A 112796-nucleotide genomic window follows, 5' to 3' on the forward strand; every position below is an offset into this window, starting at 1 on the left:
GCTGCAGGCCGAGCGGAGGGCGGGGCAGGCCGAGGCGCGGCAGGCGGAGCGGGGACGGATCGCCCGCGAGTTGCACGACTCGATCTCCCAGGACCTGTTCTCGCTGAGCCTCCTGGCGGCGGGGATGCGGCGCGCGGCGCCGGATCGGCTCCAGGGCGAGGCCGAGTCGATGGAGCGGACCGCGACCAGGGCCATGCGGGAGATGCAGGCCCTCCTGCTGGAGTTGCGGCCGGTCGCGCTGGAGGACGCCGGTCTCGTGCCCGCGATCGAGGAGCTCTGCCGGGCCTACGAGACACGGCTCGGCCTGGGAGTGGAGACGCGGCTCGACGAGGTCCCGCTCGCGCCCGCGGCGGAGCACGCGGTTCTGCGCCTGGTCCAGGAGGCGTTCAGCAACGCGATCAAACACGCCGATCCGGGTCTGGTGCGGGTACGGCTGGCCCGGGAGGGGGGAACCGTGCGGGTGGAGATCAGTGACGACGGCGCGGGTTTCGACCCGTCCGCGGTGGCCGTGAACCACGGGATGGGCCTGCGGCTCATGCGCGAACGCGTCGAGGAGTTGCACGGCACGTTCGACCTGTGCACGGCACCCGGCCAGGGCACGACGGTCGCCGCCTCGCTGCCTTCCGCCTCGGCGGAGCCGCCGTACCGGACAGGCGCACCCGTCCTCATGAGCACCGGGGAGCAGACGTGATCCGGGTGCTGATCGTCGACGACCACGAGGTCGTACGGCAGGGCCTCCGGTTCGTGCTGGGGCAGGAGGACGGCATCGAAGTGGTCGGCGAGTGTGCCGACGGCGCCCACGCGCTGGCGGCGATCCCTGCGCTCCGGCCGGACGTGGTGCTGCTGGACATGGTCATGCCGGGCATGGACGGGCTCGCGGTTCTCCGGGAACTGGCGGGCGGTCCGGCGGTGATCGTCTTGGCCTCCTTCCTCGATGACGAACGGGTGATCGAGGCCGTCCGGCTGGGCGCGCTGTCCTATCTGTCGAAGACCACGGCGGTGGACCGGGTGGTGGAGGCCGTGCGGGCGGCCGCGGTGGGCGGCAGCGTCCTGGAGGCGGGCACCGCGGCCCTGCTCATCGAGCGGGTACGGCAGGACCGCCGCAGGAACCCGATGGACCTCCTCACCCCGCGCGAGCGCGAGGTGCTCGCCGAGCTCGCGCGGGGCCGCTCCAACGCGGAGATCGCCCGTTCCCTCAGGCTCGGCAGGGAGACGGTGAAGACCCACGTTTCCAGCATCCTGGCCAAGCTCGGCCTCGCCGATCGGACCCAGGCGGCCATCTTCGGGTTGCAGCAGGGCCTCATCCGGCTGGACGAGGCCCTGGACAGCTGACGGAGACCTGATTCCCGTCCGATCTCAGCCCGTCCGCAGCGTCTCGGCCGGCGCGAGGCGGGCGGCGCGGAATGCGGGGTAGAGTCCCGCGATCCCACCGACGAGGACGGCGACCAGCGGGCCTCCCCACAGCGCCTCCACCGGGATCTGCGTGATCCAGCCCCGGTTGCGCGCCAGCGCCGCCGTGACCGCGCAGCCGATCAGCACGCCCGCCGCGCCCCCGAACGCGCCGAGCACCAGCGACTCGGCGAGGAACTGGCCCGCGACGTGCGCCTTGGTCGCCCCGAGCGCGCGCCGCAGCCCGATCTCGGCGCGCCGCTCCAGGACCGAGATCACCATGATGTTGGCGATCCCGATGCCCGCCACGAGCAGCGCGATGGCGCCGAGCCCGAGGAACAACACGGCGGACGACTGGGCCACGGCCACACGGGCGGTGAGCGCGTCCGAAGGACGGGTCACCTCCACCTGATCGGGGTTCGTCGGGTTCGCCGTCACCCCGAGCAACGCCGAGACCTCGGTCACCCGCTCATGTCCCGCGCGGACGTAGAGGCGGCTCGGGTGACCTTCGTACCCGAACATCGACCGCGCGACGGGGAACCCGATCAGCGCCGACCTGTCCACTTCGGGGGCGAACGGGAACGCCTCGAGGATTCCGGCGACGGTGAACCAGTGGCCGCCGAGCCACACCCGCGTGCCGGGGTCGACTCTGGTGATCCCGAGCGTCGTGGCCGCCTCGTGCCCGAGCACGGTGACCGGGTAGGCGGCCGTGGCCGCGTCGAGGAACCTGCCCTGGCTCAGGCGCCCGTCGAGGGTGGCCGGCAGCGACGCGTCGGCGGCCCGTACGGCGAGGCCGCCGGTCTGACCTTCGGGGACCAGTTGGTTGCGGTAGACGTTCTCGGTGGGCAGTTGCGCGGTCGGCGCGACGGCGAGCACGCCGTCGACCCGGCGCAACATCCGCGTGGCCTCCGCGGGGAGTTCGCGCTCTCTGTCGGCGAAGCCCGTTCCGCTGGAGACGGTGAGCAGGTTGGTGCCGAGCCTGTCGATCTGGGCGAGCAGGGCGGCCTGGCTGGATCGGGTCACTCCGGCCACCGCCACGATGGCGGCGATGCCGATCGCGATGCCCAGCCCGGACAGCACGGCCCGCAGTCGCCGGGTCCGCAGACCCAGGGTCCCGGTGGCGAGCAGGTCGGCGGAGCGCACCCGCGATCGCGGCGGGGTCGTCACGGCGTCGTCGGGCGTCATCGGACGGCCTCCCGGGCGGCCGGGTCGACCACTTGCCCGTCGCGGAGTTCGATCCGGCGCGCACAGGCCGCGGCCACGCCCTGGTCGTGGGTGACGATCACGAGCGTGGTCCCTTGGGCGTTGAGCTCGCGAAGGAGCGTGACGATCTCCGCGCCGTTGGCGGAGTCCAGATTGCCGGTCGGCTCGTCGGCGAAGACGATCGCCGGGTTCCCGACGAGAGCGCGGGCGATCGCGACCCGTTGACGCTCTCCGCCGGAGAGCTTCGCCGTGCGATGCCCGAGACGGTGGCCGAGACCCACGCGCCGCAGCGCCTCTCGCGCCCGCTCGCGCCGGGCCCCGGCTCCCACGCCCCGGTAGAGCAGCCCCGTGGCGACGTTCTCCACCGCAGTGAGGTTGTCCAGCAGGAAGAACTGCTGGAAGACGACTCCCACGTGATGGGCCCGCAGGCCCGCGAGCCCGCGCTCCCCCAGATTCTGTACGGCGTGCCCGGCCAGGCGCACCGAACCGGAGGTAGGGAGGTCGATCGCGGCCATGAGATGGAGCAGGGTGGACTTGCCCGACCCCGAGGGCCCGAGGACCGCGACCATCTCTCCCGCTTCGACGGTCAGGCCGATCCCTCTGACCGACTCCACCGGGGGCTCCCCCGGATGGACCTTCCAGACGTCGCGTAGCTCCAGGACTGCGCTCGTTTTCATCGGGCGGGCACCTCCACGCTCATGCCTTCGGCGACGCCGGTGACCTCGACCAGGCCCGCGGACTCGTCGAACAGCCCGACCTGCACGGGGACCGGGCGGCCCGCCGCGACGACGGCGAACGTCCCGCCCGGCCTGGCCAGCAGAGCGACGATGGGCACGGCGAGCACGTCCTTGCGCTCCTCCATGATGAGGGAGACCTGGACCAGCGCCTGGTCGAGCGTGTTCCCCGGACGGCCCGACAGCCGGATCGTGACCGGCACCGTCGACTGCGCCTGCCCGTCCGGCCCGTCCGGCCCACCTGACGTGGACGCCACCGGGCTGACGACCGTCACACGGCCGTCACGTGTGCCGCCGTCGGGCAGCGTGACCTGCACCTGGGCGCCCCGCCTCACACTCGGCACCTGGGCGGGATCGAGCCGGACCGAGACGATCGGGACCCTGCTCGTGCCGTGCAGCACCGGACCACCCGCGGGCGCGCCGAGTTTCGCGTCGTGTCCCGTCACCCGGAGCGCGACAGGAAGGAACACGACCTGGCCGAGGGGGACGGTTCCGGTCACCGGAAGGTGTGCGTCGTGCTGCCACCTGCGGACGGCGTGATAGGTCGCCAGGGAGTAGTGCCGGTCCACCGTCAACCCGGTGTATCCGAGCGCACGCAGGTTCACCTCCAACTGCCGCACGTCGGCGCCGTCGGCCACCCCGAGCGTGAGCGTCCGCCATGCCGGGCGGGAGCCGTACAGGAGGGGGACCCGGCGGCCGGCGGCCTCGTAGAGCGTCTGGCCTCTGGTGATCGTGCTGCCGACGGCGGGCAGCCGGGTGACCACCGCGCCGGACCCGAGCACCTGGTATTCGCCCTCATACGCCAGCGTGCCGTTGACCATCTGCCGTTGCGCGATGTCGGTGCGGACGACCGGGGCGGTGCCGGTGGCGACGGGTGCGGCGGAGGCCGGCGGGGGATCGTTGCGGAGCACGGCCCAGGCGCCGCCCGTGCCCGCCAGCACGACGACCCCTGCCAGCACCGCGATCGGCCGGTTCATCAGGACCCCGCCTCGACGATGGCGATGCCTCTGCCGACGAAGTACTGCCTGCACAGGGGGAGCTGGTCGCGCCATCCGCGTTTGCCCAGATCCAGCAGCCGCTTCGGCAGGGGGAACTCGCCTCTGGCGTTGGGGTCGGGCCAGTCGGCGATGCCGTGGTCGCGGAAGCATTGGGCGAGCTGTCTGAGCTTGGCCATTTCGGCGGCGGTGTACGTCCGCTCCCTGCCCTCCGCCGGCAGCCGGGCGGCGATGGACGCGCACGCGTTCTTCGCGCTCGCGGGGATCTGCATGGAGGAGACCTCCTGGACGTTCCCCTGGGCGTCCACGACCGGGTCGGGGAAGTTCGGCACGCCGTGCTGCCGCAGACAGGTGGCGAGCTCCCTGTACACCGCGAGGACGGCGGAGGCGCCGGGGCTCGGCGAGGCGGTCGCGCCCGGCGTGGAGGTGGCCGCGCAAGCGGCCAAAACGGGTGCGAGCAGCAACGGGGCCGCTCTGCGGATCTTCATGGAGTCTGCCCTCCGGGGACGTGGGGATGACTCCTCCACGGTCCCGGCCGGGCACTGCTCGCGCATCGCGCCGGAGCGGGGCGGCCGATCCCCCATTCGGGGGAGCCGGCCGTTCCCGGATCACGACGCCGTTCGGCTTCCAGGGATCACCGGGCGCGGTCTGCGATGTCCGGGCACTCAGCCGGACGGCTCACCGGCATCGCGCCGGCCGGCACGCGATGACCTCACGCGATGAGCTCCGCGTAGATCTCCTCGAAGCGGGCGAGGGAGCGCCGGTGGTCGTGGGTGGCGGCCAGAGCGAGGCTGGCCTTGGCCATCGAAGCACGGAGGTCGGCGGAGGTCAGGATGGCGGTCAGATGCCCGGCCAGCTCCCTGACGTCGCCCGGCCGGTAGAGACGGCCGTTGTCCGCCACGAGATGCGGCAACGCCATGGCGCGGGCCGCGACCACGGGAAGACCGCTGGCCATCGCCTCCAACGTCGCGATGCTCTGCAACTCGGCGACGCCGGGCATGGCGAACACGTCGGCGGCGGAGTACACCTGCGGCAGAGCGGCGTCGGGGACGAAGCCGAGGAAGCGCACGCGCCCGCCGACTCCGATCCGCGCCGCCAGCCGCTCCAGAGCCGGCCGCCTTCCCCCGGTCCCGACGAACACGATCTGCGCGTCTACGCGGTTCAGCACCTGCGGAAGGGCCCAGACCAGCTCGTCCAGGCGTTTCTCCTCATCGAGGCGGCCCACGAACAAAATGGTCGGCCGGTCCTCCAGTTCGAACCGCTGCCGCGCCCACTGCTGGGGCTGCGGCTGGAACCGGTGCAGGTCGACCCCGCAGGAGACCGCCTCCACCTCACGGGTGAACCCCTTGGCGGACAGCAACTCCGCCGCGATACGGGTGGGAGTGGTGACACGGTCAGCTCGGGCGAAAACTCGCCTGAAGTCATGCCAGACCAGGTCACCCACGCGCCCGCGAAGCCGAGCCGGAATACCGGCGAACTGGAACATATTGTCCGGCATGAAATGGTTGGTGGCCGCTACGGGCAGGCCCGCCCGGCGAGCCGCCTCGATCGCCGCCCTGCCGACGACGAAGTGTCCCTGGACGTGCACGACCTGCGGCCGCACCCGGCCGATCAGGCGCAGGAGGGTACGGCCCAGCCCCGCGGGAACGGTGACCCGCATCGTGGGGTGGACGAGCAGGGGCGCCGAGCGCAGGCGGTGGACCACGACCCCATCCATGATGTCGGTCCGCGGCGAGCCCTCATCGGAGGCGCACACCACATGCACCTGTGTGCCGCGCGCGACCAGGCCGCTCGCCAGGCGGTGGCTGAAATAGGCGGCGCCGTTGACGTCGGGCGGGTAGGTGTCGGTGGCGATCAGGACGGTACGGCACCTGGCCGCGGCCCGGCTCCCGGCCGGCATGACCGTGTCCAGTCCGTCAGTCGTTGGCGAAGGGACGGCGTCGAGGGGAAAGGCGTTCATCAGTTTCGATCCTTGTCAGGGCGCTTGTCTGTTCAGCGGGGTGGTTCGGGCGAGCGCGACGGTTCCGGCTGCGGCCAGCAGCGCGGCCACGAGAGCAGCGGTGGCGTGGGACGGCAGAGGCTCGCCGAGGAGTAAGGCGCCCCAGGTCACGGCAGTGAGCGGATCGGTCACTTGGAGCGTGGCGAACGCCACGGCGAAATGGCCGCCCCCGAGTTCCTCTCGCGAATCCCGAGTTCTCGACGCGTTCGGCCGGGCCGGGGCGGCGTAGGCGCGCTGGAGCAACATCAGCGCCGACACCGCCGGAAGGGGAACGACGGCGAGAAGCCACAGGTCGCCGCCCGGTCCTTCGACCAGGACGTGGGTGAGCGTCGCGGTGGCGCCGTACATGACTCCGGCCGCGACCGCGAACAGGGCGGTGCGGGCCGCGCCCGCCGAGCGCTGGGCGATTCCGAAGCAGGCCGCGGCGGCGAGAGCGGTTCCCGCGAGCATCATGACCGCGCCCGATTCCGTCAGCTGCGGGGTCTGGGCGGTCCGGGGGACGAGGAGCACGAGCCCCATCAGCCCGATGCACACCGGCAACGCGGCGACGAGTTCCTCACGTCTGGGGCTGCGGCCGTGCAATGCGGCGGCGATCGGCAGGGCGAACAGCAGGCCGGCCATCCCCATCGGCTGCACCAGAGTCAACGGGCCGATGCTCAGCGCGAATATGTGCAGGGTGGCCCCCACGACGCCGGCCGCGCCGCCGGCCAGCCACAGCGGCCGGCGAAGGAGCACACGGAGACGAGGCTCGGCGGAGCGGGCAGCCTCATGTTGCTGCAACGCGGCTCCAAGTGCGAAGAACAGCGAGCCCAGCAGCGCGACGCCGACGGCGAGCGCGATCATCCGCATTTCTTCCAGCCCGCAGGAGATACGGGTGACCTCACCGTGGCCGACTCTCCGCCGGCATCTCGGAGCGGAGGGCCGAGGCGCGTGGCGCTTCGGAGATCGACGCCGGTTCGGCGACTGTCTGCCTGGCCCTCCGGTTCCGGACTTCTACCAGTCCGTCCAGCAGGTGGTCCCATTCCCGGCCGATGACGGAGAGGTCATACGCGGCAGCCGTGCGGATGGCCGCGGCTCCGAGTTCGCGTCGAGCCTGATCATCCTCGATGAGGTCGCAGATCGTACGGGCGAGCCCTTCGACATCCTCCGCCGGGACCAGCCGGCCGTCCACCCGGTCGTCGATCATCTCAGCGGGCCCTGTCGGGCAGTCGAACGCGACGACCGGCAGTCCCTTGCTCATCGCTTCGAGCAGGACCATCGGCCTGCCTTCGGAACGAGAGCTGAGGACGAACATCCCCGCCCTGCACAACTCCTCGCCGACCCGATCGGTCCGTCCCATCAGGAACACCTTGTCCTCCAGACCCGCCTCCTCGATCTGCGCGGCCAGCCCGCCCAGCCAGGGGCCCGACCCGAAGATCCGCAGGTTCCATTCCGGGTGCCGGTCGGCGACCATCCGCCAGGCCGCGATCAGCAGGTCGAATCCCTTGACTCGGTCGAGGCGCCCGATTGCGACAGCCGATCGGCCCTCCAACGAGGCGCGTCCCCCGCCGAGTGCGGGCAGTGCGTTGGGAATGCAGGCGAGCGGCAGGTGCGGGAGCAGCGCCGCGTACCGATCCCGATCGGGTTCCGTCAATGTGACCAGCGCGTCGAGCCTGCCGTACCGGCGCGTGATGACCTTGCGCAGTGCGAGCTTGTGCGCGGCCAGGTGACGGTGCTCCTGACCGATGGTGATCACCTCCGGCGGGGCGAAGGCCGCGGCGAACAGGTTCAGGGCGGGCCGTGTCGTGATCAGCGTGCCGCCCCGCAGACCACGTAGGCAGCGCACCAGCAACACGTCGGTCCACAGGGAGCAACTCCGGTAGACCGGCTCGGTGGTGGGCACCAGCACGCTGGGCAGCCGTGCCAGCAGTCCGGCGACTCCGGTCTTCTCTCGCGTGCGATCGTCCAGGGTGGACACCTCGACCCCCGGCGGGACGTCGAAGAACGGCCGGTCCCGAGTGCGGACCACACTGATGATCTCGACATGCCGCCCCTGCGCGAGGTGGCCGGACAGATTGAGCACCGTGCGAATGGTTCCGCCCATCCCGAACGCGTGGAACAGCAGAATGCGGACGACGTCCGCGCTCGCGGCCGGGGTGCGGCGCGCCCGCCACACGTTGGCCAGGCCGAGCAACCGCAGCGCGGCCCAGCGCAGCCAGTGCGCCCCGGAGCCCAGCAACCAGCGGCGTACACGTTCCGGCACCGCTCATCTCCCCTGATGCCGGCCGTCGGCTGCGCCGCGTGTGCTTGCGAGTCGTGCGGCCGGACCGTGCGCCGCGGCGAGGACGTGCGGTCCGTCCTGATCGCGCCTGCTGGTGGTCAGGTACAGCACGAAGCCCACGATGGCGATCAGGAACAGCAGGCTGGTGACGACGGTCCCCAGAGCCAGACCGCCCTCGTCGCCCGGCTGTGACAGGTAGTCGCCGATCGACGCTCCCAGCGGCCGGGTGAGGATGTAGGCGATCCAGAAGGTCAGGACGGTGTTGACCTTCGCCACCCCGTACGCGAGGGCGACGATCCCGATCAGGGCGCCGAACATCACGGCCGACAGGAGGTAACCCATGTTCATGCGCTCGGCGACGAGGTCGCCCGCCGCGGTCCCCAACGCGAAGGTGAACAGGATGGCCAGCCAGTAGAAGCTCTCGCGCCTGGCGGTGTGGATGGTGTGGATGGACAGAGTCCGCTCACTGGCGTACCAGGCGGCGAAGGTCGCGATCAACGCGACGCCGAAGATGACGGTGGTGGTCTCGAGTGACACCCCGAAGCCGTCCGTCAGGTTGTCGGTGATCAGCGTGCCCACGACGCTGATCAGGACCACGGTGACCCAGTAGATCGACGGCACATAGCTCCGGCCGCGGAACTGGAAGTAGAGGAAGACGGCCAGCAGCGCTGCCATGACGTAAGTGGTGTTGGTCAGCCCGAGATTCAGCGTGGAGCTGAGGAAGTCGGCCGCGGTCTCCCCGACGGTCGTGCAGAGGATCTTGATGATCCAGAAATAGATCGTGATGGATGGGACCTTGTTGAGGGCCTGCCTCGCCGGCGAGGAGACCGCTCGTCGTTCAGGAGTCATCATCGCGCCAGGCTGACATGCCCCACCTGAACTCAACCTGACTACGTCACACACGTCGCCACGTGCGACGATGTCCCTCCTGAAGGCCCCGGCCCATCGCGTAATCTGGCGAGCCGGACCAACAGCCGCATGAGGGGAGGCGCTCTCTTGGCTCCCAGCGTCGCCATCGTCGAGGACGATCCCGGCCTGCGTCAGGTGCTCAGTCGCGGCCTGCGGGAGGAGGGGTTCGAGGTTCCCGTCTGCGTTTCCACCGGGGCCGACCTGCTGCGCCGCATCGACGATTCGACGCCGGAGGTCTTCATCGTGGACATCGGTCTTCCCGACGTGGACGGCCGTGATCTCTGTCTGGCGATGCGGTCACGTGGCGTCCAGGCGCCGGTGCTCTTCCTCACCGCTCGAGGAGGAATCACCGACCGGCTCGCGGGATTCCACTCCGGCGCCGACGACTACCTGCCCAAGCCGTTTCATTTCGATGAGCTGGTCCTCCGCCTGCGGGCCCTGCTCCGGCGCGGCGGCGCACCGCGACCCGCCCCTGTGGGACTGCATCTCGACCCGGCCGCCCACACGCTGCGTCACGAGGATCGGGCGATCGCGCTCACGCCGACGGAGTTCCGCATCCTGGCGACTCTGCTGGCCCGCCGAGGCGAGGTCGTGCGACGTCATTCGCTCATCAACGCGGCCTGGCCGCCGGGTGCCATGGTGCACGACAACACCCTGGACGCCTACATCGTGCGGCTTCGCCGCAAGCTCACCGACATCGGTCAGGCCGGGCTGCTCACCACGGTCCGCGGCGTCGGATATTCGATCACGTGATCCGCAACCGGCTCGTCATCACCGCGACGGCCACGCTGGCGGTCGCTCTCGCGGCGCTGACGGCCGGGTTCTACTCCGTGCTGTCCTGGCGGCTGGAGAAGGACGCCAACGGCGTCCTGCGCACGCGTGCCGAAGCCGCGGCGGCGAACGTGACGACCCGGCAAGGGAGGCTCACGCTGGCCGACACTCCCTTCGACGAGGCGCTCGACAACGGCGTGTGGGTGTTCGACGTCAACGGCGCCCTGGTCAGCGGGCCATCCAGATCGAGCCCGCTGTACCGCGCCGCGCGCACTCTCAGCACATCGCCGCAGACCACGATCCGCGATGTCCCCGCCGATACGCGGATCCTGGCCCTGCACCTGCGTGACCCCCGGACGCCGAAGGCGACGGTGGTGGCCGCCCTGTCCCTGGCTCCCTACGAGGACGCCGAACGCACCGCGCTGATCGGCGCTCTGGTCTTCGACGCGCTGGTCCTCGGCATCGGCGCGTTCTTCATCCGCCGCACCGTGCTGCACGCACTCCGGCCGGTCGCGCAGATGACCACCCAGGCCGCCATGTGGTCGGAACGGGACCTCGATCGGAGATTCGGGCTCGGGCCGCCTCGTGACGAGCTGACCGGCCTGGCCTCGACGCTGGACAGCCTGCTCGCCCGGCTGTCCGCTGCGCTTCGCCACGAAAAGCGGGTCACCGCGGAGATCGCCCACGAATTGCGCACCCCACTCACCCAGCTGAGGCTGGAGACCGAGATCGCACTCCGCCAAGACCGTCCGCCCGAGCACCTGCGCACCGCGCTCCGGCAGGTCCTCGAAGGAACCGACCGGATGGCCGATGTCCTCGAGACCCTGATCGGGCTGGCGCAGCAGAGCATCGACCCCTCCACCGGCACGTGTACGGCCGCCGAGGTGGCGGCCGAGGCCCTGCACTCCTGCGGCGCCGTCGGCCTCGACGTCCGGCTCGACCTGGACGGCTCGGCGAACCCGGTCGTCGCGTGCGATCGGGACGTGGTGCTGCGCATACTCCAGCCCCTGCTCGACAACGCCGTGCGATACGGTCGCACGGCCATCGTGCTGGGGGTGTCCCGTCAGGAGAACGACGTGGTGTTCTCCGTCGCCGACGACGGACCGGGGTTCGATCCCGCGGAAGTCGACTCCGTGCTCAGGCCGGGAACCCAGGGAAGCGCCGCGAGCCCCGGAGAGGGCGCGGGCCTGGGACTGGCGCTGGCGCGCCGCCTGGCCGACGCGGCGGGCGGCGGCCTGACCGCGAAGCCTTCACAAGGCGGCTTGATCGAGCTGCGCCTTCCGGCGGCCTGAACACCGGCCTAGTGCACCCTCCGCAGCCGGACGAGCGTGCTGGCGTGGTCGCCCCGCGGCAGGCAGAGGGGCAGGCCCGACTGGAGCAACACGGCGCCCGGGTACGTCGCCCCGGTGTCCAGGTCCCGGTACACCGCCTCCGGCCGTACGGCGGCCAGGCGCAGCGGCGCCGGCGCGTGGCCGAACGCACGGGTGGGGCACCAGGCGAGCACCACGTGGTCGTCGTCGCGGACGTACTCCACGCCGGTCAGCGTCCCGTCACCGCGCAGCCGGTGCTGCGCGCCGTGCTGGACGACCGGCCGGATGCGCTTGTACGCGGCGACCAACTCGGCGCTCTCCTTCAGCTCCTCCTCGGTCCACGTGGTGAGGTCGCCGCCGATGCCGGGGACACCGGCCATGGCGACGTGGAAACGGAAGCGCAGGGGGGTCAGCCGGGCGGTGGCCGGGTTGGGGCTGTCGGTGACCCAGGCGCTCATGACCTGGGCCGGGTAGAGCTGGCTGAACCCGTGCTGGATGCCGATCCGGTCGACGGGGTCGGTGTTGTCCGACACCCACACCTGGTCGGTGCGGGCCAGGATGCCCAGATCGGCCCGGCCGCCTCCGCCGGAGCACGCCTCGATGCGCAGGCCCGGGTGGTCGGCCCGGAGCCGGTCCATGATCCGGTAGACCGCCCGCGTCTGGTCGATCCACAGCCGTTCGGGATCGCCGCTGCCCGGCCAGCCGGCCTCGGTGAACGGGCGGTTGGCGTCCCACTTGAGGAAGTCGATGTCGTGGTCGGCGACCAGCCGGTCCAGCCAGGCGTGGGTCCACTCGGCGGTGTCCTGCCGGGCGAGGTTGAGCACCAGTTGGTGGCGCATCTCGGTCCGGTCGCGGTTGGCCATGTGCAGGACCCAGTCCGGATGGGCCCGGTAGAGGTCGCTGTCGGGATTGACCATCTCGGGCTCCACCCAGATCCCGAAGCGCATGCCGAGCCGGCGCACCTCGGCCGCGAGCGGGCCGAGCCCGGACGGGAATCGGGCCGGGTTCGGCTCCCAGTCCCCGAGGCCGGCCCGTTCGCTGCTGCGGGCGCCGAACCAGCCGTCGTCCATGACGAACAGTTCGACGCCGAGACTAGCGGCGCGCGCCGCCAGGGCCATCTGGCCGGCCTCGTCGACGTCGAACCCGGTCGCCTCCCAGGAGTTGTAGAGCACGGGCCGCGTCTCGTCCGGGTGGGACAGCACCTGCCCGCGGACGTGTCCGTGCCAGGCGCGGCTGGCCGCCCCGAACCCGTCCGGCGTGTAGAGGCCGGCGAAGACGGGAGTCTCCAGCGCCTCGCCGGGCGCCAGCGACCAGGTGAGACCCTCGTGGCCGAATCCGCCCGTCCACGTGGTCCGGCCGACGGGGTCCCGGTGCAGGGTGATCCGCCAGCTTCCGCTCCAGGCGAGCGCGGTGCTCCAGACCTCGCCGTGGTCCTCGCCCGCGGTGCCGTCGTCGACGGCCAGCCAGGGGTTGGCGTGGTGGCTCGTCATGCCGCGCCGACTGGTCAGGACCGTCTCGGCCACGGGGACGTCGGTCCGCCGGACCTGGAACTCGCTGTTCCAGCCGCCGACGAGGTGGCTCATCCGGTAGTGCGTCCGGTGCGGCGCCGCCCAGGCGGCGGAGTCGCAGCGCAGCACCGTGACCGGGGCCTGGTCGTCGCGGTTCTCGATGTTCGTCCACCGCTCGATCACGTCGCTGTCGCCGTGCACCCGGTAGTTCAGGGTCACGTGCAGCGGATAGTGCCGATCGCGCAGGTGGATGCGCAGGTGGCCGCCGTCGACATCGTGGCCCTCGTAGCGCCACTGAACTCCGCGGGTGCCGTCGGCGAACCGCACGACGAGGCTGGGCGGCCCGAAGCGGGCGCCGCCCTCCACCGCCAGTTCGTCCACGCCGGCCACCGCCTCGAAACTGCTCGCCGCCGGTGACACGCGCTCGGCCAGCGTGACCGCCTGGTCGAGCGTCAGCACGGCACCCCAGTGGACGTTCCGTACGCTGTCGTCCTCGGCGAGCCGGATGGCATACGCCGAGGTAGGGCCGCGCAACAGCCACAGGCGGTGGTCGGGGTGGAACAGCACGGAGTGCATCTGATCCTCTAGATCGGGCGGACAGGCCGGTGAGTGCCGCTGAGCGTAGGACTTGCCCGGCGCGCGAATCAATACTTGACGAAGGAAATTATTACGCCTACGTTTCGGACCATGGTTACCGAGATCGGCGCAGGCGCTCTCACGGAGACCCCGGCGGCGACAGCCGTTTTCACGGCGGTGCTGACCGAAGGCCCCCTGAGCCGGGTCAGCCTCGCACACCGGCTCGGGCTGTCCTCCGCCGCCGTCACCAAGGCCGCGCGGCCGCTCATCGAGATGGGCTACCTGCAGGAGTTGGCCGCGACCGAGCGGACGGGACCGGGCGCGGGACGGCCGGCGAGTCCGCTCGCGATCCAGGCTGACCGCGAGTTCTTCGTCGGCGTGAAGATCACCGGCGACGAGCTGATCGGCGTGGTCTGCGATCTCTGCGCGGATGTGCGGGTGTCGGCCCACCGGCCGCTGGCCGACCTGGGCGTCGAGGCCGTCCTCACCGAACTCGGCCTCCTCGTCGACGAACTGCTCGACGGCCCCGGCGGCCACCGGGCCCGCGCCCGCCGACTGGGACTCGCCGTCTCCGGCGACGTGGACCGCACCACCGGCCTGGTCCGCTACTCCCCGTTCCTCCAATGGCACAACGTGCCGCTGCGTGAGCGCGCGGCGGAGGTCACCGGGCTCACCGTCACGGTGGAGAACGACGTGAAGGCGCTGACCACGGCCGAACACTGGTTCGGCGAGGGCGTGGGCGCCGAGTCGTTCGCCCTCGTCACCGTCGGGACGGGCATCGGGTGCGGCCTGGTCGTCAACGGCCGGCTGGTCTCCGGCTCGCACGGCGTGGCCGGGGAGATCGGCCACATCGGGGTCGACGCCACCGGCCCCACCTGCCACTGCGGCGGCCGCGGCTGCGTGGAGGCGATCGCCGGCACACCCGCCATCGTGCGGCAGGCCAGGGAGTCCACCGGCCGCCCTGAACTCACCATCGACGACGCGGTGAGCCTCGCCCGCGGCGGCGACGAGAAGATCGGCGCCATCTTCGCCCGCGGGGGCGACGCGATCGGGCTCGGCATCGCGGCGGTCGCCAACCTGGTCGGCCCGGCCAGGATCGTCGTCTCCGGCGAGGGACTCGCCGCCTACGACCTGTTCGAAAAACACATCCGCGCGGGCTTCGAGCGGCAGGCGTTCGGCGCCGCCGTCGAGTGCCCGCTGTCCATCCGCCCGCTGCCCTTCGAAGAGTGGGCACGCGGGGCGGCCGCGGTGAGCATCCAGTCGCTCGTGGCTCCCTGAGCCCGGCCGGTCGGCCCCATCGCAACGGGCACCACCCCTCGCGCACCGCAGCCCCCTGACGTACCCGGCGCGGTCCGGCGATCCCGCCGGGCCGCGTCTGCCGGACCCCCAGTTGGAGCATCGAAGTGGATATCCGGAACACCGAGTCGCCCCTGCTCACGGTGGACGAGGCCGCCAAGCACCAGCTCTGGTGGCGGGCGCCCGGCTCCGCCACCTCCATGATCGAGCAGGGACTGCCCATCGGGAACGGGCGCCTCGGGGCGCTCGTGAGCAACGATCCCGCCCGCGAACTCCTGATGATCACTGATGCCACCCTGTGGACCGGGGGTCTCAACGACACGCCGCAGAGCGACGGCCAGCTCCCCTACGGCCGGGACGACTTCGGCTCCCTGACCATGCTGGCCACGCTCGCCGTCGACATCCCCGGTCACGACCTCGGCGGCGTCGGCGACTACCGCCGCACCCTCGACCTGGCCCAGGGTCTGGTCACCGCCGTGTACGACCTCGACGGTGTCACCTACCGGCGGCAGATCTTCGCCAGCCGCCCCGACGACGCCCTCGTTCTGCACTTCTCCCAGCAGGGCCACGGCGCGTACACCGGCACGGTCTCCCTGACGGGCGCCCACGGCGAGTCCACCACCGTCGACGGCGCGGGCCGTTCCTCGTCGTTCGGCGCCTCCCTCGCCAACGGCCTGCGGTACGGCGCCGCGGTCACCGCGTACAGCGGCACCGGCGAGATCGCGGTCGACGGCACGTCGATCTCCTTCACCGACTGCCGGGATCTCACCGTCGTCGTCACCGGTGGCACCGATTACGCCCCAGACTCGACCACCGGGTTCCGCGACCCGTCCGTGGATCCCGAGCGCCTGGCCCGGACAAGGGCCGGGGCGCTGACCCAGAAGTCCGCCCACGATCTGTTGCGCAGCCACGTCGCCGACTTCCGGCCGGTGTTCGAGCAGTTCGGCATCGACCTCGGAACTTCGTCCGTCACGCAACGCGAACTGGACACCTGGGAACGGACGCAGGCGCGCCACCGGGACGACGTCCCCGACCCGGAACTCGAGGCCGCATACCTGCAGTTCGGTCGTTATCTGATGATCTCCGGATCGCGGGGCGGCCTGCCGATGGGCCTGCAGGGTCCGTGGCTGGACGACAACGACCCGGACTGGATGGGCGACTACCACACCGACATCAACATCCAGATGAACTACTGGCCGGCCGACCGTGGCGGGCTGTCCGACTGCTTCGACGCCTTCGCGGACTACTGCGTCGCGCAGCTGCCGTGCTGGACGGATGTCACCCGGCGGCTGTTCAACGACCCGGCCAGCAGGTTCCGCAACTCCAGCGGCAGGATCGCCGGTTGGGCCGTCGGCTTCTCCACCAACCCCTTCGGCGGAAGCGGCTGGTGGTGGCATCCGGCCGGCAACGCGTGGCTCTGCCAGAACCTGTTCGAGCACTACGAGTACACCCTGGACCACGCCTATCTGGCGAAGGTCTACCCGGTCATCAAGGGCGCCGTGGAGTTCTGGGAGACCCGCCTCGTCAGCGCGACCGTCACCGACGCGTCCGGTGCCGAGCGCGAGGTCCTGATCGCCGACGGTGACTGGTCGCCCGAACACGGCCCGCAGGACGCCATGGGCAACACCTACGCCCAGGAACTGGTGTGGGCCCTGTTCACGAACTACCGCACCGCCACCCAGGTGCTCGGACGGGACGCCGGCTACGCCGACGCCATCGACGATCTCCGCGGCCGACTGTATCTGCCGGTGGTCAGCCCCACGACCGGCCGGCTGGAGGAGTGGATGTCGCCCGACGACCTCGGTGAGGCCGGCCACCGGCACCTCTCCCCGCTGATCGGTCTGTTCCCCGGCGACCGGATCCGCCCGGACGGCTCCACTTCGAAGGACGTCGTCGCCGGAGCGACCGTGCTGCTCACCGCGCGAGGAATGGACAGCTACGGCTGGGCCAACGCGTGGCGAAGCCTGTGCTGGGCCCGGCTGAAGAACGCGGAGAAGGCGTACCGGCTTCTCGTCACCAACCTGAAGCCGTCGACGAACGGCGGCAACGGCACCGCGATGAACCTCTTCGACATCTACGAGACCGACCCGGGCCGCGGCATCTTCCAGATCGACGCGAACCTCGGCACCTTCGCCGCGGTCGTCGAGATGCTGGTCTACTCCCGGCCCGGCCACGTCGAACTGCTGCCCGCGCTGCCCGCCGCCTGGGCGGCCTCCGGTTCGGTGTCCGGCGTGGGCGTCCGCGGGGGCTTCGTCGCCGACCTCACGTGGAAGGACGGCGAGGTCACCCAGGCGACGCTGAAGAGCGTCGGCGGCCGCAGCACCACCGTCCTCGCCGGCGGCGCCTCGCGGCGGATCGACCTCGAGCCCGGTGAGTCCGTCACGCTGAGGAGCCTCTGATGGGGGCGGGCCCGGTGCACCTCACTCGACAGCGGGCGCGGTCGGCGACCACGGTGGAACGGACCAGGCATTCCGTGGTGACCTGGGGCGCCAGTGCCGAGCGGCAGGACGCCGGGCCGGCCGACCGCGGCTACCGGATGATCGTGCGCACCAGCGTCGGCGGCACGGACATGCGCATCCGGGTGTCCAACGCCTTCGGCGAGCACCCGGTGACCTTCGCGAGCGCGTACGCGGGGCTGCGGAAGCAGGGCGCGGAGCTGGTTCGCGACACCAATCGCCGGCTGGCTTTCGGCGGGGCCGCGTCCGTCACCGTCCCGGCGGGTGAGACCGTGCTCAGCGATCCGCTGCCCGGGGAGCTGGCCGCCCAGAGCGATCTGGTCATCAGCCTGTATGTGACGGGCGCCCAGGGACCGACGACCGGTCACGGCATGGCCATGCAGACCTCCTACGCGGCCGCGGGCGACCACACCGCCGAGGAGGGCGCGGCCAACTGGACCGACCCGATCGGCTCCTGGCACTGGCTGGACGCCATCAGTGTGGAGACGTCCACGGCGATCAGCTCGGTGGTGACCCTCGGCGACTCCATCACCGACGGATGGGCGTCGACCGCGGACCGGAACCGCCGCTGGCCCGACCATCTCTCCCGGCGGCTCCAGGCCGCGTCCGGCATCACGGTGAAAGGAGTAGCGAACGAGGGCATCTCGGGCAACAAGGTGCTCGCGGACGGCGCCGGCCAGGCCGCGCTGAACAGACTGCAGCGTGACGTGCTCTCCCAGCCCGGCGTCAGCACGGTGTTCCTGCTCGAAGGCATCAACGACATCAAGGCCCACACCGGCGTCACGGTGGACGACATGATCGCCGGCTATCGGCAGATCATCGATCGGGCCCATGCGGCGGGCAAGTGGGTCGTCGGCGCGACCGTGCTGCCGTACCAGGGCTGGTACGAGTACGACGCCGCCGGCGAGGCCGTGCGCCAGAGCGTCAACGAATGGATCCGGACCGGCGGCGAGTTCGACGCCGTGAGCGATCTCGACAAGGTCATGCGCGATCCATGCGACCAGCACCGGATGCTGCCGTCGTTCGACAGCGGCGATCATCTCCACCCGAACGACACGGGCATGCGGGCGATGGCCGACGCCGTCGACCTGTCCGCTCTGCGGTGCGGCCCGCTGAACGTCCGGTAGACGACCCGTCAGAGGCCCGGGACCGCACCGCCGTTCCGAGCTCCCGCATCATCGACTCCATCGGATTCACGGGGCATCAAATGAAAAAGGAACAGATGGCCGGCGACGATCTCGTGCTCGCCTGGCCGCGGCCGGCGTCGAGCTGGTTCGAGGCGGCGCCCGTCGGCAATGGACGGCTCGGCGCGATGGTGTTCGGCGGCGTCCGCGGAAGCCGGCTCCAGATCAACGACTCCACGGTCTGGTCGGGACGGCCGAAGGGCCCGGCCGACGCCCTCGCCCGGGTCCTCGCCTCCGGCGCCGGCCCGGAACGGCTCGCCGAGGTACGGCAGGCCGTCCGCGACGAGGACCATCGGCGCGCCGAGAAGCTGCTCATGTCCTTCGAGGGCGACTACAGCCAGGAGTACCTGCCCTTCGTCGACCTCTGGATGACCCTGGAGACCGGCGACCCGGCCGGTGACTCACCGGGCGACTCGACGGGCGACTCACCCGGCGCTGAGGCCGCCTACCTGGGGCGCACGCTGAACCTCGACGACGGCGTGGTCAGCGAGACGCTCGAGGTCGGTGGACGCTCCGTACGCCGGCGGACCTGGGCGAGCCGGCCGGCGCGGGCCGTCTGCGTCGAGGTGACCGTCGAGGGCGGGACCGCGGACATGCGGCTTGAGATGTCCTCCCCGCTGCGTGGGGTCCACGAGGCGGCCGGCGTATCAGGGCTCACGCTCGGCGTCGAGGTCCCCGTCGACGGGGCACCGCTGCACGAGCCGGACGTCGCCGAGCCCCTCCGATACGCGGCCGCGCCGGACGACGGTTACGACCCCTTCGCCGCGGCGGCCGTCCGGATCGGCACCGACGGCGAGGCCTCCGCCACCGACGGGGTCTGGTCGGTCCGCGGCATGTCGCGGGCGCTGATCGTCCTGACCAGCTCGACCAGTGCCGCCGACTACTGGGCGAATCGCGCGGACGTGGTCCGTTCGGCGTCCAGGGAGGAGCATCTGGCCCGTGCCGTACGCGACGCCGAGGCCGCGGTCGCGGCGGGTGCCGCGGAGCTGCTGCGGGCGCACCGGCAGGACCTGCGTGCCCTGCTGAGTGCGGCCGGGCTCACGATCGGAACCAGGCGGACGGGCACGTTCGACGTCGAGAAGGAGATCCTCGGCGGCACGGACGAGGGCCTGGTCGCCACGGTGATGTTCCAGCTGGGCAGATATCTGCTCGCGTCGGCGTCCCGCCCCGCGGCCGGGCCGCCGGCCAACCTGCAGGGCCTGTGGAACGCCGAACTGCGTCCCGCCTGGTCGTCGAACTACACCATCAACATCAACACCCAGATGAACTACTGGGGGGCGGAGAGCGCGGGTCTGCCCGAGTGCCACGAGCCGCTGTTCGACCTGATCGAACGGCTCTCGCAGACCGGAGGCCGGGTCAGCGGGGAGCTGTACGGCGCGCGCGGCTGGGTCGCCCATCACAACACCGACATGTGGGGCTGGGCCCTGCCCGTGGGCATGGGACACGGGAACCCCTCGTGGGCGATCTGGATGATGGGCGGCGTCTGGCTGGCCCACCACCTCTGGGAACACTTCGAGTTCGGCCAGGACCTGGAGTTCCTCCGCGAGCGGGGCTGGCCGCTGCTTCGCGGCTGCGCCGAGTTCTGCCTGGACTGGCTGGTCGACGGCCCGGACGGGTGGCTGGACACCATCCCCTCCACCTCGCCGGAGAACCTGTTCGTCTCCCGACAGTCGACCCCGGAATCGCTCTCGTACTCCGCCGCCATGGACATGGCGCTGATCCGTGCCCTGTTCTCCGACTGCCTCGCGGCGGCCGAGGCCCTGGGCCTCGACGACCCGATCTCCGGCCGGATCCGTACGGCGATGCCGCGCCTGCGCCCTCCGCGGATCGCCCCCGACGGGCGGCTGCGCGAATGGGCCGAGGACCTTCCGGAACAGGACCCGCATCACCGGCACCTGTCGTTCCTCGCCGGGGTCTACCCCCTGGGCCAGATCGACCCCGTCGAGACGCCGGACCTCGCGGCGGCGGCCGTACGGTCGCTGGACGCCCGCGGTCCCGGCGCCATGGGATGGTCCTGGGCCTGGAAGATCGCGCTGCGCGCGCGGCTGGGTGACGCCCGGACGGCACGGGACCTGTTCCTGGAGGCGACCCGCCCGTACAGCGACGACCCGTCGGTGAACGTCCCCGCCGACGGCTCGCTCTGGGGCGGGCTGCTGCCCAACCTGTTCAGCACCCATCCCCCGTTCCAGATCGACGGCAACTACGGGATCACGGCGGCGCTGCTGGAGATGGTGGTGCAGAGCCACGGCGGGGTCATCCGGATCCTGCCCGCCGTCCCGGCCGCCTGGGCGGACGGGGCCGCGTGGGGCGTCCGGTGCCGGGGCGGGTGGACCGTCGACCTCGAATGGCGGCGGGGCGAGCTCACCTCGCTGACGGTTCGCAACTCCCTCCCCGGAACCCGTACGGCACGCGTCGGCCATGACGGCACGACGGCGGAGTTGACCCTCGCCGGGGGCGAACAGGTCCGGCTCGGGACGTCGCTGGACATTCGTGAGAGGACACCGCGCCGATGACCACGGACCCGGACCAGGCCGGCCTCTGGGCGTACCGCAGCGCCTACGAGACGCCCGCGGACTTCGACGCGTTCTGGCGCGACACCCTCGACTCCGCGGCGGCCCATCCCCTCGATCTGCGGCTGACCCCCGTCGGCACGCGACTGCGGACCGTCGACGTGTTCGACGTGACCTTCAACGGATTCGGCGGTCACCCGGTCAGGGGATGGTTGCGCGTCCCCCGGCATCGCAGCGGTCCGCTGCCGGCCGTCGTACAGTTCCACGGCTACGCGAGCGGTCGCGGCCACCCCCTGGACGACCTGCTGTGGCCCAGCGCCGGCTACGCGCACCTGCTGATGGACACCCGGGGCCAGGGCGGCGCGTGGGCGGGCGGGGACACCCCTGATCCGGTCGGCGCGGGCCCGTCGTACCCGGGCTTCATGACACGCGGCGTCACCGCCAAGGAGACGTACTTCTACCGGCGCGTGTTCACCGACGCCGTCCGGGCGGTCGAGGCCGTACGCGCCGTCGACATAGTCGATCCGGCGAGGGTCGGGGTCGTCGGCGCGAGCCAGGGCGGCGGCATCGCGCTGGCCGTGGCGGGGCTGGTGCCGGATCTGCGCGCGGTTCATCTCCAGGCGCCGCTGCTGTGCGACATCCGGCGGGCGATCCGGTCGACCACCGATGGCCCATACCTCGAAATTTCGGGATATCTGGCTACACACCGCGGCTTGGTGGAGAAGGTCTTCGAGACCCTGGCGTACTTCGACGGGATCGCGTTCGCGCAGCGGGCCACGGCGCCCGCCTGGTTCTCCACCGGCCTGATGGACCAGGTGTGCCCGCCGTCGACCGCCTTCGCGGCCTACCACGCCTACGCCGGGAGGAAGGAGATACGGACGTGGGAGTACAACGGGCACGAGGCGGGCGGGTCGCTGGATCTGGAGATCGCCCTGGACGCCTTCCACGCGTCACTGTCCGCAGCGCCGTGACAAGAGGCACGAGGAGACGGTGCGCCCGCTAGGGAGTGTCGGACACGACCTAACCCAGTTCGATGCTGGTGACGGCGAACATCCCGAACAGGTCCACATCCGGCACCCGGCCGGTGTACATGCGGGCGGCTTCGAAGGCCGACCGCAGTCCGAGTTCCTCCATCAAGTGCACGGACGGCTTGTTGATGTCGGGGACGTCGATGGCGACCGGCGATCCCGGCACGGTGGCCGACAGCGCGTTCATCAGCGCGAGGGCGACGTCCGGGGAACTGGCGTAGAGCGGACCGATCCGCGAGGCGCCGCTGGCGGCCCGCATGACGGCGAAACCGTGCAGCCGGCCGTCGCGTACGGCCGCGAGAGCCGTACGGTCGGGCAGGTTGACCCACGAGGCGAGGAACGCGTCCCGGGGCGCGGGGAAGAACCGGCGGTCATAGGCGGCGAGTTGGCCGAACGGGACCGTCCGGATGTCGATCAGCCTGATGTCGCCTGGCGCCTCGGCGCCCGACGGCACGCCTTCGTAGCGGAGGTTGTTCCAGGCACGCCGGAAGCCTGACTTCTGGTAGTTGTCCTGTTGCTCGACCACCCCGTCGAGCCCGATGTTGCGGCCGGCGAGATGCTCCATCCCCGCCCGCCAGACCTGGATTCCGTAACCCTTCCCGCGGACCCAGGGGCGGGTGATGTAGAAGCCGATGAAGCCGAAATCGGCTCCGTACCGGATGGCGGAGATCGACGCCACGGCCTCACCGTCGAGCCTCCCGAAGAAGAAGCCCCGCGGATCGGCGGAGAAGAAGGTCTGCCCGTCCGATCTCCCCGGGTTCCATCCCTCGTCGTCGGCCCATTCGCCGAGGCGCTCGATGTCCTTCACACTCGCGGTGGAGATGCTGTAATTCGACATCGCCCATCCTTCCGAATAAGGATATTTCCGCCCTGCTCGCGTTCAGATCGTCAGGCAGGCAAGGGCCCGCCGCGCCGCCGGCACTGACCACGGACATCCGCGGCGCCCTTTCTGACACGCTATGCCGGAATCAGGCCTGCTACCTGGTCGCGTCACTCCCACGTTCCGCCGTCGGGGCGCCCCGGTAGGGTCCGTGCGTGTGAGTGGAAAGGCCAAGGGTGCCGGGGCGGCCGTCACGGCGGCGATCACACTGGGACTGGGATCGTGGGTCGCGGGCGATCGGCAGCCCAACGCCCTCGACGGAGGACTCCAGCGATGGATCGACGGGGTGTTCGCCCACGAGGGAGCGCTGCTGCGCCTGTTCGTCCTGCCGACGGAGCCCTACATCCTGCTCACCCTGATCGCGCTGATGACGCTCGTCTGCGCGGCGCAGCGGCGGTGGGAGGGCGTGATCCTCTGCCTGGCCGGAACCGCGCTCCCGGTGGCGCTCAACACCTGGGTGCTCAAGCCGCTGTTCGACCGTCCGCTCAAGGACTATCTCGCCTATCCGAGCGGCCACACCGTCAGCCTCGTCGCCACGCTCACCGTGCTCGTCGTGCTGGCCAGGCCGGGGGCCGCGCGAGCCGTGGCCGCCGCCGTCGCCGTCGTCGTCACGGTCATGGCGGGGATCGGGCTCGTCGGCAGCGGCTTCCACTATCCGGTCGACGTGATCGGGGGCGCGTGCTTCGCGATCGCCGCGGTGCTCACGGCGTCGATCGTCCTGGGCCGGCGTCGCGGGGGCCGCTGATCGTCGCCGGGTGATCGCCGTTACCGTCCGCGACCGCCGCGTCGCGTTCGTCGGTGACCACGATGGATCCGAGCAGGGCGAGAGCCTGGGCTGAGTCCGTCCCGGGTTCGGCATGGTAGATGACAAGCTGCTGTCCGTCGGTTCCGGCGACGTCGAGCTTCTCTCTGCGCAGGTGCAGCTCGCCGACCTTCGGGTGCAGCATGTGACTCGTGCCGTCCCTGCGATGGCCGACGTCGGCGCGGGCCCACAGGGTTCGGAAACGGTCGCTGCGGATCGACAGCTCACCGACCAGTGCCGCCAGACGTGGATCTTCGGGGTCGGTGCCGGTCACCGCGCGCAGACCGCCGACCACGCCGGCGGTCGCCCGTTCCCAGTCCAGGTGCAGTTCGCGGTCACCCGGGTCCAGGAAGACCTGCCGCAGCAGGTTGCGGCCGGGTGCGAAGTTCGGCGACAGCGCACGGGCGAGCGGGTTGGCCGCCAGCACGTCGAAGTATCTGCCGGTCACGTAGGCGGGCATCGGGAGCTGGCCGATGAGCTGCGCGATCCCGGCAGGGACCCGTTCGGCACGCGGGCGCGGCGAGCGGCGGACCCGGGGCCTGGCCAGCTCGTGGAGGTGGGCGGTGGCGGGCGCGTCGAGCTGCAGCGCCTTGGCCAGCGCGTCGAGTATCTGGGCGGACGGATGCTGATCACGCCCCTGCTCCAGGCGCAGGTAGTAGTCGGAGCTGATGCCGGCCAGCATCGCCAGCTCCTCACGGCGGAGGCCGGGCACCCGCCTCCGCTCGCCCGCGATCAACCCGACATCCTCGGGGCGAACCAGATCGCGCCGTGCGCGCAGGTAGGCGCCGAGGGCATTGGTCGTGTCCACGGCTCGAGGCTAGCCGCCTTCGTCCTGGCGTGACTGTCCCTGTCACTCCCAGGATGACCGGGACGTACCCGTCCCGCCCGGCGCCGGTCGAGAGTCGAGATCGAAACCCACGATCGAAGCAGAAGAGATTCCTCATGACCATCACGCTCATCACCGGCGGCAACAAGGGCCTCGGCCGTGAATCCGCCCGCCGCCTCATCGCGCTCGGCCACACCGTCTACCTCGGCGCCCGGGATGCGCGGCGCGGCCAGGCGGCGGCCGACGACCTCGGTGCGCGTTTCCTGCTCATCGATGTCACCGACGACGCCTCCGTCGCCACGGCCGCGGCGACGCTCACCGGCAGGGAGGGCCGGCTCGACGTCCTGGTCAACAACGCCGGGATCTTCGAAGGCATGGTGAAGCCCGAAGACGTCTCGATCGACACGCTGCGCTCCATCCACGACGTGAACGTCTTCGGCGTCGTGCGCGTGACGCAGGCGTTCCTGCCCCTGCTGCGCGCGTCCGAGTCGCCCGTGATCGTCAACGTCGGTTCCACCCTCGGTTCGTTCGGGGCGGTCACCGATCCCGAGCGTCCGGAGAGTGCGTACGCCGTTCCCGTCTACGCCACGTCCAAGGCGGCGGTGAACATGCTCACCGTCCAGTACGCCAAGGGCCTGCCGGATCTGCGTGTCAACTCCGTCGAGCCCGGCCTCACCGCGACCGACCTCCACGGCCTGAGCGGGCACGGGATCCAGACGGTCGAGCAGGGCGCCGAGGCGATCGTCCAGGCCGCGACCATCGGCCCGGACGGGCCCACCGGCACCTTCTTCGATCGCGCGGGCAGCCTGCCCTGGTGAAGCCGGGGCCCGCGGGTCGCCACCCCCTTGACAGCAGGCGTTCCCGGCCGCATGGTTGCCCTATTGTCCTATTGTCATAAGACAATAGAGAGGAAGGCTCCGGTGTGATCGAGTTTCTGCTTGACGGCCACTCTCAGGTGGCGCCGTACATGCAGCTCGTCCAGCAGGTCAAACAGGGCTTGCGGACCGGGCTGATCGAGCCGGGCGACCAACTGCCCAAAGTGCGCAGCGTGGCCGAGTCGCTGGCGATCAACCCCAACACCGTGCTGAAGGCCTACCGCCATCTGGAGGCGGAGGGTCTGGTGGAGGGGCGGCCGGGGGTCGGCACGTTCGTCCGGCGCACCCTGGCGGGCCCCTCACTCGCCGGTCAGGCCGAGTTGCGCCGCGAACTGGTCGGCTGGCTGCGCAGGGCCCGTACGGCGGGGCTGGAACAGGAGGACGTGGTCGCACTGATCCAGACCACGATGCGCGCCACCTTTCAGGACGACGAGAAAAGGGAGGAAATAGCGTGAACCTGGCCCTGGAGGCACACAGCCTCGGCAAGCGGTACAAGCGCAACTGGGCGCTGCGGGACTGCTCGTTGCAGGTGCCCGCCGGACGGGTCGCCGCGCTCGTCGGCCCGAACGGCGCGGGCAAGTCCACCCTGCTGAACCTCGCCGTCGGCCTGCTGCGCCCGACCGAGGGCACGCTGCACGTGCTGGGGCGGCGCCCGGACGGCGACCGCGACCTGCTGGACCGCGTCGGCTTCGTGGCCCAGGACACCCCGCTCTACCCGGACTTCACCGTGAGCGAGCTGATCACCATGGGCGCGCGGCTCAACCGGCGCTGGGACACCCCGCTGGCCCGGGACCGGATGGAGCAGATCGGCATCCCCCTGGACCGCCGGGTCGAGGGGCTGTCCGGGGGTCAGCGCGCCCAGGTCGCGCTGACCCTGGCACTGGCCAAACGACCCGAACTGCTCCTGCTCGACGAGCCGGTCGCCAGCCTGGATCCGCTGGCCCGCCGCGAGTTCATGCAGGTGCTGATGGGCAGCGTCGCCGACGGCGACACCACCGTGCTGCTGTCCTCCCACCTGCTCGGCGACCTGGAGCGGGTCTGCGACTACCTGATCGTGCTCCAGACCGCCCACGTGCAGTTGCTCGGCGGCGTGGACGAACTCGTGAACGAGCACAAGGCGCTGACCGGTCCCCGCCGGCAGCGGGCGGACGTCGCCGGTGTGGCGGCCGTGATCCGGGAGAGCCACACCGACAAGCAGACCACCCTGCTGGTCCGGACGAACGGGCCGATCCTCGACCCCGCCTGGACCGTGCACGACGTCACCCTGGAAGACCTCGTCCTGGCCTATCTCGCCTACCCGGCTCCCGGCCGGGCCGTGTTAGGAGTCGCGAAATGATGTGGCTGGCCTGGCGGCAGCACCGCAAGCAGGCGCTGTTCGCCGCAGTGGGGCTCGCGGTGCTCGCGGCCCTGGTGATCCCGACCGGGATCTCCATGCGCAACGCGTTCACCGACAGCGGGCTCGCCGCCTGCCTGCGCGGCCTGGGCACGACGGAGTTCCTCCGCGGCGACGGCTGTGACTCGCTGTCCGACATGTTCAGCGGCCGGTACGAGACTCTGGCCACGCTCAGCATGCTGTTCGTCTTCCTTCCGCTGCTCGTGGGGCTGTTCTGGGGCGCCCCACTGGTCGCCCGGGAACTGGAGCACGGCACCCACCGGCTGGTCTGGACCCAGGGCGTGAGCCGGATGCACTGGGCGGGGGTCAAACTCGGTCTCGTCCTCGCCGTGACGGTGGTCGCCGCCGCCGGCTACGCGCTGATGGTGTCGTGGTGGCTCGGGCCGCTGAACCAGGCGGGGCAGAGCCGGATGGCCGAGCTCAGCTTCGACGTCCAGGGCATCGCGCCTGTGGCGTACACGCTGTTCGCGGTGGCGCTCGGCGTCTTCGCCGGGACTGTCTGGCGGCGGGTAATGCCGGCCATGGCCGCGGCGCTCGTCGGTTTCCTGGCTCTCCGACTGGTCGTGCTCGTGCAACTGCGGGGGAACTTCCTGCCCGCTCACGAGCGCACCTTCCCGGTGATCGGCCAGGAACGGCCCAATCCCACGCTCGGCGACTGGACCTTCTCCACCGGGATCAAGAACGCCGCCGGCGAGGTGATGTCGACCGGCGAGCAGATCCAGTGCGGACCCGCCGTGGCCGGCCGCCCGGACACGATCTGCGCGCCGTACGGCCCCGGCGCCTACAACTTCGAGCTCTATCAGCCGGCCGGCAACTACTGGCCACTGCAGTTCATCGAGGCCGGCCTGTTCACCGCCGTGGCCGCGGTCCTGCTCTTCCTGGCGGTCCGGCAGATCCGCAGCCGCATCGCCTAGGGACTGTCCGCCGAATGCCGCTCGTCGCGGGCCGAGGGAAGCTCCCGGGTCATCAGGGAATTCCGCCCGATGCCTCCCGGGAAGGGCCGCGCGCAACATCGGAGCCAACCGAACCAGGAAGGCGAACGATGCGAAATCTCACCAACCGGCTGGCCGGCGTCCCTCTGCAGGCCGTCGGTGCGGCGCTCCTGCTGGGTGCCGCACTGATGGCGGCGCAGTACGCGATCGTCGACCACGTCCACTCGGCCGGCCTGCCGGAGCCGGAGCAGTGGATAGGCCGGGTCACCGTCCAGTGGTACTGGGTGCTCTTCCCCTTCGCCTTCATCGCGTTGTGGGCGCGCAGGAGGGACCGCGAGCGCCGTCTCGGCCGCGTCGGAGCGGTGATGCAGACGTCCGCGCCGCTCGCGCACATCGTGGTGACCGTGGCCGCGATCGTCTGGGGCGGCGTGCTGGGCAAGGGCGACCTGCCGGACGCCTTCATGATGATCGAAATGCTAACGTACGTCTTCTATCTGGGCGTATTGGTCAGCGGCGTGGCCTTCCTGCTCGACAAGGGCGCACGCTGGTGGGGTGCCGCCGTGATCGGAGGGCTCGTGCTGGGCTTCGTCGTGCAGTACACCGACGCCGTGATCCTGGGCGTGTTCGGCGTCGCCCTGATCGTGCAGGGCCTGCGGCGTACGGCCCCGCTGGACGTGCCCGAGACCAGCGGCGCCCGCTGATCCCGTGAAAAGGGCGGCCCAGGTCGTGGCGGCGGTGGTCCTCGTGCTCACCGCCGTCGGCACCGTTCTCGTGCTCCGGGCGACCGGGACGGGCTGGGCGATCGCCCAGAACACCTCGCAGGCCGTCGTGCACACGGTGGCGGGAGTCGCGCTGATCCGATCCCGGGGGGGCGACCGGATCGGCCTGGTCCTGCTGTCCATGGGCACGGCCGTGGGCCTGCAGGTGCTTCTGTGGGGATACGCCGCCGGCCACTGGCCCGGGTGGGAGGCCGCTGAGTGGGTGACCGGATGGATCTGGGCGTTCTCCGTGGTGCCGCTGTTCACCGTGCTGCCCGCGCTGTTCCCCGACGGCCGTCCGGTCACCCCCCGGTGGTGGCCGGTGGTCTGGGCGGCCGTGGCGGCCACGGTGCTGGTCGCCGTCTTCGACACGACAGACCTCGTCAGCCTGGTGGTCGTCGTCGTCGCGCTGCTCAGCGTCGCGTCCCTGGTCGTCCGGTGGGTCAGATCGGGCCCGGCACCCCGGCGGCAGATCATGTTCCTGCTGTACGCCGCCGGCTACGCGGTCCTTGTCGAGGCCACCGTCGATCTGCTGCCCCACCATGTCCTCCAGACGGCGTTCCTGCTCATCCCGATCGCGCCGACGGTCGCGATCGCGATCGCGATCCTCAGATACCGGCTCTACGGCATCGACCTCGTCATCCGGCGCACGTTCGTCTACCTGGCCGTCACCGGCCTGGCCTTCTCCGGCTACCTCGTCGCGGTGGCGGTGCTCGGAACGGCTCTTAGCCAGGTCGTCCCTCCACAGGTGGCGCTGCTCGCCGCTGCAGTCGTCGCGGCCGTGATCGAGTCGGGGCGCCGCCTGTTCCAGCGCAGGATGAGCGCCCTGCTGTACGGCTACCGCGATCGCCCACTCGACGCGTTGGCGGAGCTGCGGAGGGAGTTGGCCGGGGCGGCGACGGTGGGCGAGATCGCGGGACGGTCCGCGTCTTTGGTGGCAGCCGCTCTGCGCAGCCCCGGCGTCACGATCACACTGCTCACCGACGGCCTGCCGGAGGAGATCGCCCGAGCCGGCGAGCCGGGACCCGACCCGATCAGCATGCCGCTGGTCGCACAGGACGAGCGCCTCGGCGCCCTGATGATCGGTCCCCGGGCCAGGCGGGAGCCGTACGACGAGAGGGACCGGCGGCTCATCGCCGAGCTCGGCCACCACATCGCGGCCGCCCTCGCGGCCGCGCGCCTGTCCGCCGAGCTCGACCGAGCACGGGAGCTGACGATCCATTCGACGGCCGAGGAGCGGCGTCGGCTTCGGCAGGACCTGCACGACGGGCTCGGCCCTCTGCTGTCGGGGGCCGGACTGGGTCTCGACGGGGTCCGCCGGGGGTTCGAGCAGGGAAGCAGGGAGGGGCGCGACTTGCAGATCATCAGCGACCAGGTACGGCTGGCCGCGCGCGAGGTGCGCCGAATCATCGATGCCATGCGGCCCGGCCCGGTCGCCGACCTCGGTCTGGTGACGGCCGTGCGTGAGCACGTCCAGCGTTGCGCGGCGCTCGACATCGGCTGCTCACTGACCGTCTCGGGGATCGTCGACCCGCCGCCCGCCGTGGCCGAGGCCGCCTATCTCGTCATCCTCGAGGCGGTCACCAACACGCTCCGCCATGCCGACGCGCGAACCTGCACCGTACGGCTCGAGCAGTCCGGCGGGTCGCTGACGGTCGAGGTGCACGATGACGGCCTCGGCATCGGCCCCGGCTACATCGCAGGCGTCGGGATCTCGTCCATGCGCAGGCGAGTGGCCTCGATCGGAGGCCGTTTCGCGATCACGACGGACCAGGGGACCACTGTCACCGCCGTCTTCCCGCTGGAGTCGCGATGAGGGTCGTGGTGGCCGACGACCACCCGGTGTTCCGCATGGGCCTGTGCCGGCTGCTCGAAAGCGTGCCGGAGGCGGAGGTCGTCGGAGAGGCCTGGGACACCACGTCCGCCGTCGAGACGGTCGCCGAGACCCGGCCCGACGTCGTCGTGATGGACCTCCACATGCCGGGCGGCGGTGGAGTGGAGGCCACGGAGCAGATCCGGCGGCGCACCCCGGACGTCCGCGTGCTCGTCCTGACCATGCACTCCGACGCCACACTGGTCAGGAAGGCGTTGCGGGCCGGCGCCCGGGGCTACGTCCTCAAGGACGCGTCGTCCGAGGAGATCCTGCGCGCTCTCGCGGCGGTCCACGCCGACCAGGCGATCCTCGACGCCTCAGTCGCCGATCGCGTGTTCGCCGAGACGGCGGCCCCAGGGCCGTTCCCCCAGCTCACCGACAGGGAGTTGAGTATCCTCGAGCGGATGGCGACCGGCCTCGACAACGAAGCGATCGCACTGCGGCTGGGCATCAGCGTCAAGACCGTGCAGAACCACGTGTCCAACGTGCTCCTCAAGCTGGGTGCCCGGCACCGAGGCGAGGCGATCGCCCGCGCCCGCGACGCCGGGATCGGCGGCTGATCGCACGAACCTCACGTCATTGCCTCACGTCATCGCCTCTCGCCGTCAGCCGGCGGTACGCGGGCGTCGTCCGGCCACTCACGCTCCGCGGTCTCACGTTCCGCGGCCGCCGGACGTCTTCAAGGTGAGAGGGCCGCGACCGAGTGGCTCCCGGCTCGAGGAAGGGCGAGGCACCATGGCCAGGACTCATACCGTCATCGCGTCACCCGTGGGCGACCTGCTCGCGGTCGCCGAGGACGGCGTGCTCTGCGGGCTGTACTTCGAGAAGCATCTCCGCGGCCCCGAGCCGGAGGAGTGGGGCACCCGCGGCGACGCCGACTTCACCGAGGTCCGCCGCCAACTGGGCGAATACTTCGCCGGAGAGCGGACCGGCTTCGACCTTCCCCTGGCGCCCCGGGGGAACGAGTTCCAGCAGCGGGTGTGGCACCTGCTGACACAGATCCCCTTCGGCGAGACCCGCTCGTACGGTGACCTGGCGCGCCAGTTGGGCGACGTGTCGCTGGCACAGGCGGTCGGCTCCGCGAACGCCCGCAACCCCATATCCGTGATCGTTCCGTGCCACCGGGTGGTGGGCGCGGACGGCGGCCTCACCGGGTACGCCGGAGGGCTGGAGCGCAAGCGGTTCCTGCTCGACCTGGAGGAGCCGGCCGCGCGGAAGGCGGCGAGGCTGTTCTGAGCCGCGGTCTCACGTTCCGGAGGGCCCGGACGTCTACAAGAGGTGACCATGCGACGACCTTTCGAGCAGATCGTGGCCGAATACGGGCCCATGGTGCTGCGCGTGTGCCGGGCCGTCCTCGGACCTCAGGACGCGGAGGACGCCTGGTCCGAGACGTTCGTCTCGGCCCTGAAGGCCTATCCGGATCTGCCGCCTGACGCGAACGTCGAAGCGTGGCTGGTGACGATCGCCCATCGGAAATCCGTCGACGTCACCCGCGCCGCCGCCCGCAGGCCCACTCCGGTGGAGACGCTGCCGGAGCGTCCCGGCGTCACCGGCCGGCCGGAGGACTGGGACGGCGACCTGTGGCGGGCACTCAAGGCCCTGCCCGCGCGGCAGCGCCAGGCGGTGGCCTACCACTACCTGGCCGGCCTGCCGTACAAGGAGATCGCCGCCCTGTGCGGCGGGAGCACGGATGCCGCGCGCAGGGCGGCGGCCGACGGAATCAAGACCCTGCGCGGCACCTATCCCAGACTCACCGACCAGAGCGGAGTGACTCGATGACGACCGCATCCGACCCGCAGGCCGGGCGCCTGTTCGCGGCGCTCCCCACCCAGGACCCACCCGCGATGGCCCGGCTGCACGAACGCCTCGTGGATCAGGCACAGCGCGAGGGCGTGCTCGACGTCGCCTACCGCACGCTGGACACGCCCGTCGGAAGGCTCCTGCTGGCCTCGACCGTCCAGGGCCTGGTGAAGGTCGCCTTCGCCGTCCAGGACCACGACGCCGTGCTGCGGCGCCTCGCCGACGACGTCAGCCCCCGCATCCTGGAGGCCCCGGCCCGTCTGGACGAGGCGAGCCGGCAGTTGGAGGAGTACTTCGCCGGGCGGCGGACCCGGTTCGACCTTCCGCTGGACTGGCGGCTGTCGAAGGGATTCCGGCGCGAGGTGCTGACGCACCTCCGCGAGATCGGCTACGGCCATACCGAGAGCTACGCCGAGGTCGCCGCCGCCGCGGGCAGCCCCCGGGCGGTCCGCGCGGTGGGCACCGCCTGTGCCACCAACCCGCTTCCCCTCGTCGTGCCCTGCCACCGGGTGGTGCGCTCCGACGGCAGCGCCGGAGGCTACGCCGGCGGCCCCGACGCCAAGCTCAGGCTGCTGGCCATGGAGAGGGCGGCCTGACGACCACTCGATCGACATAAAGGCTGTATTTCCTGCTATAAAAGTAGACATTCGCAGCAAGCCTCCTGCCGACGGTCGGCGTTCTCGTTACCCGCAGGCGGATCCACCGCGATCACCTCGGCCACGCCATCCGTCCCCAGGAGAGGGCATGAACCTGCATCTCGCCGCGGCCTTGGACGGCGCCGGCGGGCACCCGGCCGCGTGGCGCGCCCAGGGCGCCCGCCCCGATCTGCCGCTCACCGCCGGATACTGGGCCGGCCTGGTGAAGGAGGCCGAGCAGGGTCTGCTCGACTTCGTCACCTTCGAGGGCGGACTCGAGCCGGGAGGGCCCGGCCGGTCAGACGGGCCCGGCCGGGTGCACGGCCGGCTGGACGCCTCGCTCATCGCGGCCCGGGTCGCACCGCTGACCTCGAGGATCGGACTGATCCCCGTCACCGATGCGATCTCCGCCGAGCACGTCGCCCTCGAGATCGCCACGCTGGACCGCATCAGCCGCGGGCGTGCGGGATGGCACCCCAAGGTTTCCCTGCTGCCCGGCGAGGCGGCCGCCGTCGTGGACCACGTGCGCCGGCTGTGGGACGGGCCCCCGAACGGGCATCCGCCGGTGACCGCGCCGGCCTACGACGTCGAACCGTACGAGTTCGCCGCGCGTGCCTGCGACGTCGTCTACGTGACCCCGCGGGACTGGCTGGACACCACCGTGATCGTGGACCAGGTGCGGGCCGCGGAGAAGGCCGCCGGCCGTACGGGACCCCGGTTGAAGGTCTTCGCCGACCTCGTGGTCTTCCTCGACCGCCATCCCGGCGTCGCCGCGGGCAGGAAGGCGCGACTGGACGACCTCGACGGCGCGGAGTTCACCTCGGAAGCCCTCGTGTACACCGGCACTCCCACGGGCCTCGTCGGCCTGATCCTGGACTGGCGCTCGGCGGGCCTGGACGGCTTTCGCCTGCGCCCCGGCGTGCTCCCCCACGACCTGTCCGCGATCACGCGGGGCCTCGTCCCCGAACTGCGCGCCAGGGGCGTCTTCCGTCACAGGTACGCCGCCGCGAGCCTACGCGGCCGCCTCGGCCTGCCCTGTCCGGACGGTCACGACGGCGATCCCCCGCGACCGTCGCGTCCGTACCGCCGACGCTGGACGATGCCCTAGCCGGCGGCGTGGAACTCGGCCCGCCAGCGTCGCGTCGGGGGGTCCTCGTCGTCGTAGAAGTCGGCGATCCCGGCCGGGTCGAGCCCGTGGCCCGCGAAGGACTCGATCTCGTCCCGGGTGAGCGGCCACGGCATCGCCCCGGTGGGCTCGCCGTCGAGCCTGGCCCTGGCGATCACCAGGAGTGTGCCGCCCGGCGCCACGAGCGAGGAGACCCGCGCGATGGCGCGCTCGCGGGCTTCTCCCGTCAGCACCTGCAGGGTGTAGATCTCGACGACGAGGTCGAACCCGGCCCGCCACTCGTCCGGCGTCGCCAGCAGGTCGGCCGCGACGTAGTGGACCGGCGAGCCGGGGAAGCGGCCGCGCGCACCCTCGATCGCGCTCGGCGCGACGTCGAAGGCGGTCACCTCGAAGCCCATCCCGGCGAGGTACTCGGCGTCGTCGCCGAGGCCGCATCCGACGACCAGGGCCGTACGGCCGGCACCGGAGAGGGCGCGGGACTCGGCCCAGGTCACGAGGTGGGGGTTGGGCTCGCGGTCCGCCCAGGGCACCACGGTCTCACCCCGGTCGGCCGCGGCGTACAACGGTTCGAACCAGCCGGTGGGGTCGCCTCGCTCCACGTACTGCGCGGCCAGCCGCCGGGCGTACGCACGCGTGTCGTTGGTGGGAGAGGTCATCTCGATCGTCGCCTTCCATGTCCGCTTATGCACCCCATGATCCCATATAGCCCACATATCAAGACGATATGTATCGAATTACGGACATACGGGTTATCGGTGCGAGGGATGGACGCCCGGTGGGGCCGACGCGGCCGGATGCGGCAGGACGGAGACCGCCCCCTTGGCCTCGAAGATCGCGAGATGGATGCCGTCCGGGCCGAGGTGCCCGTGCTGGCGCAGCACAGCCTCGAGGTCGGCCTCGGTGAGCCCGCACCGGCGCAGGTTGCGCCGGTCGACCCGGCCGTCCCTGATCAGGATTCGCAGCGGCGGATCGACCAGGCGGCCGACGAGCGGCACGAACCGCAGCCTGGTGATGGCCGTGTGGACGGCGAGCAGGGCCACCAGCGCCGCGGCGCCGGTGAGCCACGAGGCGTCGGTCGCGGTGGCGGTGCGCCCCACGAGGGCGCCGACCGCGACCGCGGCGACCCAGTCGAACGGGGCGAACTCCGCCATGGTCCTGCGCTCGGTGAGCCGGAACGCCACCGCGGCGGTGAGGAACAACGCCACCGCCTTGACGGCGGCGTAGACGGCACGGTGCCAGTCACCGATCAGGGCGTCGCCGAAGCTGTTCAAGCCTGGCTCCCCTCAGCCGGCGTCGACGATTGCGCGGCGAGCCGACGGCGCCCACCGCGTACGGGACCGGGACCGCGAGTACGCCCGACACCCATCCGGACGATACGCCCCGGCCGGCGAAACGCGGCCGTCCGACATGGCGCCTTCTCCCGAAGCATTCGCGGAACCTTCTCCCGGCAGCGAAAAGTCTCATGGCCGGAACATGCCGGGAGGTGGGCGCGGCGACCTAGCCTCGCTTTCCGAGGGACAGAGCTTCCGGCCGATGGAGCCTCTGACTTACGGAAGGGGAAGCGTGATGTCAGCGAATCTGCAGAACAAGACCGTGCTCGTCGTCGGCCGCGGAAGCGGCATCGCCCGTGCGGTCACCCTCGCGGCGCGGGCGGCCGGCGCGCGGGTCGTGGTGGCGGGACGGGACCGGGCGGCCCTTGCACGGGCCTACGACGACGACGGCATCACCGCCGAGGAAGTGGATCTCACCGACGAGAAGTCGATCGCGGCGCTGGCCGAACGGGTCGGCGACGTCGACCACGTGGTGTCGACCGCCTCCGCACGCGCGCGCGGCCGCGTCGCCGACCTCGATCCGGACGCGCTGCTGGTCTCCTTCAGCACCAAGGTGATCGGGCCGATCATGCTGGCCAAGCACTTCTCACCACGGATGCGTGCGGGAGGATCCTTCGTCGTCTTCTCCGGGGCCGCGGCTCGCAAGCCGACCGTCGGAGTCCTGGGCGTCGCCGCCACCAACGGCGCGGTGGACGTCGTGACCAGGGCCTTGTCCGTGGAACTCGCCCCCATCCGGGTCAACGCCATCTCTCCCGGGACCGTCGACACCGGCGCCTGGGACGGACTCGGGGCGGACAAGAAGGCGGAACTGTTCGAAGAGCGCGCCGCGCACAACCCCGCGCGCCGCATCGGAACGGCCGAGGACGTCGCGGACGCGGTGGTGTTCGCGATGACCAACACCTTCATGACCGGCGTGACGTTGCCGGTCGACGGCGGCGAACCCCTGGTCTGAGCGCGGTTGTTCAGGCGCGGACGACGACCATCTTGCCGACGGCCTCGCCGGCCTCCATCACCCGATGCGCCTCGCGTATCTCCTCGAAGCCGAACACGCGTGACGGCTTCGCCTTCAGCCGGCCCGCCGCCACCTGTTCGGCGATCGCCTGGAGCGGCACGTCGGACAGCGGGAAGCCCGGCGTCCCGAACACGAAGCTGGCGAAGAAGGTCAGGTAGACGCCGCTCGCCATCTGCAGCAGCGGGTTGAAGTCGGCGATCGGGTCGAGACCGCCCAGCCAGCCTGCCAGGCAGGCGCGGCCGCCCCTGCGCAACATCGCCAGGGAATCGAGGATCGTGCTGTTGCCCACGAGGTCGAGCACAGCGTCGATCCGCTTGGCCTCCGCGATCCGCTGGGAGAGTTCCGGCCCTTCGAGCTCGCCGCGGTCGGCGCCGAGATCCTCCAGCAGGGCGAACCGCCCTCGATCCCGTGTCGTGGCGATGACCCGCGCTCCGGCGTTCACCGCGAGGTTGACCGCGGCCTGGCCGAAGGCGGAGGTCGCACCCCGGATGACCAGCGTCTGCCCTTGAGCCACCTCCAGGTTACGGAACAGGCAGGTCCAGGCGGTCGCGTAGGTTTCCGGGATCGCGGCGAGCTCGGCCCAGGGCAGATCGGATTCGATGAGCGCCACGTTCGACGCCGGCGCTCGGGTGTATTCCGCGTAGCTGCCGTCGATGGTGCGCCCGAGGCCGCCCATCAGCGCCGCCACCTTGGCCCCGACGGGGAACTCCTCTCCGGGGCAGGCCTTCACCAGCCCGACGCACTCGATGCCGCTCACCTTCGCGGCCTCGGCCCACTCCCCTCTGCGCATGTGCATTTCCGCGTGGTTGAGACCGAACGCCTTGACCTCGATGACGACCTGGCCGGACATGGGCTCAGGCTCGGGCAGTTCCGTGTAGACGAGACAGTCCGGCCCGCCGAATCTCTCGATGACGATGGCACGCATCACGGTTCTCCTCCACGGTTCACAGATCGAGGACGAGATCGGTCGCCGGCCGGGAACAGCAGACGAGGACCTCGCCGTTGGCGGGAGGTTCGAGCGGAGCCGGTGAGTAGTCCACGTTCCCGCTGACGATCGGCGTCGTGCAGGTGTGGCAGACACCCGTACGGCATGACCATCGCGTGGGCACGTCGCAGGCGTCGGCGAGATCCAGCAGGGAGCGGAACCGAGGTGACCAGCGGACCGACAGGCCGCTGCGGGCGAAGGTGACCAGCGCGCCCGTGCCCGGCTGCCCGGGCGGCTGATGGGGCGGTGTGCGGGGCCGATCGGCGATTCCGGGATTGACGGCGCCGCGCGCACCGAAGAGTTCGCTGTGGATGTGATCCGCCGCCAGGCCGATGTCCAGCAGTGCGTCGTGGAGGGCGCTCATGAAGCCTTCCGGCCCGCAGAGGTAGGCCGTCGCCTCCGCCGGGACGCCGAGGTCTCTCAGGCTGTCCGCGGTGGGCCGGCCGCAGGTGACACCCGCCCCAGGGTCGGGCTTCTCCTCCGGCGAGGTGTAGAAGGTGTGTTCGTGCGCTTCGTGCAGTGAGACCAGCAGCGTGTGCGCCTCGTCGGCGAAGGCGTGCTGACTTCTGCTCCGTGTGGTGTGGATCCACCAGACCGGCCGCCGGGTCCGTTCGGCGGCGAGCCGGTGCAGCATCGACAGGACCGGGGTCACCCCGATGCCCCCCGATATGAGGAGCACGGGCGCCGTGCCGGGCGTGAGGACGAAGTCACCCCGGGGAGCCGCGGCCTCCAGGACGGCACCCGTACGGAGACCCGCGTGCAGGTACCGGCTCACGACGCCATGGGGGTCCCGTTTCACGCTGAGGCGGTAAACGGGTGACCCGGGGGCCGACGAGAGGGAGTAACTCCGTACGGGAGGAGGGTCCCCCGCACCGCTGACGCGAAGTGTCAGATACTGCCCGGCCTCGGCGGCGGGGAGACGGCCGCCGTCCTCCGCCTCGAGCTGGATGGACAGGACCGACGGGGTCTCCTCGGTGATCCGGGTGACGCGCACCGGCCTGAAGCCCGGCCAGCCCGGTTCCCCGGCCGCGGAAGCGGTCGCCTGGTCCTCGGCCATCTCGAGGAAGGACTGGCGCCATCCGGGGCTCAGGGCCGGAATGGCCAGTGCCCTGCGCACCGTGTCCGGGTCGCGGCCCGGCAGATAGAGAAGTGCGTCGATTTCGGCGACGCTGAGGGCTCCGGGCCCGGTCCTGGTCCGGACGATGTCGTCGCCGGCCCGCACCTCGCCTTCGGTGATGACACGGAGGTAGAAGCCGGGACGGCGGTGGGAGACGAGAAGGGCGGGCAGTTCCGGCTCGCCGAGACGCAGACCCACTCGGTAGCAGGTGACCCGCGGCTGCGTCACCTCGAACTCGGCTCCGCCGATGCGATACCGGTCGCCGATGCACACCTCGTCGTCGGGCAGGCCGTCGACCGTGAAGTTCTCCCCGAACTGGCCGAACTCGAAGTCCGTACGGCCGAGATGCTCCTGCCAGTGCGCATACGACTGGATCTGGTAGACGAGCACGGCGCGCTGCTCCCCACCATGCCCCTGCAGGTCGCCCTGACCGTCACCGTCGACGTTGAGCCGCCGGACCGTCCGCGGACCTGTCACCGGGTGCTTCCACACGCTGGTGCGGACGGTTCTGCCCTGCCACGGCACGTCCTTCGGCATTCCGACATTCACTGACAGGAGTCTCGCCATCGTGGTCTCCCCTTGTTCCCTGCGTCACCGCTGGTCAGGGCCCCCTCAGACCGACTTTAACCACCGGTCGGGCGCCTCCTGCCCGTCGGAGGATGAAACTTCCGACGGACGGGGTTAGCTTTTGCGAATGGCCACTCTTCGAGCACTCGAGTGCCTCGTGGCCTTGGTCGACACCGGATCGGTGACCAAGGCCGCAGCGGAGCTGCACATGTCCCAGCCCGCGCTCTCACATCAGATCGCCGCCCTGGAGCGGGAACTGGGCACGCCCGTCGTGGAGCGCCTGTCGCGCGGCGTCCGGGTCACGGCCGCGGGACGCGCCGCCGCAGGCGAGGCCCGCGTCGCGCTCCAGGCCGCGGCTCAGGCCGTCCATCTGGGTCGCGAGGTCGGCGCGGGACGCACCGGCCGGCTCCGGATCGCCTGCGCCGAGACGATGACCGCCTGGCTCCTGGTGCCGGTGTTACGCCGGTGGCGCGCCCGCCGTCCCGATGTTCACCTGGACCTGATGGAGTTCACCAGCACGGATCGCATGGTCGAGCGGCTCGAGGCGGGCGGCGCCGACCTGGTGATCGGCCCGCGGCCGACCGGAACCTCCGCGCACGTCGAGGTGCTCGGCCAGGAGGAGATGGTCGTCGTGGCGCCTGACGGCCACGGTTTCGCAGCCGAAACCTCGATCGCCCCCGCGCGGCTCTCCGCCGAGCCGTTCGTGCACTACGACCCGGAGAACGGGCTGGCGGTGTGGGTGGACCAGTTCGCCGCCGGGCATCAGGTCGCGCTCACACCGGTGTTGCGGACGCGGAGTCCGCGGACCGCGGCGCAGCTCGCGGGGGCCGGGATGGGCGTGACCATCGTGCCCGCCTCCGCCCTCATGAGCCGCCCGTCCGGCGTGGTACGCCCACTGAGCCCGCCCGTCCATCGTGACGTGGTCGCGATCATGGCGGCTCCCACCGACAAGCTGGCCCGGCGGTTCGTCGCCGATCTCCAGCGGCGCGGGATTCCCACGGCCGGTCCCGAAGTGCGGACCGCGGCAGACGGCGGCGGCCTGGCCGTTCCGGATCAGTCGACCGGCGCCTGACGCGCCCTCTGGTAGTGCCGCCGGGCCTTCATCCTGTTCCCGCAGGCGGCCATCGAGCACCAACGGGCCTGATTGGTCTTGCTGCGGTCGAGCAGGAAGAGGTGACACTCGCCGTTGGCGCACGGCCTGAGCCGCCCCGGCTTCGCGCTTTCCAGGGCGCTCCAGGACAGGACGGCTCTGACCGCCGACGCGCGCTCCGCCGGTGCGTCGAGAGACCATTCCACCCCGTGCTCCGACACGGCAGGACGGTAGACGACCCCTTCGAGGAACGGCGCCAGGACGGTCGGCGGCCGCTCACCGCGTACGACCGACTGCAGCGCGTCCCGCGCCTGCCGCGCCGCCTCCCAATCGTCGTGCGACCCGGATCCTCCTCGTTCCCGTAGCCAGACGCGGGCCTCGGCGGCGTCGCTCAAATGGTCCTGAAGTACGCCGTCGACGAGCGGCGTGCTGTTGAGCAGGTCCAAGAGTGCGTCTTCATCCGCCCGCGTCGTGGGAACGTACATCTCTAACCTCTCTTCTTTATTTGACAGGTTACACCTTGCCCTGATTTGCTTCTAACCATCCAAACAACTCATGGGGGTTAGTCATGGTGAACGTCCACCACCGTTACGCGACCGTGCAGGGCCGGCGGCTCTTCTACCGGGAGGCCGGACCGGCCGACGCGCCGGTGCTCGTGTTGCTGCACGGCTTTCCGACCAGTTCGTTCATGTTCCGCGACCTCATTCCGGCCCTGGCGGACCGTTACCACGTCATCGCCCCCGACCACCTGGGCTTCGGGCTGTCCGACGCGCCGTCCGTCGACGAGTTCGACTACACCTTCGACGCGCTCACCGAACTGACCGAGGGTCTGCTGAGCCAGTTGGGGGTCTCCCGCTACGCCATCTATGTCCAGGACTACGGCGCCCCGATCGGGTGGCGGCTCGCCCTGAACCGGCCTGACGCGATCACGGCGATCATCACCCAGAGCGGCAACGCCTACGAGGCCGGATTCGTCGAGAGCTTCTGGGAGACCGTCTGGGCCTACCAGCGCGAGCAGACCCCGGAGACCGAGACGGCCATCCGGCAGGCCCTCACCCTCGATGCGATCAAGTGGCAGTACGTCACCGGGGTGCCGGACGAGACCGTCGTCAGCCCGGACACGTGGCATCACGACTTCGACCTGGTCTCACGCCCGGGCAACGACCGCGTCCAACTGGCCCTGTTCCTGGATTACGCGACCAATCCCCCGCTCTACCCGCGCCTGCAGGAATACCTCCGCTCACGGCAGACGCCTCTGCTCGCCGTCTGGGGACAGGGCGATGAGATCTTCGGCCCTCCGGGCGCTCTGGCCTTCGCCGACGACCTGCCCGACGCCCGGATCCGCCTCCTCGAGGGTGGTCACTTCCTCCTCGAGAGCGCACTGGACGAGGTCACCGACCTGATCCGAACATTCCTCGCCCAGGTGTGATCATGCACAGGTTCGTGGATTGCCCGCCCGAGCAGCAAAGACTCCCGCCGTGATCATGCACGGATTCGTGAGCTGCGGGCACGACCAGCGCAAACTCCGTTCGTGATCATGCGCACATTCGAAGGAACGGTCCCTGAACTGCGCCGACGTCATCCGTGATCATGCAAAGTCGCGGATGTGCGAACAATGCCGTCCCAGATGTACAGCGGGCCGAGTCCGACATTGCATGATCACGAACCGTGATTCCCCAGCTCGCCGGCCCCCCACCCGAACCCGCGCATGATCACGGAGAGGGTCTTCGCTGGTCAACCATATAGTTCACGAACTTGTGCATGATCACGGTTAAAGTCCGGGCAGGTCGGAGGGGCCTTATGCGAATGTGTGCATGATCACGAAGAGAGTCTTCGCTGGTCAACCACATAGATCACGAATCTATGCATGATCACGATCAACGTCTTCGCCGTGGGTGGGGGGGAGGTCGTTGAGTTCGAGCAGCCTGGTCACTGCTTGCTGCGCGGTCACGATGTCCTCCAAGGCTCCCGGCACTCCCGTGAGGGGTGGTACGCCGGAGGTCACCATCGCGTGGAAGGCCACGAGTTCATGTTCGAAGGACGGGGTGACGTCGCTGAACGCCGTCCGCCCTTCCGCGCTCACGTCGGTGAGCCGGGTGGACGCGCCCAGCAGGTACGGCGTGGGGAAGACCATCTCGAACGTGCCGGTGGCATGGTGCACAGCCACCGTTTCCCGGTAGGCAGGGTAGTCCTCCAGGTAGTGCCAGTGGATGGCATAACGTCCACCGGCACGCAGCGGGCCCGCCATCTCGACCGAGCGCCCGCCCGCTCCCGGCCAGGTCGTCACGTGGTCGACGCCCGACGGCCCGCCCGCGAGGAGACGCAGCAGCGACAGGTCGTGGCAGATGCTGTTGAGGATGGTCATGTAGAGCCCGCGCGCCTCGGGCGGGGCGTCCCCGATGGCGGCGCGGATCAGCTCGTCCTCCTGAGCCCGCAACCTGTCGAGAACCTCAGCGGGCACGTCGGCGGGCGGTTCGGAGAGCCGGGCGAACGCGAGCTGAGACCGGTCGCTCGGATGCAGCACGGTCACCTGGACGGCACGCACGTCGGCGGCCCGTCCGGCCACCCGCTGCACCGCGGGGTCGTACTGCTTCATGTACCCGACCATCAGCCGGGGCCGCCCGGGATCCTCCAGCTCCGCGATCTCGGCCGCCTCCGCGCGGGTGTAGGCGAGAGGCTTCTCGCACAGTACGGCGTAGCCCCGGCGGAGCGCGTCGACGACCACGCGCCCGTGCGAGCCCGACGTCAGCACCAGCACGGCGTCGAAGCCGCCCGCGTCGAGCATCTCCGTGACGTCGGTGTACCGTCCTGCCACGCCGTACCGGTCGGCCATCCGCGCGGTCAGGGAGGGCGACAGGTCGCAGAGGGCGACCACCTCGAACAGGTCGCCGCGCCGCTCCAGCAGGGGCAGGTGCACCGTCTGCGCGATGACACCGAGCCCGGCCACCGCCACCTTGAGTCTCACAGGCCCACGCTCCTCAGAAGGTCCCGGTTGGCCCGCTGGTCGGCGAGGATCGCGCCGAGATCCTGGCCGGTGGCGGGCGCGTCCTGCTCGATCACGATCCAGCCCTGGTAGCCGACCTCGCGGAGCACGTCGGCGAAGCCGGCGATGTCCACCTCGCCCCGTCCCAGCGCGGGGAAGCAGCCGTTCGCCACCGCCGTGGTCAGGTCGCCGCCCCGGGCGAGGACCGCACGGTCGGCGTCCTTGACGTGGACCTGCGTCACGCGACCCGACCAGGCCCTGAGCGCGGCGACGGGGTCGCCTCCCGCGAGCCAGAGGTGGCCGGTGTCGAGGCAGATCCCGACGTCGGTGAGCTCGAGGAGCCTCTCGACGTCCTCCGCCGTCTCCACGTCGGTGCCGAGATGGTAGTGGAAGGCCGGTTCCAGCCCGGCCTCACGGCACACGTCGGCCGCGGCCTGCACACGGGCGGCGAACTCCGGCCAGTCCTCAGCGGCGATCCCGGGGGCCGCGCCTCCGGGACGTGCGAACCTGGCGACGTTGCTCGGGCAGGCCAGCGTCGGCCTGGGGGCGAAACGCGGGTCGTCCACGGGGACGCTCGCGAACACCTCGAGCGCCGCCCGCAGTCCGGCGAGGTCGGCGTCGAACCCGGCGGCGTCACCGTATCTCAGGTCGACCCAGCCGCCGGCCAGGCCGAGCCCTGCCCGCGCGAGATCGTCCGCCCGCAGGTAGCCGATCGGGCCGGAGTCGACGCCGTCGTATCCGGCCTCGGCCATTCCGGCGAGCAACTCGCCCGGGCCGATCAGGTCGGTGTCGTGCCGGTAGATCCCGAAGTTCACGGGGGCGCTCGCCACCCGTGTCGTCGTGACTTCCAAGAGACTCCTCCGCTTCACCTGAAGGACAGGACCCAGGACCAGGTGTAGGTGCCGGGACCGACGAGGTAGGGGGCCAGGGTGTCGGGCCCGCAGGAGGCGGTGCCCAGGCCGCGGTGGGCGGCGTCGACGTGGACGACGCACCGCGTCAGGGGGACGAGTTCGTCGTGGTGGAGGGCCGCCGCGAGATCGGCGTCCCGGTGACGCGTGACGCTCACCTGGCGCGGCTCGTCGAGATGTACGGCGAGCCGTGCCGCGTCACCGGTCAGCGCGAACCGGCGCACCGCGTGCCTGCCGCCACTCTCCTGCGGCCGGGCGTACGGCGTGAAGAGCCCGTCCACTCTCGCACGGTACGCGCCGATCGGACCACCCGCGCACCGGTCGGGATAGGTCTCCCAGGGGCCCTGCCCGAACCATTCGAAATCGTCGAATCCGGCTGCCGTCTCCCACACCGAGCCGACACGGGGCACGTCGGCCAGCGCGTCGGGCAGCACGGCGGTCTCCTCGATCAGGAGGCCTCCGGCCAGTGGCGTGAGGATCTGCTCGTGCGCGATCGAGACACCTCCGGCCGCCATATAGCGGGCACGGACGACGACCCGGTCGGCCTGCCGTACGACATCGAGGGGTTCGCGGGTCAGCGCGTGCAGACCCTGCTCCTCCCAGCGGGCGGCGAGCCCGACGATGCGGTCGTTGTCGGTCGGGGCCCGCCAGAGGCTGAGCACGGGCGGGCTCGCCAGCAGAGGATGGACGAGCAGCCCTTCCTCGTCGACCTCGACCGGCCACGAGCCGGCGCCCGCGTCCACTCCCCCGTCGGAGGCGGGAGCGCCCGCGCGGGTGGGCAGGTCGCGGCTCTCGTCACGCAGCCGGACCTGAGGCAGGCACACCGTGGTTCCCGCGGGCGCCCACGGCAGGTCGTCCCGGGTGTCCACGCGCAGGGTCAGCCACACCTCGCCGAGCGCGGGCAGGTCGGCGAGCAGTTCGGACGGCACCTCGACCACCGCGGAACCGCCCGGCGGGATCGGCGGCAACACGGCAGGGACCGTCCGGAGCCGGTCGGCAGCCCCCGCTGTGCGACCGGCGACCGTCAGTTCCCATTCGGCGGTCAGCCAGGAGAGGTCCCGGAAATCCTGCCTGTTGTGGACCAGCACCAGCGCCTGGCCGGCCGACTCGGGCGCGAGCTCGATCCGCACGGGCGCGGCCAGTTCGCGATGCTCGAACATCACCGGCTTCGGCGTGCGGTCGGGGAAGACCACGCCGTCGAGGCAGAAGTTGCCGTCGTTGGGGCGGTCGCCAAAGTCGCCGCCGTAGGCCCACCGATAGCCGGGCTGCGTGACTCCCGCCTCGTAGCCGCCGTCGGCCGCCGGACGGCCGTCGGCGACCCGCTGCAGCAGGCCGTGGTCCCAGAACTCCCAGATGAAGCCGCCCTGCAGACCGGGGGTGGACTCGATGGCCGCCCAGTAGTCGGACAGGGAGCCGTTGCTGTTGCCCATCGCGTGCGAGTACTCGCACAGGATGAGCGGCCGGGTCTGCCTCCCCGAGCGGGCGTACCCCACGATGTCGTCGATGGAGGCATACATCGGGCACGCGATGTCGCTCGCGGCCTTGCCGTCCTCGTAGTCGTACCTGACGCCGCCTTCGTACTGCAGCGGGCGCGTCGGGTCGTAGCCGCGCAGCCAGCCGGCCGCTGCTTCGTGGTTGACGCCGTAGTCGCTCTCGTTGCCGAGCGACCAGATGACGACGGACGGGTGGTTCTTGTCCCTGCGGACCATCCGCGACACCCGGTCGAGGAAGGCGGGCAGGTAGGCCGGGTCGTCTGCGAGCTCGGTGGCGTAGGCGTGGCTCTCGATGTTCGCCTCGTCGACGACGTAGAGGCCCAGCTCGTCGGCGAGGTCGAGGAGCACGGGGTCGTTCGGGTAGTGGGAGGTGCGCACGGCGTTGAAGCCGAACCGCTTGATCGTCACGAGGTCGGCGCGCATGTCCTCAGCCGAGACCACACGGCCCGTCCGCGGGTGGAAGTCGTGCCGGTTGACCCCTCTGATGTAGACGCGGACGCCGTTGACCAGCAGGTCCCTGCCCACGATCTCAACCGTCCTGAACCCGACCCGGTGCCGCGACTCGTCGGCGACGGTGCCGTCCGGGCGGAACAGGCGCACGGTCAGGCCGTACAGCTCCGGCGTCTCCGCGCTCCACGCCCGTACGGCGGGCACGGTGGCGCGCAGCCGGACCCGGCCCAGCCAGCCGGAGATCTGCTCCCGCTCGGCGGCCAGCGCGTGGAACTCCTCGTCGATCCCCAGATCGACCGGCTCGGCGGAGGGCCCGGCCGCGTCCAGCCGGGCGGACACGCGCCATCCGTCGGGCAGCAGGCCCGCCGCCGACCTCACCCGTACCTCCACGGCCAGGTCTCCGGCTCCGCCGTCAGCGAGGCCGGCCCTGATGTGGACGTCGTCGAGATGCAGCGGGTCGGTGGCGTAGAGGCGCACGGGGCGGGTCACGCCGCCGTGCCACCACTGGTCCTGGTCTTCGACGAAGGTGGCGTCGGACCACTTGACCACCGTGAGCCCGACGGTGTTGGGCTCGCCGGGCCGTACGGCGTCGGTCACGTCGAACTCCCCCGCGAGGTGGGAGTCCTTACCCATGCCGACGTCGATCCCGTTCACCCTGGCCAGCAGGACGCTCTCCGCGGCTCCGACGTGCAGGACCACACGACGCCCCGCCCATTCCGCGGGCACGTCGACCTCCCGCTCGTAGACGCCCGCCGGGTTGGCCGACGGGGGGTGCGGAGGGAGATCAGGCCAGGGCATCTGGAAGTTGGTGTATTGCGGCAGGTCGTCCACGCCGTGGATGTCATCGAAGTCCTGCATCGTCCAGCAGCCGGGGACGTCGATCTCCGTCCACCGGCCGGACAGGGTCGCGTCCGGACGCGGCAGGAGCTGGAAGCGCCACCGGCCGTCCAGCGAGATCCCCTGACGCGGTACGGCGTGCGCGGGCAGGCGACGCCATCCGCTGATCTCCGGGGCCGACCAGACGGGCGTGTCAGCCACGCAGCGCTCCCTTCATGGCGTCGGCGATGAAGTTCCGGGCGAACACGGCGAACACCACGACCAGCGGAGCGATGGCGAGGAGCGCGCCTGCCATGACCATGCTGAAGTCCGTGTTGTGCGACGTGTTGAGCTGCGAGAGCGCCACCTGGAGGGTCACGTTGGACGGGTCGGTCATGACGATCAGCGGCCACGCGTAGTCGTTCCAGGCGCCGATGAAGGTGAAGATGCCCAGGAACGCCAGTCCGGGGCGGATGACCGGCAGCGCGACGTTCCAGTACTGCCGGAAGAACCCGGCGCCGTCGAGGCGCGCGGCGGCGATCAGCTCGTCCGGCACCGCGCCCTGGATGTACTGGCGCATCCAGAAGATGCCGAAGGCGTTCGCCGAGGCGGGGATGATGAGCGCCTTGATGGTGCCCACCCAGCCGATGTTCACCATGATGACGAACTGCGGGATCAGCGACAGCTGCGCCGGAAGCATGAACGTGAGCAGCAGGATGCCGAACAACGCCCGGTGCCCGGGGAACCGATACTTCGCGAAGGTGAAGGCCGCGAGCGAGTCGAAGAACAGGACCAGCACGGTCGTGCAGCACGCCACGATGACCGTGTTGAGCAGCGACCCCATGAAGTCGATGTTCTCGAAGACCCGGGCGATGTTGGAGAACAGCTCGGGCCCGAAGACGAGCTTCGGCGGCGTCCGGTACATGTCCCGCGTCGTGTTGGTCGCCATGACGGCGGTCCAGTAGAACGGGAACAGGGAGATGAGGACGCCCGCGAGCAGCGCCAGATGCAGGGCGAGCTTCTTCACCCGTGTCGAGGTCACTACGCCGCCCCCTTGTCGCGGCGCTGGACGAGGCGCCAGTTGATGGCCGTGAACAGCAGGATCACCACGAAGACGGCCCAGGCGATGGCGGCGCCGTACCCGTAGTCGTTGTTGCTGAAGGCCTCGCGGTAGAAGTAGAGGATCGCGGTGAGGCCCGCCTGCCCCGGCCCGCCGGAGTTGGGGTTGATGGAGGCGTTGCCGCCGAACAGGACCTGCGGCTCGGTGAAGGTCTGCATCCCGTTGATCGTCGAGACGACGACGGTGAACAGGATGATCGGCCGGAGCTGCGGGATCGTGATCTTGAAGAACGTCTGGACCGGCCCCGCTCCGTCGATCTTGGCCGCCTCGTACATCTCCGTCGGGATCGCCTGCAGGCCGGCCAGGTAGAGGATGGCGTTGTAGCCCGTCCACTGCCAGGTGATGAGGCAGGCGATGACGAGTTTGATCGTCCACTCGTTGCTCAGCCACGGCACCGCGCCGATGTGCAGCCAGCCGAGGATCGCGTTGATCAGGCCCTGGTTGGTGCTGAAGACCGCGCCGAAGACGATGGCGATGGCCACCAGCGACGTGACGTTCGGGATGAAATACGCGATCCGGTAGAACGAGGTGAAGCGGACCTTGGAGTTGAGCAGGACCGCGAGCACCAGCGCCAGGAACAACATCGGGACCGTGGACATGATCCAGATCACGAAGGTGTTGTACAGCGACAACCAGAACGTGGAGTCCTTCACGAGGAACTCGAAGTTGCGAAGTCCCACGAACTGCATGTCGCCGATGCCGTCCCAGTGCTGGAACGCGAGGTACAGCGAGAAGAGCACGGGCACCAGGCCGAACACCAGGAACAGCACGTAGAACGGCGAGATGGCCAGGTAGTGCGGCCAGTAGGTTCTCAGCGCCCCCCGCCGGCGCCCCGCCGCGGGGCGTGCCCCGGGGGGAGCCTCGCGGGGAGGCGTCGTGCGGGTGTCCGTCATGTCAGTTCACACCCTGACGCTCGGCGATCTCCTTGGCCTTGCTCACCGCGTCGGCCCACGCGGTGTCGGGGTTCTTGCCCTTCGCCCAGACACTGAGCACTTCGTCGAAGTACGGTGCGGACACCGCGGCGTCGGCCGGCGCCTCATAGCTGGCCGGGATCTTCTGCGCGGCCTCGCCGAAGACCTCGACGGTCTTCTGCCCGCCGAAGTACGGATCCGGAGCGGTCAGCGCGGGCAGCGTGTAGGCGGCCGGGCTGGAGGGGAAGAGCGCCGCGTCGGTGAAGCCGCGACCCTGGTTCTCCGGGCTGAGGAGCCACGTGACGATCTGGAAGGCCAACTGGGGGTTGCGGCACTCCTTGGGCAGGGCCAGGAACGAGCCGCCGTAGTTGGAGGGGCCGCTGGGCATGGAGGCCACCCGCCAGTTGCCCGTGTCGTCGGGGAGGGCGTTCTTGAGGTCCTGCCCGCGCCACGCGGCGCCGAACAAGGACGGCGACTTGCCCCTGCTGGCAGCCGTGAACTGGTCGCTCTCGCCGGCCTGCGGGGCGGCGATGCCGAGCTGGATGGGCTTGATCGCCAGATCCCAGGCGTTGCGGATGTGGTCCTGGTCGCCGATGAACTTGCCGCTTTCGTCGATGAAGCGCTTGGTCCCCTGGCCGATGACCATCTGGAAGATCGTCGGGATGTCCATGACCATGCTGGCGCCGGTGTTCGCCTGCTTCATCTTCACGCCGGCCGCGTAGTAGTCGTCCCAGGTGGACATGGCCGCGGCCACGTCCTCGGGCTTCGAGGGCAGACCCGCCTTCTCGAAGTCGGCCGGGCGGTAGTACATCGCGGTGGGGCCGATGTCGATCGGGAAGCCGATGAGCTTGCCGTCCTTGGTCGAGCCCTGCTTCCACTTCCAGTCCACGAACTGGGAGGCGAGCTTGTCGGCGCCCAGCGTGTTGAGGTCGATGAACCGGTCGGCCTGGACCAGCAGCGACGCGATGTCCTCGCCCTTGACGCCGGTGATGTCCGGGACGAACTTACGGCCGGTCAGCGTGGTCACCAGCTTCTGCTTGAAGTCGCCGCCGATCACCGAGGGCTTCAGCTTCGTCTGGGTGAAATGCTTCACCGCGTCCGCGACGACCTTGTCGCTGAGGCCCCCACCCCAGTACCAGAGCGTCAACTCCTTGGCGTCCGCCCCCGAACCGGAGCCGGAGCCGCACGCGGCCAGCGCCGCCGAGCCGGCGGAAAGAAGTGCGACCTGAAGAAGCCTTCTCCGGGAGAGTTCCATATCAGGGCCTTTCAATCAGGGATGACATCGGAGAGGAATGCGTGTGCCCGGCGGAGATCCGGATCGGTGACGTCGTGCCACCAGCGGGCGATTCCGGCCCAGCCGGGCGCCGCCAGCGATCCGCCGATGCCCTGCACGGACAGCGCGGCGGACAGGTTGGCGAAGCGCAGCCGGTCGGCGAGCGGCCAGCCGGCGAGCGTGCCGGCGACGAGGCTCGCTCCGAACACGTCGCCGGCGCCGGTCGGGTCGATCGCGTCCACGGAGAGCCCCGGGACCCGGGCGGACTCACCCGTGGTGGCGTCAACGGCCAGCACGCCGTCGACTCCGCAGGTGACGACCGCCAGCGGCACCAACTCGGCCAGCTTCGCCAGCGCGGCCTCGGGCGTGTCGGTCCGGGTGTAGCTCATCGCCTCGTACGCGTTGGGCATGAAGGCGTGGCATCCGGCGAGCTGGTCGAGCATCTCCGGCGACCATTCCTGCGAGGGGTCCCAGCCCAGGTCGGCGAAGATCAGGCCGCTGCCGCGGGCGGGACCCGTACCGAGATGGACGATCGACGCCCGCGCCTGCGGCGGCTCGCCGAGCAGCCCCTCGGGGCCTCCCGGCGGTTCGGCGCCGTGGGTCACCAGCGCCCGGTCTCCCTGGTAGGCCAGCGAGACGGTCACCGGCGTGCTCCAGCCGGTCAGACGCCGTGACGGCGACAGGTCGACGCCCTCGGACTCGAGGGTGTCCCAGCAGTAACGGCCATAGGAGTCGTCCCCGAACGCGGCCGCCAGTGATGTGCGCAGACCGAGCCGACCGAGCGTGACGGCGAAGTTGGCGATTCCGCCGGGTCCCGACGCCATGCCCGTGGTCCACGTCTCAGTGCCCAGCTTGGGCGCGCCCTCCAGCCCGGTGAAGACCAGGTCGTAGAAGAGCAGCCCAGACAGGAACACATCCACGTCTGCGGTCATGCGGCATTACCCACCTTGTGAGAATAATGAACTGATTTGGGCCGGAACGCACCGACCGAGTACGCAGGATCGTGCACCCATGAGCACTCCTTTAGCAAGAGTCTGACTGAAATTGCTCATATCGACCTATGGATGTGAGCGAGTTTGCACGCTAAGGTCACTGACATGCTCAGGGACCGACGGCACGAGTTGATATTGCGCATCCTCCGAGCCGATGGCCCGGCCACCGTCGAGCTGCTCGCGGAACGGCTGGACGCAAGTCATGCGACCATCCGGCGCGACCTCGTGCAGCTCGGCGAGGAAGGGCTGCTCAGGCGGGTGCACGGCGGCGCGATGCCGATCGACGACAGGGACGATCCGTTCGTGGACGTCGCGGAGGTCAGGTCGGCGGAGAAGGACGCGATCGCACGGCGCTGCGCGGAGCTGGTCAAGGACGGCGAGACCGTCCTGCTGGACATAGGGACGACCGCGCATCGGGTGGCCCGGCAGCTGAAGGGCCGCTCGCTCACCGTGATCACGAGCAGCCTCGCCGTCCTGGACGAGCTCCAGGACGAGGAGGACATCCAGATCATGCTTCTGGGTGGGATGTTGCGGCGTGACTACCGGTCGCTGGTCGGCTTCCTGACCGAGGACAACCTGCGGCAGGTCCACGCGGACCGGCTGATCCTCGGCACCAGCGGGATCCGTCCCGGAGGGCACGTCATGGACACCACCGTGGTGGAGGTCCCGGTCAAACGGGCCATGATCGCCGTGAGTGACCAGGTGGTCCTGGTCGCCGACGTCGGCAAGTTCCCCGGGACGGGCATGGCCAAGGTCTGTGAGCCAGGTGATCTGAACATCGTGGTGACGAACGCGCCCGTGGAGCCGATGACCGGCACCGCGTTGCGCGAGGCGGGGGTAGAGGTGATCGAGGTATGAGGCTGACCATTCTCGGTGGCGGGGGCTTCCGGGTCCCACTGGTCTACCGGGCGCTCCTGGAGGACAGGGGGAAGGGCCGGGTGACCCACGTCACCCTGTACGACCTGGACGCCTCCCGGATGGCGACGATCGGCCGGGTGCTCGCCGAGCAGGCGGAGGGCGTCGCCGACGCCCCGGAGGTGCACGTCACCACCGACCTCGACGAGGCTCTCACCGGAGCGGACTTCGTCTTCTCCGCGATCCGCGTCGGCGGGCTCGAAGGCCGCGCCGTGGACGAACGGGTCGCCCTCCAGGAGGGCGTCCTCGGCCAGGAGACGGTGGGGGCCGGCGGCATCGTCTACGGCCTGCGCACGCTCCCGGTGGCCGACCACATCGCCCGCAGGGTCGCCGCGCTCGCCCCCGACGCCTGGGTCATCAACTTCACCAACCCGGCCGGCACGGTCACCGAGGCGATGTCCCGCCATCTCGGCGACCGCGTCATCGGCATCTGCGACTCACCGGTCGGGCTGGGCCGCCGCGTCGCGTCCGCGCTCGGCGTGGATCCGGCCGCCGTCTGGCTCGATTACGCGGGCCTCAACCACCTGGGCTGGCTGCGCGCCGTACGCGTCGAGGGCCGCGACCTGCTGCCCGGCCTGCTCCAGGACGAGGACGCCCTGACCTCCTTCGAGGAGGGCAGGCTCTTCGGCGCAGAGTGGCTGCGCACGATCGGCGCCATCCCCAACGAGTACCTGCACTACTACTACTTCAACCGCGAAGCCGTGACGGCCGCGAGGGCGGCCCGGCAGACGCGGGGAGAGCTGCTCATCGACCAGCAGCGGCGTTTCTACACGGAGACGACCGGCTCGGCGCTGGCCCTGTGGGAGAGCACCCGGCTGGAGCGCGAGACCACTTATATGGCGGAGAACCGCGAGGCGGTCGGCGCCGGGGAACGCGAGTCCTGCGACCTGGAGTCCGGCGGCTACGAGCAGGTCGCCCTCGCGCTCATGCGGGCGATCGCCCTCGACGAGCGCACGACGCTCATCCTCAACGTCCGCAACCGCGGCTCCATCGGCGCCCTCGACGGTGACGCCGTGGTCGAGGTGCCCTGTTTCGTGGACGCCAACGGCGCCCGGCCCCTGGCCGTCGACCCGCTCCCCGACCACGCCCAGGGCCTGGTCACCAGCGTCAAGGCGGTCGAGCGCGCGATCATCGAGGCGGCCGCCACCGGCTCCCGGCAGTCCGCTGTGCGCGCCCTGGCCGTTCACCCGCTCGTCGACTCCGTCAAACTTGCCGGAAGGCTCCTGGAACGTTACGAACAGGAGCTTCCTCAGCTCGGCTACCTCCGCGGAAGGAACTGAACACCGATGCACGATGACCGCGAGCTCGTCGAGGCGCGGATCGACCGGGTGCTGCGGCAGCGCGTCACCCCCGCGATCCACGCCGAGCGCGTTCCGCTGACGCTGGCGGCGTGGCACGTCCCCGACGAGCCCGTGCCCGTGGCGGAGGCGCTGGCCGCGGACTACGAGCCGTTCGAGGCGGGCACTCGCTGGGGCCGGCCGTGGTCCACCACCTGGCTCCGCGCGACCGGCACCGTGCCGGCCGAATGGGCGGGGCGCCGGGTCGAGGCCGTCTTCGACCTGGGCTTCATCGGCGACTGGCCGGGCGGCCAGGCCGAGGCGCTCGTCTACGATCTCGGCGGACGGCCCATCAAGGGAATCGAGCCGCAGAACCAGTACGTCCCCGTCGCCGGCCCCAGCGAGGGCGGCGAGCAGGTCGGCTTCCTGCTGGAGATGGCGGCCAACCCCGACATCCTCGCCGGCGACTTCCTCCCCACGCCGCTGGGCGACAAGGCCACGGCCGGAGACGAGCCGCTCTACCGGCTGGCCTACGCCGACCTGGCCGTCCTCGACGAGAACGTCTGGCACCTGCGCCTGGACATCGAGGTGCTCAAGGAGCTCATGGCGGAGCTGCCCACCGACAGCCCGCGCAGGCACCAGATCCTCCGCGCGCTCGAGCGCTGCATGGACGCCATCGACATCCAGGACGTCTCCGGTACGGCCGAGCAGGCGCGGGCGCTCCTCGTGGACGTGTTGTCCTCCCCCGCGCACGCCAGCGCGCACACCGTCTCCGCGACCGGGCACGCGCACATCGACAGCGCGTGGTTGTGGCCGATCAGGGAGACCAAGCGGAAGACCTCCCGGACCTTCTCCAACGTCACGGCGCTGGCCAAGGACTACCCCGAGTTCGTCTTCTCCGGACCGCAGGCCCAGCAGTACGCGTGGGTCAAGGAGCGCTACCCGGAGATCTTCGAGCGCATGCGCGAGGCGGTCAAGGCTGGCCAGTGGGTGCCCGTCGGCGGCATGTGGGTGGAGGCCGACGGCAACCTGCCCGGCGGCGAGGCCCTGGCCCGCCAGCTCGTCCACGGCAAGCGTTTCTTCATGGACGAGTTCGGCGTGGAGACCCGCGGCGTCTGGCTGCCCGACTCCTTCGGCTACTCCGCCGCATACCCGCAGCTCGCCCGCCTCGCCGGGAACGACTGGTTCCTCACCCAGAAGATCTCCTGGAACCAGACCAACAAGTTCCCCCACCACACGTTCTGGTGGGAGGGCATCGACGGCACCCGCATCTTCACGCACTTCCCGCCCGCCGACACCTACAACGGCACGTTCAAGGGCGAGGAACTGGCGCACGCCGTGCGGAACTACGCGGAGAAGGGCGCGGGCGTGCGCTCGCTGCTGCCCTTCGGCCACGGGGACGGCGGTGGCGGCCCCACCCGCGAGATGCTGGAGAAGGCCCGGCGCCTGCGCGACCTCGAGGGCTCCCCGCGTGTCGTGATCGAGGACCCCAACGAGTTCTTCGCCGCGGCCCGCGCCGAGCAGCCCGACGCGGCCGTCTGGTCCGGCGAGCTCTACCTGGAGCTGCACCGCGCCACCTACACCAGCCAGGCCAGGACCAAGGCGGGCAACCGGCGCAGTGAGCACCTGCTGCGCGAGGCGGAGCTGTGGGCGGCGACCGCCTCCGTGTACGCCGGGTTCGCCTACCCGCACGACGAGCTGGACCGCCTCTGGAAGATCGTGCTGCTGCACCAGTTCCACGACATCCTGCCCGGCAGCTCGATCGCATGGGTGCACCGCGAGGCCGAGGCGACCTACGCCCAGGTCCGCACCGACCTCGAGGCGATCATCTCCGCGGCGGCCGCGGCACTGGCCGGGGCCGGGCGGGCCGCATGGGTGCTGAACACCAGCCCCGAGGCGCGCGCCGAGGTGGTGACCGTCCCCGCCGAGCTCGCGGCGGAAGGCGGCCAGACGCTCGCCGACGGATCGGCCGCCGTCTTCGCCGAGGTGCCCGGCTCCGGTGCCGTACGGCTCGGCGTCACGGCGACGCCTCCCGCTCCCGTCACCGTGACGGGGACGACGATCGACAACGGCGTGGTCCGGGTGGAGATCGACGAAGCGGGGCTGTTCAGCTCGGTCAGGGACCTGGTGGCGGACCGCGAGGTGCTGGCTCCCGGATCCCGGGGCAACCTGCTGCAGCTCCACACCGACTTCCCGAACCATTGGGACGCCTGGGACATCGACCGGCACTACCGGCGGCAGCACGTCGACCTCACCGAGGCCGACTCGGTCACCGTCGTCGAGAGCGGGCCGCTCGTCGCCGCCGTCAGGATCGAGCGCTCCTTCGGCGCCTCGCGGATCGTCCAGACGGTCCGGGTGAAGGCCGGCAGCCCGCGGATCGAGATCGAGACCGAGATCGACTGGCACGAGCGCGAGAAGATCCTCAAGGCGGCGTTCCCGCTGGACGTGCACGCCGACCGTTCGGCGGCCGAGATCCAGTACGGCCACATCTTCCGCGCGACCCACACCAACACGAGTTGGGACGCGGCCAGGTTCGAGGTCTCCAACCACCGCTGGATCCACCTCGCCGAGCCCGGGTACGGCGTGGCCGTCGCCAACGACTCCACGTACGGCCACGACGTCGGCCGCACCACCCGGCCCGACGGAGGGACCACCACGACCGCCCGGCTCAGCCTGGTCAGGGCGCCCCGCGTCCCCGACCCCGAGGCCGACCAGGGCGGGCACCGCCTGACCTACGCACTGGTTCCCGGCGCGACCGTCGCCGACGCCGTGGCGTCGGGATACGCCCTCAACATGCCGCTCCGGGTGACGCCGGGCGGGACGGGCGACTCCCCCGCGCCGCTGGTGACGGCGGAGGGCCGTGCCGTACGGATCGAGGCGGTCAAGCTCGCGGACGACCGCTCGGGTGACGTGATCGTCCGGGTGTACGAGTCGCTGGGCGGCCGGGGCGTCACCCGGCTGCTCCCGGCCTTCCCCGTCACCGCGGTGGAGGTGGACGACCTGCTGGAGCGCCCGCTGGAAGGCGAGCGGATCGCCGTGGACGCCGACGGCGGCATCCCGGTCAGGCTGCGCCCGTTCCAGGTGCTGACCCTGCGCCTGCGTCGCGACGCCTCCTGAGGAACCGTGGGTGAGCCTGCCGGCCCCGGCCGGCAGGCTCCTCCGCGCGACAGGCTCCTCCGCGCGAGGGTCGGGGTGACCCGCCGGCGCGACGACCCGTCGCCCGCACGCGACGGCGACCCCGGATCATCCCGGCACGACGTCGCACGTATTGTCTGTTGCGTCCATCGCGTCGCCGGAGTCGGAGCCTCATGAACAGCCCTGAGCCGCCCTTCCGCCTGATCGTCACCGGGGGCGGGACGGGCGGCCACACCTACCCGGCCCTCACCGCGGTGCGCAGCCTGCAGGCCCGGCTCGCCGCCAGGGGTCAGGCACTGCAGGTGCTGTGGGTCGGCACGGCTCACGGACTCGAAGCCCGCGTGGCGGCGAGCGAAGGCATCCCGTTCGCGGAGGTCGCGACCGGGAAGGTGCGCCGCTCCCGCAACCCGCTGAAACTGGTCTCACCGGCCAACGTCAAGGACATGGGGCGCGTCCCGCTCGGTGTCGCGCAGGCACGGTCGATCGTCTCCGACTTCAGCCCGGACGTCGTCCTGGCCACCGGCGGCTACGTCGCAGTCCCTGTGGGACTCGCCGCGAAGATGTGCCGCCGTCCACTCGTCGTCCACGAGCAGACGGTCCGGCTCGGCCTCGCCAACAGGATGCTCGCCCGCGCGGCGACACGCGTGGCGGTGTCGTCCGACTCGACTCTGCCGCTGCTGCCCGACTCGGCCCGGGAGGCCGCCGTCGTCACCGGCAACCCGGTACGGCCCGAGGTGCTGTCAGGCCATCCGGGCAAAGCCGTCGAGGCGCTCCGCCCGCACGGCTTCACCTTCGACCGCGCCCGGCCCACCGTGTACGTCACCGGCGGAGCCCAGGGGTCGCAGCAGATCAACGGGCTGGTCCTGGCCGTTCTCCCGTGGCTGCTGACCTACGCCAACGTGGTGCACCAGTGCGGTCCGGCGAACCTTCCCGATCTCCGGACCCGTGTCGCCGGACTCCCGGCGAACCTGGCGGCCCGCTACCACCTCACCGACTACATCGGCCCCGAATTGCCCGATGTCCTCGCCCTTGCCGACGTGGTGGTCTCCCGGTCGGGCGCCGGAACGATCGCCGAACTGACCGCGCTGGGCAAGGCCGCGGTGCTCATACCGCTGGCCGCATCCGCCGGCGGGGAGCAGGCTCACAACGCGCGGCACCTGCACGAGTCCGGGGCTGCGATCGCCCTGCTCGGCGAGGTGACCCCCGCCCGTCTGCAGGAGGCGGTGGCCCCGCTGCTCGCCGACCCGCGCATGCGCGCCGGGATGGCGGGGCGGGCACGGGAGCACGGCCGCCCGGACGCGGCCGAGCGGCTCGTCGACGTCGTCCTGTCCGTCGCCCGCCGCTGACGCCCAAGCCGCTCCGACCAGGGCTTTCGGCCCGCTCTGACCGGCGATTTCGGCGACGCACCGTGGCCGACACCGGGCGCACCGTGTCCGCCCGCCTTGACCTGCGCCGCGTTATACAGAGAAAATGGCGCCAGACAGTGGAGGGGAGTACTCCTTCGCGGCCCGTCGTCATCACGGACTGTCACGTCCCGGCGCGGTCGGCTCGCATGAGGCGAGCGGAGAAGACCTCCGACAGACGTACCAACGCCCAGTCGGAGGATTACGCATGCCACCACCTATGTCCGTGCCCGTTTGGGTCTGGGCCGCGGCCCTCGCCGGTCTGCTCGCGCTCATCCTGCTCGACCTCGTCGTGGTCGACAGGAAACCCCACAAGATCAGCGTGGCCGAGGCGGCGAAGTGGGTCGCGTTCTACATCGGCTGCGCCGTGGCCTTCGGAATCGGCGTCTGGATCTTCGGTGGAAGCGAACAGGCGGCCGGCTTCGCCACCGGATACATCACCGAGTATTCGCTGAGCGTCGACAACCTCTTCATCTTCATGATCATCATGGCGAACTTCGCGGTGCCCGAGATCCACCAGCACCGGGTGCTGCTCATCGGGATCATGATGGCGCTGGTCATGCGCGGCGTCTTCATCGGCGTGGGCGCGCAGGCCGTCCAGAATTTCAGCTGGATCTTCTGGATCTTCGGCGGAATCCTCATCTACACCGCCTGGAAGTTCGCCTCCGACAAACAGGAGTCCGAGGAGTACGACCCCAACGGGGGCCTGGTACGACTCGTCCGCAAACTGTTCCCGGTGACGGACGACTATCACGGGTCACGGCTGACGATCAAACGGGACGGCCGTCGCTGGGTGACCCCGATGTTCATCGTCATCGTCGCCATCGGCGGGGCGGACCTCGTCTTCGCCGTCGACTCCATCCCGGCGATCTTCGGCATCACCCAGGACGCATTCCTGGTCTTCGCGGCCAACGCGTTCGCCCTGATGGGGCTCAGGCAGCTCTACTTCCTGCTCGGCGGACTGGTGGAGAAGCTCGTCTACCTCACCCACGGCCTGGCGGTCATCCTCGGCTTCATCGGCGTGAAGCTGGTGATGCACGCCCTGCACGAGAACGAGTTGCCGTTCATCAACGGCGGCGAGCACGTCACCTGGGTGCCCGAGATCAACAACTGGGTCTCCCTCGGCGTCATCGTGTCGGTCCTCGGCGTCACCACGCTGGCCAGCATCCTCAAGACCCGGCGTGACGGGGGCGCCGACGAGACGTCCCCCGTCGACGCCGAGCCGCCCGCGCCGGAGGTGGCCGGCAACGCACCGCACTGAGCGGGGGCGGCCGGTCAGCTGCCGAGATAACGGAGGACGGCGAGCACGCGCAGGCTGTACCCCGAGGTGTGCGACAGCTCGAGCTTGTCGAAGATCGCACTGATGTGCTTTTCGACCGCGCTCTGGGAGACATGGAGGAGCTCGGCGATCGAGGCGTTCGTGTAACCCTGCGCCATCGCGTCGAGCACCTCCCTTTCGCGCGGAGTCAGGTGACTCAGCGGATCGGTGTGGGTCGTCCTGGCGAGGAGCTGGCGCACCACCTCCGGGTCGAAGGCCGCCCCTCCCGCGCCGACCCGTTCCAGCGCGTCCATGAACTCGCCGACCTGGGCGACCCGGTCCTTGAGCAGATATCCAACTCCGGCCGTGTCCGCGGTGATCAGCTCCGTGGCGTAGCGCTTCTCGACGTACTGGGAGAGCACCAGGACGGCGATGCCCGGCCGGCGCCGGCGGATCTCCAGCGCGGCCCGCAGACCCTCGTCGGTGTGCGTGGGCGGCATGCGGATGTCCACGACCACCAGGTCGGGGTGGTGCGCGTCGACGGCGTCGAGCAGCGCCTGGCCGTCACCGACCGCGGCGACGACCTCGTGCCCCTCCTCGACGAGCAGCCGGATCAGCCCTTCACGGAGCAACGTCGAATCCTCGGCAAGAATCAATCGCATGGGAACTCCGCGGTGATGGTCGTCGGGCCGCTCAAAGGGCTGTCCACGGCGAAGCGCCCGTCGAGGGCGGCGACTCTGCGGGCCAGCCCGGACAGTCCCCCGCCCGACGGGTCGGCGCCGCCGGATCCGTCGTCGCTCACCCGCACGACGATCATTTCGCCCTCCTCCTTGATCTCAACGACGACCTCCCGTGCCCCCGAATGCTTGGCCGCGTTGGCGACGGCCTCCCGTACGACGAAGTAGGCGGCGGTCTCGACCGTGCCCGCGGGACGCCGGGCCAGGCCGTACCGGACGGTGACCGGGACGCCGGCTCGTCCCGCGACGGCCGAGAGCGCGTCGTGCAGGCCGAGGGAGTCGAGTCCGCTCGGGTAGATCCGCCAGGCCACTTCGCGCAGTTCGTTCAGCGCCTCCTGCGCCTCCTGCTGGGCCTGGCGGAGGAGATCCTCCAGGTGTTCCTGCGAGCGTCCCCTCCGGGCCCGGCCGATCAGCAGTGCCAGGGCCACGAGTCGCTGCTGGACCCCGTCGTGGAGGTCCCGTTCGATCCGGCGCCGCTCCTGGTCGACCACGGTGACGATGCCCGCCCGGCTCTCCGCCAGTTCGGCGACGCGCCGTTCCAGCGCCTCGGTGGAACTCGGGCCGAGGAAACGCCGGGCGATCCCCAGTTCCAGGGCCGCGACCCCGACGATCCCCATGATGTCGAGGAAGAGCATGACCACCCCGGCGACCGCGAGGTAGGCCACGATCCAGGGGGTGGGCGGGATGCCGTCCGGGCTCTCGCCCCGCGCCCATCCCACTACGAACGACACCCCGGTGGCGGCGCCGAGGCCCAGCAGGAACAGCACCAGGCCGCCCAGCACGCCGACGAGCCAACGGACGGCGAGGTAGGCGATCGCCCGGCCTCCGCGGTGTTCGGAGACGACCTGGCCGCCGAACAGGCCCAGCCGCCGGACCTCCAGTTCGGCCAGCCCGCCGGCGGCGAGGAGCACCAGCCGCGCCGACGCCGGCCCCGGCCGCCGATGGACGCGCGACACGAGCAGGATGGGCCCGGCCACGAGGAGGAAGACCATTTCGACCGCGGCGGTCAGCGTCCCCAGGATGAGCGCCGCCAGCACCCGTCCCGCCCGTGCCGCCCGCGTGATCAGACGTTCCCGCCGCTCAGGCATGGACGGCTCCGCGGCTCGCTCCACGCGTCACCGGGCGTGCCTGCCCGCGCCGCGGCGCTCCCGCAGCCGGACGGCGACGAAGCCGACCACGGCCACGACCACCGCCACCACGACGACCTTGGACAGGATCCCCACGTACTGCTCCACCAGAGGCCAGCTCTCCCCGAGCAGATATCCCGCCATCACGAAGATCGTATTCCAGATGAGGCTCCCGGAGAGGGTGAGGGCGAGGAAGGTGCCCATCGGCATGCGCTCCACCCCCGCGGGAACCGAGATGAGACTGCGGAACAGCGGGATCATCCGCCCGAAGAACACCGTCTTCGCACCATGCCGGCCGAACCACGCCTCCGCCTTCTCGATGTCGGCGACCTTGACCAGGGGCAGCCTCGCCGCGATCGCCACCGTACGCTCCCGCCCGAGCAGCGCGCCGACCCAGTAGAGCGCGAGCGCCCCGATCACCGATCCCAGGGTCGTCCAGCACAGAGCGGCGATGAGACTCATGTCGCCCCTGCTCGCGGTGAAGCCCGCCAGGGGCAGGATCACCTCGCTCGGCAGTGGCGGGAAGAGATTCTCCAGAGCGATCGCCAGGCCCGCTCCCGGCGCCCCGAACCCCTCCATCAGTCCGATCGCCCATCCGGTGATTCCGTCAAGATCAGCTGCGTTCATGTGACGAACCTACGAAGCGGCGGATGCGGGGACCATGTGGCCGGCCGCCCGGCCCCGGATGGATCACCGGACCCCGGGGGTGGGGAAAACCGCACCCTGAAGACAGGACGGGCGTCCCGCGCACGCCATCGCCTACCGCGGGGGCTTCCAGCCGTGGTGAAGCCGACCCGGGTCACCAACAAGATCCGGTCACTGCGATTCGCGGACGGCGAGATGACACAGGCGGAACTGGCACGTCGCATCGGCGTGACCCGCCAGACCGTCATCGCCATCGAACAGGGCCGCTACTCCCCCTCTCTGGAGATGGCCTTCCAGATCGCCCGGGTGTTCGGCGTTCCGCTCGACGAGGTGTTCCAGTACGGCGACAGCGAAGGAGAAACGCCATGAAGGCGATCGCGCACGACAGGTGCGGCCCGCCCGACGTCCTGCGACTCGAGGACCTCGACATGCCGGAACCGGGAGACGACGAGGTGCTCGTCCGCGTCCACGCGGCCGGCGTCGATCCGGGCGTCTGGCACCTCACGACGGGCCTGCCGTACGCCGTCCGCCTCGGCTTCGGGCTCCGCGCGCCCAGGGCCCGCGTCCGGGGCATGGACATGGCGGGGCGGGTCGAGAGGGCCGGGAGGAACGTGACCCGGTTCAAGCCGGGTGACCAGGTGTTCGGCTCCTGCGACGGCGCCTTCGCCGAGTACGCGTGCGCCCGGCAGGACAGGCTCGCGGCGAAACCGGCGAACCTCACCTTCGAGCAGGCGGCGGCCGTCCCCGTCTCCGCGTGCACGGCCCTCCAGAGTCTCCGCGACAAGGGAGAGTTGCGGCCGGGGCAGAAGGTCCTGATCATCGGCGCGGCGGGAGGCGTGGGGACGTTCGCGGTGCAACTGGCCAAGGCGTTCGGAGCGCACGTCACCGGCGTGTGCAGCACGACGAAGACGGAACTGGTCCGGTCGATCGGCGCGGACGACGTCGTCGACTACACACGGGACGACTTCGCGGACGCGGGGCGCCGCTACGACCTCATCCTCGACACCGCGGGCCATCGCTCGTTGTCACATCTCCGGCGTGCCCTCACCCCTCGCGGAACCCTTGTCCTCATCGGAGGCGAGGGGAAGGGCCGGTGGCCCGGAGGCATGGATCGCATGCTGAGGGCGCTCATGCTGACGCCGTTCACCGGCCATCGGCTGCGCGGGCTGTTCTCCACCCAGCGTCCGGAAGACCTGCGGCTCCTGGCCGAGCTCATCGAGGCGGGCGAGGTCACGCCGGTCGTCGAAAGGACGTACGCGCTGGACGAGGTCCCCGAGGCCGTCCGGCATCTGGCGGAGGGCCGGGCCCGCGGCAAGGTCGTCGTCACCCTCTGAGCTCCGCGCACGTCAGGACCCCTTCGGCCGGGCCCGCACGTGCAGCCGCTCCCCCTGCGGGCCGAACAGCATGAGGACCTCGACCGGCCGGGATCCGGCGTTGGCGAACGCGTGCGGCACGCGGGTGTCGAACTCGGCGACCTCCCCGGCGGCGAGAACGAGGTCGTGTTCGCCGAGGACCAACCGCAGCCGGCCGGAGAGCACATAGAGCCACTCGTAGCCTTCGTGGACCTTCTGCTCCAGATCTCCGCACTCCGCGCCTCCCCCGGGCATGATCGCCTTGTAGGCGAGCAGCCCGCCGGGCTGGCGGGTCAGCGGCACGAACGTTCTGCCGTTCCGGGTGAAGGGACGCATGTGGACACGGGGGTCGCCGGTCGCCGGCGCGCCGACCAGTTCGTCCAATTGCACGCCGTAGGCCTTCGCCAGGGGCAACAGCAGTTCCAGAGTCGGTTTGCGCTGCCCGGACTCCAGGCGGGAGAGCGTGCTGAGCGAGATGCCGGTCGTCTCGCTCAGCTGGGCCAACGTGGTGTCCCTCTCCCGGCGGAGGGCGCGCAGCCGCGGGCCCACCGCCGTCAGCACGTTCGCGAGGTCGTCGTCTTCCATCCCTCTATTTGCCGGTCCGGCAAGCAGGTTTGTCAACTTCCGCCGTCCAGGGGGAGCATGCGTACGCATCGGCCACGACACACAGGAGGACGGACAGCGATGACCGAGGACACCATGTCGGACGAGGAGTTCTGGGACGCCCGCTACGGGCACAGCGACCAGGTCTGGAGCGGGAACCCCAACGTCATCCTGGTCCGCGAGGTCACCGACCTCCAGCCGGGCAGGGCACTGGACCTGGGATGCGGCGAGGGAGCCGACGCGATCTGGCTCGCCCGGCGTGGGTGGCACGTGACCGCCACCGACATATCCCGCGTCGTCCTCGGCCGCGCCGCCGGGCACGCTGAGGCCGCGGGCGTCGCCGACCTCGTCGACTGGCAACACCATGATCTCGGCGAGTCCTTCCCCTCCGGCGAGTTCGATCTCGTCTCCGCCCATTTCCTGCACTCGCTCGGGGACATGCCGCGGGAGCGGATCCTGCGGACCGCGGCCGCGGCCGTCGCACCCGGTGGCGTGCTGCTCGTCGTCGGCCATTCGGGACCTCCCCCCTGGGACCACGACCATGCCCACGTGGCACTGCCGAAGCCGGAAGAGGTCCTCGAGGCCCTCCGTCTCCCGGACGGGCAGTGGGAGGTGCTGCTCTGCGAGGAGCACGAGCGGCTCCAGACCGCCCCAGACGGAAGCCCCGCCACGCGGACGGACAACGTCGTCAAGGTCCGCCGCCTGAGCGAATGAGCCGCCCGGCCCGGCCGGCTTCGCCCGGCCGGATGACCTCGATGCCGGACACCTGCGTATGCTCCATGTCGCCAAGCCTGACCGTCCTGGAGCGTGTCGCATGACGATCCCCGATCTCTCGGTGTCCCTGGGCTACTGGCAGGACCGCCCTCCGGAGGAGGCGCTGCTCACCGCCGAGACCGCCGACCGGCTCGGGTACGGCGAGCTGTGGATCGGCGAGATGGCGACGTACGACGCGTTCGCCCTGGCCACCCGGGTCGCCGGCGTGACCGGGGAGATCGCGCTGACCCTCGGCCCGCTGCCCGTCTCCGTCCGCGACCCGATGACCATCGCCCGCGGCGCGGCCTCGGTGGCCGGCCTCACCGGCAGGCGGGTCGGCGTCGCCATCGGCACCTCCAGCGACGTCGTCGTCGCCGGCTGGCACGGCCGTGACCGGCGCCGGGCGGGCACGGCCCTGCGGGAGTCGGCGGTGGCGCTGCGGCAGTTGCTCGACGGGAACAAGACCACATTCGAGGGCGAGGTGGTGCGGACCCGCGGTTATCACCTGCGGCTGCCCGCACCGGAGTCCGAGCTCACCATCGCGGCGTTCGGTCCGGCGGCGGTGCGCACCGCCGCCCTCCACGCCGACCGGATGGTGCTGAACCTCATCACCCCGCGGTCCGCCGCGGTCCTCGTCGAGCGGATGCGGGACGAGGCCAGGAAGGCGGACCGCGCCGTGCCGAGGGTGGCCGCCTGGGTGACCGCGGCCGTCGACCCGTCCGAGGCGGCGCTGGAGCAGATCCGCCGGGCCGTCGTCGGTTATCTCGCCGCCCCCGGATACGGCGAGATGTTCGGCGAGGCCGGCTTCGAGGATCTGGTGCGATTCGCCAGGACCCGGCCGCACCCGCGTGACCTGCTCGCCGAGATCCCGGAAGAGCTGGTCGCGGCGGTCGGACTCGTCGGGGACGGCGACGCCGTACGTTCCCGCCTCGAGGAGTACGCGGCCGCCGGCGTCGACGAGGTCGCGCTCGTCCCCGTCAGCGTCCCCGACGACCCCTGCGGCGGAAGGACCATGGCGGCGTTGCGCGCCCTGACGTGACCGGCCGCTCCTACTCGCGCTCACGCAGGCGCTGTTCCCCGCCCGAAGGTTCTGCCGAGCAGGACGTATCCGAGCGCGTACGGCGCGGCGCCAATGATCTCGAAGAGCGATGTGATCATTGAATGCGGCCCGAAGCCGAACAGCGACGCAGTGCCACCGAGCGCGTACACCACGCCACCGAATCCCAGCAGCAGACCAGTCCACCGCTGGCCGTACCGGTTGAGCAGAAGGGCGAGCAGCACGTACCCCAGAGGGAAGAGGACGTTGGCCGCCAGCACAATGATGCTGCCTTCGATGTCGAGATCCGCGGACGTGTGCACGATCTCGGGCGCGTACTTGGCCGCCACCGGGTTGTGGCCGCCATCGAAGATGATGAGACCGAACCAGAACATGGTCCCGACCAGAGCGGTGTACAGCGCCGCAAGTCCTCGCGGACCGAACCCGCGCATACCCAGAGCCAGAACACCGGCCAGACAGGTCGCCTGCACCAGCAGGCTGATCGCTTCCATGGAATGAGTGAACGCGTACCACTCGGCGTGCGCCGCTATGGCGTGCCCGTCGCGCGCCGGGTGCAGTATGACGGTGAGCAGGAACAGCGGCCCCCCGATCATCGCGGTCATCCTCACCGTCATCCGTACATGCCGAGTGTCGTCCTCGGTATCGCCTTGACGAAGGCGTCCGCGGGGCGTCATCGTCCCAGCGGCACCTTGCGCCGAGCGGTGGACAGTCATCCTTGTTCTCCTCATCTGTTGGTTCAGGCCGATGTGCCGTCGGTTCGCCTGCGTGCAGGTGGGCTCTGTGTTCAGGCACACCGCTCATGGGCGTGGGTGGTCAGGTATGCGGTGCGCAGCTGACGCGTGGCACTAGTGGGTGTGCGGCATCGCACCGGCGGGTGCGACTCCTGCGGGCACGATGATCGCGGCCAGCACGGCGGCGACCACGGCCGCGACAGCACTGACCGTGAAGGCGTGGGCGACGCCGGACGTGCTGATGTCGCCGGTCACGCCGCCGACGGCGACGCTGGACAGGACGGCGACCCCGAGTGCGCCGCCGAGTTCGTGGAAGGTGTTCACGATTCCCGAGCGAGTGCCCGCCTCGTCGGGGACGACCCCGCTCAGCGCCGCGGTGACCGCCGTGACCAGCGCGGCGCCGACACCGATCGCCGCCACGCTGAGCCCGGCGACCAGACCGACCGGGCCGCCTGCGGCGGCCGCCAGCCCGGAACCGAGCGCGGCGACTGCCAACGAACCGGCTGCGAGCACGCGCCCGTCGAGCTTCGTTACGGCCTGGCTGCCGCCGTGGGCACCGATGATCGTGCCGAGCGCGATCGGCAGGAAGGCCAGACCGGTCCCCGCGGCGCTGTAGCCATGAAGACGCTGGAGGTAGAACGACCCGAGGTAGAACGCGCCCACCAACAGACCGGTTGCGACCAGCATCAGCATCACCCCGGCCACCACCGGACGACCGGTCAGCACCCGCAACGGCATCAGCGGTGCGACGGCCACGCGCTCGACCAGCACGAACACCCCGTACAGCAGAACCGCCACGGCCAACGGCACGAGCGTCGACACCGCGAGCCAACCGTGTCCGCCGACGTTGACCAGCCCGTATATGGCGGCGCCGGTGGCGAGGGTGACCGAGAGCGCCCCGGCCGCATCCACCTGGACCGGCCCGGACCGGTGTCGCCACCTGGCGGGAATCACCATGGGCGTCAGCGCCAGGACGATCAGCCCGGCCGGCACGTTGATGAAGAACACCCACCGCCAGCCCGGGCCAGATGTCAGCAGGCCGCCGAGAATCACGCCCAGGGCCGAACCCGCACCGGCGATCGCCGCCCATATGCCCAGCGCCCTTGCCCGGTCCTTGCCGGCAAAGGTCGTGGTGACCATCGACAGCGCTGCCGGTGACATCAAGGCCGCGCCGATGCCCTGCGCCGCACGGCCAGCCAGCAGCATCGCCGCGTCGGCCGCGAGTCCGCTGACCAACGACGCGACAACGAAGATCGCCAGACCGCTGAGGAGCATCCGGCGAGCACCGAACATGTCGGTAGCGCGGCCGCCGAGCAGCATGAGACCGCCGAAGACCAACGTGTACGTCGTCAGCACCCACGGCATGATCCCCCGGTGCAGCGCCAAGTCGACGCCGATGTCGGGCAGCGCCACGTTCACGACGGTCACGTCGAGAACGAGCATGAACTGCGCGACGCTCAACAGTCCCAGCAGCCACCACCGCCGCGCGTCAGGTGATTCGGTGTGCTCCCGGTCGTTGGAGATGGGCAACGGTGACGTAGCCGCCATGGCCTGATCCCTCCTCTGTGTAAACGGCCGCCGCGTACGCGATCGGCCCCCCGCAGGACTAACTTGAACATGCCTGTTCGGGTTAAACGCTAGGCATTAACTCGTACACCGTTGTTCGACTTAACGCAAGCCATGACGAAGCAGTACGCGGGCACCAGGCGGACATTTCTGGCACCGCCCGCCGCCTACGCGACGAGAACGCGGGTGTTGCGAGGACAACATGAACTAGGCTGTTCGAGTTACTCGGCGACCTTTCAGCTCACAGGAGTAGGGATGGCAGCCACACCGCGCGGCGCCGGCGGCCGGCCCAGGTCCGCGCAGCGCGCAGCGGCGCCGCTCATGGAGCGGAGGGCCGACGCCCGGCGCAACATCGCGTCCATCCTGGACGCGGCCGTGCTGCTTCTCTCCTGCGACGCCGACGCCAGCGTCGCCGACATCGCCAAGGCAGCCGGTGTCGGCCGGGTCACGCTCTACGGGCACTTCAGCACCCGCGCAGACCTCGTCGACGCTGTGCTGACGCGCACTGTGGAGCAGGCCGACGCCACTCTCGACGCGACCGACACGGCCGGTGACCCACGCCAGGCGCTGACCCGACTCGTCGGCGCCTCATGGCAGATCGTCCACCAGTTCCGGTCCGTGCTTCAGGCCGCCCAGCGCGAACTTCCCGCAGAACGGATCCGCGCCGTCCACGACCGGATCCTGCGTCGCGTCCAGACGATCATCGACCGCGGGCGACAGGCCGGAGTCTTTCGCGACGACCTCCCCGAGGAGTGGCTCGTCACAGTCGTGTTCAGCCTGATGCATGCCGCAGCCGAAGACAGCGCCGCTGGCGCGCTGGACACCGATGATGCGGCGCGGATCATCGCGGCGACGCTGCTCGCAGCCCTCACCGCGCCCGGTGCGACCGTGCCCACGGTGAACCCGTAGCCGCCTGAACGCGCGGCAGGGCTCAGCACTACATCCCTGACTGGATGTGATTTCCGCCGGCCTACGCCGCCCGTGGTAGCGGCAAAGCCCTCCCCTGTCTGACGACCGGGACCGCTTGCGGCCGACATCGTGACTCATCACACGGACGGCGCGGGTGGAGCGCCGGCTGCGGGACTTCGTCACCCGTTGAGGAAACCCGAGCCGGCGTGCCGCGATCACAGCACCACCGGTTGAAAGAGGAAAAGCATGAAGATCACGCTCTTCGGGGCGACCGGAGGCACCGGCGGTCAGGTGATCCGGCAGGCCTGCGACGCGGGCCATGAGGTCACCGCGGTGGTGCGGGACCCGGCCCGGCTCACCGAATCGCATCCCCACCTGACGGTGCTGCAGGCCGACGTGATGGACCCCGCCGCGATCGGCTCGGCCATCGACGGGCGTGACGCCGTGGTGTCGGCGCTGGGCTCCCGTGACGGGCGGGTACCGACCACCGTCTGCACCGACAGCACGCTCAGCATCATCAAGGCCATGCACACCGAAGGCGTGCGACGACTCGTCGTGGTCAGCGCCGGCACCCTTACCACCAACGGCGACGGACCACTGACCCGCCTGATCCTCAAACCGATGCTGGGCAAGGTGCTCAAGCACACCATCGCCGACAAGCGCCGGATGGAGGATGTCATCCGGGCCAGTGATCTGGAGTGGACGATCGTGCGTCCGCCGATGCTCACCAACGGGCCCCGAACCGCTGCCTATCGCAGCGCCGTCGACCGCAACGTGCGCGGCGGGATGCGCATCTCACGCGCCGATCTCGCCGACTGCATCCTGCGTTGCCTGGTCAATCACGACCCGATCAATGCCGCGATCTCGCTCGGAAACTGACCCGGCCATCGGACACCGCATGCCCCCGCACCCGGCCGCCATGCCATCCATCGACGCCCTATCCACCCATGTCATCACCACAGGAGATGCGATGCCGGTCATCGTCGACACCCATCAGGCCGATGCCTGGAACGGTTGCCAAGGCCACCATCGGGTCGATCAACATGAGCGCCACAACGCGGTGAACGACGGGCTGAACGAGGCCATCCACCCCGGGGCGTCGCGAGCATGAACACCGGCGCCGAAGTCCGCAACCCGGCCATCATCCAGTTCTCTCGCTTCGTACTGCGGCACAAGCTGGCGGTGACACTGTCCTGGCTCGTCCTCTTCCTTGCCGGTGGCGCGACCTCCGGCCAGTTGTCGGGCCACCTGTCGCACGACTTCTCCTTTCCGAACGCGGCCGGCGACAAGGCGAACCACGCCATCCTCACCGCCTACGGCACCGGAGCCGGCACATATCCGCTGGTTCCCGTGATCGTCCTCCCCGACGGAACCACCGCCGACGACCCGGCGGTCAAGCAGGCGTTCAACGCGGCGGCCGTCACCACGCGGATGCGGGTGGTGTCCTATCCCTCCACCGGCGACCGCCGGTTCGTCGGCGCCGATGGGCGGACCGTCTTCGGGCTGGTCTTCACACCGCCCACCCGTGGCGCGTCCACACCCGACTACGGCGGGCAGATCACCCGGGCGATGTCGAGCGTCCTCCCGGCGGGCGCGACGGTGCACGTGACCGGAATCAGCGAGTTGTCCACCGTGGATGACACCGGCTCGGGCAGCAGTGTTCTGACCGAGACGCTGATCGGTGGGCTCGGCGCGCTCATGGTGCTGGCCTTCGTCTTCGGCTCGTTTCTGGCCCTGGTACCGCTGCTGGTGGCGGCCGTGTCGATCCTCACCACGTTCCTCATCGTGCTCGGGCTGACCCAGGTCTCCGACGTGAGCTTCATCGTCCAGTTTCTGGTCGCGCTGATCGGCCTGGGCGTGGCCATCGACTACTCGCTCCTGCTGGTCACCCGATGGCGGGAGGAGCGGGCCCACGGCTACTCCGGCGACGAGGCGGTACACCGCGCGATGGCCAGTGCCGGGCGGGCCGTGCTGTTCAGCGGGGTGACCGTGGCCATCGGGCTGATCGCGCTGGTGGTTCTCCCCGTACCTTTCATGCGCAGCGTCGGATATGGCGGGATGCTCGTCCCCCTGGTCAGCGTGCTGGTCACCCTCACCCTTTTGCCGGTGCTGCTGGCCGCTGTCGGGCACCGAGTGGATTGGCCCCGGGTACGCCGGGAGGAGTCGGCCAGCCGCGTCTGGCGGGCGTGGGCCGGCGGCGTCGTCCGCGCCCGCTGGCTCGCCGCCGCCGGTGCGCTGCTGGTCCTCGGCGGCTTAGCCGTCGCCGGTTCGGACATCAAGCTCGGCGACGCCCACAGCGACGCGCTCGCTCGCTCGGCCCGACCGGCCGCCGCAGCCGGACTGGCCGACCTGACCCGGGCCGGAATACCCAGCGGCGTACTGACCCCCATCGAAGTGCTCATCCCCGCCGGCACACAGCCACCGTCGACGCTGGACGGCCTGCCCGGCACCTTCGCGGCGGTCGCGCCATCCGACCCCGCGTGGCACCAGGCCGCGACGCGGCTGCTGGTCGTGCTGCCTGGCGACGAGGCGAGCAGCGACGCCGGTAAGGCCACTATCACCCGGGTACGCGATGTGCTGCACCGTGTGCCTGGCGCGCAGGTGGGCGGGCTGGGCGTATTGGAGCAGGACGCCGAAAACGTGCTCTACGGACCGTTCCCGCTGCTGCTCGCCCTCATCGGATTGATCACCTTCGTCCTGCTGACCCGGGCGTTCCGCTCAGTGTTGCTGGCGCTCAAGGCGGTCGTGCTCAACCTGCTGTCCCTGGCCGCCAGCTATGGAGTGCTGGTCCTCGTATGGCAGGACGGCCACGGCTCACATGCCATCTGGGGGGTACCGGCCACCGGCGCGATCACCTTCTGGGTACCGCTGATGGGTTTCGCATTCCTCTACGGGCTCTCCATGGACTACGAAGTATTCATCCTCGCCCGGATGCGGGAGGAGTACGACCGCACCGCAGACACCCGGACAGCGATCGTCGAAGGCCTCGGCCGTACCGGCAGGCTGGTCACCAGTGCCGCGCTGATCCTGTTCCTTGCCTTTGTCTCGCTGGCCACGGCGCCGGGCACCGACATCAAAATCCTGGCGACCGGACTGGGCGCGGGCATTCTGCTCGACGCGACAGTGGTCCGCAGCCTGCTGGTGCCGGCCACGGTGTCGCTGTTCGGCCGGTGGAACTGGTGGTTGCCCGGCTGGGCCGCCCGCCTGTTGCGCGTTCCGGCGGTGCCGGTCGATACGACATCCGTGTCCATCGCCGGCCCGGCTTCCCGTACCGCGGTCGGCTGAACCGACCACCGCACCAGCCGGGTCGCCGCCCTTCAGCATGGGCGTCCTATCATCCTGCTGTGTACGACGACGGCCTGGTGACGTGTACTGACGCAGAGTTGATCATCAACAAGTACTACTTCCCTTTCGGGTCGGCCAAGCGGATCCCGCTCTCCGGCATCCGCGGGGTGCGGTGGATGCCGCTCCCCCACGGAAGCCTGCGGATCTGGGGTTCCGGCGACTTCGTGCACTGGCTCAACCTCGACTCCGGCCGCCCTCAGAAGAAGGCCGCGCTCGTCATCGATCTGGGCCGCAGGATCGTGCCGATGATCACGCCCGACGAACCGGCCCGGCTCGTGGCGGAGCTCGCCGCCCACGGGATCACCATCAGCGGGTTCCCGCAGGGCCCCGCACGGGCCTGACCGTGCTCGTCACACCGGAGACGGGGTGCAGTTGAGATCCCCGGCCTGCTGACGCAGCCGTGCGGCATCCTGGCCCGGCGGTACGCCGAACAGCCGGCGATACTCGCGGCTGAACTGCGACGCGCTGTCGTAGCCGACCGTGAACCCGACGGCGGCCACGTCCCGCGAACCGCTGAGGAGCAGCAGCCGGGCCTCCTGCAGGCGAATCCGCTTCTGGTACTGGATGGGCGTCATCGCGGTGACCGCGCGGAAGTGCCGGTGGAACGCCGACGAGCTCATCCCCGCAATCCCCGCGAGGTCGTCCACGCGAATCGCCTCCGCATGGTGGTCGCGGATCCACCGGATGGCGCGGCCGACGTGGGACAGGCGGCTGTCGGCGAGGCCGATCTGGCGGACCGTCGCCCCCTGCTCGCCGGTGAGCAGCCGCCAGTGGATCTCCCGCTCGATCATCGGCGCCAGCACCGGCGCGTCGGCCGGGCGGCCGAGCAGTCTGACCATCCGCACCATCGCGTCGAGGAGGTCGTCCGGAGCGTCGCTGACCGCGACACCCCGCGGGGTCTCGGATCTTCGGCCGGGCTCACGCGCGTATGCGGCGGGCCCCGCCTCCAGGAGAAGCGACGCGATGACGGCCGGGCTGAGGGTGAGGCCGCAGCCGAGGAAGGGCCGCTCGGGACTGGCCTGCGCTAGTTGGCCGGTCACGGGCAGGCCGACCGAGACCACCAGGTACTGGCCGGCGCCGTAGTCGTAGATCCGGTCGCCCAGAGTGAGACGTTTCGCGCCCTGGGCGACCACGGCGAGCGTGGGCTCGGCGACGGTGGCCGTGGGAGGGGACGGCTTCTCGGCCGCCGACAGCAGCAGGCCCCCGACGGCCGGGCCTGATCGCCCGGCATGGCGGGTGATCAGGGAACGCAGTTCTTCCAGGGACACGTTCGATTCAAGCACCGAGGGCGGAGCGCCCCATCCCGGTCCCGTCGAAGTCGCCAGGATCGTGCAAGACACCGGCAGTATCGATCTAACGTTTCCGCAGCTCAAGCCGCTTTACTCGAAGGGATGTTTTCCACCCGTGAGCACAGGAGCACAAGCATGGCGCTCGATTCCTATGTCAGCCTCGGCCACTCCGGCCTCAAGGTGAGTCCTTTCTGCCTGGGGGCGATGAACTTCGGCGAGGACGGCGGGATGGGCTGCGGCGTCGAAGAGTCGCAGAAGATCCTGCAGACCTACCTCGACCGCGGCGGGAACTTCGTCGACACCGCCAACTTCTACACCAACGGCCATTCGGAGAAGATCATCGGCGACTTCTTCGCCCAGCGCCCCGGGCTGCGCGACCGCGTCGTCCTGGCGACCAAGTTCTTCTGCAATCTGCACCTGGGCGACCCGAACGGCGGCGGAGCCGGACGCAAGGCGATCCTCGGGCAGGTGGAGGACTCGCTGCGCCGCCTGCGGACGGACTACATCGACCTCTACTGGCTGCACAACTACGACTGGTCCACGCCCGTGGAGGAGACTCTGCGGACGCTGGACGACCTCGTCACCGCAGGCAAGATCCGATACGTGGGCTTCTCCGACACCCCGGCCTGGTTCACCGCGAAGGCGCACACCATGGCCCTGCTGCGCGACTGGACGCCGATCACCGCTCTGCAGATGGAGTACTCCCTGCTGGAGCGCACGATCGAGGGCGAGCTGATCCCACTGGCGCAGGACGCCGGCATGGGCGTGCTCCCCTGGAGCCCGCTCAAGAGCGGCTACCTGTCCGGGACGTACGTTCGCGGCAACGGCATCCCCGCCGGGACCAGGCGCTCAGCAGTGCTCGGCGTGCCCAGCGAGGCCCAGTTCGAGGTGATCGACGCACTCGCCGCCGTCGCCGAGGAGGCCGGTGCGAGCTCCGCTGCGGTCGCTCTCGCCTGGGTGCAGAACCGCCCCGGCGTCACCTCCACGATCATCGGGCCCCGCCGGCTCGACCACCTCGAGGCGAACCTCGCCGGACTGGAGGTGCGCCTGACCGAGGAGCAGACCGCCCTCCTGGACGAGGTGTCCACTCCCACGCTGAACTTCCCCGCCGAGCTCAACCGCCGGGTCGCGCCCATGCTCAAGTACTCGGGTGCCACCGTCGACGGGCAGAAGACGTCCGCCTACCCGCCTCTGCTGGAGAGCACGACCCGCTACTGAGCCGGGCGCTGGAGGTACTTGTCGCCCCACTGCATGAGAGCGAGGACAGGTGTTCAGCCGTTTCCGGCAGCGTGCGCCGGTGGCAGGGCGCGGAGCCGGCTCACCGGGGAGACGATGAGCCCGATCACCACGGCGGCCGAGCCGATGGCCGCCGTGGTCAGCGCGCCCTTGGCGCCGGCCGCACCCGCGAGGAGACCGGCGGACAGACCGCCGAGTGCGCCGCCACCGAACAGCAAGGTACGGAAGACCGCGGTCATGCGGCCCATCATCACCTGCGGGGTGCTGATCTGGCGCAGGCTCACGATGATCACATTGGCGACGCCGAGGCCCAGGTAGGTGGCGAAGAAGGACAGGACGAACATGCCCACCATCACCGGCCTCGGTCCGGCCGCCAGCACGATCAGTGCCGGGCCCAGTAGGAGAGCCGTCTGGGCGACGAGATAGACCAGCCCAAGCCGGAATCGCTCGATGATCTTCCGGGAGATCAGCGCGCCGATCAGGCCGCCCGCGGAGGCCGTCGCGAAGATGCCGCCCAGGGTCGTCGAGTTCAGCTGCAGGTCGCGTGTGCCGTACAGCAGGAACAGGGTCCAGACGGTGACCATGGAGAAGTTGCAGCAGAACCCGACGAGGGCCAGCGCTCGCAGGATCGGGTTGCCGAAGACCCAGCGCAGACCGTCGCGCAGTTCGGTGAGCAGACGTCTGTTCGCCGCAGGCGGTTCTGGACGTGGCTCGTGCGTGCGGATCAGTAGCAGGGACACCAGTGAAACCAGGTAGGAGAACGCGTCGACGATCAACGCCATCGGCGCCGTCACCGCGCCGACCAGGACACCGGCGAGCCCTGGACCGGCCACATCGGCCGAGGAGGAGCTGATCCCCATCTTGGCGCCGGCCTCGACGTAGTGCTTGGGGTCCTTCACGAGGATGGGCACGAAGGACATCCAACTCACGTCGAACAGCACCGACGCGACGCCGATGGCGCAGGCGATGACCAGCAGCGGTGCCATGCTGAGGACGTCCAGCCAGGACAGGACCGGGATAAGGACGAGCAGGACCATCCGGGTGATGTTTGCCCACACCATGACAGGCCGCCGCCTGACCCGGTCGACCCAGACCCCGAACAGCAGAGCGAGCCCGAGGTAGGGCGCGAGCTGCAGGAACCGCAGGAGACCGACCTGCTCGTCGGTGGCATGGAAGGCGTAGATCGCAGTCAGTGGCAGCGCGAGGTTGGTGACCTGGGTGCCGAGCAGCGACAGGGTCTCACCGAGCCAGAACTTCAGGAAGTCGCCGTTGCGCCACAGGCCTTCCTGCGCGGAGGCAGCCGCCGACTCGGAGAGAGGTTCGGTGGTCGTCACGGCTGCCGCCTGAGATTTGCGACGCCGAGGTCGGCGACCGCCGCGACGACCTGGTCCACTTCTTGCTCGGTGTTGTAGTAGTGGGGCGACAGGCGCAGGCACCAGTCGATGTCCTTGTCGCCGAAATCGAACTGCGCGAAGTGGCGGAAGCTGAGCGCCGAGTTGATGTGGTGTGCGTCCATGGCCGCCTTGAACGGCTCCGGCTGCCAGCCGTCGATGGCGAAGGTGACCAGGGCGCTCAGCTGCCGGCCGTGATCGAGCACGCGTATTCCGGGGAGGTCGGCGAGCCTGTCGCGCAGGCCGGCGGCCAGGGCAGGGGTACGAAGGGCGATGGCGTCCATGCCGACCGCGCGGGCGTAGCGTGCGGCGGCCGCACAGCCGAGCACGATGGCGTAGGGGAACTCCCAGTCCTCGAACCTGGCCGCCGTCTCGACGGGCTGGTAGCGGCCTGGCTCGACCCAGCGCGCGCCGTACATGTCGATGAAAAGCGGCTCGTAGCCGGCGCGCAGCACGCGGTCGGACACGTACAGAAAGCCGGAACCGCGAGGTCCGCGCAGAAACTTGCGACAGGTGGCGGTGAGCAGGTCGCAGCCGATCTCGGCCACGTCGATCGGGTACTGGCCGACGGACTGGCAGGCGTCGACCAGGTACAGCAGATCCAGCTCGCGGCAGTGCCGGCCGATCTCGGCGACCGGCTGGACCAGGCCGGAGTTGGTGGGGATGTGGGTGGCGGCCACCAGCCGCGGGCGGTGCCGGCTCATCAGCCCGGCCATCGCCGCCACGTCCACCCCGCCCTCGGGGAGGTCGGGCGCGTGCACGACCTGCACGCCGAACCTCTTGCTCAGCGATAGGAAGGCGATCTGGTTGGAGATGAAATCGTTGCGGGTGGTGAGGATGACGTCACCGGCCTCGAACGGTATCGCCGACAGGGCGGTGGAGAACGCATGGGTGGCGCTACCGGCGAAGGCGATGTTTTCGGGAGCGCAGTTGATCAGAGCTGCGGTCTCGGCGTAGAACTCGCGGACTTGCCCGGCGCGGGCGGCCGCGGCCTCGTAGCCACCGATGTGCGCCTCCAGGCGCAGGTGGTCGATCATCGCGGCCAGCACGGGGGTGGCCAGGAGACCGCAACCGGCGTTGTTGAAGTGCACGACGTCGCCGGCGCCGGGGGTGTCCGCACGCAGGGCCGCGACGTCCAGAAGCGATTCTGCGAAATCGTCAGAAGCGCTATTGTTGTTGTTCATGTCCGACAGTAGCAGTTCTGCGGAGTTGGCGGCTCGGATGCGCACGATGATCGGCCGGCTGTCGCCGGGCGACCGTCTGCCAAGCAGCCGGGAGCTGATCCGGCGCTACCAGGTCGGCCCCGCCACCGTGTCGCAGGCGATCGCCACGCTCGCCGCTGAGGGCGTGGTGGTCACCCGGCCAGGGAGCGGCACGTACGTGGCAGCACGCGCCCAGCGGCGCACCGAGGTCGCGGACACCGCCTGGCAGACCGTCACCCTCGCCGACCGGACCGTGGACACGCGCATCCTCACCAATGCATACGGCGAGCCACCCGCAGGGACGATCATGCTGGACGGCGGCTACCTGCATCGATCGCTCCAGCCCACCCAGATCCTGACCGCGGCGCTGGCCCGCGCGGCACGCCGCCCCGACGCGTGGGACCGCGCCCCCGCGAGTGGCCTGGCGGCCCTGCGGAGCGTGTTCGCCACCATGGCCGGCGGCGGCGTGAGCGCGGACGACATCCTGGTCACAGCAGGCGGGCAGAGCGCCCTGTCCATGGCGTTCCGGGCTATCGCAGGGCCAGGTGACCCCATCCTGATGGAGTCGCCCACCTATCCGGGAGCGATAGCCGCCGCCAGGGCCGCGAGTCTCCGCCCGGTACCGGTACCGATGGACGGCGACGGCCTGCAGCCCGACCTCCTGGCCGACGCCTTCGCGATGACCCGTGCACGCCTGCTGTACTGCCAGCCGACCTATCACAACCCCACAGGCACCGTGCTGGCGCCACAACGCCGCCGGCAGATCATCGACACGGCCAGAGCAGCAGGCGCATTCGTGATCGAGGACGACTTCGCGCGGCACCTCGGCCACGGCGCGCCGGTACCGCCGCCCCTGCTGGCCGACGATCGCGACGGCACCGTGGTCTACCTGACCTCACTCACCAAACCGGCGGCGCCGAGCCTGCGCATCGGCGCCCTGGTGGCCCGGGGACCAGTGATGGAACGGCTGCGGGCCATCCGCCTGGTCGACGACTTCTTCGTCACCCGCCCACTCCAAGAAACGGCGCTCGAACTCCTCAGCTCTCCCACGTGGGAACGGCATGTCCGTTCCCTGGCCGCGGCACTGCGGGAGCGGTGCGGCGCACTGGCTGCCGCCGTCACGAACGAACTTCCTGATTGGACCCTCACCCGCGTTCCCACGGGGGGACTCCACCTGTGGATCCGCCTGCCATCCGGCGCCGACGACACCGTGGTCACCGGCACGGCCCGTCAGTACGGCGTCGCCGTCAGCGCCGGCAACCGCTACTTCGCCACAGAGCTTCCGGCAGCCTATCTGCGCCTCGGCTTCGCCGCCGCCACCGACCGCGCTGAGCTGATCGAAGCCGCACGCCGGCTCGCGTCCGCCCACGCGCCTGTTGCCGGCCGCTTCCCTCCGGCTCAGCCGAGTCCATAGGCCCGGACAAGTACGCGCACGGTGTCCGCCATCATCTGGCGCAGTTCCAGGGGTGCGACGACCTCGGCATCGATACCGAGTCTCAGCAGTTCGCCGCAGGCATGCTCAACGCTCTCGATTGGGATGACTCCCTCGATCCAGTCGTCGCCGTCGACCACAGTCGCCGTGGAGTCGAAGGACCGCACCACCTCCGGGGGGACATTGGCGGCCAGCCGTTCATGCCCCCGGGGAGACAACCGGATGGTGGCCGTGCCCGTATAGCGACGTGCTTGAAAGTCGTCCAGGTAGGACGACCAGTATTCACTCAGGACGAAGCCCTCCGGCCGGTCGAAGCGCTCGTCGCTCAGCACCGCGTCGAGGACCTGGGTGACCCGGTAGGTGGCGGTTCGACCCTTGGCCGCAGCCACGAGGTACCACGTGCCCGACTTGAGCACGAGGCCGTAGGGGCGCAGTCTGCGGTTCACCTCCTGTGGTTCGCGCCACCGGCGGTATCGGACGTCCACCGCACGCCGGCTGAACAACGCGTCCACGAGCAGTGGCAGATGCGGCGTCGCCTCGGCTTCCCTGTACCAACCGGGAGCGTCCAGGTGGAACACCGCGTCGGTCCGCGTCGCCTCTTCACGCAGGGCGACGGGCAGCGCGGCCAGCAACTTCAGCCGCGCTGCGGTGACTTCCGCGGCGAGTCCGAGGTCGGCGGCGGGCGCGGGCAGGCCGGCGAGGAACAGCACCCGGGCCTCGCCCTCGCTCAGCCCGGTGAGGCGGGTGCGGTAGCCGTCGAGCAGTTGGTAGCCGCCGGCGCGTCCATGCTCGGCGTAGAGCGGGACCCCGGCGGCCTGCAGGCGATCCAGATCACGGTAGGCGGTCCGCACGGAGATCCCCAGCTCATCGGCCAGCCGTCGGGCGGACATACGGCCACGGGTCTGGAGCAACAGCAACATCGACAACAACCGGTCGGCAGACACAGGAGAGGATTTTGCTCCTGAACACTGACAGCTTCTGGCACGCCGGCCCCCTAGCGTCGTCCTGGCCGTCCCACCCGGCTCGGACCGAACGCGAAGAATGTGAACCTGGAGCTCGCCATGACCAGAACCGGCCCCGCAGGCCACCCCGCTGTACTTGAGCTTCGCCAGTACACACTGCGCCCCGGCCGCCGCGAGGAGCTCATCGAGCTGTTCGAGCGGGAGTTCATCGAAACCCAGGAAGAGACCGGGATGATCATCCTCGGCCAGTTCCGGGACCTTGACGACCCTGACCGCTTCGTATGGCTGCGCGGCTTCCAGAACATGGAGACCCGACGAGAGGCGCTGTCGGCCTTCTACGGCGGGCCGGTCTGGGCCGCACACGGTCCCCAGGCCAACGACACCATGATCGATTCCGACGACGTCCTGCTGCTGCGGCCCCTGCCGGCCGACAGCGGTTTCGTGGTGCCGTCCCCGTCCGAACGGCCGCAGGCCGGCGCCGCGGCACCGGACCGGTTCGTGGCTGCCACGCTGTGGCACTTCCCGCCAGGCCGTCACGACGGCACAGAGCTGATCCGGCACGGTCTCGTTCCCGCGCTGAACAGCACGGGGCCCGCTTCGCTCGCCGTACTCACCACGGAGACGGCGCACAACACGTTTCCCAGGCTTCCGGTCCGCACCGGGGAGAACGTCGCCGCGGTCTTCACCTCGTACGCGGACGAGAACGCCCACCGCCGACACCTCGCCGACGTGCTGGCCCATCCCCTCGTCCAGGACGGGATCCTTTCGGACATCGAGCGCGCACAGGCCGCGGCCCCCCAGTCCCTCCGGCTGGCGCCCACGGCCCGCTCGCTCATCCGCTGAGGCCGCGGGCGCCGTCGCCTTCGTCGGGAGAGCGAGGCTGGAGCCCGGAGTCGGCTCCAGCCTGTCTCGCGCGATACCTCGCACCTCAGAAATGGTCAAGACGGACTTCACCCTGGTTATCCGTCGTTCACAAGACCCTGAAATACGGATTTCGTCGTCATTTTCGGATATCTCGAAAGATTCATTGACTGAGCCGTTATGTGCTTCTAGCGTCCGCAGCATCCGTCGATCATCACGACATGGCGAGGTGCCACGTGGCCAAGTTCACCGACGACGAGTTGGGCATGAAGCGGGGAATCACCCGGCGGGACCTTCTGAACGGAATGCTGGTGGGCGGCGGAGCGGCGGCGCTGACCGCGTTGCCGGGGGGCGCGGCGCATGCGTCCAGCGGGCACGGTGGCGGTTCCGCGTATCCGCCGAGCAGCAACGGCGTCGTGGGCCAGACGGACGCCGCCCGGACGGTCGGTCACAATGTCACGTTCGGCGGCGCCGACACCGGGCCGGCCCGTGACCTGCGTGAGCACTACGACCTGGTGGTCGTGGGCGGAGGAGTGAGCGGCCTGGCCGCCGCGTATTTCTACCGGAAGACCTTCGGCTCCCGCGCTCGCGTCCTGGTCCTCGAGGCCCTCGCGGACTTCGGCGGCCACCAGCACCGCAACGAGTTCCGCGTCCAGGGCCGCACGTTGCTGAGCAACGGCGGCATGGTCAACCTCGACAGCCCCGACACGTGGAACTCCCCGTCGCTGAACCTCATGGAGGACCTCGGCATCGACTTCGCGAAACTCGCCGAGGGCGTGGACACCGGCTACTACACGTCGAAGGGGCTGGGCACCGGCTACTTCTTCCCGGAGGAGAGCTTCGGCGCCGACCGGCTGGTCACGCGCGGCGCGACCGAAGCGCTCAGCGCGTTGATCGCCCGGCTGCCGCTGTCGGAGACGGCGCGCGCGGACATCCTCAAAGTGGAGAACACGACGGAGGACTACTTCCCCGGCCTCAGCGACGCGGACAAGAAGCAGCGCCTCGCCCGGATCAGCTACGCGGACTACCTGCGCCACCACGTGGGCGTCGGTGAGGAGGCCCTCGTCTTCTACCAGCGCCGCACGCACGGGTTGTGGGGCACCGGCATCGAGGCCGTCCCCGCCGGAGACTGCTGGGGAACCGGCCTCCCCGGCTTCAAGGGGCTCGGGCTCGAGCCGACTCCGTACAACGGCATCGGGCGCACGCCCGCGATGTCCCTCACCACGACCGACGAGGAGCTCTACTACTTCCCCGACGGCGGCGCCACGGTGTCGCGGCTGCTGGTGTCGCGACTCGTCCCCGGGGTGTTCTCCGGACGCCAGACGATGGAGAGCATCATCACCGCCGGGGCCGACTACGGAAGGCTCGACCGATCGGGTGCGGACGTGCGGATCCGGCTCAACGCCATGGCCACCGACGTGCGTCATCGGCGCGGCACCCGCGGGCCGGTCGACGTCAGCTACGTCAGCGGCGGCAAGGCGTACCGGGTGAGCGGATCGCACGTCGTCATGGCGTGCTGGAACAGCGTGGCCTCCTACATCGTCCCCGGGCTTCCCGCCGCTCAGGTCGAGGCCATGCGCTACGGCGTGAAGGTGCCGCTGGTCTACGCCAGGGTCGCCCTCCGCGACTGGCGGGCCTGGGAGCGGGCCGGCATCTCGCGGGTCACTCCGTACGACACGTTCTGGGACAGCTGCTCCCTCGCGACGCCCACGCACCAGGGCGGCTACGAGTCGGCCCGCAGGTCCGACCAGCCGATCGTCGTCACGCTCTCCAAGACGCCGAACCAACCCGGCCTGCCGATCACCCGGGACCAGCACAGGGCCGGGCGCCGCCAACTGCTCGAGACGTCCTTCAGCGACTACGAACGCGAGATCCGCGACCTCATGCAACGTGCTCTCGGCCCGAGCGGCTTCCGCGCCTCCAAGGACATCATGGCGATCACCGTGAACCGCTGGTCGCACGGGTACGCGTACGAGTACAACTCGATCGCCGACCCGGTCATCTTCAAGCCGGTCGCCGAGCAGCCGTTCGTCCGCGCTCGCCGGCCGTTCGGGAACATCACCATCGCGAACTCCGACGCCGGGGCCTTCGGCTACACCCACGCCGCCGTCGACGAGGCCGCCCGGGCGGTGAAGGAGCTCACCTGACCGTCGCCCGGCACGATCCGCAGTGACGCGGGCCGAGGCGGCATCTGAAGGAATCGGACGGGGGCGCACCGGCGTGCGCTCCCGTTCCGAGATCCCCGCCACGCGGGACACCGGTCTCTGTCTCCGGGATCACCTCCGTTGCCACGATTGCGCTGCGCCGATCCTCGGTGCGAGAACTCGTGAAGGGAGTGCGTCATGGTTTCTTCGAGGTGGCGCGTCGCGGCAGGGATCGCCTGCCTGCTGGTGGGTTCGATCGGGCAGCTCGCGCAGTACCTGGTGACGCCGGTCCTGGGCGGCGACGCCGCCGCCGCAGACCAGGTCCGCGAGGTGGCGGCCCACCTGCCCGAGATGCGGCTCGCGCTGTGGCTGGACCTCGCGGTCCTCCTGGTGGTCCCCGCCGTCCTGTACGTCGGGGCGGTCGCGGGCAGGTCCCGGCTCGCCGCCACGGGAACGGTGCTGGCGTTCCTGACGTCGCTCGGCGCGATCGTCCTGGTGGCGGGCGACGCCCTCTACTACGAGGCCGCCCTGCAGGCCGACCAGGCGGGCAGCGTCGCCCTGGTCACGGCGTACCTGGCGAACGGGCTGGTCAGCGGCTTGCTCGTGGCCTACCTGCTGGGTCACGCGGTCGGGTTCATCCTGCTGGGCATCGCGCTCGCCCGGGCTCGTGCCGTGCCGGTGTGGGCGGGGGTGGCGTTGTGCGTGTCGCCTGTCGCGGAGATCGCGGGACAGGCCTCGGGGACGTCCGCGCTGGCAGCCGCCGGCTACGCCCTGCTGGTCGTGGCCTTCGGCGCGTGCGCGGTGGCCCTGGCCCGCACGGGTCTGACCGCGGCCGCTGCGTCCACGGCGGCGGGGGGCCCGGTCGCGTCGACGACCCTCACGGCCTCCTGAAGATGCGCGGGCGCGTCGCGCGACGTATGAATGGATCTCGATGAACCGATCCAGGCTTCTCGTCGTGATCACCCGGGCCGCCGTCGCCCTGGCCGGACTTCTGGCCCTGGCGACGGTGGCCGTCGCGCTGCTCCACCGGCACGAGGCGCTGGACCTGGTCCTCGCGGCCATCGCCGTCGTCTTCCTGTCCGTGCCGATCGTGGGCGGCGCGGTGGCGCGGGCGGAGCCGGCCAACGCCGTCGGCTGGATCCTGCTGGCCAGCGGGGTCGGGATGCCGCTGGTGATCGGGGCGTACCTGTACTCGCAGGCGGCGTTCGCGCACGGCGTCCCTCTGGCCGGTGCTCAGCTGGCGGGCTGGCTGGACGGCTGGCCCTGGGTGTTCGCCGTGGCGCTCGTGCCGACCTTCGGCCTCCTGCTGTTCCCGGACGGCCGCCTGCCCTCGCGCCGCTGGCGCCCGGTGTCGTGGGCCTGCGCCGCGGTCGTCGGCGCGCAACTGGCCTCGACTCTCTTCGCGCCCGGGCTGCTCGACTACCCCGAGCAGGACAACCCGACCGGTCTGCCGGGGCCCGCCGGCGCCTTCGCCCAGGGTCTCGGCGGCACGATCATCCTGATCGCACCGCTCGCGACGGTGACCGCGCTGTCGGTCCAACTGCGGCGGCGCAGGGCCGCCGACGCCGGCGACGCCGCGGCTCTGGCCCTCGTCACACCGGCCGCCTGGTTGATCGCCGCGTCCTGGTGGAGTTGCATCGCCATCAGCGTCGCCAGTGACGACAGCATCAACGCTCTGCCGTACGAAGCCGTCGCCATGGTGAGCCTCGCGGTGACCGCGTGGATCGCCATCAGGCGGTACGGACTGTTCGACGCCCGTCTGGTCATCAGCACGACCCTGGTGTACGGCACGCTGACCGCCTCCGTGATCGGCCTCTATCTGGCGGTCGCCACCGGCGGGGAGCGGCTCGCGTCGGACTCGGTCAGCCACCCGGCCGCCGTCGCGGTCGCCGTGCTGGTCGCGCTCCCTCTCCGCGACCTGCTGCAACGGGCCGCCAACAGGCTGGTCTACGGCTACCGCGACCGCCCCTACGAAGCACTGGTACGGCTCGGCCGCCGACTGGAGGACGCCGCGGCCTCCGAAGAGGTGCTCCCCGCGGTCGCGCGCACGGTGCGCGAGGTGTTGCGCCTCCCCCACGTGTCCATCGAGATAGGCGAGGAGACCGTCGCGGCCGCCGGGCGTTCAGCGGGCACGCCGCCTGAGGAGTTCCCCCTGGTCTTCGCCGGAGAGACCATCGGAACGCTCATCGCGGAGCCCCGTGAGCCGGGCGGTCCCTTCACCACGGAAGAGCGGCGGCTGCTCGCCGGGATCGCCCGCCAGGTCGCGGCGGCAGGACACGCCGTCTCGGTCACCGCGGACCTGCTCCGCTCCCGCGAACGCCTCGTCGCCGCCACCGAAGAGGAACGCCGCCGCCTGCGACGCGACCTCCACGACGGTCTGGGGCCGGGTCTGGCCGGCGTGGTCCTCGGACTGCAACGCGCGCGCAGGCATCTCGCCACGGACCCGGCCGCCGCGACGAGCCAGCTCGACGAGCTCACCAGCCAGACCCAGCAGGCCGTCGCCGAGGTGCGCCGCCTCGTCTACGGCCTGCGCCCGCCCGCGCTGGACGAGCTCGGCCTCGTCGGCGCGCTCCACGAACATGCCCGCGTGCTGGGCGGGATCACGGTCGACGGCCCGGACCCGGCTCCGGCCCTGCCCGCCGCCGTGGAGGTGGCGGCCTACCGGATCGCCCTGGAGGCGATGACCAACTCCGCCCGCCACGCCCGCGCCACCACGTGCACGGTCCGGGTGCACGTCGACGGCGCCCTGCACCTGGAGGTCGCCGACGACGGCGCCGGGCTGCCCGCGGAGTACCGGGCCGGAGTCGGCATCTCCTCCATGCGGGAACGCGCGACCGAACTCGGCGGCGTGTGCACGATCGAGCGTCTGACCCCCACCGGCACCCTGGTCCGTGCCACGATCCCGTTGGAGCCGGAATGACCGCCGACAAGCCGATCCGCGTCGCGATCGCCGACGACCACCCGATGTTCCGCTCCGGGCTGCGCACACTCGTCGAGGAGAGCCCTCACCTCGAGTTCGCCGGAGAGGCCGGCGACGGCGAGGAGGCCCTCACGATCTGTGCGGAGACTCGGCCCGACGTCATCCTCATGGACATCCGGATGCCGGGAACCAGCGGTGTCGAGGCCACGCGCCGCATCCTGGCCGGGCAGCCCGCGATCGGCGTCCTCATGCTCACCATGCTGGAGGACGACACCTCCGTCTTCGCCGCCATGCGCGCCGGCGCCCGCGGTTACATCCTCAAGGGGGCGGCGCCGGACGAGATCGTCCGCGCCGTCGTCTCGGTCGCCGCGGGTGAGGCCATCTTCGGTGCCGCCCTCGCCACGCGCATGGCGCATTTCTTCGCCACCGGCCCACGCGGCGGCGCCCACCCGTTCGCCGCCCTCTCCTCCCGCGAACGCGACGTGCTCGACCTCATCGCGGCCGGTCACTCCAACACCGTCATCGCCGCCCGGCTCGCTCTCAGCGAGAAGACGATCCGCAACAACGTGTCGAGCATCTTCGCCAAGTTGCAGGTCGTGGACCGGCCCACGGCGATCGTCCGGGCGCGGGAGGCGGGACTCGGCACACCGGACAGCGCATTCGGCGAGACCCCCCTATGACCTCCATGTCGTGCGTGGTCGGCCGAGGCCGTCAGCCCTGGCGGCGGAACCAGGGCAGTCGTGACAGGGGCGCGCTGACGGTCACGACGTCGGGTCCGTGCAGGAGGGCGCCGTCATCGGCCTGCCAGACGCCCGGCGGCAGCGTGACGTCGCGTGAGGTGGCGCCCTTGACCAGGACCGGCGCCACCAGGAGGTCGGGACCGAGCAGGAACTGGTCGATGACCCGCTCGTAGCCCTGTCCGGGGAAGGCGAACTCCAGTGACCGCATGATCGGGTCGCCCGTACGGGACGAGTCCTTGGCCAGGGCGAGGATCTCCGGGCCGAACCGCTCGTGCAGGGTGGCGGCGGACCTGCAGTGCTCCAGGTGCTCGGCGGGCAGCAACCGCCAGGGCGCGGCCGAGAACTGCATCATCGGGAACAGCGCGGAGGCCTGCGCGTAGCGGACGAAGAGTTCGGGATCGAAGTCGGCGCTGCCGAACGACTGGTACTCGCCGCCGCCGATCATGTCGGGACAGGTGTAGGCGTGCCCGGTGAGCGCCTGGGCCAGGGCGTTCGGGATGAGGCTGGCCAGCCCGTCGCGGCCCTCCCAGGCGTGGTGTTTGTCGCGCTGGCGCTGGGCCAGCGGCAGTCCCGCCGCGAGCCACGCGTCGCGGAACTCGTTGAGGGGGTACGGCAGGCCGAACCGGTTCCAGGCGATCGTGTACGCCTGCGGATCGGGGCATCCGAGGTCGGCGTAGAAGGCCGCCTCTCCGCCGTCGAACTTGAACCCGTCCACCCCGATGTCCTGGCGCAGCCGTCTCAGTTCTCCCGAGAGCCATCGGAGCGCGTCGGGCTTGAGCAGGTCGAGCGCCGCGCCGAACCCGTTCCACCACTCGCCGATCGCGGGCCGTCCTCGCCGGTCGCGGATCAGCAGGCCGTCGTCGCGCAGCCTGCGGAAGACCTGCGAGTCGGGGGTGACGTAGGGCACGAGCCACAACATCACCTTGAAGCCCATCTCGTGCAACCGGGCCACCATCGCCGCCGGGTCCGGGAAGCGTCCGGTGTGGAAGGTCCACTGGCCGTACTCCTCGTGCCAGCGATCGTCGATCATCAAGATGCCGGGCGGGAACCCGTGGTCCAGCACGGCCTGGGCGTAGCCGAGCACGTTCTGCTGGGTCGGCTCGAAGAGGGTCTCGATCCACAGGTTGTACTGCGGCGCGGTGAACAGGAGCGGGTCGGGCATCCGCCCGTCGGGCGGGAAACGGTCCTCGGCCAGTTGCCGGTAGACCCCCGGCAGGTCGCCGTGGCCGCCGCCGACGATGATGCCGGCGGACACGTCGGCCCGCAGCAGCAACTCGCCGCCGGCCATCTCGATCGCGAACGGCCGATCGGACCAGATGTAGCGTCCCTTGCTGGACAGGAGCATCGGCATGCCCTGGTTGCCGCCCAGGTCGCGCAGGTCGGCGCGGTAACCGTCGGTGAACGGCATCTCGATGCCGTCCGCCGTGGCGCCGCCCCACCAGTACTCGCCGTCCTCGATCGGCAGTCTGACCGTTGCCCCGAGTGTCACGTTCTCCCCTTCACGACGTCCGATGTCGCTCATGGTGAGGAACGCGGGCGAGCTTGTCAATGAGAAACCAACTCTTTCCAAACAGAAAGGATCTTGTGTGTCATAAGCGTTACAAATTGCCGATTGACAAGGTTTGGAAAGTGTTAGCACCATGGCGGCCATGGTTCCCGAGCCTGAAGGCGTCCCTACCGAAGGGCGCCGCGAACGCATCGCGGTCCTGGTGGCCGACCGCACTTTCGTCCGCATAGGCGATCTGGCCGAGGCGTTCGGCATCTCCAGGGTCACCGTCCGTGCCGATCTCGACTTCCTGGAGAAGCAGGGCAGGCTCAAACGGGTCCGCGGTGGGGCACTCGCCGACGCGCGGCCCGGCGCACTGCCCGCCAGCCGGGCCGGCGGCCTCATCGAATCCTCCTTCGAGGACGCGATGGACGCCTCCGCCACGGAGAAGACACTCATCGGCCGGGCCGCCGCGCAGCTCATCACCTCGGGCGAGAGCGTGATCCTCGAGGCCGGCACCACGACGATGGCGGTGGCCAGGGCACTCGTCGAGCGCGCCGACCTGCGTGATGTGGTGATCTTCACCAACGGCCTGTCGATCGCGCTGGAGCTGGAACGGGCGATCCCCCGCTTCACCGTGATCATCACCGGCGGCACCCTGCGCCCGCTGCAACACTCCCTGGTCAACCCGCTGGGGGTGGGCATGCTGGCCCAGATCAACGCCGACACCCTCTTCCTGGGCTGCAACGGAATCCACCCCAGGACCGGCTTCACCAACCTCAACCTTCCCGAGGCCGAACTCAAGCAGGCCATGATCCGCTCGGCGGGCCGGCGCATGTTCGTGGCCGACGGCTCCAAGGTGGGCCGCGTCGAACTGGCCCCCATCTGCCCGATCGACGAGGCGGATCTGCTGTTGACCGGCGCCTCCGCCGACGTCCAGGCGCTGGCCGACTGCCGCGAGGCCGGCCTCGACATCGAGATCTGCGAGGAGGCGTGATGGCCGCCACCACCCTGGAGCGGCCACTCGGACGCCGCACGGCGCGGCGGGCCGGGCCGTCGTGGCAGCGTGGCCACGGCAGGATCGCACTGCTCTTCCTCGCGCCCGCGCTGATCGGGTTCGCCGCCTTCTACCTGGTGCCGACCGCGCGTGGCCTGTGGTTCAGCTTCACCGACTACAACCTGCTGTCCGATCCGAAGGTCGTCGGGCTGGGCAACTACGGCGAGGTGCTGGGCGACCGGGTGTTCTGGAATGCGCTCAAGGTGACCGGCGTCTACGTCGTGTTCAACGTCGCCACCCAGACCGTTCTGGCCCTGGGCCTGGCCGTCCTGATGGAAAGACTGACGAGGTCGGTCATGATCAGGGCGATGGTGCTGCTGCCGTGGCTGGTGCCGAACGTCACCATCGCCCTGCTGTGGATGTGGCTGCTCGATGCCAACGTCGGCTTCGTCAACCACGTGATGGAGCAGATCGGGCTGTCCAAGCAGGGCTTCCTGTTCAGCCCCGACCAGAGCATCCTCACCATCGCCTCGATCAACACCTGGCGGCACGTCGGCTACACGGCGTTGTTGCTGTTCGCCGGCATGCAGCTCATCCCCAAGCACCTCTATGAGGCGGGCAGGATCGACGGCGCGGGCGAAGGGCGGATGTTCCGGCAGATCACTTTGCCGCTGCTGCGCCCGGTGCTCGCACTGGTGCTCGTGGTCTCCCTGATCGGATCGTTCCAGATCTTCGACACCGTGGCGGTGACCACGGAGGGCGGGCCGGTCAACGCGTCCCGGGTCATCTACTACTACATCTACGAGAAGGCCTTCACCCAGTTCGAGTTCGGCTACGCCTCGGCGATGTCGGTCTTCCTCATCGTGTTCCTCGTCGCGCTGACCCTGCTGCAGATGCGGCTGCTGCGCGCCTCGACCTCAGATCTCGCCTAGGCGGAACCATGCGGAAAAATCCAGCCCGCCTGCTTGCCTGGGTGGGTCTCCTCGCAGCGCTCGCGATCACTCTGTTCCCGTTCTGGTGGATGCTCCGCACGGCGCTGACCGGAAACGCGAGCCTGTTCAACGGCAGTTACTCACTCCTTCCCGAGCACCCGACCCCGATCAATTTCGAGCGGGTCCTCGGCCTGGCCTCCCCCGAGGAGGCCAGAGCGGCGGGCGGCACCGCGGCCAGCATGGACTTCTGGCTCTACCTGCGGAACTCGGTGCTGTTCGCCTCGGCCGTCGTCGCCGGGCAGGTCACCTTCAGCGCGATGGCCGCCTACGCCTTCGCCCGCCTGCACTTCCGCGGCCGGGATGTGCTGTTCTACCTGTTCCTCAGCACGATGATGATCCCGCCGATCTTCACCATCCTGCCCAACTTCGTGCTCATCAAGAGCCTCGGCGGAGTCAACACCTTCTGGGGTCTGGTCGCGCCGTACTTCTTCATGACCCCGTTCGCGGTGTTCTTCCTGCGTCAGTTCTTCCTCAGCGTGCCCGGCGAGATCGAGGAGGCGGCCGGGCTCGACGGCGCGAGCCGCTGGCGCATCTTCTGGCAGGTCGTCGTGCCGATGAACAAGGGCCCCCTGCTCACTCTGGCCATCATCACCGCGGTGCAGACCTGGAACGAGTTCCTGTGGCCGCTGCTGATCGCCAAACAGGAGGACGTCCGGGTGCTGACCGCGGCCATGGCGATCTTCCGGCAGCAGACGCCCAACGCCACCCCTGACTGGGCCGGTCTCATGGCCGGCGCCACCCTCGCCGTCCTGCCCGTCCTCCTGCTGCTCGTCCTCTTCGGCCGCCGCCTGGTCGATTCGATCCGTTTCACCGGCATCAAGTAACCCCCCTGGAGAGATCATGAAGACCCCCCGCCGCACCCTGTTAGCGACCATGCTCACCCTCAGCACTCTCACGGTCACCTCCTGTGGCGGTGGTGGTTCGGAGACTCCCGCAGCCGGCGGGAAGGTCACACTCACCTACGCGTTGTGGGACGACAAGCAGCAACCCGCCTACCAGCAGTGCGCCGACGCCTTCCAGGCCGAGAACCCCGGCATCGCCATCAAGATCACCCAGTCCGGCTGGGACCAGTACTGGACGGACCTGACCACCAAGCTGACCGCGGGCGACGCGCCCGACGTGTTCACCGACCACCTGTCCCGCTATCCCGAACTGGCCGCGAACAACCAGGTCCTCGACATCCAGTCGTACGTCGACAAGGACAAGCTCGATCTGTCGATCTACCAGAAGGGTCTCGCCGACCTCTGGGTGCGCGACGGCAAGAGGTACGGCCTTCCCAAGGACTGGGACACGATCGCGGTCGTCTACAACACCAAGCAGGTGGCCAAGGCCGGGATCGACCCCAAGGAGTTCGCCACCTGGACGTGGAACCCCACCGACGGCGGCGACTTCGAGAAGGCGGTCGCCGAGCTCACCGTCGACGGCCAGGGCCGCAACGGCCTGGACCCGAAGTTCGACAAGACCGACGTCAAGACCTACGGCCTGGCCCTGGAGACGGGAGGCGGCGCCTACGGCCAGGGCCAGTGGAGCCACTTCGCGGCCAGCGACGGCTTCGTCTTCACCGACAAGAACCCCTTCGGCTCCCGGTACAACTACGACGACCCCAAGCTGGCCGAGACGATCAACTGGTACGCAGGACTGATCAAGAAGGGTTACATGCCGCCCTACGACCAGGCCGGCAATCTCGGCGTCACCCCGATGATGGAGGCGGGCAAGGCCGCCATGGTCACCACGGGTTCCTGGACCATCTCCAGCTGGGGCAAGGACTTCGCCTTCGCGCCGCTCCCCGTCGGCCCGCAGGGACGCAAGACGATGATCAACGGCCTGGCCGACTCGATCTACGCCGGCACCGAGCACAAGGACGAGGCCTGGAAGTGGGTCCGCTTCCTCGGCTCCGCCGAATGCCAGGACCTGATCGCCAAGAACGCGGTGGTCTTCCCCGCGATCACCACCTCGGCCGACAAGGCCCTGGCCGCGCACAAGGCCGCAGGGCGTGACGTCAGCGCCTTCGTCGAGGAGGCCGCCGACCCGCAGGGCACCTTCCTCTACCCGATCACCGACAACGCGGCGAAGGTCGAGCAACTCGTCCTGGCCGCCTACGAGAGCGTCATGCTCGGCAAGGCCGACGCCTCCACGGCGTTGCCCGCCGTCAACACCGAGGTCAACAACCTCTTCCAGTGACCTGGTTTCGTTCCGGCCTGATCAGGCGGCCCGTCCGGTGGCGGTCAGCCGGGTTCACGCCCGTGGCTCAGCCGTTCCGCGGCCAGGATGAGCCGCCACGTCAGCTCGCCGGAGGCGGGGACCACCGCGGCGTCCCCCGGTCCCGCCTCGGCGAGGTCGAAGACCGCGCCCAGCATGGGCTCCACGCCGATGCTGCGGTACGGCGCGTGAGCGGGGAATCCACCGAGGTTGCGCCACAGGGCGACCGAGACCGGGACCCCGGCGGGCGCCTCCACCCGCAGGCTGAGCGTGTCGGGACCGTCGGTCACCCGTACGGCGCCGCACCGGAGAACCGCCCCCACCGCGGTGCCGTCTCGCGGGCCGAACCGGTCGAGCGGCAGGTCCAGGGGAGCGGGCCAGCGGCCCTCGACGTAGGGGGCGCCGGAGGGCCAGGGACGGCCGAGCATCGGGGCGGCCTCGGGGAAGACCCGCACCGGGGTCGCCGGAGGAGCGACGAGCCGGGCGTCCTCACCGAGATCGAGCAGGGCATGGGCGGCCCAGACGAACGGGTATCCGGGCTCGGCCGACAGGCGGTAGGACGCCACCACCGTCCCGGCCTCCTCGGCGACCGCGCGGCGCAACTCGAAGCCCTCGCCGTGGACGGAACTCTCGGCGGCGGAGCCGTTCCAGGGGCGACTCCACACGTCGCCGTGGTCGGGCAGGCCGCGCACCGTGGGAAGGCACTCCTCCAGGCCGCCCGCGTCGACGAAGTCCGCGCCGGGAACCGCGGTCTCCCGGTCCGGATCGGGACGCGACCACAACCACTCGCGGCCACCGCCGGCGAGGGACGTCCATCTGCCGCCCCGCTTCAGATCGAAGCGGGGACGCAGCGGGATCGAAAGCATCAACTCTCCCATCGGGGCGTGCACGCGCCTGTCCTGAGGAACGCGATCAGGCGGAGTCCTTCACCGCGCTCCACCCGCCGTCCACGACCAGGCACGCCCCGGTGACGTACGAGCTCTCCTCGCAGGCGAGGAAGGTGACCGCGGCCGCCACCTCGTCGGGCCGGCCGAAGCGTGCGGCCGCGGTGCCCGCCACGCTGCGCCGGCGGTCCTCCTCACCGATGCCGTCCCAGGCGGGGGTGAGGATCGGCCCGGGAAGCACGGTGTTGACCCGCACGTCGGGGCCGTACTCGACCGCGAGCTGGCGGCCGAGCGACACGAGGCCGCCCTTGGCGGCGGCGTAGGCGGGGTGCCCCGGCAGGCCGAACAGCGCGTGCACGGAGGAGCTCAGCACGACGGCGCCCCGGGTCTCCCGCAGGAGCCCGACGCAGGCGTTGACCGCCAGGTACGTCCCCTTGAGATTGACCGCGATCTGCCGGTCCCAGTCGTCCTCGGCCAGTTCGTGCGCGGGAGCCCGGACCACCATGCTGGCGTTGCTGTGGAGCACGTCCAGCCGTCCGAACTCGGCCCGCGCCGTCTCCACGATCCGCCGCCAGGTCGCGGCATCCGACACGTCGCCGGTGACCGTCAGCACATCTGGCCTGTCGGAGCTCCGCGCGGCGATGTCCACCGCGATCACGCGCGCGTCCTCGACGAGGAACCGATCCACGACCGCGGCGCCGATGCCCGAGGCCGCACCGGTCACCACGGCGACCTTCCCGGACAGCAGTCCTCGTCCCATTCTCTCCACCTTGTCCCCGACGGTGAGTGATACGTCGAGCCGATCCCTTCAGGCCGGGATCGGCCCGGTTGTCCATCGCGACCAGTCAACACGCGCCGGCGGTCGCGGGGAATGTCCGATGATCGCGGTCACCTGGACGATCCGATGGTTCGTGCCATACTGAGCCCATGCCGATCCAGGAGGGGTTCCACAACCAGCGGCTGACCGTCGTGCCTCGCCGGGTCGTCGTCGAGGCGATCTCCCGCCCGGTGACGAGACGCCTCATGGTCACCGATACCGGCTACTATCCGAACGCCGCGGACCACCTGATGAGACGGCTGAGCGGCATCGAGGAGACCATCCTCATCCTGTGCACGGCCGGCACGGGGTGGGCGAACGTCGGGGGGACCCAGCATCGCGTCGGGGCCAACACGGCCTTGGTGATCCCCCACGGCATCCCCCACGCGTACGGCGCGTCCGCCGATAATCCCTGGACGATCTGGTGGTGCCACTTACGAGGCGCTGACCTGACGGAGCTCATCGAGGAGATCGGGGCGGGCGCGTCCAGACCCGTGGTCCCGATCGGCCGCCTCGATCGGGCGATCGCCTTGATCGACGAGATCGTGACCATACTTGAACGGGATCATTCACCGGCGAGCCTGATGGGCGCGGCCGGCGCCGCGTGGAAACTCCTCACCCAGATCGTGGTCGACCGCACCATGCCGGTGCCCGGTGACCCCCTGCAGCGCGCGATGGCCTACCTGGCCGAACGGCTGGACAGGACCGTCCGGGTCGCCGACCTGGCGGCTCTGGTCGGCGTCTCCCCTTCCCACCTGAGCGCGCTGTTCCGCCGCGCCACCGGAGGCGGGGTGCTCGCGCACCACACGGCGCTCCGGATGGCGCAGGCGCGCAACCTCCTCGACACGACGGACGCGACCGTCGCGGCCATCGCCCGCGAGGTCGGCTACCCGGACCCGTTCTACTTCTCCCGCCACTTCAAGCGGATGCACGAGGCCAGCCCCACCGAGTACCGCAACCGCGCGAAGGGCTGAGCCCGTACGGCCTCTCCCCCTGTCACGACGCCGTGGGCACACACGGAGCTGAGCCCGCCTTCCAGGTCACAAGGCGACCGGCGCGCTGACGACCCGGAGCAGCACCGAGCGGTCGACGTCCAGTGACGGCGCCTCGATGCCGACGAGCCGGAGCGCACGCCCGGGGAGGGTCACCCCGTCGCGCTGCCACGGCGGCAGCACGGCGCCGGCCGCCGGCGCGGATCCGGGGTGAACCGCTTCGACGGTGTAGTGGCGCTCGTCGTCGAGGCCGGGCAGGCGGATACGGCCCGGCGGCCACGTCGAGGGACGCTCGACGACGCTGAACGCGTAGAGCGCCTCACCGCGGTCTCCCGCCACGACGCCCTCCAGGCGGAACGCCGCGTCGGCGAGATCTGCGTGAACGACCTCGCCCGAGTGGAGCAGCGCCCGGTGCTCCTTGTGGAAGGCGATCCACCGGGCGAGCGCCGCGTGGGTCTCGTCGTCGGCCGTGAGCAGGTTCACCTCGATGCCCAGGTGACCCCACAACGCCTTCTCCGCGCGGTAGTCGAGCGGATGCGTCCGGTGCGTCGTGTGCGACTCCTCGGCTCCGATGTGCGTGCCCTGCATCTCCGGGGGCACCAGCAACCCCGTCCAGCGCTGGATCTCGAGCCGCTCGTGCGGGTCGTTGCAGTCGCTGGGCCAGACCCGGTCGGTGAACTCGAGGACACCGAGGTCGATCCGGCCGCCGCCGCTGGCGCACGACTCGATCTCCAGGCCCGGATGGGCGGCCTTGAGTTCCGCCATCAGCCGGTAGGCCTGCTCCACCTGCCTGCGCACCCCCGGGCGGCCGTCGGGAGTGTGGCCGGCGTCGAGCAGGTACCGGTTGTGGTCCCACTTGATGTAGTCGATGCCGAGCGACCCGACGAGGCCGCTGATCCGGTCGAACAGATGGGCGTACGCCTCGGGATGGCCGAGGTCGAGCACATGCTGGTGGCGGGAGGCGAGGCCGGGACCGTGCCCGCCGTCGAAGATCCATTCCGGATGCTCGCGGGCCAGGTCGGAGTCGAGGTTGACCATCTCCGGCTCGAACCAGAGCCCGAAGTCCATGCCGAGTTCGCGGACCCGGGCGACGAGCGGTTCGAGGCCGTCGGGCCAGATGGCCGGGTCGACCGTCCAGTCGCCGAGCGAACTGGTGTCGTCGCGGCGGCCCAGGAACCATCCGTCGTCGAGCACGAACCGCTCGGCGCCGGCCTCCGCTCCGCGCTCGGCGAGCGCGGTGAGAGTGTCGAGATCGTGGTGGAAGTAGACCGCCTCCCACGTGTTCAGCACCACGGGCCGGGGCGAGCGAGGGTGCTGCGGCCGCGACCGCAGGTGCCGGTGGAACCGCGAGGCGAGGTCGTCGAGCCCGGCTCCCCACGAGCCGTACTGCCAGGGGCTCCGATGCGACTCGCCCTGCCCGAGCACCACCTCGCCGGGAAGCAGCACCTCCCCCGCCGTGAGGTGCCTCGTGCCCGCCGGTGTCCGCTCCGCGGCGAGCACCTGGTTGCCGCTCCACGCGAGATGGGTCGCCCACACCAGGCCCTGCCGGAACCCGAACCCGGCCTCGCCGGCGACCAGCAGCATCGTGTGCTCGAGCCCCGGCTTGCCTCCCCGCGAGGCCCTGACCCACTCCCCCACGTGGAACGGTCGTCGCTGCGGCACACGCTCCAGCGCCCAGCGGCCGGTCAGGTCGAGGATCTCCGACGCGTCCGACGGCACGGGGAGAGCCAGTTCGAGGGAGTCGATCCGGTACGGCGTCGCCGCGTCGTTCCTGATGGCCACCCGCTGGCGGACCAGCCCGCTCGCGGCGAGCACCTGGATCTCGAAGTCGGCGGCCAGGCCGTGCTCCGGGTCGACGGCCGTGGTGCGCAGCACGGGCCCGTCGGCCGCGTCGTCGACCTGGTGCGTCGCGTCCCGGAACTTGGGGGCCCAGCGGCGGCCGTCCGCGTCGCCGACGAGTCCCGGGCGCCCGAGCCAGCCCTCCGCCAGTTGCGGGAGCACCGGAACGGGCTGCGGATAGGTGACCGCGCTGTCGCCGACGGCGGGGAGCGCCGCCCGGTGCAGGTCCGCCAGGGCGTCGTCCCCGAGCGCGCCGAGGTCCGGCCCCCAGTGCAGGATGCGCGGGAGCCGGCCGCCGTCGACGGCGATGACGAGGCTGGTGCCGCCGGCGTTCAGGTGGATCGGTGTGGAGCCGTCGTTCACTTTTCTTTCATCCCTTGAGTCCGCTGCTCGCGATGCCCGCGAAGAACTGCCGTTGCAGAACCAGGAAGACGATCACGAGAGGTATCGAGCACACGAGCGCACCCGCCATGAGGGTCGGGTAGTCCGTACCGAACTGTCCTTGCAATCCCGCGAGGCCGACCGGCAGTGGCCGGTTCTCCCCGGAGGGGGAGACGATGAGCGGCCAGAGCAGGTCGTTCCATGAGTAGAGGCCGGTCAGCACGGCGAGAGCGGCGAGCATCGGCCGGGCCATCGGGAGCATGACGTACCAGAACACCTGGAAGGTGTTGGCGCCGTCGAGCCGGGCCGCCTCCTCGTAGTCCCCCGGCATCGTGAGGAACGCCTGCCGCATCAGGAAGGTGCCGAACGCCGAGAAGAGACCGGGGATGGCGAGCGCCGGGAGGGTGTCCAGCAGCTTCATGTCGCGGATGAGCTCGAACTGGCCGATCAGGAAGAGCTGGCTCGGGACCATCAGCATGACGATGAACAGGCCGAACAGCACTTTGCTGCCGCGGAAGGGGATGCGCGCGAACGCGTAGCCGGCGAGCGCGGCCACCACGATCTGACCGGCGACCCGCAGGACGAGGGAACCGGCGGAGACCGCGAACATCGACCAGAACGGCACGGTCGAGAAGAACGTCTCGAACGAGTGCAGGCTGAAATCCGCGGGCAGGATCGTCGGCGGGATCCGGGTCACCTCGGCCGTCGTCTTGAAGACGGTGAGGAGTTGCCAGACGAACGGCACCACCATGAAGACGACCGCGACGATGAGGAGCGCGTGGATCGGCCAGGTGGTGCTCGGCTTCCCCCGCCGCCGGGAGCCCGGCGTGCGGCGGACGGTGATCTCAGCCATAGAAGACCCACGATCTCTGCAGACGGAACTGGACGGCCGTCGCGATCATGATGACCATGAGCAGCACGATCGCGATCGCGGCGCCGTAGCCCTGGTCGAACTGGACGAACGCCTTTTCGTAGAACAGGTACACGATCGTCTTGGAGTCGGTGAGGGCCGTGTTGTTCACCCCGCGCAGCATGATGAACAGCAGGTCGAACATCTGCAGGGCGGCGATCACGCTGAGGATCGTCACGAAGAAGATGCTCGGGCTGAGCAGCGGCACGGTGATGTGGAAGAACTGCCGGACGCGGCCGGCGCCGTCCAGGGCGGACGCCTCGTAGAGGGCCTTCGGGATGGCCTGCAGACCGGCGCCGAGGATGATCAGGTTGATGCCGAGGCCCATCCAGATGCCGACGACGCCGAACGCGTAGATCGTGAACCGCGGATCGGCCACCCAGAACTGCCCGTCGACGCCGAACCACGACAACACGTAGTTGAGCAGCCCGAAGTCGCCGTTGTAGATGAACCGCCAGACCATGCCGATGGCGACGGGCAGAGTGACGACCGGCAGGAAGAAGAGCACACGGTAGATCGCGCGGCCCCGGCCGACCTGTTCGATCAGCGCCGCGAGCACGACGGCCAGGGGGATGCCGAGCAGGATGATCGCCGTGTAGAGCGCGGAGTTCCCGAACGCCTTCCAGAAGTCGCCGTCACCGATGAGTGTCGTGTAGTTCTCGATCCCCACGAAGGTGGCGGGCCCGAACGCCGGCACGTCCTGGAAGCTCTTCATCAGTGTGGACAGGAACGGCCAGACATACAGCGCGACCAGGCCGATCGTCGCGGGGGCGATGAACGCGAGCGCCCACCACCCGCTGGGCTTGCTGACGCCTGTGCGGCGGCCGGTCGGCCGCCGCACAGGCTTCGTCGCGACGTTCGTCATTGCTTGGCGAGCACCTGGTCGACGGCGTCCTGGTACTCCTTCGCCGCCTGCTCGACGGGCTTCTTGCCGTCCCAGGCCGGGCTCAGGAACTGCGGGGCGAGGCCCTGCCACTCGGACGCGTTGCCCGCGACCGGGAGCGGCACGCTGTAGTCGATGGCGTCGATGAACACCTGCAGGTGGAACTCGGGCATCGAGTCGAGCCAGGGCTTCTGCGTGCCCTGGTAGGCGGGCAGCACCGTCCCGGTGGCCGCCTGGATCTCGGCCGCCTTGGTCCCGCCGAGGAAGGCGAGGAACTTCTTGAGCTCCTCAGGGTGCTTGCTCCCCGCGTATCCGGCGTTGCCGATGCCGCTGGTGACGGTGGCGCGCTTGACGCCTTGCGGCAGCGGTGCGACGTCGACCTTGTCCTTCAGGTCGGCGTTCTTGTAGAACCGCAGGGCCCAGTACGCGCCGGAGGTGTACATGGCGACCTTCTGGTTCTCGAACATCGAGACCGCCTCGGTGTCCGACAACTGCTTCAGCGTCGGCGATTCGCCCGCCGCCTGCAGGTCGGTCCAGAACTTCAGGCCGGCGACTCCCGCCGGGCTGGCGAAGTCGGACGCGGTGCCCTCCGGGTTGATGATGCTGCCGCCGGCCTGCAGGATCGTGTTGTAGAAACCGCCCTGCGAGTCGATCGGCGCGGCGATGCCCCACACGCCCTTCTTGGGGTCGGTCAGCTTCTTGGCCGCGTCCTGAAGGTCCTGCCAGGTCCACGTGTCGTCCGGATACTTGACGCCCGCCGCGTCGAAGAGCGCCTTGTTGTACCAGAGGCCGTTGGTGTCGAAGTCCTTCGGCAGCGCGAAGACCTTGCCCTCGTAGGTGTAGGAGTCCGAGACCGGCTTGGGGTAGGCGCTCATGTCGATGTTGTTGGACTTCACGGTGTCCGACAGGTCGAGCAGCTGGCCGCCCTTCGCGTACTCGCGGAAGTGGTCGGCGAGCATCCAGAACGCGTCCGGCGCGGTTCCGCCCGCGGCCCCGACCTGAAGGGTCGACCAGTATTCGGGCCACGGCAAGGTCTGGACCTTGATGGTGATGTTCGGGTTCGCCTTCTCGAACTCCGCCGCGATCTGCTTCATCGCGGGGGTCTGGTCCTCACTCCAGTTCGCGTAGGTGAGGGTGACCTTCTCGTTCGACGTGTCGCCGGATCCACCCGAGCAGGCGGCGAGGAGCCCGGTCGCCACGACCATTGCCGTGGCGGCGATCCACTTGCGTTTCATGTGTTCCTCTGATCATGTTGCGCGCCGGTCGCCGGGACCGGCACGGGGGGTCACCGATTGGTGGATGTGACGTGAACGGTGGTGTCGACCCAGTCGACGTGCACGCCGATGTCGTCCGGAGTCGCGGTCTCGCTGCGCAGGCACAGGGTTCGGACGCCGTGGACCTCCAGGCAGAAGGTCGTGACGGGCTTGCCCGCCTCGACCACGGCGGTGAAGAGTTCGTCGTCGTCCGCGAGCACACTGACCCTGGCGCTGCCGGTGGACTCGTCGTCGACGCCCACGGCGCCGGTGAACGTCCCGGCGCGTCCGCCGAGGTGGAAGTGCGCCTCCGAGTACGGCGCCGCGCCGAGGCCGCGTTCGAACGCCTGGCCGGCCACGCGCATGGGCCGCCCGTCGCCGGGGTTTCCCGCCCCGTTCGACTGGTCGCGTTCGACGGGGCCGTCGTCGTTGACGAAAGCGATCATCGGCAGGTCCGACAACGCGTACTCGCCGGGGGTCAGGGGGCGCACCACACGCGCGTGCGAGACGACCGGGACCACCCCGTCGCCGTCCCGCTCGACCGTGACGACGCCGAGTCGCCCGGGCCGCAGCGAACGATCGGGCCGTACGGCCCAGCCGGTCTCTCCGGAGCGGTGGGCGGACCACCCCGCCGGCAGGCGCAGCCGGGCGTCCGCGTCGGTCGTCAGCGACGCGGTTCCGTCGGCTCCGACCTCGGCGACGGCCGGGTGCACGATCGGCTCGGGAAGAAGTGGACGTGGCGCGGCCCGGAAGAGCGCCGTGTCCGCCGGGGCCACGATCGCGACGAAGCCGCCGTCGCGGGCGACCTCGACGTCGATCGCATCCGTCGCGGTCGTGGTCGTCTCCGCGAGCCCGGTCGCCGGCACCTCGGCGGACGTCGGCGCCGCGTCGCCGACGACCCAGACCTGGGCGTCCGGCCCCGCCCGGAGCGCGTCCAACGGCACCCGGACGGTGCGCGCGTCCCCTGTGGCGATGCCGCCGACGAACCATCGGTCGCCGGCTCGGCGGGCGATGACCGCGTGGGTGTCGGGGTCGCCGGCCAGCAGGACCGTCTCGTCCCAGACCGGTGCCAGCTCCGCGAGGAACCGGGCCGCGGGCGGACGTGAGGCGTAGGCGTCGACGTGGTCGGCGAAGTGGGTGATCCCGGATTCGAACGCCACCGAGAGTCCGAGTTCGTGGCCGTCGCTGGTCGTGCGGTTCGCGGCGCCGAACGCGACGGGCGTGGCGTCCATCGCCCCGACGACGTTGCGGGTGAACGGCTGGACGACGTTGTGGGACGCGGTGAGCGCCTGGTTCTCGAAGAACACGTAGTATTCGGCGCCGCGGATCGCCTCGTACCCGATGACCTGGGGGAAGGTTCGCGCCCAGCCACGCGGGATGACCGATCCGTGGAAGTTCACCATGAGGCCGAGCCGTGCGGTCTCGGCGAGGATCGTGTCGTACCAGCGGTAACGGTCCTTCGACTCCGACTCCATGAAGTCGACCTTGATCCCGGCGACGCCCCAGGAGCGCCACAACGCCAGCTTCCGGAGGTCCTCCGGGCTGTTGAGGTCACGCCAGATGGTCCACAGGTGCACCTGGATTCCCCGCCGGCTCGCGTAGGCGACGATCTCCGGCACCCAGGTCTCCTCCCATCCGCAGTCGATGAGCAGGTGTTCCCAGCCGAGGTCGGCGGCGACGTCGACGAAGTGCCGCTGCTTGTCCAACTGGGCGCCCGAGTAGAAGTCCGACCACCACGACCAGGCCGCGCGACCCGGCCGGACCCACTCCGCGTCCTCCAGGTCGGGAGAGACGGGCGGCGCGAGCTCGTCGACGAGCAGCGAGGACACGAGCTCGGGCAGTGTCCCGACGAGGAAGACGCGCCACGGCGTGACCACCCCGCGGGTGACCTCGACGGCGTCGTCGGCGAGTGTGAACCGCAACGTCCGGCTCCCGTCCGCGCCGGGCTCACCCACCTCGGCGTGCGCGCCGGCGAAGCGGCCGTCGATCCCCGACTCGGTGATCAGCACGTGCGCCGCCTCGTCAAGCCGGGCGAGGAACGGGAAGCCGTACGCGCCACCTGCCAGTTCGGCCGTGTCCGCGCCGAAGCGGGGGGTCTCGTACCAGGTCTGGTAGTCGAGCACCCAGCTCCTCGCCCCGGAGGGAAGCGTGACGGCGGTGCGGTCCGCCGTGACGCGGGCGGTCCCGTCGAGCGTGGGCATCGCGTAGCGGATCGCGACGCCGTCGCGCGCCGTGCGCAGGATCACCTGCCATTCGACGCCACCGGCCTCACGGAAGGTGTGCACGCGCTCGTGGTGCTCGTAGTCGTGCTCGCCTGCGGCCTTGCCCGAGCGGAGGCTGATCCGATCACGAACCGTGCGGTCCGAGACGTGCACGAGTTCCGCGTCGACGCCGAGTTCGGCCCCGTCGACCGTGAACCCGAGCGGCACCCGGTCAAGGATGATCGCGTCGTTCCAGGTGACGGTCAGTCGCACGCCCGTGTCCGCGTCTCGGACCAGGGCGCTCACCGCGCCTGTGCTCACCGCGTCCGTGCTCGTCGCGGGGAGGGGGCGTACGTCGTCGCTCAACAGTTCTCCATCGGATGCCGCAGGGTTGTTCGAGGGGCCATGACCCGCTGTGTAGGGGTGACGCTATAGGTCGTCTCGTCCTCGACCACATGGGCCTTCGTAGTTGCGGGATGGACAATCCGACGATTCCGGGAGGCGCCGCTGCGGGGGTGCGCCGGGTGGCTTGGACCCTCACATCACGACGTCAGGTGAGTCGACTGTCGCGGTCGCCCCGAATGCGCGCTCGCTCAGGATGGTGTTTACGCCGGAACTCAGCGGAAGTCCGGCGGTCGCCGTCGCGGGGCGCCGGCAACCGACGGCCACCCGGACGGTCGAGGGGATCCTCGGCCGCGCAGAGGACGAGGCCGCCGCCGAGTGACCTCTATCGGCTGACCTTCATCGGGCGTCCTTCCGCGCTCCGGAGCGGGGTGACAGCCCGCAGCCCGGCGAGTGCGCGCTCGGACGGGCTGCCGGGCTCGGCCTGGAAGACGACGAGTTTCTGGCCGGGCGCGCCGTCGATGCTCAGCGCCTGGTAGGAGAGGGACAGCTCTCCGACATCGGGGTAACGGAAGCGAATGGCGTCGGGGGTTTTCGTCCGTACGTCATGGCGGGCCCACATCCGGCGGAAGTCCTCACTCGCCCGCGAGAGTTCCTCGACCAACTCGAGCAGGGCCCGGTCGCACCCCGTTCCCGCGGCGGCACGCAGATGGGCCACCACACCATGGGCCTCGTCCTCCCAGTCCAGCCATATCTCGCGGGTCGCGGGTTCCAGGAAGGTCAGCCGCATGATGTTGTCGCGATGCTCCAACCCTTCATAAAGAGCCTCGAACGCCGAGTTCTGAACCAGGATGTCCAGAAGGCGGTTCACCACGAGGGCCGGCTTGTCGTGCCAGGTTTCCATGAGCCGCAGGATGTCCGGGTGAACCCGATCTTCCTGCTCGGGGGACGTGCCGTCGCCCGCCGTCAGGCGTGCGAGATCGTGGAGGTGGCGGGCGGCCTCGGGACCGAGTTGGAGGACCCCCGCCAGGGCGCCGAGCACCTGATCCGAGGGTCGGCGCTCCCGGCCCTGCTCCAGGCGCGTGTAGTAGTCGATGCTGACACCGGCCAGCATCGCCACCTCCTGACGTCGCAGGCCGGGCGTCCTGCGACGATCACCGGCCTGCCTCAGCCCCACCTGATCAGGAGTCGTGAGCTGGCGCCGAGCGCGGAGAAACTCACCCAGACGGCTACTCATGGCGTGCATAGTAAGAAATAGCAGGTCAAGGCCGTTTAAAGCGCCGATCATAGGGACCGGACGCACGCCGAAGCGGGGGCGAGACGCTCACGTTCCGAACCAGCTGACGGTATCGACGCGTAGCTCGGCGGAGCCTACGGCTGTCCGCAGTGCGTCTTCCAGATCCGCCAGGCGATCGACGCCGAGGGTGGCCGCCCAGTCGGCACGCAGCTCATCGAAGATGATCGCTGATCGGCCGAGCGCGTCGATGCCGCGGGGAGTGAGACGGATGAGCTTGCGCCGCCCGTCCACCGGATCATCCACACGTTCGGCGTATCCGAGTTCCTCGAGTCGATCGACGGTCTTGCCTGCGGCCTGCTTGGACACGCCGAGCCGGCGGCCCATTTCGCTGGCCGACGCGCCGTCGAGGCCGATGGCCTGCATCGCGAACCCGTACACCGGCCGCACGTCCGGGTGGCCCTGGCGGGCCAGCTCGGCGTTGAGCCGGTCGATGAGCGCGCGGAAGCCCGCGAGCAGCAGCAGCGGCAGCTCGAAGCCGGGACGGCCCTCAGTCATTGCGCAACTCGACAACCAGGTTTACCATTTCGACAACCACGTTGCCTATTTTAGTGCGAGGAATCGTCATGACCTTCACCGACCACACGATCGAGTCCGCGCCGGCCGCCGCCCGCCGCTCCATGGAGGCCGTACTCAAGCACCAGGGATATCTGCCCTCGGCCGTTGGCCGTCTCGCCGGCTCGCCCCAACTCCTCAACGGTTTCCTGCAGATCAGCGGCCTGTTCGAGACGACCACCCTGGAGCCGATCGCCCGCGAGGTCCTCGTCATGACCATCGCGACGCGCAACGGCTGCCACCTGTGCGTCGCCATGCACTCGGCCAAGCTCACCTCCCTGGAAGCCGACCCCACCTTGATCGCCGCGTTGCGGGAACAGCGGCCGCTGGACGATGCGCGACTCGAAGCCATCCGGCTGTTCACCCTGGACGTGGTCGCCACCTCCGGAGCGGTCACCCCCGACACGTTGCGCTCGTTCCTTGAGCACGGCTACACGGAGCAGAACGCGCTGGAGGTGGTCCTCGGCATCGGCGCGTACACCTTGTCCACGCTGGCCAACAGAATGACCGGCGCACCCGTGGACGAGGCCCTTCAGCCCTTCGCCTGGAGCGAGCACGCCGCCTGAACGAGCAGTTCAGCGTGAACCGGCAACAAGCCATCGTGCGAGGCCGGTTTCAGCGAATGGCCCACCGGGCCGAAGAATCGGGCATATCGCACATATATGTACATTCGAAATCCGACATATACGACAATCTATATCAAAATGATCTAGACTAACCTAAAGCAGTTAATAACGAGATAAGCAAGCGCCAATATCCCGTGATCATCGTTTATCACCCTCTCTGCGCGGAAAATAAGACAAAGCAGGCACTACCTATCAAAGGTAGCCTGACGGACATTTTCCACATCATTGGGAAAACGTCGCAGCGTAGAGAAATCAAACCTTTCACGGGGGAAAAATGCCCAACTTCAAGAGCCTCGTCGGGGTTCTCGCCATCAGCACCGCGCTGACCGGCGGGGCCGTCGCGCTCGGCACCGCGGTCACCACCGGCGCAGCGAACGCCAGCACTGTCATGGGTTGCGGCGGCGGCTGCGGAGGTGGCGGTTGCGGATGGGGCCGCGGGCACCGCAACCACAACCGCAACTTCAACCACCAGCGGCAGCACACCCGTCAGCGCCAGCACCAGAACCAGCACCTGCTGCGCGACTTCACGCTGATCGTGACGCCGTTCCAATCGAGCGACACCCAGGCCACTCCGTGGCAGAGGCAGGCCACCGACTCGGCGGCTCACCCGATCACCGGCCTGAACTGACAATCGGGCCATGGACGTGCCGTACCTGGCCGTTTCCCGTAGAGCCGACCTGATGGCGCGCGCCGTCTAGTCCTTCTCGGGATCGACCGGAAGCCGGCCGCCGACGATTCGTTCCGTCAGCGGCCGGCTTCTTGCGTCGGCGGCCTCACCCGAGCAGGGACACGACCACAGCTCCCCACTGCGGTCTCCATCCCGGCTCACCACCGCCTACAGCGTCACAGACCCGGCTGAGACGCCGGGCGCCGTCCCCGTACGCCCCCGAAAAACCGAGCGATCAGGTTATTGCGCGGACTGGGTCCGTTAGCAATCAGGAGCGCGCCATGCGTGGCTAAGATCGCCGGCTATGACGACGATCGACAGGTTGGCACACCTTGCGGCGCCCCCGGCGTCGCCGGTCGACGCGGACGAGGACTGGGCCGTGGCCGAGGCGGAGTTGGGCCTGGAACTGCCTTCCGACTTCAAGGAACTGGTCCGGCGGTATGGCGTCGGCAACTTCTGCGATTACCTTTTCACGCATCCGATGCGCTCTTTGATCGACTACAACCTGGAACTGCTGGAGGCGAACCGGCTCGACCGGGTGGAGTACCCGAGTTGGTATCGGTACCCGCTCTACCCGGAACCGGGCGGGCTGCTGCTGTGGGGGGCGACCTTCAGCGGCGATCGGCTGTGCTGGCTCACCGGCGGCCACCCGGATTCCTGGCCGGTGGTGGTGTGGAATCCACGCGACTCCGAGTTCCTGCCGCAGGGCGTGGGCGTGGTCGAATTCATCGAGGCCGGAGTCAGCGGACGGACCGAACTGTTCTTCGACGAAGACGAGGAGGACAAGACCGCGTGGTTCGAGCCTTACCGAGAACTGGTCCAGGTCCATGTAAGGCTGGCCGACGGCGAATTCCCCTACCTTGATCGTCTTCGGATCTTGCGTGAGGCGCTGGCACCCACGGCCAACCGAGGAAGCGTGGAGACCTTGGACGGAAGCCGGCAAGATCACTTCGCCGCCACCGAGGCGATGTGGAACGTGACCTACGAGACGATGTACGGCCACCAGATCCGGATCGCGTTCCCTCCCGATTCCGAAGACGAGGTTCGTGTCAAGATCATGGCTGCGGTCGAGTCCATGGGATGCCAGGTGCTGTCCGCGGGTCGCGCCGACGGGGAGGCGGTTTGGGTCGCCGGCACGAACTGACCTGGTACGGCAAACTCCCCCGCCGCCACCGGGCCACCATCGCCGTCGTCGACGGTCGGCTCGCACCGGCTTTGCGGTCAGGCACCCCTTCCTGACCTCCAGACCTTCGGCTGCGACGCGGAATCCGCCCCCTCGAGATGCGATCCACTGATTGGGAAATCCGAAATATCACCCCATATTCGGATATGCGAAATGCGACATAAATGACATTTCCCTGCAAGGTGCGCTCTAGCAGTCCAACGTCGTCAATAAAGAGATAAGCGGTATGTAAAAGCTGCCTATCACCGTTTGTCGCGCGAGCGACACGGAAAACAAGACAATGTATGGACGATCCACCAAGGATCGCCAGAAAAACATTTTCCAGTCTATTTGGAAAATGTCAGCGCATAGGGCACAAGTCCTTTCAAGGGGGAAATGAAATGCCCAACTTCAAGAGCCTCGTCGGAGTTCTCGCCATCAGCACCGCGCTGACCGGCGGAGCCGTCGCGCTCGGTGCCGCTGTCACCAGCAGCGCCGCGAACGCCACCACCGTCATGGGTGGCGGCGGCGGCTGCGGCGGCGGTGGCTGGGGCCGGGGTCACCGGAACCGCAACCACAACTGGAGCCGCAACCAGGCGCGTCAGCACGAGCGTCAGCACCAGCACCAGCGCCAGTACCTGCTCCGCGACTTCACCCTGCTCGTGACGCCCTTCCAGAAGAGCGAGAACCAGGCCGTCACGCAGCAGAAGCAGGACACCGACTCCAAGTCGAAGGCGGAGGCCGAGGGCTACTACGGGGCGCCTCGTCCGGTCGTCACCGTCACGGCCACGCTGATTCCGCCCGCCCCAGTGGTGTGACCCGGTGATCGAGGCCTCTCCGATGGCTGCCGGGGAGGCCTCGATTTCGCCCTTGCTTCCACCGGCCGGGCGCTCCGGCCGGTGGAAGCGGCGGTCACGTCTGGGATTGGAGTGCGGCCAACTCCCGGGCGACGGCGCGCTCATGCTCTTCGGCGTCCTCACGTGCCCGCCGGGGACTCCAGCGCCCGGTCATGACGAAGATGAACGGCAGGAAGATGATCTGTCCGGCGAGGCACACCCACCACCAGGTCTGCCACTGACCCGGCCCTTCCAGCGACGCCTTCTGGACCTCGGCCCCGTGCTCCTGCAGAACCTTGAGCTGCGGCCCCGCCTGCTGTACGACGGCGAGGTCGGCGGCGCCCACCTCCTGGGCCGCCCGGGCCGCGAGGTCAGGCGGAACGGAACCCGCCGGGTGTTCGGCCAACTCGGCGAAGATCTGCGGATGGGCGTTCACGATCGCCATCGCGGGGGCCGCCTGTGCCTGAGCGGCCTGCACCTCGGCTCCGTGCTCCACGAGCGGGGTGACGGCGGTGACCACGATCGGCACGAACGCCGCCGAGACGGCCACGACGACGCGCAGGATCCATCCCCAGACGGCGAGGCCGGTCGCGGTCGCGGCGGGGTTGTGCCTCTCGACGGTCTCGGTGAAGCTCGCCATCCAGGGGGCGTACGTCAGGCCGCCGAGGATGCCGATCGCGACGAACAGCGCGGCGAACGTGGAGTACTCGGTGTCCGGGTGGGTGGCGAGCGTCGCGAAGATCGCCGTGACGACGGCCGACCCGATGCCGCCGATGAGCATCAGGGGCTTGCGGACGCCGAGCCGGTCCGACAACAGGCCCGCCAGGACGAGAGCGACGGCGTTGGCCGCCCAGTACCAGTTGGCGAGCCCGTTGGCGCGCTGCTCGCTGTAGCCGAACGTCGAGGAGAAGTAGATGACGAAGTTGCCGACGGCCGCGTAGTACAGCAGCAGGTAGACGCTGATGGCGAAGGCCGAGCCGACCACGTCCAGCCGGAGCATCTGCCGCCAGTGCCCGGAGGCCTGCTGCTCGGCGTCGATGCCCCGGGCACGCGCCTCGATCAGGGCGCGGTCGCGCATGCTGACCATGACCTGGTCGCGCAGCCGCGGTGACAGCTCACGCAGGCCGAACAGGGCGACGACGAACACCACCAGGGCGCTGATCCCGGAGTAGCGGAGCTCGTCCTGCCAGGTCGCGGTGTCGAGGGTCGCGCTGGTGATGCTCGTGACCACGAGGCTTCCGATGACCGGGCCCATCGTCCAGTAGCCCATGGCGGTGGCGCGGCCGAGTTGCGGGGAGAAGTCGCGGATCAGGGCGGGGGTGGCGACCAGGACGATGCCCTCGATGAAGCTGAGCACGGCGAACAACACCAGGTAGACGGTCTTGTTCGGTGAGCTCGGCAGGACCAGGACCAGCACCCCGGCGACCAGCAGGCCGTACACGACGAGGTTCGCGCGGCCCCAGCGGTCGGCGAGCCCGGCGAGCAGCGACGCGAACGCGCCGATGGCGTTGCCGACGACCGACAGCCAGATGAAGTAGCCGAAGGTCATCTCATAGTGCGTGATGATCGAGGTGGCGACGGCGTACTGGATGTAGAGCAGGTAGTACAGCACGATCGTGGTGACGACCACGATCGCCAGATAGGCGTAGCGACGGCCCGACTCGGGGTAGTGCGCGAGGTCGCGGCGCCACAGCCGGCCCGCGAGACTTGGTGTGGCGGCGTCGTCGGCGGATGTGGAAACGGTCACATTGGACTCCCTGGGTTGTCTCCCCCGAGAAACCGGAAACTCAGGACGCTTCGAAGAAACGGCGGGGAACGTCCAGAAGCATCGAGGTGATCTGCTCGTCCGCCACGCCCTTGTCCCGCAGGTACGGCAGGACCTCCTGGCCGAGGTGCAGGTAGTGCCACTGGGGCAGGAACGGCATCACGTTCGGGTCGATCCAGTCGATGTAGCAGGCCGCGTCCTGCGACAGCACCATGCGGTCGGCGTAGCCGCGACGGCACATCTCGACCACGGTGTCGGCGCGCGCCTCGAAGGTGGTGTCCTGGTAGAGGCCGAACCGGTCCATGCCGAGAATGAATCCGGCGTCGGCGAGCTCGGCCAGATGATCGCAGTCGGTGGTGTCGCCGCTGTGCCCGAGAACGATCCGGGACGGTTCCACGCCTTCCTCATCGCACAGCACCTTCTTGACCAGGGCTCCGGCCCGGGATCCCGGGTGGGTGTGCACGGTGATCGGCGCCCCGGTGCGCTGGTGGGCGCGGGCGACGGCGCGCATCACCCGCTCGACGCCCGGCGTCAGCCCCTCATGGTCGATCGCGCACTTGAGCATCCCGGCCTTGACGCCCGTGCCGGCTATGCCGTCGGTGAGGTCGGTGACGAACATGTCGACCATCGGGTCCGGGACCTCGGTGCCGAGCACCGCATTGAGGGCCGGACCGCGGTGGAGGAAGAAGAACGGGACGCTGTCGTAGGTGTAGACCCCGGTCGCCACCACGATGTTGAGCTCCGGCACCTGCTCGGCGATCCGCTGGATCCGCGGGATGTACCGGCCGAGCCCGATCACCGTCGGGTCGACGATCGTCTTGACGCCCTGCTCGGCCAGGGCGCGCAACCTGGCGACCGCGTCGGCGATCCGCTCGTCCTCGTCGCCCCATTCGCCGGGATGGTTCAGCTGGACGTCGGCGGTGAGGACGAAGATGTGCTCGTGCATATACGTCCGGCCGAGCTCGGCGGTGTCCACCGCGCCTTGGACGGTGTTGACGAGACTCATGCGCGCAGCTCCTTCTTGAGGATCTTGCCGGTGGGACCGACGGGCAGAGCGTCGAGGAAGCGGATCTCTCGCGGATACTTGTAGGCCGCCAGATGCTCCCTGCAGAAGGCGATGACCTCCTGCTCGGTGACGACCGCGCCCGGGTGGAGCGTCACACAGGCGACGACCTCCTCACCGAGCCGCATGTCCGGGCGGCCGATGACCGCCGCCCCGGAGATCGCCGGGTGGGTGTAGAGGATCTCTTCGACCTCGCGGGGATAGACGTTGTATCCGCCGCGGATGATGAGGTCCTTCTTACGGTCCACCACGAACAGGTAGCCGTCGTCGTCGGCGTAGGCGAGGTCACCGGTGTGGAACCAGCCGCCGCGGAACACCTGGGCGGTGTCCTCTGGCCGGTTCCAGTAGCCCTTCATGACGTTGTGCCCGCGCACGACGATCTCGCCGACCTGGTCCGGGCCGGGCGGCAGGGGCCGCTCCTCCTCATCCACGATCATGGTCTGCACACCCCAGATCGGCTTGCCGATCGAGCCGACCTTGCGCTGCTCCGCGCTGATGTTGAACGTGGTGGTGCTGGCCGTCTCGGACAGGCCGTATCCCTCGAGGATGACCACACCGGGGAACTTCTCCTCGAACGCCCGGAGGATCTCGCCGGGAATCGCGGCCCCGCCCGAGACGCCCACCCGCAGCGACGCCAGGTCCCGGCCCGAGGTGTCGGCCTGCAGCATGGCGAAGTACATGGTCGGCACGCCCGAGAAGATCGTGCAGCGGTGCCGTTCGATGGCCTCCACGACGGGCCCGACCTCGAAGCGGGGCACCAGCGCGACCGTCCCGCCGAACCGCACGGCCACGTTGAGCACGCTGGACAACCCGAAGACGTGGAACAGCGGCAGCACCGCCAGGCCGATGTCGTCGTCGCGGAACCCGAACAGCTCTCCGCCGACGGTGCAGTTCATGTAGAGCTGGAAGTGCGTGAGCTCGGCGCCCTTGGGCCGTCCGGTGGTTCCGCTGGTGTAGAGCAGGACGGCCGTGTCGTCGGCGTCGGTCGTCTCGATCTCACCGGTGTCGGCCGCGGCGTACAACTCGGCGTACGGAAGGGTCCCCTCGGGGCGCTCGTCGTCGCCGGGCAGGGTCACCACGTAGGTCGGGACGGTCCCGGCGGCCTTGGCCGCCGGCTCGGCGATCGACGCGAACGTGATGAGCACCCGCGCGCCCGAGTCCTCCAGGTGGTACGCGATCTCGGAGGCGTGCAGCAGCGGGTTCAGCGGGACCATGATCAGGCCCGCCTTGAGGATCGCGAAGTAGCTGAACAGGAACTCCGGGAGGTTGGGCAGGTGGACCGCCACCCGGTCGCCGGGCTCCAGCCCGAGCCCGCGCAGGCTCGCGGCGACCCGTCCGGACATCTCGTCGACCTGGCTGTAGGTGAAGCTCAGGTCCCCGATGTGGCAGAGCGTCTTGTCGGGCCGGGCCTGCCGCGATTCGCGGAGGATCGTCGCGAGGTTGAAGCTCATGATGCTCCCGCTCTGTTCGTACCGACCGTCCGGTATGCCGCGCAACGTACTGCTCGCCTCATCCGGTGTCAATGGATCTCACATGTGCGAGATACGGCCGGTGCGCGGCGCGCCCGCGAGCGCCGCCGCCCGCCCTTGCCTGTCGTAGAGGGGACACGAATCAGCGGCGCCCGTCACATGTCGGCGGACCTTCTCCGCCGCGACGAGGAGGGCGTGAACAGGCCGGGACCTCGACGCCAGATCAGGATGGCCAGGGGAACGAGCACGGCGACCCCGGCGACGCCCAGAACATGGGTGAGGTGCACCAGTTTCTTCCCGGCGTCCACCACGGTGCCCGCCGGATCGGCCGGGTCGTAGATCACCTGCCGGGTTTCCCCCATAGTCGGACGCCCCTCCCAGCGAGAGGTGCCGACCTTTGTCCTGATCACCACCCCGTCCCGGGTGGCGAATTGAACGACGGTTCCATCGAACCGATGCCGGCGTGTGTCGTCGATCCCGACGACGACGGCCGTGGACACGATTCCATGGTCGAGCACCTGACGTACGCGCATGAAGTCGTACGCCGTGACGAGCGCGATCACGATGGCGGCAAGGACCATCACGATCGCGATCTCGCCGTGAAAGGAGGACACCCGATCCCAGGTCGACAGCTCCGAATAGGTGGGAATCGCGTCCGATCCGGCGGCGGCGTTCGTCTTGTGATGGTGAAGCCGGCGTTGCCTACGCCGCCTTGCGGTCTTCTCACGGCCCATGGGTTCCCCTCGGCCGGCCCCTTAGACCAACGGCCGGTGAGCCCCGGAGGTTTCAACGGTCGGCGGCGGCGCGCAGGGATCGGTAGAGCAGACGGGGATCGCCGAGCCGATGACGTAGGAGCTTCTCGAGTCCGCCGATGGGGACGAGATTCTGAGGCGCACGCGGGTCCTTGTAGTCCACGCCCGCGAGGGACGGCAGGGCAAGCGTGACCGCGTCAGCGAGCCGCACCGCCTCGTCCGGTTTCATGTCCGCGCCGCTCTCGCACCGCACGACCCCCGCCCAGGGCGCGGCCGATCGGATCGGCAGGGCCACATACCAGGCGTGGCGGCGCCAGCTTGTGCCCATGAGGAAGACCGGTGTGCGTTGCCCGGGACCGAGCGCG

Annotated in this window: 102 protein-coding genes (2 of these 102 only partly in view); 54 read left to right on the forward strand and 48 right to left on the reverse strand. The window is 70.0% G+C overall.

Annotated elements, in window-relative coordinates; all coding sequences use genetic code 11:
• A protein-coding gene (locus tag Pmi06nite_RS18565; RefSeq protein ID WP_203954297.1) for a sensor histidine kinase crosses the window boundary here: on the forward strand, nt 1–691 show its 3' end. The gene continues 854 nt to the left of window position 1, outside the view; the window shows 691 of its 1545 coding nt (coding positions 855–1545); the start codon falls outside the window, past its left edge; its stop codon occupies nt 689–691.
• The gene (locus Pmi06nite_RS18570; RefSeq protein ID WP_239114008.1) at nt 688–1332 is read left to right on the forward strand and encodes a response regulator transcription factor; all 645 of its coding nucleotides are present in this window, start codon (nt 688–690) and stop codon (nt 1330–1332) included. Before Pmi06nite_RS18565 ends, Pmi06nite_RS18570 begins: the two co-directional genes overlap by 4 nt.
• A gap of 24 nt (nt 1333–1356) precedes the next feature.
• On the opposite strand, the gene Pmi06nite_RS18575 is transcribed toward Pmi06nite_RS18570, so the two are convergent.
• From Pmi06nite_RS18575 to Pmi06nite_RS18610, 8 genes are all read right to left on the reverse strand, one after another.
• The gene (locus Pmi06nite_RS18575; protein ID WP_203954298.1) at nt 1357–2574 is read right to left on the reverse strand and encodes an ABC transporter permease; all 1218 of its coding nucleotides are present in this window, start codon (nt 2572–2574) and stop codon (nt 1357–1359) included.
• Complete coding sequence (locus tag Pmi06nite_RS18580) at nt 2571–3269, reverse strand: ABC transporter ATP-binding protein (protein WP_203954299.1); 699 nt, start codon at nt 3267–3269, stop codon at nt 2571–2573. The genes Pmi06nite_RS18575 and Pmi06nite_RS18580 overlap by 4 nt, the downstream gene beginning before the upstream one ends.
• Nucleotides 3266–4303, reverse strand: coding sequence for a peptidoglycan-binding protein (locus Pmi06nite_RS18585; protein ID WP_203954300.1), 1038 nt, complete (start codon nt 4301–4303; stop codon nt 3266–3268). Before Pmi06nite_RS18585 ends, Pmi06nite_RS18580 begins: the two co-directional genes overlap by 4 nt.
• Entirely contained in the window at nt 4303–4809 is a 507-nt protein-coding gene (locus Pmi06nite_RS18590; RefSeq protein WP_203954301.1) for a hypothetical protein, read from the reverse strand. The genes Pmi06nite_RS18585 and Pmi06nite_RS18590 overlap by 1 nt, the downstream gene beginning before the upstream one ends.
• Before the next feature lie 224 nt (nt 4810–5033).
• Nucleotides 5034–6221, reverse strand: coding sequence for a glycosyltransferase (locus tag Pmi06nite_RS18595; RefSeq protein WP_203954481.1), 1188 nt, complete (start codon nt 6219–6221; stop codon nt 5034–5036).
• 75 nt (nt 6222–6296) lie between these two features.
• Nucleotides 6297–7163, reverse strand: coding sequence for a DMT family protein (locus Pmi06nite_RS18600; RefSeq protein WP_203954302.1), 867 nt, complete (start codon nt 7161–7163; stop codon nt 6297–6299).
• A gap of 37 nt (nt 7164–7200) precedes the next feature.
• On the reverse strand, nt 7201–8562 hold the full coding sequence (locus Pmi06nite_RS18605) for a glycosyltransferase family 4 protein (protein ID WP_239114009.1): 1362 nt from the start codon (nt 8560–8562) through the stop codon (nt 7201–7203).
• 3 nt (nt 8563–8565) lie between these two features.
• On the reverse strand, nt 8566–9432 hold the full coding sequence (locus Pmi06nite_RS18610) for a COG4705 family protein (RefSeq protein WP_203954303.1): 867 nt from the start codon (nt 9430–9432) through the stop codon (nt 8566–8568).
• A gap of 144 nt (nt 9433–9576) precedes the next feature.
• Between Pmi06nite_RS18610 and Pmi06nite_RS18615 the strand changes: the two genes are divergently transcribed.
• Nucleotides 9577–10242, forward strand: a complete 666-nt coding sequence (locus tag Pmi06nite_RS18615) for a response regulator transcription factor (RefSeq protein WP_203954304.1) — start codon at nt 9577–9579, stop codon at nt 10240–10242.
• Nucleotides 10239–11552, forward strand: a complete 1314-nt coding sequence (locus Pmi06nite_RS18620; RefSeq protein ID WP_203954305.1) for a sensor histidine kinase — start codon at nt 10239–10241, stop codon at nt 11550–11552. The genes Pmi06nite_RS18615 and Pmi06nite_RS18620 overlap by 4 nt, the downstream gene beginning before the upstream one ends.
• Before the next feature lie 8 nt (nt 11553–11560).
• On the opposite strand, the gene Pmi06nite_RS18625 is transcribed toward Pmi06nite_RS18620, so the two are convergent.
• On the reverse strand, nt 11561–13654 hold the full coding sequence (locus Pmi06nite_RS18625; RefSeq protein WP_203954306.1) for an alpha-galactosidase: 2094 nt from the start codon (nt 13652–13654) through the stop codon (nt 11561–11563).
• A 111-nt stretch (nt 13655–13765) separates the two neighbouring features.
• Between Pmi06nite_RS18625 and Pmi06nite_RS18630 the strand changes: the two genes are divergently transcribed.
• From Pmi06nite_RS18630 to Pmi06nite_RS18650, 5 genes are all read left to right on the forward strand, one after another.
• Complete coding sequence (locus Pmi06nite_RS18630; protein WP_203954307.1) at nt 13766–14932, forward strand: ROK family protein; 1167 nt, start codon at nt 13766–13768, stop codon at nt 14930–14932.
• Between the two features lie 125 nt (nt 14933–15057).
• Entirely contained in the window at nt 15058–17349 is a 2292-nt protein-coding gene (locus Pmi06nite_RS18635; protein ID WP_203954308.1) for a glycosyl hydrolase family 95 catalytic domain-containing protein, read from the forward strand.
• Nucleotides 17349–18533 (forward strand): SGNH/GDSL hydrolase family protein, encoded by a 1185-nt coding sequence (locus Pmi06nite_RS18640; protein WP_203954309.1) that lies wholly within the window; start codon nt 17349–17351, stop codon nt 18531–18533. The genes Pmi06nite_RS18635 and Pmi06nite_RS18640 overlap by 1 nt, the downstream gene beginning before the upstream one ends.
• 80 nt (nt 18534–18613) lie before the next feature.
• Nucleotides 18614–21103: a glycosyl hydrolase family 95 catalytic domain-containing protein gene (locus Pmi06nite_RS18645; protein ID WP_203954310.1), complete on the forward strand. Its 2490-nt coding sequence runs from the start codon at nt 18614–18616 to the stop codon at nt 21101–21103.
• The gene (locus Pmi06nite_RS18650) at nt 21100–22071 is read left to right on the forward strand and encodes an acetylxylan esterase (protein WP_203954311.1); all 972 of its coding nucleotides are present in this window, start codon (nt 21100–21102) and stop codon (nt 22069–22071) included. The genes Pmi06nite_RS18645 and Pmi06nite_RS18650 overlap by 4 nt, the downstream gene beginning before the upstream one ends.
• A 49-nt stretch (nt 22072–22120) precedes the next feature.
• Here Pmi06nite_RS18650 and Pmi06nite_RS18655 read toward each other — a convergent pair whose 3' ends face one another.
• The gene (locus Pmi06nite_RS18655) at nt 22121–22966 is read right to left on the reverse strand and encodes a GNAT family N-acetyltransferase (protein ID WP_203954312.1); all 846 of its coding nucleotides are present in this window, start codon (nt 22964–22966) and stop codon (nt 22121–22123) included.
• 199 nt (nt 22967–23165) lie between these two features.
• On the opposite strand from Pmi06nite_RS18655, the gene Pmi06nite_RS18660 reads away from it, so the two are divergent.
• Complete coding sequence (locus Pmi06nite_RS18660) at nt 23166–23753, forward strand: phosphatase PAP2 family protein (RefSeq protein WP_203954313.1); 588 nt, start codon at nt 23166–23168, stop codon at nt 23751–23753.
• On the opposite strand, the gene Pmi06nite_RS18665 is transcribed toward Pmi06nite_RS18660, so the two are convergent.
• A complete protein-coding gene (locus tag Pmi06nite_RS18665) occupies nt 23710–24618 on the reverse strand; it encodes a helix-turn-helix transcriptional regulator (protein WP_203954314.1) in 909 nt (302 codons plus the stop codon). The two genes, Pmi06nite_RS18660 and Pmi06nite_RS18665, sit on opposite strands and share 44 nt — an antisense overlap.
• Nucleotides 24619–24752: 134 nt before the next feature.
• Here Pmi06nite_RS18665 and Pmi06nite_RS18670 point away from each other — a divergent pair, with 134 nt between their 5' ends.
• From Pmi06nite_RS18670 to Pmi06nite_RS18720, 11 genes are all read left to right on the forward strand, one after another.
• Nucleotides 24753–25454, forward strand: a complete 702-nt coding sequence (locus Pmi06nite_RS18670) for an SDR family NAD(P)-dependent oxidoreductase (protein WP_203954315.1) — start codon at nt 24753–24755, stop codon at nt 25452–25454.
• 104 nt (nt 25455–25558) lie between these two features.
• Nucleotides 25559–25966, forward strand: coding sequence for a GntR family transcriptional regulator (locus Pmi06nite_RS18675; RefSeq protein ID WP_203954316.1), 408 nt, complete (start codon nt 25559–25561; stop codon nt 25964–25966).
• A complete protein-coding gene (locus Pmi06nite_RS18680) occupies nt 25963–26847 on the forward strand; it encodes an ABC transporter ATP-binding protein (RefSeq protein ID WP_203954317.1) in 885 nt (294 codons plus the stop codon). The genes Pmi06nite_RS18675 and Pmi06nite_RS18680 overlap by 4 nt, the downstream gene beginning before the upstream one ends.
• Nucleotides 26844–27818 (forward strand): ABC-2 membrane transporter-related protein, encoded by a 975-nt coding sequence (locus Pmi06nite_RS18685; protein ID WP_203954318.1) that lies wholly within the window; start codon nt 26844–26846, stop codon nt 27816–27818. The genes Pmi06nite_RS18680 and Pmi06nite_RS18685 overlap by 4 nt, the downstream gene beginning before the upstream one ends.
• 128 nt (nt 27819–27946) lie before the next feature.
• Nucleotides 27947–28537, forward strand: coding sequence for a hypothetical protein (locus tag Pmi06nite_RS18690; RefSeq protein ID WP_203954319.1), 591 nt, complete (start codon nt 27947–27949; stop codon nt 28535–28537).
• Between the two features lie 4 nt (nt 28538–28541).
• Nucleotides 28542–30410, forward strand: coding sequence for a sensor histidine kinase (locus Pmi06nite_RS18695; protein ID WP_203954320.1), 1869 nt, complete (start codon nt 28542–28544; stop codon nt 30408–30410).
• Nucleotides 30407–31027 carry a response regulator transcription factor gene (locus Pmi06nite_RS18700; protein WP_203954321.1) on the forward strand — a complete coding sequence of 207 codons (621 nt, stop codon included), beginning with the start codon at nt 30407–30409 and terminating at the stop codon, nt 31025–31027. Before Pmi06nite_RS18695 ends, Pmi06nite_RS18700 begins: the two co-directional genes overlap by 4 nt.
• Before the next feature lie 175 nt (nt 31028–31202).
• On the forward strand, nt 31203–31703 hold the full coding sequence (locus Pmi06nite_RS18705; RefSeq protein ID WP_203954322.1) for a methylated-DNA--[protein]-cysteine S-methyltransferase: 501 nt from the start codon (nt 31203–31205) through the stop codon (nt 31701–31703).
• A 48-nt stretch (nt 31704–31751) separates the two neighbouring features.
• Complete coding sequence (locus Pmi06nite_RS18710; RefSeq protein ID WP_203954323.1) at nt 31752–32246, forward strand: RNA polymerase sigma factor; 495 nt, start codon at nt 31752–31754, stop codon at nt 32244–32246.
• Nucleotides 32243–32863, forward strand: a complete 621-nt coding sequence (locus tag Pmi06nite_RS18715; RefSeq protein WP_203954324.1) for a methylated-DNA--[protein]-cysteine S-methyltransferase — start codon at nt 32243–32245, stop codon at nt 32861–32863. Before Pmi06nite_RS18710 ends, Pmi06nite_RS18715 begins: the two co-directional genes overlap by 4 nt.
• Before the next feature lie 148 nt (nt 32864–33011).
• Nucleotides 33012–34010 carry an LLM class oxidoreductase gene (locus tag Pmi06nite_RS18720; protein ID WP_203954325.1) on the forward strand — a complete coding sequence of 333 codons (999 nt, stop codon included), beginning with the start codon at nt 33012–33014 and terminating at the stop codon, nt 34008–34010.
• Here the strand turns inward: Pmi06nite_RS18720 and Pmi06nite_RS18725 are convergent.
• Nucleotides 34007–34717, reverse strand: coding sequence for a class I SAM-dependent methyltransferase (locus tag Pmi06nite_RS18725; RefSeq protein ID WP_203954326.1), 711 nt, complete (start codon nt 34715–34717; stop codon nt 34007–34009). The genes Pmi06nite_RS18720 and Pmi06nite_RS18725 overlap by 4 nt on opposite strands.
• Nucleotides 34718–34777: 60 nt before the next feature.
• The gene (locus tag Pmi06nite_RS18730) at nt 34778–35299 is read right to left on the reverse strand and encodes a YetF domain-containing protein (protein WP_203954327.1); all 522 of its coding nucleotides are present in this window, start codon (nt 35297–35299) and stop codon (nt 34778–34780) included.
• A 295-nt stretch (nt 35300–35594) separates the two neighbouring features.
• On the opposite strand from Pmi06nite_RS18730, the gene Pmi06nite_RS18735 reads away from it, so the two are divergent.
• Entirely contained in the window at nt 35595–36311 is a 717-nt protein-coding gene (locus tag Pmi06nite_RS18735; RefSeq protein WP_203954328.1) for an SDR family oxidoreductase, read from the forward strand.
• Between the two features lie 10 nt (nt 36312–36321).
• Here Pmi06nite_RS18735 and Pmi06nite_RS18740 read toward each other — a convergent pair whose 3' ends face one another.
• Nucleotides 36322–37296 (reverse strand): zinc-binding alcohol dehydrogenase family protein, encoded by a 975-nt coding sequence (locus tag Pmi06nite_RS18740; RefSeq protein ID WP_203954329.1) that lies wholly within the window; start codon nt 37294–37296, stop codon nt 36322–36324.
• A gap of 19 nt (nt 37297–37315) precedes the next feature.
• Nucleotides 37316–39022 (reverse strand): MOSC and FAD-binding oxidoreductase domain-containing protein, encoded by a 1707-nt coding sequence (locus Pmi06nite_RS18745; protein ID WP_203954330.1) that lies wholly within the window; start codon nt 39020–39022, stop codon nt 37316–37318.
• Nucleotides 39023–39167: 145 nt separating this feature from the next.
• Between Pmi06nite_RS18745 and Pmi06nite_RS18750 the strand changes: the two genes are divergently transcribed.
• Nucleotides 39168–40112 carry a LysR family transcriptional regulator gene (locus tag Pmi06nite_RS18750; protein WP_203954331.1) on the forward strand — a complete coding sequence of 315 codons (945 nt, stop codon included), beginning with the start codon at nt 39168–39170 and terminating at the stop codon, nt 40110–40112.
• Here Pmi06nite_RS18750 and Pmi06nite_RS18755 read toward each other — a convergent pair.
• Nucleotides 40094–40615, reverse strand: coding sequence for a CGNR zinc finger domain-containing protein (locus Pmi06nite_RS18755; protein ID WP_203954332.1), 522 nt, complete (start codon nt 40613–40615; stop codon nt 40094–40096). The two genes, Pmi06nite_RS18750 and Pmi06nite_RS18755, sit on opposite strands and share 19 nt — an antisense overlap.
• A gap of 83 nt (nt 40616–40698) precedes the next feature.
• On the opposite strand from Pmi06nite_RS18755, the gene Pmi06nite_RS18760 reads away from it, so the two are divergent.
• Nucleotides 40699–41559, forward strand: coding sequence for an alpha/beta fold hydrolase (locus Pmi06nite_RS18760; RefSeq protein WP_203954333.1), 861 nt, complete (start codon nt 40699–40701; stop codon nt 41557–41559).
• A 432-nt stretch (nt 41560–41991) separates the two neighbouring features.
• Here the strand turns inward: Pmi06nite_RS18760 and Pmi06nite_RS18765 are convergent, their stop codons facing one another.
• The 7 genes from Pmi06nite_RS18765 to Pmi06nite_RS18795 are packed head-to-tail and all read right to left on the reverse strand — an operon-like array spanning nt 41992 to nt 51016.
• Nucleotides 41992–43095, reverse strand: coding sequence for a Gfo/Idh/MocA family protein (locus tag Pmi06nite_RS18765; protein ID WP_203954334.1), 1104 nt, complete (start codon nt 43093–43095; stop codon nt 41992–41994).
• Complete coding sequence (locus Pmi06nite_RS18770; RefSeq protein WP_239114010.1) at nt 43092–43964, reverse strand: sugar phosphate isomerase/epimerase family protein; 873 nt, start codon at nt 43962–43964, stop codon at nt 43092–43094. Before Pmi06nite_RS18770 ends, Pmi06nite_RS18765 begins: the two co-directional genes overlap by 4 nt.
• A gap of 14 nt (nt 43965–43978) precedes the next feature.
• On the reverse strand, nt 43979–47002 hold the full coding sequence (locus tag Pmi06nite_RS18775) for a glycoside hydrolase family 2 TIM barrel-domain containing protein (RefSeq protein WP_203954335.1): 3024 nt from the start codon (nt 47000–47002) through the stop codon (nt 43979–43981).
• Nucleotides 46995–47822: a carbohydrate ABC transporter permease gene (locus tag Pmi06nite_RS18780; RefSeq protein WP_203954336.1), complete on the reverse strand. Its 828-nt coding sequence runs from the start codon at nt 47820–47822 to the stop codon at nt 46995–46997. The genes Pmi06nite_RS18775 and Pmi06nite_RS18780 overlap by 8 nt, the downstream gene beginning before the upstream one ends.
• Nucleotides 47822–48793, reverse strand: a complete 972-nt coding sequence (locus tag Pmi06nite_RS18785) for a carbohydrate ABC transporter permease (RefSeq protein WP_203954337.1) — start codon at nt 48791–48793, stop codon at nt 47822–47824. Before Pmi06nite_RS18785 ends, Pmi06nite_RS18780 begins: the two co-directional genes overlap by 1 nt.
• Nucleotide 48794: 1 nt before the next feature.
• Nucleotides 48795–50066, reverse strand: coding sequence for an ABC transporter substrate-binding protein (locus Pmi06nite_RS18790; protein WP_203954338.1), 1272 nt, complete (start codon nt 50064–50066; stop codon nt 48795–48797).
• A gap of 11 nt (nt 50067–50077) precedes the next feature.
• The gene (locus Pmi06nite_RS18795) at nt 50078–51016 is read right to left on the reverse strand and encodes a carbohydrate kinase family protein (RefSeq protein WP_203954339.1); all 939 of its coding nucleotides are present in this window, start codon (nt 51014–51016) and stop codon (nt 50078–50080) included.
• A gap of 165 nt (nt 51017–51181) precedes the next feature.
• On the opposite strand from Pmi06nite_RS18795, the gene Pmi06nite_RS18800 reads away from it, so the two are divergent.
• The 5 genes from Pmi06nite_RS18800 (at nt 51182) to Pmi06nite_RS18820 (ending at nt 59067) form a co-directional block, all read left to right on the forward strand.
• Nucleotides 51182–51934, forward strand: a complete 753-nt coding sequence (locus tag Pmi06nite_RS18800) for a DeoR/GlpR family DNA-binding transcription regulator (protein WP_203954340.1) — start codon at nt 51182–51184, stop codon at nt 51932–51934.
• Nucleotides 51931–53271, forward strand: coding sequence for a 6-phospho-beta-glucosidase (locus tag Pmi06nite_RS18805; RefSeq protein WP_203954341.1), 1341 nt, complete (start codon nt 51931–51933; stop codon nt 53269–53271). The genes Pmi06nite_RS18800 and Pmi06nite_RS18805 overlap by 4 nt, the downstream gene beginning before the upstream one ends.
• A 6-nt stretch (nt 53272–53277) precedes the next feature.
• Nucleotides 53278–56385, forward strand: a complete 3108-nt coding sequence (locus tag Pmi06nite_RS18810; RefSeq protein ID WP_203954342.1) for an alpha-mannosidase — start codon at nt 53278–53280, stop codon at nt 56383–56385.
• Between the two features lie 191 nt (nt 56386–56576).
• On the forward strand, nt 56577–57749 hold the full coding sequence (locus Pmi06nite_RS18815; protein ID WP_203954343.1) for a UDP-N-acetylglucosamine--N-acetylmuramyl-(pentapeptide) pyrophosphoryl-undecaprenol N-acetylglucosamine transferase: 1173 nt from the start codon (nt 56577–56579) through the stop codon (nt 57747–57749).
• Between the two features lie 277 nt (nt 57750–58026).
• Complete coding sequence (locus Pmi06nite_RS18820; RefSeq protein ID WP_203954344.1) at nt 58027–59067, forward strand: TerC family protein; 1041 nt, start codon at nt 58027–58029, stop codon at nt 59065–59067.
• Nucleotides 59068–59081: 14 nt separating this feature from the next.
• Here the strand turns inward: Pmi06nite_RS18820 and Pmi06nite_RS18825 are convergent, their stop codons facing one another.
• From Pmi06nite_RS18825 to Pmi06nite_RS18835, 3 genes are read right to left on the reverse strand one after another with little or no spacing between them, the layout of a single operon-like run.
• Complete coding sequence (locus Pmi06nite_RS18825; protein WP_203954345.1) at nt 59082–59726, reverse strand: response regulator; 645 nt, start codon at nt 59724–59726, stop codon at nt 59082–59084.
• Nucleotides 59717–60889: a sensor histidine kinase gene (locus Pmi06nite_RS18830; RefSeq protein WP_203954346.1), complete on the reverse strand. Its 1173-nt coding sequence runs from the start codon at nt 60887–60889 to the stop codon at nt 59717–59719. The genes Pmi06nite_RS18825 and Pmi06nite_RS18830 overlap by 10 nt, the downstream gene beginning before the upstream one ends.
• Nucleotides 60890–60916: 27 nt before the next feature.
• Nucleotides 60917–61555 (reverse strand): DedA family protein, encoded by a 639-nt coding sequence (locus Pmi06nite_RS18835; RefSeq protein WP_203954347.1) that lies wholly within the window; start codon nt 61553–61555, stop codon nt 60917–60919.
• A 153-nt stretch (nt 61556–61708) separates the two neighbouring features.
• On the opposite strand from Pmi06nite_RS18835, the gene Pmi06nite_RS18840 reads away from it, so the two are divergent.
• On the forward strand, nt 61709–61942 hold the full coding sequence (locus Pmi06nite_RS18840) for a helix-turn-helix transcriptional regulator (protein WP_203954348.1): 234 nt from the start codon (nt 61709–61711) through the stop codon (nt 61940–61942).
• Nucleotides 61939–62907, forward strand: a complete 969-nt coding sequence (locus Pmi06nite_RS18845; protein WP_203954349.1) for an NAD(P)-dependent alcohol dehydrogenase — start codon at nt 61939–61941, stop codon at nt 62905–62907. Before Pmi06nite_RS18840 ends, Pmi06nite_RS18845 begins: the two co-directional genes overlap by 4 nt.
• A gap of 12 nt (nt 62908–62919) precedes the next feature.
• Here the strand turns inward: Pmi06nite_RS18845 and Pmi06nite_RS18850 are convergent, their stop codons facing one another.
• The gene (locus tag Pmi06nite_RS18850) at nt 62920–63510 is read right to left on the reverse strand and encodes a helix-turn-helix domain-containing protein (RefSeq protein WP_203954350.1); all 591 of its coding nucleotides are present in this window, start codon (nt 63508–63510) and stop codon (nt 62920–62922) included.
• A 99-nt stretch (nt 63511–63609) separates the two neighbouring features.
• Between Pmi06nite_RS18850 and Pmi06nite_RS18855 the strand changes: the two genes are divergently transcribed.
• On the forward strand, nt 63610–64242 hold the full coding sequence (locus tag Pmi06nite_RS18855; protein WP_203954351.1) for a class I SAM-dependent methyltransferase: 633 nt from the start codon (nt 63610–63612) through the stop codon (nt 64240–64242).
• Between the two features lie 100 nt (nt 64243–64342).
• On the forward strand, nt 64343–65320 hold the full coding sequence (locus tag Pmi06nite_RS18860; protein WP_203954352.1) for an LLM class F420-dependent oxidoreductase: 978 nt from the start codon (nt 64343–64345) through the stop codon (nt 65318–65320).
• Nucleotides 65321–65340: 20 nt separating this feature from the next.
• Here the strand turns inward: Pmi06nite_RS18860 and Pmi06nite_RS18865 are convergent, their stop codons facing one another.
• Nucleotides 65341–65940: a hypothetical protein gene (locus Pmi06nite_RS18865; RefSeq protein WP_203954353.1), complete on the reverse strand. Its 600-nt coding sequence runs from the start codon at nt 65938–65940 to the stop codon at nt 65341–65343.
• A gap of 243 nt (nt 65941–66183) precedes the next feature.
• On the reverse strand, nt 66184–67617 hold the full coding sequence (locus Pmi06nite_RS18870) for an MFS transporter (RefSeq protein ID WP_203954354.1): 1434 nt from the start codon (nt 67615–67617) through the stop codon (nt 66184–66186).
• Nucleotides 67618–67890: 273 nt separating this feature from the next.
• Here Pmi06nite_RS18870 and Pmi06nite_RS18875 point away from each other — a divergent pair, with 273 nt between their 5' ends.
• From Pmi06nite_RS18875 to Pmi06nite_RS18895, 5 genes are all read left to right on the forward strand, one after another.
• Nucleotides 67891–68544 carry a TetR/AcrR family transcriptional regulator gene (locus Pmi06nite_RS18875; protein WP_239114011.1) on the forward strand — a complete coding sequence of 218 codons (654 nt, stop codon included), beginning with the start codon at nt 67891–67893 and terminating at the stop codon, nt 68542–68544.
• A 246-nt stretch (nt 68545–68790) separates the two neighbouring features.
• On the forward strand, nt 68791–69423 hold the full coding sequence (locus tag Pmi06nite_RS18880) for an NAD(P)-dependent oxidoreductase (RefSeq protein WP_203954355.1): 633 nt from the start codon (nt 68791–68793) through the stop codon (nt 69421–69423).
• A 91-nt stretch (nt 69424–69514) separates the two neighbouring features.
• Nucleotides 69515–69655 carry a hypothetical protein gene (locus tag Pmi06nite_RS18885; RefSeq protein ID WP_203954356.1) on the forward strand — a complete coding sequence of 47 codons (141 nt, stop codon included), beginning with the start codon at nt 69515–69517 and terminating at the stop codon, nt 69653–69655.
• Nucleotides 69652–71829 carry an MMPL family transporter gene (locus tag Pmi06nite_RS18890; RefSeq protein WP_203954357.1) on the forward strand — a complete coding sequence of 726 codons (2178 nt, stop codon included), beginning with the start codon at nt 69652–69654 and terminating at the stop codon, nt 71827–71829. The genes Pmi06nite_RS18885 and Pmi06nite_RS18890 overlap by 4 nt, the downstream gene beginning before the upstream one ends.
• A 59-nt stretch (nt 71830–71888) precedes the next feature.
• Entirely contained in the window at nt 71889–72230 is a 342-nt protein-coding gene (locus Pmi06nite_RS18895; RefSeq protein ID WP_203954358.1) for a PH domain-containing protein, read from the forward strand.
• Between the two features lie 9 nt (nt 72231–72239).
• Here Pmi06nite_RS18895 and Pmi06nite_RS18900 read toward each other — a convergent pair whose 3' ends face one another.
• Nucleotides 72240–73172 carry an AraC family transcriptional regulator gene (locus Pmi06nite_RS18900; RefSeq protein WP_239114013.1) on the reverse strand — a complete coding sequence of 311 codons (933 nt, stop codon included), beginning with the start codon at nt 73170–73172 and terminating at the stop codon, nt 72240–72242.
• A gap of 141 nt (nt 73173–73313) precedes the next feature.
• On the opposite strand from Pmi06nite_RS18900, the gene Pmi06nite_RS18905 reads away from it, so the two are divergent.
• Nucleotides 73314–74396 carry an aldo/keto reductase gene (locus Pmi06nite_RS18905; RefSeq protein WP_203954359.1) on the forward strand — a complete coding sequence of 361 codons (1083 nt, stop codon included), beginning with the start codon at nt 73314–73316 and terminating at the stop codon, nt 74394–74396.
• Between the two features lie 53 nt (nt 74397–74449).
• On the opposite strand, the gene Pmi06nite_RS18910 is transcribed toward Pmi06nite_RS18905, so the two are convergent.
• Both Pmi06nite_RS18910 and Pmi06nite_RS18915 read right to left on the reverse strand, forming a co-directional pair.
• A complete protein-coding gene (locus tag Pmi06nite_RS18910) occupies nt 74450–75748 on the reverse strand; it encodes an MFS transporter (RefSeq protein WP_203954360.1) in 1299 nt (432 codons plus the stop codon).
• Nucleotides 75745–76989 (reverse strand): aminotransferase class V-fold PLP-dependent enzyme, encoded by a 1245-nt coding sequence (locus Pmi06nite_RS18915; protein ID WP_203954361.1) that lies wholly within the window; start codon nt 76987–76989, stop codon nt 75745–75747. Before Pmi06nite_RS18915 ends, Pmi06nite_RS18910 begins: the two co-directional genes overlap by 4 nt.
• Here Pmi06nite_RS18915 and Pmi06nite_RS18920 point away from each other — a divergent pair.
• Nucleotides 76988–78421: an aminotransferase-like domain-containing protein gene (locus Pmi06nite_RS18920; RefSeq protein ID WP_203954362.1), complete on the forward strand. Its 1434-nt coding sequence runs from the start codon at nt 76988–76990 to the stop codon at nt 78419–78421. The two genes, Pmi06nite_RS18915 and Pmi06nite_RS18920, sit on opposite strands and share 2 nt — an antisense overlap.
• Here Pmi06nite_RS18920 and Pmi06nite_RS18925 read toward each other — a convergent pair.
• Nucleotides 78406–79383 carry a helix-turn-helix transcriptional regulator gene (locus tag Pmi06nite_RS18925; RefSeq protein ID WP_203954363.1) on the reverse strand — a complete coding sequence of 326 codons (978 nt, stop codon included), beginning with the start codon at nt 79381–79383 and terminating at the stop codon, nt 78406–78408. The genes Pmi06nite_RS18920 and Pmi06nite_RS18925 overlap by 16 nt on opposite strands.
• A 117-nt stretch (nt 79384–79500) precedes the next feature.
• Here Pmi06nite_RS18925 and Pmi06nite_RS18930 point away from each other — a divergent pair, with 117 nt between their 5' ends.
• The 5 genes from Pmi06nite_RS18930 (at nt 79501) to Pmi06nite_RS18950 (ending at nt 86006) form a co-directional block, all read left to right on the forward strand.
• A complete protein-coding gene (locus Pmi06nite_RS18930) occupies nt 79501–80244 on the forward strand; it encodes an NIPSNAP family protein (protein WP_203954364.1) in 744 nt (247 codons plus the stop codon).
• Between the two features lie 239 nt (nt 80245–80483).
• The gene (locus Pmi06nite_RS18935; protein ID WP_203954365.1) at nt 80484–82409 is read left to right on the forward strand and encodes an NAD(P)-binding protein; all 1926 of its coding nucleotides are present in this window, start codon (nt 80484–80486) and stop codon (nt 82407–82409) included.
• Nucleotides 82410–82604: 195 nt separating this feature from the next.
• A complete protein-coding gene (locus Pmi06nite_RS18940) occupies nt 82605–83297 on the forward strand; it encodes a hypothetical protein (RefSeq protein ID WP_203954366.1) in 693 nt (230 codons plus the stop codon).
• 40 nt (nt 83298–83337) lie between these two features.
• On the forward strand, nt 83338–85326 hold the full coding sequence (locus tag Pmi06nite_RS18945; protein ID WP_203954367.1) for a sensor histidine kinase: 1989 nt from the start codon (nt 83338–83340) through the stop codon (nt 85324–85326).
• Nucleotides 85323–86006: a response regulator gene (locus Pmi06nite_RS18950; protein WP_203954368.1), complete on the forward strand. Its 684-nt coding sequence runs from the start codon at nt 85323–85325 to the stop codon at nt 86004–86006. Before Pmi06nite_RS18945 ends, Pmi06nite_RS18950 begins: the two co-directional genes overlap by 4 nt.
• 31 nt (nt 86007–86037) lie before the next feature.
• Here Pmi06nite_RS18950 and Pmi06nite_RS18955 read toward each other — a convergent pair whose 3' ends face one another.
• Entirely contained in the window at nt 86038–87555 is a 1518-nt protein-coding gene (locus Pmi06nite_RS18955) for a glycoside hydrolase family 31 protein (protein ID WP_203954369.1), read from the reverse strand.
• A 160-nt stretch (nt 87556–87715) separates the two neighbouring features.
• Here Pmi06nite_RS18955 and Pmi06nite_RS18960 point away from each other — a divergent pair, with 160 nt between their 5' ends.
• From Pmi06nite_RS18960 to Pmi06nite_RS18975, 4 genes are read left to right on the forward strand one after another with little or no spacing between them, the layout of a single operon-like run.
• Nucleotides 87716–88549: a DeoR/GlpR family DNA-binding transcription regulator gene (locus tag Pmi06nite_RS18960; RefSeq protein WP_203954370.1), complete on the forward strand. Its 834-nt coding sequence runs from the start codon at nt 87716–87718 to the stop codon at nt 88547–88549.
• Nucleotides 88549–89481, forward strand: coding sequence for a carbohydrate ABC transporter permease (locus Pmi06nite_RS18965; RefSeq protein ID WP_203954371.1), 933 nt, complete (start codon nt 88549–88551; stop codon nt 89479–89481). Before Pmi06nite_RS18960 ends, Pmi06nite_RS18965 begins: the two co-directional genes overlap by 1 nt.
• An 8-nt stretch (nt 89482–89489) precedes the next feature.
• Complete coding sequence (locus tag Pmi06nite_RS18970) at nt 89490–90365, forward strand: carbohydrate ABC transporter permease (protein ID WP_203954372.1); 876 nt, start codon at nt 89490–89492, stop codon at nt 90363–90365.
• 16 nt (nt 90366–90381) lie between these two features.
• The gene (locus Pmi06nite_RS18975; protein ID WP_203954373.1) at nt 90382–91722 is read left to right on the forward strand and encodes an ABC transporter substrate-binding protein; all 1341 of its coding nucleotides are present in this window, start codon (nt 90382–90384) and stop codon (nt 91720–91722) included.
• Between the two features lie 44 nt (nt 91723–91766).
• On the opposite strand, the gene Pmi06nite_RS18980 is transcribed toward Pmi06nite_RS18975, so the two are convergent.
• Together Pmi06nite_RS18980 and Pmi06nite_RS18985 are read right to left on the reverse strand one after the other, a co-directional pair.
• Entirely contained in the window at nt 91767–92606 is an 840-nt protein-coding gene (locus Pmi06nite_RS18980; protein ID WP_203954374.1) for a hypothetical protein, read from the reverse strand.
• A gap of 46 nt (nt 92607–92652) precedes the next feature.
• Nucleotides 92653–93384 carry an SDR family NAD(P)-dependent oxidoreductase gene (locus tag Pmi06nite_RS18985; RefSeq protein ID WP_203954375.1) on the reverse strand — a complete coding sequence of 244 codons (732 nt, stop codon included), beginning with the start codon at nt 93382–93384 and terminating at the stop codon, nt 92653–92655.
• Nucleotides 93385–93551: 167 nt separating this feature from the next.
• Here Pmi06nite_RS18985 and Pmi06nite_RS18990 point away from each other — a divergent pair, with 167 nt between their 5' ends.
• The gene (locus Pmi06nite_RS18990; protein ID WP_203954376.1) at nt 93552–94415 is read left to right on the forward strand and encodes an AraC family transcriptional regulator; all 864 of its coding nucleotides are present in this window, start codon (nt 93552–93554) and stop codon (nt 94413–94415) included.
• Nucleotides 94416–94481: 66 nt separating this feature from the next.
• On the opposite strand, the gene Pmi06nite_RS18995 is transcribed toward Pmi06nite_RS18990, so the two are convergent.
• The 7 genes from Pmi06nite_RS18995 to Pmi06nite_RS19025 form a co-directional block, all read right to left on the reverse strand.
• Entirely contained in the window at nt 94482–96635 is a 2154-nt protein-coding gene (locus tag Pmi06nite_RS18995; protein ID WP_203954377.1) for an alpha-galactosidase, read from the reverse strand.
• Between the two features lie 7 nt (nt 96636–96642).
• Nucleotides 96643–97506 (reverse strand): carbohydrate ABC transporter permease, encoded by an 864-nt coding sequence (locus Pmi06nite_RS19000; RefSeq protein ID WP_203954378.1) that lies wholly within the window; start codon nt 97504–97506, stop codon nt 96643–96645.
• Nucleotides 97499–98428 (reverse strand): carbohydrate ABC transporter permease, encoded by a 930-nt coding sequence (locus Pmi06nite_RS19005; protein WP_203954379.1) that lies wholly within the window; start codon nt 98426–98428, stop codon nt 97499–97501. Before Pmi06nite_RS19005 ends, Pmi06nite_RS19000 begins: the two co-directional genes overlap by 8 nt.
• Nucleotides 98425–99681: an ABC transporter substrate-binding protein gene (locus tag Pmi06nite_RS19010; RefSeq protein WP_203954380.1), complete on the reverse strand. Its 1257-nt coding sequence runs from the start codon at nt 99679–99681 to the stop codon at nt 98425–98427. Before Pmi06nite_RS19010 ends, Pmi06nite_RS19005 begins: the two co-directional genes overlap by 4 nt.
• 50 nt (nt 99682–99731) lie before the next feature.
• Nucleotides 99732–102266: a glycoside hydrolase family 97 catalytic domain-containing protein gene (locus tag Pmi06nite_RS19015; RefSeq protein WP_203954381.1), complete on the reverse strand. Its 2535-nt coding sequence runs from the start codon at nt 102264–102266 to the stop codon at nt 99732–99734.
• A gap of 361 nt (nt 102267–102627) precedes the next feature.
• The gene (locus Pmi06nite_RS19020) at nt 102628–103479 is read right to left on the reverse strand and encodes a helix-turn-helix transcriptional regulator (protein ID WP_239114014.1); all 852 of its coding nucleotides are present in this window, start codon (nt 103477–103479) and stop codon (nt 102628–102630) included.
• 87 nt (nt 103480–103566) lie between these two features.
• Nucleotides 103567–104034: a MarR family winged helix-turn-helix transcriptional regulator gene (locus Pmi06nite_RS19025; RefSeq protein ID WP_203954383.1), complete on the reverse strand. Its 468-nt coding sequence runs from the start codon at nt 104032–104034 to the stop codon at nt 103567–103569.
• A 68-nt stretch (nt 104035–104102) separates the two neighbouring features.
• Between Pmi06nite_RS19025 and Pmi06nite_RS19030 the strand changes: the two genes are divergently transcribed.
• The 4 genes from Pmi06nite_RS19030 (at nt 104103) to Pmi06nite_RS19045 (ending at nt 107364) form a co-directional block, all read left to right on the forward strand.
• Complete coding sequence (locus tag Pmi06nite_RS19030; protein ID WP_203954384.1) at nt 104103–104657, forward strand: carboxymuconolactone decarboxylase family protein; 555 nt, start codon at nt 104103–104105, stop codon at nt 104655–104657.
• Nucleotides 104658–104991: 334 nt separating this feature from the next.
• Entirely contained in the window at nt 104992–105345 is a 354-nt protein-coding gene (locus tag Pmi06nite_RS19035) for a hypothetical protein (RefSeq protein WP_203954385.1), read from the forward strand.
• 343 nt (nt 105346–105688) lie between these two features.
• Complete coding sequence (locus tag Pmi06nite_RS19040) at nt 105689–106528, forward strand: SMI1/KNR4 family protein (RefSeq protein WP_203954386.1); 840 nt, start codon at nt 105689–105691, stop codon at nt 106526–106528.
• Nucleotides 106529–106947: 419 nt separating this feature from the next.
• The gene (locus Pmi06nite_RS19045) at nt 106948–107364 is read left to right on the forward strand and encodes a hypothetical protein (RefSeq protein WP_203954387.1); all 417 of its coding nucleotides are present in this window, start codon (nt 106948–106950) and stop codon (nt 107362–107364) included.
• 94 nt (nt 107365–107458) lie between these two features.
• On the opposite strand, the gene Pmi06nite_RS19050 is transcribed toward Pmi06nite_RS19045, so the two are convergent.
• The 5 genes from Pmi06nite_RS19050 to Pmi06nite_RS19070 all read right to left on the reverse strand — a co-directional run.
• A complete protein-coding gene (locus Pmi06nite_RS19050; protein WP_203954388.1) occupies nt 107459–109129 on the reverse strand; it encodes an MFS transporter in 1671 nt (556 codons plus the stop codon).
• Between the two features lie 40 nt (nt 109130–109169).
• The gene (locus Pmi06nite_RS19055) at nt 109170–110153 is read right to left on the reverse strand and encodes a phosphotriesterase family protein (protein WP_203954389.1); all 984 of its coding nucleotides are present in this window, start codon (nt 110151–110153) and stop codon (nt 109170–109172) included.
• Complete coding sequence (locus Pmi06nite_RS19060) at nt 110150–111661, reverse strand: long-chain-fatty-acid--CoA ligase (protein WP_203954390.1); 1512 nt, start codon at nt 111659–111661, stop codon at nt 110150–110152. The genes Pmi06nite_RS19055 and Pmi06nite_RS19060 overlap by 4 nt, the downstream gene beginning before the upstream one ends.
• Before the next feature lie 173 nt (nt 111662–111834).
• Nucleotides 111835–112413, reverse strand: a complete 579-nt coding sequence (locus Pmi06nite_RS19065) for a DUF3592 domain-containing protein (RefSeq protein WP_203954391.1) — start codon at nt 112411–112413, stop codon at nt 111835–111837.
• A gap of 52 nt (nt 112414–112465) precedes the next feature.
• Nucleotides 112466–112796, reverse strand: partial view of a hypothetical protein gene (locus tag Pmi06nite_RS19070; protein ID WP_239114015.1) — the 3' end only. 650 nt of this gene lie beyond the right edge of the window; the window shows 331 of its 981 coding nt (coding positions 651–981); the start codon falls outside the window, past its right edge — the gene reads right to left on this strand; it ends in the stop codon at nt 112466–112468.

It is taken from the genome of Planotetraspora mira (assembly GCF_016863275.1).
Classification (GTDB): Bacteria; Actinomycetota; Actinomycetes; order Streptosporangiales; family Streptosporangiaceae; genus Planotetraspora; species Planotetraspora mira.

Excerpts from the sequence above, each read along its gene's own strand:
- Pmi06nite_RS19035 (WP_203954385.1), top strand. The coding sequence starts at position 104,992 with ATGCCCAACTTCAAGAGCCTCGTCGGGGTTCTCGCCATCAGCACCGCG.
- Pmi06nite_RS19065 (WP_203954391.1), bottom strand. The coding sequence starts at position 112,413 with ATGGGCCGTGAGAAGACCGCAAGGCGGCGTAGGCAACGCCGGCTTCAC.
- Pmi06nite_RS18710 (WP_203954323.1), top strand. The coding sequence starts at position 31,752 with ATGCGACGACCTTTCGAGCAGATCGTGGCCGAATACGGGCCCATGGTG.
- Pmi06nite_RS18795 (WP_203954339.1), bottom strand. The coding sequence starts at position 51,016 with ATGACCGCAGACGTGGATGTGTTCCTGTCTGGGCTGCTCTTCTACGAC.
- Pmi06nite_RS18990 (WP_203954376.1), top strand. The coding sequence starts at position 93,552 with ATGCCGATCCAGGAGGGGTTCCACAACCAGCGGCTGACCGTCGTGCCT.
- Pmi06nite_RS18610 (WP_203954303.1), bottom strand. The coding sequence starts at position 9,432 with ATGATGACTCCTGAACGACGAGCGGTCTCCTCGCCGGCGAGGCAGGCC.
- Pmi06nite_RS18965 (WP_203954371.1), top strand. The coding sequence starts at position 88,549 with ATGGCCGCCACCACCCTGGAGCGGCCACTCGGACGCCGCACGGCGCGG.
- Pmi06nite_RS18930 (WP_203954364.1), top strand. The coding sequence starts at position 79,501 with ATGACCAGAACCGGCCCCGCAGGCCACCCCGCTGTACTTGAGCTTCGC.
- Pmi06nite_RS18815 (WP_203954343.1), top strand. The coding sequence starts at position 56,577 with ATGAACAGCCCTGAGCCGCCCTTCCGCCTGATCGTCACCGGGGGCGGG.
- Pmi06nite_RS19060 (WP_203954390.1), bottom strand. The coding sequence starts at position 111,661 with ATGAGCTTCAACCTCGCGACGATCCTCCGCGAATCGCGGCAGGCCCGG.
- Pmi06nite_RS18915 (WP_203954361.1), bottom strand. The coding sequence starts at position 76,989 with ATGAACAACAACAATAGCGCTTCTGACGATTTCGCAGAATCGCTTCTG.
- Pmi06nite_RS19010 (WP_203954380.1), bottom strand. The coding sequence starts at position 99,681 with ATGAAACGCAAGTGGATCGCCGCCACGGCAATGGTCGTGGCGACCGGG.
- Pmi06nite_RS18940 (WP_203954366.1), top strand. The coding sequence starts at position 82,605 with ATGGTTTCTTCGAGGTGGCGCGTCGCGGCAGGGATCGCCTGCCTGCTG.
- Pmi06nite_RS18575 (WP_203954298.1), bottom strand. The coding sequence starts at position 2,574 with ATGACGCCCGACGACGCCGTGACGACCCCGCCGCGATCGCGGGTGCGC.
- Pmi06nite_RS18685 (WP_203954318.1), top strand. The coding sequence starts at position 26,844 with ATGATGTGGCTGGCCTGGCGGCAGCACCGCAAGCAGGCGCTGTTCGCC.
- Pmi06nite_RS19030 (WP_203954384.1), top strand. The coding sequence starts at position 104,103 with ATGACCTTCACCGACCACACGATCGAGTCCGCGCCGGCCGCCGCCCGC.
- Pmi06nite_RS18670 (WP_203954315.1), top strand. The coding sequence starts at position 24,753 with ATGACCATCACGCTCATCACCGGCGGCAACAAGGGCCTCGGCCGTGAA.
- Pmi06nite_RS18830 (WP_203954346.1), bottom strand. The coding sequence starts at position 60,889 with ATGCCTGAGCGGCGGGAACGTCTGATCACGCGGGCGGCACGGGCGGGA.
- Pmi06nite_RS18785 (WP_203954337.1), bottom strand. The coding sequence starts at position 48,793 with ATGACGGACACCCGCACGACGCCTCCCCGCGAGGCTCCCCCCGGGGCA.
- Pmi06nite_RS18865 (WP_203954353.1), bottom strand. The coding sequence starts at position 65,940 with ATGACCGCGATGATCGGGGGGCCGCTGTTCCTGCTCACCGTCATACTG.
- Pmi06nite_RS18855 (WP_203954351.1), top strand. The coding sequence starts at position 63,610 with ATGACCGAGGACACCATGTCGGACGAGGAGTTCTGGGACGCCCGCTAC.
- Pmi06nite_RS19005 (WP_203954379.1), bottom strand. The coding sequence starts at position 98,428 with ATGACGAACGTCGCGACGAAGCCTGTGCGGCGGCCGACCGGCCGCCGC.
- Pmi06nite_RS18600 (WP_203954302.1), bottom strand. The coding sequence starts at position 7,163 with ATGATCGCGCTCGCCGTCGGCGTCGCGCTGCTGGGCTCGCTGTTCTTC.
- Pmi06nite_RS18810 (WP_203954342.1), top strand. The coding sequence starts at position 53,278 with ATGCACGATGACCGCGAGCTCGTCGAGGCGCGGATCGACCGGGTGCTG.
- Pmi06nite_RS18655 (WP_203954312.1), bottom strand. The coding sequence starts at position 22,966 with ATGTCGAATTACAGCATCTCCACCGCGAGTGTGAAGGACATCGAGCGC.
- Pmi06nite_RS18835 (WP_203954347.1), bottom strand. The coding sequence starts at position 61,555 with ATGAACGCAGCTGATCTTGACGGAATCACCGGATGGGCGATCGGACTG.
- Pmi06nite_RS19055 (WP_203954389.1), bottom strand. The coding sequence starts at position 110,153 with ATGAGTCTCGTCAACACCGTCCAAGGCGCGGTGGACACCGCCGAGCTC.
- Pmi06nite_RS18880 (WP_203954355.1), top strand. The coding sequence starts at position 68,791 with ATGAAGATCACGCTCTTCGGGGCGACCGGAGGCACCGGCGGTCAGGTG.
- Pmi06nite_RS18885 (WP_203954356.1), top strand. The coding sequence starts at position 69,515 with ATGCCGGTCATCGTCGACACCCATCAGGCCGATGCCTGGAACGGTTGC.
- Pmi06nite_RS18935 (WP_203954365.1), top strand. The coding sequence starts at position 80,484 with ATGGCGAGGTGCCACGTGGCCAAGTTCACCGACGACGAGTTGGGCATG.
- Pmi06nite_RS19020 (WP_239114014.1), bottom strand. The coding sequence starts at position 103,479 with ATGAGTAGCCGTCTGGGTGAGTTTCTCCGCGCTCGGCGCCAGCTCACG.
- Pmi06nite_RS19040 (WP_203954386.1), top strand. The coding sequence starts at position 105,689 with ATGACGACGATCGACAGGTTGGCACACCTTGCGGCGCCCCCGGCGTCG.
- Pmi06nite_RS18875 (WP_239114011.1), top strand. The coding sequence starts at position 67,891 with ATGGCAGCCACACCGCGCGGCGCCGGCGGCCGGCCCAGGTCCGCGCAG.
- Pmi06nite_RS18850 (WP_203954350.1), bottom strand. The coding sequence starts at position 63,510 with ATGGAAGACGACGACCTCGCGAACGTGCTGACGGCGGTGGGCCCGCGG.
- Pmi06nite_RS18740 (WP_203954329.1), bottom strand. The coding sequence starts at position 37,296 with ATGCGTGCCATCGTCATCGAGAGATTCGGCGGGCCGGACTGTCTCGTC.
- Pmi06nite_RS18920 (WP_203954362.1), top strand. The coding sequence starts at position 76,988 with ATGTCCGACAGTAGCAGTTCTGCGGAGTTGGCGGCTCGGATGCGCACG.
- Pmi06nite_RS18645 (WP_203954310.1), top strand. The coding sequence starts at position 18,614 with ATGAAAAAGGAACAGATGGCCGGCGACGATCTCGTGCTCGCCTGGCCG.
- Pmi06nite_RS18755 (WP_203954332.1), bottom strand. The coding sequence starts at position 40,615 with ATGTACGTTCCCACGACGCGGGCGGATGAAGACGCACTCTTGGACCTG.
- Pmi06nite_RS18690 (WP_203954319.1), top strand. The coding sequence starts at position 27,947 with ATGCGAAATCTCACCAACCGGCTGGCCGGCGTCCCTCTGCAGGCCGTC.
- Pmi06nite_RS18585 (WP_203954300.1), bottom strand. The coding sequence starts at position 4,303 with ATGAACCGGCCGATCGCGGTGCTGGCAGGGGTCGTCGTGCTGGCGGGC.
- Pmi06nite_RS18705 (WP_203954322.1), top strand. The coding sequence starts at position 31,203 with ATGGCCAGGACTCATACCGTCATCGCGTCACCCGTGGGCGACCTGCTC.
- Pmi06nite_RS18625 (WP_203954306.1), bottom strand. The coding sequence starts at position 13,654 with ATGCACTCCGTGCTGTTCCACCCCGACCACCGCCTGTGGCTGTTGCGC.
- Pmi06nite_RS19000 (WP_203954378.1), bottom strand. The coding sequence starts at position 97,506 with ATGGCTGAGATCACCGTCCGCCGCACGCCGGGCTCCCGGCGGCGGGGG.
- Pmi06nite_RS18720 (WP_203954325.1), top strand. The coding sequence starts at position 33,012 with ATGAACCTGCATCTCGCCGCGGCCTTGGACGGCGCCGGCGGGCACCCG.
- Pmi06nite_RS19025 (WP_203954383.1), bottom strand. The coding sequence starts at position 104,034 with ATGACTGAGGGCCGTCCCGGCTTCGAGCTGCCGCTGCTGCTGCTCGCG.
- Pmi06nite_RS18825 (WP_203954345.1), bottom strand. The coding sequence starts at position 59,726 with ATGCGATTGATTCTTGCCGAGGATTCGACGTTGCTCCGTGAAGGGCTG.
- Pmi06nite_RS18860 (WP_203954352.1), top strand. The coding sequence starts at position 64,343 with ATGACGATCCCCGATCTCTCGGTGTCCCTGGGCTACTGGCAGGACCGC.
- Pmi06nite_RS18650 (WP_203954311.1), top strand. The coding sequence starts at position 21,100 with ATGACCACGGACCCGGACCAGGCCGGCCTCTGGGCGTACCGCAGCGCC.
- Pmi06nite_RS18805 (WP_203954341.1), top strand. The coding sequence starts at position 51,931 with ATGAGGCTGACCATTCTCGGTGGCGGGGGCTTCCGGGTCCCACTGGTC.
- Pmi06nite_RS18890 (WP_203954357.1), top strand. The coding sequence starts at position 69,652 with ATGAACACCGGCGCCGAAGTCCGCAACCCGGCCATCATCCAGTTCTCT.
- Pmi06nite_RS18715 (WP_203954324.1), top strand. The coding sequence starts at position 32,243 with ATGACGACCGCATCCGACCCGCAGGCCGGGCGCCTGTTCGCGGCGCTC.
- Pmi06nite_RS18970 (WP_203954372.1), top strand. The coding sequence starts at position 89,490 with ATGCGGAAAAATCCAGCCCGCCTGCTTGCCTGGGTGGGTCTCCTCGCA.
- Pmi06nite_RS18950 (WP_203954368.1), top strand. The coding sequence starts at position 85,323 with ATGACCGCCGACAAGCCGATCCGCGTCGCGATCGCCGACGACCACCCG.
- Pmi06nite_RS18595 (WP_203954481.1), bottom strand. The coding sequence starts at position 6,221 with ATGCCGGCCGGGAGCCGGGCCGCGGCCAGGTGCCGTACCGTCCTGATC.
- Pmi06nite_RS18800 (WP_203954340.1), top strand. The coding sequence starts at position 51,182 with ATGCTCAGGGACCGACGGCACGAGTTGATATTGCGCATCCTCCGAGCC.
- Pmi06nite_RS18905 (WP_203954359.1), top strand. The coding sequence starts at position 73,314 with ATGGCGCTCGATTCCTATGTCAGCCTCGGCCACTCCGGCCTCAAGGTG.
- Pmi06nite_RS18760 (WP_203954333.1), top strand. The coding sequence starts at position 40,699 with ATGGTGAACGTCCACCACCGTTACGCGACCGTGCAGGGCCGGCGGCTC.
- Pmi06nite_RS18790 (WP_203954338.1), bottom strand. The coding sequence starts at position 50,066 with ATGGAACTCTCCCGGAGAAGGCTTCTTCAGGTCGCACTTCTTTCCGCC.
- Pmi06nite_RS18700 (WP_203954321.1), top strand. The coding sequence starts at position 30,407 with ATGAGGGTCGTGGTGGCCGACGACCACCCGGTGTTCCGCATGGGCCTG.
- Pmi06nite_RS18975 (WP_203954373.1), top strand. The coding sequence starts at position 90,382 with ATGAAGACCCCCCGCCGCACCCTGTTAGCGACCATGCTCACCCTCAGC.
- Pmi06nite_RS18630 (WP_203954307.1), top strand. The coding sequence starts at position 13,766 with ATGGTTACCGAGATCGGCGCAGGCGCTCTCACGGAGACCCCGGCGGCG.
- Pmi06nite_RS18580 (WP_203954299.1), bottom strand. The coding sequence starts at position 3,269 with ATGAAAACGAGCGCAGTCCTGGAGCTACGCGACGTCTGGAAGGTCCAT.
- Pmi06nite_RS18980 (WP_203954374.1), bottom strand. The coding sequence starts at position 92,606 with ATGCTTTCGATCCCGCTGCGTCCCCGCTTCGATCTGAAGCGGGGCGGC.
- Pmi06nite_RS18960 (WP_203954370.1), top strand. The coding sequence starts at position 87,716 with ATGGTTCCCGAGCCTGAAGGCGTCCCTACCGAAGGGCGCCGCGAACGC.
- Pmi06nite_RS18945 (WP_203954367.1), top strand. The coding sequence starts at position 83,338 with ATGAACCGATCCAGGCTTCTCGTCGTGATCACCCGGGCCGCCGTCGCC.
- Pmi06nite_RS18590 (WP_203954301.1), bottom strand. The coding sequence starts at position 4,809 with ATGAAGATCCGCAGAGCGGCCCCGTTGCTGCTCGCACCCGTTTTGGCC.
- Pmi06nite_RS18820 (WP_203954344.1), top strand. The coding sequence starts at position 58,027 with ATGTCCGTGCCCGTTTGGGTCTGGGCCGCGGCCCTCGCCGGTCTGCTC.
- Pmi06nite_RS18735 (WP_203954328.1), top strand. The coding sequence starts at position 35,595 with ATGTCAGCGAATCTGCAGAACAAGACCGTGCTCGTCGTCGGCCGCGGA.
- Pmi06nite_RS18845 (WP_203954349.1), top strand. The coding sequence starts at position 61,939 with ATGAAGGCGATCGCGCACGACAGGTGCGGCCCGCCCGACGTCCTGCGA.
- Pmi06nite_RS19045 (WP_203954387.1), top strand. The coding sequence starts at position 106,948 with ATGCCCAACTTCAAGAGCCTCGTCGGAGTTCTCGCCATCAGCACCGCG.
- Pmi06nite_RS18750 (WP_203954331.1), top strand. The coding sequence starts at position 39,168 with ATGGCCACTCTTCGAGCACTCGAGTGCCTCGTGGCCTTGGTCGACACC.
- Pmi06nite_RS18870 (WP_203954354.1), bottom strand. The coding sequence starts at position 67,617 with ATGGCGGCTACGTCACCGTTGCCCATCTCCAACGACCGGGAGCACACC.
- Pmi06nite_RS18640 (WP_203954309.1), top strand. The coding sequence starts at position 17,349 with ATGGGGGCGGGCCCGGTGCACCTCACTCGACAGCGGGCGCGGTCGGCG.
- Pmi06nite_RS18985 (WP_203954375.1), bottom strand. The coding sequence starts at position 93,384 with ATGGGACGAGGACTGCTGTCCGGGAAGGTCGCCGTGGTGACCGGTGCG.